Annotated in this window: 89 protein-coding genes and 1 riboswitch (1 of these 90 running past the window's edge); of the genes, 45 read left to right on the top strand and 44 right to left on the bottom strand. The window is 47.4% G+C overall.

Annotation, left to right across the window (positions count from 1 at the left end):
• Positions 1-122, top strand: the 3' end of a protein-coding gene (locus DXT99_RS18980) for a methylglyoxal synthase (protein ID WP_115567163.1). 244 nt of this gene lie to the left of the window's left edge; only the last 122 of its 366 coding nucleotides appear in the window; its start codon lies off the left edge, out of view; it ends in the stop codon at positions 120-122.
• A 296-nt stretch (positions 123-418) separates the two neighbouring features.
• Positions 419-1,174 carry an EF-hand domain-containing protein gene (locus DXT99_RS18975; protein WP_147294252.1) on the top strand — a complete coding sequence of 252 codons (756 nt, stop codon included), beginning with the start codon at positions 419-421 and terminating at the stop codon, positions 1,172-1,174.
• Positions 1,175-1,295: 121 nt separating this feature from the next.
• Here the strand turns inward: DXT99_RS18975 and trpS are convergent, their stop codons facing one another.
• From trpS to DXT99_RS18940, 7 genes are all read right to left on the bottom strand, one after another.
• Positions 1,296-2,270: a tryptophan--tRNA ligase gene (trpS, locus tag DXT99_RS18970; RefSeq protein WP_115567161.1), complete on the bottom strand. Its 975-nt coding sequence runs from the start codon at positions 2,268-2,270 to the stop codon at positions 1,296-1,298.
• 86 nt (positions 2,271-2,356) lie between these two features.
• Entirely contained in the window at positions 2,357-2,911 is a 555-nt protein-coding gene (locus DXT99_RS18965; RefSeq protein WP_115567188.1) for a copper resistance protein NlpE, read from the bottom strand.
• 395 nt (positions 2,912-3,306) lie between these two features.
• Entirely contained in the window at positions 3,307-4,215 is a 909-nt protein-coding gene (locus tag DXT99_RS18960) for an EamA family transporter (RefSeq protein ID WP_115567160.1), read from the bottom strand.
• A gap of 229 nt (positions 4,216-4,444) precedes the next feature.
• On the bottom strand, positions 4,445-5,236 hold the full coding sequence (locus tag DXT99_RS18955; protein WP_115567187.1) for a queuosine precursor transporter: 792 nt from the start codon (positions 5,234-5,236) through the stop codon (positions 4,445-4,447).
• Positions 5,237-5,420: 184 nt separating this feature from the next.
• On the bottom strand, positions 5,421-6,338 hold the full coding sequence (locus DXT99_RS18950) for a ribonuclease Z (protein WP_115567159.1): 918 nt from the start codon (positions 6,336-6,338) through the stop codon (positions 5,421-5,423).
• Positions 6,339-6,352: 14 nt separating this feature from the next.
• Positions 6,353-6,730, bottom strand: coding sequence for an STAS domain-containing protein (locus tag DXT99_RS18945; RefSeq protein WP_115567158.1), 378 nt, complete (start codon positions 6,728-6,730; stop codon positions 6,353-6,355).
• Between the two features lie 54 nt (positions 6,731-6,784).
• Positions 6,785-7,732, bottom strand: a complete 948-nt coding sequence (locus DXT99_RS18940; protein WP_115567157.1) for a phosphoribosylaminoimidazolesuccinocarboxamide synthase — start codon at positions 7,730-7,732, stop codon at positions 6,785-6,787.
• A 528-nt stretch (positions 7,733-8,260) separates the two neighbouring features.
• Positions 8,261-8,368, top strand: a riboswitch (SAM riboswitch).
• Positions 8,369-8,635: 267 nt separating this feature from the next.
• Here DXT99_RS18940 and DXT99_RS18935 point away from each other — a divergent pair.
• From DXT99_RS18935 to DXT99_RS18925, 3 genes are all read left to right on the top strand, one after another.
• Positions 8,636-9,961, top strand: coding sequence for an O-acetylhomoserine aminocarboxypropyltransferase/cysteine synthase family protein (locus tag DXT99_RS18935; RefSeq protein WP_115567156.1), 1,326 nt, complete (start codon positions 8,636-8,638; stop codon positions 9,959-9,961).
• Between the two features lie 12 nt (positions 9,962-9,973).
• Positions 9,974-11,035, top strand: a complete 1,062-nt coding sequence (gene metX / locus DXT99_RS18930) for a homoserine O-acetyltransferase MetX (protein ID WP_115567155.1) — start codon at positions 9,974-9,976, stop codon at positions 11,033-11,035.
• Between the two features lie 436 nt (positions 11,036-11,471).
• Positions 11,472-12,140, top strand: a complete 669-nt coding sequence (locus DXT99_RS18925; protein WP_115567154.1) for a S8 family serine peptidase — start codon at positions 11,472-11,474, stop codon at positions 12,138-12,140.
• A gap of 117 nt (positions 12,141-12,257) precedes the next feature.
• On the opposite strand, the gene lysA is transcribed toward DXT99_RS18925, so the two are convergent.
• From lysA to bioB, 7 genes are all read right to left on the bottom strand, one after another.
• Positions 12,258-13,400 (bottom strand): diaminopimelate decarboxylase, encoded by a 1,143-nt coding sequence (lysA, locus tag DXT99_RS18920; protein WP_115567153.1) that lies wholly within the window; start codon positions 13,398-13,400, stop codon positions 12,258-12,260.
• Positions 13,401-13,414: 14 nt separating this feature from the next.
• Complete coding sequence (locus DXT99_RS18915; RefSeq protein WP_115567152.1) at positions 13,415-14,725, bottom strand: aspartate kinase; 1,311 nt, start codon at positions 14,723-14,725, stop codon at positions 13,415-13,417.
• Between the two features lie 222 nt (positions 14,726-14,947).
• Positions 14,948-16,159 (bottom strand): beta-ketoacyl synthase N-terminal-like domain-containing protein, encoded by a 1,212-nt coding sequence (locus DXT99_RS18910; RefSeq protein WP_115567151.1) that lies wholly within the window; start codon positions 16,157-16,159, stop codon positions 14,948-14,950.
• Positions 16,160-16,242: 83 nt separating this feature from the next.
• On the bottom strand, positions 16,243-17,559 hold the full coding sequence (gene bioA / locus DXT99_RS18905; protein ID WP_115567150.1) for an adenosylmethionine--8-amino-7-oxononanoate transaminase: 1,317 nt from the start codon (positions 17,557-17,559) through the stop codon (positions 16,243-16,245).
• A 67-nt stretch (positions 17,560-17,626) separates the two neighbouring features.
• Positions 17,627-18,241: a dethiobiotin synthase gene (bioD, locus tag DXT99_RS18900; protein ID WP_115567149.1), complete on the bottom strand. Its 615-nt coding sequence runs from the start codon at positions 18,239-18,241 to the stop codon at positions 17,627-17,629.
• On the bottom strand, positions 18,238-19,371 hold the full coding sequence (locus DXT99_RS18895) for an aminotransferase class I/II-fold pyridoxal phosphate-dependent enzyme (protein ID WP_115567148.1): 1,134 nt from the start codon (positions 19,369-19,371) through the stop codon (positions 18,238-18,240). Before DXT99_RS18895 ends, bioD begins: the two co-directional genes overlap by 4 nt.
• Before the next feature lie 9 nt (positions 19,372-19,380).
• Positions 19,381-20,382, bottom strand: coding sequence for a biotin synthase BioB (gene bioB / locus DXT99_RS18890; RefSeq protein WP_115567147.1), 1,002 nt, complete (start codon positions 20,380-20,382; stop codon positions 19,381-19,383).
• Between the two features lie 400 nt (positions 20,383-20,782).
• Here bioB and DXT99_RS18885 point away from each other — a divergent pair, with 400 nt between their 5' ends.
• On the top strand, positions 20,783-21,598 hold the full coding sequence (locus DXT99_RS18885) for a multidrug transporter (protein WP_181885176.1): 816 nt from the start codon (positions 20,783-20,785) through the stop codon (positions 21,596-21,598).
• 103 nt (positions 21,599-21,701) lie between these two features.
• On the opposite strand, the gene DXT99_RS18880 is transcribed toward DXT99_RS18885, so the two are convergent.
• The 4 genes from DXT99_RS18880 to hemN form a co-directional block, all read right to left on the bottom strand.
• The gene (locus DXT99_RS18880; RefSeq protein ID WP_115567146.1) at positions 21,702-23,021 is read right to left on the bottom strand and encodes a toxin-antitoxin system YwqK family antitoxin; all 1,320 of its coding nucleotides are present in this window, start codon (positions 23,019-23,021) and stop codon (positions 21,702-21,704) included.
• Positions 23,022-23,530: 509 nt separating this feature from the next.
• Entirely contained in the window at positions 23,531-24,163 is a 633-nt protein-coding gene (locus DXT99_RS18875; protein WP_115567145.1) for a hypothetical protein, read from the bottom strand.
• 221 nt (positions 24,164-24,384) lie between these two features.
• Positions 24,385-24,921, bottom strand: coding sequence for a CopD family protein (locus tag DXT99_RS18870; RefSeq protein ID WP_115567144.1), 537 nt, complete (start codon positions 24,919-24,921; stop codon positions 24,385-24,387).
• 347 nt (positions 24,922-25,268) lie between these two features.
• Positions 25,269-26,648 carry an oxygen-independent coproporphyrinogen III oxidase gene (gene hemN, locus DXT99_RS18865; protein WP_115567143.1) on the bottom strand — a complete coding sequence of 460 codons (1,380 nt, stop codon included), beginning with the start codon at positions 26,646-26,648 and terminating at the stop codon, positions 25,269-25,271.
• Positions 26,649-26,806: 158 nt separating this feature from the next.
• Here hemN and DXT99_RS18860 point away from each other — a divergent pair, with 158 nt between their 5' ends.
• The gene (locus DXT99_RS18860; RefSeq protein WP_115567142.1) at positions 26,807-27,928 is read left to right on the top strand and encodes an alanine racemase; all 1,122 of its coding nucleotides are present in this window, start codon (positions 26,807-26,809) and stop codon (positions 27,926-27,928) included.
• Between the two features lie 3 nt (positions 27,929-27,931).
• Complete coding sequence (locus DXT99_RS18855) at positions 27,932-28,813, top strand: glycoside hydrolase family 25 protein (RefSeq protein ID WP_246000847.1); 882 nt, start codon at positions 27,932-27,934, stop codon at positions 28,811-28,813.
• A 130-nt stretch (positions 28,814-28,943) separates the two neighbouring features.
• Here the strand turns inward: DXT99_RS18855 and DXT99_RS18850 are convergent, their stop codons facing one another.
• Positions 28,944-30,059 carry a hypothetical protein gene (locus tag DXT99_RS18850; RefSeq protein WP_115567141.1) on the bottom strand — a complete coding sequence of 372 codons (1,116 nt, stop codon included), beginning with the start codon at positions 30,057-30,059 and terminating at the stop codon, positions 28,944-28,946.
• A 916-nt stretch (positions 30,060-30,975) separates the two neighbouring features.
• Here DXT99_RS18850 and DXT99_RS18845 point away from each other — a divergent pair.
• Complete coding sequence (locus tag DXT99_RS18845) at positions 30,976-32,502, top strand: glycosyltransferase (RefSeq protein ID WP_115567140.1); 1,527 nt, start codon at positions 30,976-30,978, stop codon at positions 32,500-32,502.
• A gap of 61 nt (positions 32,503-32,563) precedes the next feature.
• A complete protein-coding gene (locus tag DXT99_RS18840) occupies positions 32,564-34,258 on the top strand; it encodes a hypothetical protein (protein WP_115567139.1) in 1,695 nt (564 codons plus the stop codon).
• Between the two features lie 78 nt (positions 34,259-34,336).
• Here the strand turns inward: DXT99_RS18840 and DXT99_RS18835 are convergent, their stop codons facing one another.
• A complete protein-coding gene (locus DXT99_RS18835) occupies positions 34,337-35,398 on the bottom strand; it encodes an NAD-dependent epimerase/dehydratase family protein (RefSeq protein WP_115567138.1) in 1,062 nt (353 codons plus the stop codon).
• 327 nt (positions 35,399-35,725) lie between these two features.
• Positions 35,726-37,543 (bottom strand): glycosyltransferase family 2 protein, encoded by a 1,818-nt coding sequence (locus DXT99_RS18830; protein ID WP_115567185.1) that lies wholly within the window; start codon positions 37,541-37,543, stop codon positions 35,726-35,728.
• Between the two features lie 319 nt (positions 37,544-37,862).
• On the opposite strand from DXT99_RS18830, the gene DXT99_RS18825 reads away from it, so the two are divergent.
• The 8 genes from DXT99_RS18825 (at position 37,863) to DXT99_RS18790 (ending at position 47,795) form a co-directional block, all read left to right on the top strand.
• Positions 37,863-39,107, top strand: coding sequence for a glycoside hydrolase family 2 TIM barrel-domain containing protein (locus DXT99_RS18825; RefSeq protein ID WP_246000844.1), 1,245 nt, complete (start codon positions 37,863-37,865; stop codon positions 39,105-39,107).
• A gap of 234 nt (positions 39,108-39,341) precedes the next feature.
• On the top strand, positions 39,342-40,097 hold the full coding sequence (locus tag DXT99_RS18820) for a nucleotidyltransferase (RefSeq protein WP_115567136.1): 756 nt from the start codon (positions 39,342-39,344) through the stop codon (positions 40,095-40,097).
• 3 nt (positions 40,098-40,100) lie between these two features.
• Complete coding sequence (locus DXT99_RS18815) at positions 40,101-40,844, top strand: metallophosphoesterase family protein (RefSeq protein ID WP_115567135.1); 744 nt, start codon at positions 40,101-40,103, stop codon at positions 40,842-40,844.
• A 341-nt stretch (positions 40,845-41,185) separates the two neighbouring features.
• Entirely contained in the window at positions 41,186-41,647 is a 462-nt protein-coding gene (locus tag DXT99_RS18810; protein WP_115567134.1) for a GbsR/MarR family transcriptional regulator, read from the top strand.
• A gap of 139 nt (positions 41,648-41,786) precedes the next feature.
• Positions 41,787-43,253 (top strand): TolC family protein, encoded by a 1,467-nt coding sequence (locus DXT99_RS18805; protein ID WP_181885175.1) that lies wholly within the window; start codon positions 41,787-41,789, stop codon positions 43,251-43,253.
• 16 nt (positions 43,254-43,269) lie between these two features.
• Positions 43,270-44,322 (top strand): efflux RND transporter periplasmic adaptor subunit, encoded by a 1,053-nt coding sequence (locus DXT99_RS18800; protein ID WP_181885174.1) that lies wholly within the window; start codon positions 43,270-43,272, stop codon positions 44,320-44,322.
• 5 nt (positions 44,323-44,327) lie between these two features.
• Entirely contained in the window at positions 44,328-47,438 is a 3,111-nt protein-coding gene (locus DXT99_RS18795) for an efflux RND transporter permease subunit (RefSeq protein ID WP_115567131.1), read from the top strand.
• Positions 47,439-47,498: 60 nt separating this feature from the next.
• Positions 47,499-47,795, top strand: coding sequence for a PG0541 family transporter-associated protein (locus DXT99_RS18790; RefSeq protein WP_115567130.1), 297 nt, complete (start codon positions 47,499-47,501; stop codon positions 47,793-47,795).
• 172 nt (positions 47,796-47,967) lie between these two features.
• Here the strand turns inward: DXT99_RS18790 and DXT99_RS27570 are convergent, their stop codons facing one another.
• The 5 genes from DXT99_RS27570 to DXT99_RS18765 all read right to left on the bottom strand — a co-directional run bounded on the left by DXT99_RS27570 (position 47,968) and on the right by DXT99_RS18765 (position 54,531).
• Entirely contained in the window at positions 47,968-48,132 is a 165-nt protein-coding gene (locus tag DXT99_RS27570; protein WP_246000843.1) for an acyl carrier protein, read from the bottom strand.
• A gap of 227 nt (positions 48,133-48,359) precedes the next feature.
• Positions 48,360-51,536, bottom strand: coding sequence for an efflux RND transporter permease subunit (locus tag DXT99_RS18780; RefSeq protein WP_115567128.1), 3,177 nt, complete (start codon positions 51,534-51,536; stop codon positions 48,360-48,362).
• 41 nt (positions 51,537-51,577) lie between these two features.
• Complete coding sequence (locus DXT99_RS18775) at positions 51,578-52,630, bottom strand: efflux RND transporter periplasmic adaptor subunit (RefSeq protein ID WP_115567127.1); 1,053 nt, start codon at positions 52,628-52,630, stop codon at positions 51,578-51,580.
• Positions 52,631-52,648: 18 nt separating this feature from the next.
• Positions 52,649-54,001 (bottom strand): TolC family protein, encoded by a 1,353-nt coding sequence (locus DXT99_RS18770; protein WP_115567126.1) that lies wholly within the window; start codon positions 53,999-54,001, stop codon positions 52,649-52,651.
• Positions 54,002-54,069: 68 nt separating this feature from the next.
• Positions 54,070-54,531, bottom strand: coding sequence for a GbsR/MarR family transcriptional regulator (locus DXT99_RS18765; RefSeq protein WP_115567125.1), 462 nt, complete (start codon positions 54,529-54,531; stop codon positions 54,070-54,072).
• 363 nt (positions 54,532-54,894) lie between these two features.
• Between DXT99_RS18765 and glgP the strand changes: the two genes are divergently transcribed.
• Positions 54,895-56,562 carry an alpha-glucan family phosphorylase gene (glgP, locus tag DXT99_RS18760; protein ID WP_115567124.1) on the top strand — a complete coding sequence of 556 codons (1,668 nt, stop codon included), beginning with the start codon at positions 54,895-54,897 and terminating at the stop codon, positions 56,560-56,562.
• A gap of 208 nt (positions 56,563-56,770) precedes the next feature.
• Here glgP and DXT99_RS18755 read toward each other — a convergent pair whose 3' ends face one another.
• A complete protein-coding gene (locus DXT99_RS18755) occupies positions 56,771-58,234 on the bottom strand; it encodes an aminoacyl-histidine dipeptidase (protein WP_115567123.1) in 1,464 nt (487 codons plus the stop codon).
• A gap of 224 nt (positions 58,235-58,458) precedes the next feature.
• On the opposite strand from DXT99_RS18755, the gene DXT99_RS18750 reads away from it, so the two are divergent.
• Together DXT99_RS18750 and proB are read left to right on the top strand one after the other, a co-directional pair.
• On the top strand, positions 58,459-59,322 hold the full coding sequence (locus DXT99_RS18750; protein WP_115567122.1) for an ROK family protein: 864 nt from the start codon (positions 58,459-58,461) through the stop codon (positions 59,320-59,322).
• Between the two features lie 213 nt (positions 59,323-59,535).
• Positions 59,536-60,624, top strand: coding sequence for a glutamate 5-kinase (proB, locus tag DXT99_RS18745; RefSeq protein ID WP_115567121.1), 1,089 nt, complete (start codon positions 59,536-59,538; stop codon positions 60,622-60,624).
• Between the two features lie 141 nt (positions 60,625-60,765).
• Here proB and DXT99_RS18740 read toward each other — a convergent pair whose 3' ends face one another.
• The gene (locus tag DXT99_RS18740) at positions 60,766-62,454 is read right to left on the bottom strand and encodes a cation:proton antiporter (protein WP_115567120.1); all 1,689 of its coding nucleotides are present in this window, start codon (positions 62,452-62,454) and stop codon (positions 60,766-60,768) included.
• Entirely contained in the window at positions 62,451-63,278 is an 828-nt protein-coding gene (locus DXT99_RS18735) for a universal stress protein (RefSeq protein ID WP_115567119.1), read from the bottom strand. Before DXT99_RS18735 ends, DXT99_RS18740 begins: the two co-directional genes overlap by 4 nt.
• Before the next feature lie 311 nt (positions 63,279-63,589).
• Between DXT99_RS18735 and mgrA the strand changes: the two genes are divergently transcribed.
• A complete protein-coding gene (mgrA, locus tag DXT99_RS18730; protein WP_115567118.1) occupies positions 63,590-64,579 on the top strand; it encodes an L-glyceraldehyde 3-phosphate reductase in 990 nt (329 codons plus the stop codon).
• Positions 64,580-64,671: 92 nt separating this feature from the next.
• Here the strand turns inward: mgrA and DXT99_RS18725 are convergent, their stop codons facing one another.
• From DXT99_RS18725 to msrA, 7 genes are all read right to left on the bottom strand, one after another.
• Positions 64,672-65,088: a molybdenum cofactor biosynthesis protein MoaE gene (locus DXT99_RS18725; protein ID WP_115567117.1), complete on the bottom strand. Its 417-nt coding sequence runs from the start codon at positions 65,086-65,088 to the stop codon at positions 64,672-64,674.
• Between the two features lie 11 nt (positions 65,089-65,099).
• Positions 65,100-65,342, bottom strand: coding sequence for a molybdopterin converting factor subunit 1 (gene moaD, locus DXT99_RS18720; RefSeq protein ID WP_115567116.1), 243 nt, complete (start codon positions 65,340-65,342; stop codon positions 65,100-65,102).
• Positions 65,343-65,357: 15 nt separating this feature from the next.
• Positions 65,358-66,113, bottom strand: a complete 756-nt coding sequence (locus DXT99_RS18715; protein WP_115567115.1) for a sulfite exporter TauE/SafE family protein — start codon at positions 66,111-66,113, stop codon at positions 65,358-65,360.
• A 332-nt stretch (positions 66,114-66,445) separates the two neighbouring features.
• Positions 66,446-69,073, bottom strand: a complete 2,628-nt coding sequence (locus DXT99_RS18710) for a DUF5686 and carboxypeptidase regulatory-like domain-containing protein (RefSeq protein WP_115567184.1) — start codon at positions 69,071-69,073, stop codon at positions 66,446-66,448.
• Positions 69,074-69,362: 289 nt separating this feature from the next.
• Complete coding sequence (locus DXT99_RS18705; RefSeq protein ID WP_115567114.1) at positions 69,363-69,767, bottom strand: c-type cytochrome; 405 nt, start codon at positions 69,765-69,767, stop codon at positions 69,363-69,365.
• Positions 69,768-69,911: 144 nt separating this feature from the next.
• A complete protein-coding gene (locus tag DXT99_RS18700; protein ID WP_115567113.1) occupies positions 69,912-71,918 on the bottom strand; it encodes a glycoside hydrolase family 97 protein in 2,007 nt (668 codons plus the stop codon).
• A 745-nt stretch (positions 71,919-72,663) separates the two neighbouring features.
• Positions 72,664-73,206 (bottom strand): peptide-methionine (S)-S-oxide reductase MsrA, encoded by a 543-nt coding sequence (gene msrA, locus DXT99_RS18690; RefSeq protein ID WP_115567111.1) that lies wholly within the window; start codon positions 73,204-73,206, stop codon positions 72,664-72,666.
• Positions 73,207-73,463: 257 nt separating this feature from the next.
• On the opposite strand from msrA, the gene DXT99_RS18685 reads away from it, so the two are divergent.
• The 18 genes from DXT99_RS18685 to DXT99_RS18600 all read left to right on the top strand — a co-directional run bounded on the left by DXT99_RS18685 (position 73,464) and on the right by DXT99_RS18600 (position 97,903).
• Positions 73,464-75,866: a heavy metal translocating P-type ATPase gene (locus DXT99_RS18685; protein WP_115567110.1), complete on the top strand. Its 2,403-nt coding sequence runs from the start codon at positions 73,464-73,466 to the stop codon at positions 75,864-75,866.
• A 163-nt stretch (positions 75,867-76,029) separates the two neighbouring features.
• Positions 76,030-76,209: a cbb3-type cytochrome oxidase assembly protein CcoS gene (ccoS, locus tag DXT99_RS18680; protein WP_115567109.1), complete on the top strand. Its 180-nt coding sequence runs from the start codon at positions 76,030-76,032 to the stop codon at positions 76,207-76,209.
• A gap of 241 nt (positions 76,210-76,450) precedes the next feature.
• On the top strand, positions 76,451-78,637 hold the full coding sequence (gene ccoN / locus DXT99_RS18675; RefSeq protein ID WP_115567108.1) for a cytochrome-c oxidase, cbb3-type subunit I: 2,187 nt from the start codon (positions 76,451-76,453) through the stop codon (positions 78,635-78,637).
• Between the two features lie 108 nt (positions 78,638-78,745).
• Positions 78,746-78,940 (top strand): hypothetical protein, encoded by a 195-nt coding sequence (locus DXT99_RS18670; RefSeq protein WP_115567107.1) that lies wholly within the window; start codon positions 78,746-78,748, stop codon positions 78,938-78,940.
• A complete protein-coding gene (locus tag DXT99_RS18665; RefSeq protein ID WP_115567106.1) occupies positions 78,937-80,160 on the top strand; it encodes a c-type cytochrome in 1,224 nt (407 codons plus the stop codon). Before DXT99_RS18670 ends, DXT99_RS18665 begins: the two co-directional genes overlap by 4 nt.
• Before the next feature lie 305 nt (positions 80,161-80,465).
• The gene (gene ccoG / locus DXT99_RS18660; protein ID WP_115567105.1) at positions 80,466-81,872 is read left to right on the top strand and encodes a cytochrome c oxidase accessory protein CcoG; all 1,407 of its coding nucleotides are present in this window, start codon (positions 80,466-80,468) and stop codon (positions 81,870-81,872) included.
• A gap of 192 nt (positions 81,873-82,064) precedes the next feature.
• Complete coding sequence (locus DXT99_RS18655) at positions 82,065-82,529, top strand: FixH family protein (protein ID WP_115567104.1); 465 nt, start codon at positions 82,065-82,067, stop codon at positions 82,527-82,529.
• Between the two features lie 2 nt (positions 82,530-82,531).
• Entirely contained in the window at positions 82,532-83,248 is a 717-nt protein-coding gene (locus DXT99_RS18650) for a sulfite exporter TauE/SafE family protein (RefSeq protein WP_115567103.1), read from the top strand.
• Positions 83,249-83,478: 230 nt separating this feature from the next.
• Positions 83,479-84,396, top strand: a complete 918-nt coding sequence (locus DXT99_RS18645) for a universal stress protein (protein ID WP_246000841.1) — start codon at positions 83,479-83,481, stop codon at positions 84,394-84,396.
• 224 nt (positions 84,397-84,620) lie between these two features.
• Positions 84,621-86,165 carry a sensor histidine kinase gene (locus DXT99_RS18640; protein WP_246000840.1) on the top strand — a complete coding sequence of 515 codons (1,545 nt, stop codon included), beginning with the start codon at positions 84,621-84,623 and terminating at the stop codon, positions 86,163-86,165.
• A gap of 10 nt (positions 86,166-86,175) precedes the next feature.
• Positions 86,176-86,622 carry a response regulator gene (locus tag DXT99_RS18635; protein WP_115567101.1) on the top strand — a complete coding sequence of 149 codons (447 nt, stop codon included), beginning with the start codon at positions 86,176-86,178 and terminating at the stop codon, positions 86,620-86,622.
• Between the two features lie 218 nt (positions 86,623-86,840).
• On the top strand, positions 86,841-88,073 hold the full coding sequence (locus DXT99_RS18630; RefSeq protein WP_115567100.1) for a hybrid sensor histidine kinase/response regulator: 1,233 nt from the start codon (positions 86,841-86,843) through the stop codon (positions 88,071-88,073).
• The gene (locus DXT99_RS18625; RefSeq protein WP_115567099.1) at positions 88,070-89,131 is read left to right on the top strand and encodes a response regulator; all 1,062 of its coding nucleotides are present in this window, start codon (positions 88,070-88,072) and stop codon (positions 89,129-89,131) included. The genes DXT99_RS18630 and DXT99_RS18625 overlap by 4 nt, the downstream gene beginning before the upstream one ends.
• A 245-nt stretch (positions 89,132-89,376) precedes the next feature.
• A complete protein-coding gene (locus DXT99_RS18620) occupies positions 89,377-89,988 on the top strand; it encodes a hypothetical protein (protein ID WP_115567098.1) in 612 nt (203 codons plus the stop codon).
• A 391-nt stretch (positions 89,989-90,379) separates the two neighbouring features.
• Positions 90,380-91,363, top strand: a complete 984-nt coding sequence (locus DXT99_RS18615) for an IS110 family RNA-guided transposase (RefSeq protein WP_115567097.1) — start codon at positions 90,380-90,382, stop codon at positions 91,361-91,363.
• Positions 91,364-91,627: 264 nt separating this feature from the next.
• Positions 91,628-95,020: a sensor histidine kinase gene (locus tag DXT99_RS18610; RefSeq protein WP_115567096.1), complete on the top strand. Its 3,393-nt coding sequence runs from the start codon at positions 91,628-91,630 to the stop codon at positions 95,018-95,020.
• Positions 95,021-95,269: 249 nt separating this feature from the next.
• Complete coding sequence (locus tag DXT99_RS18605) at positions 95,270-95,719, top strand: (2Fe-2S)-binding protein (protein ID WP_115567095.1); 450 nt, start codon at positions 95,270-95,272, stop codon at positions 95,717-95,719.
• A gap of 12 nt (positions 95,720-95,731) precedes the next feature.
• Positions 95,732-97,903 carry a xanthine dehydrogenase family protein molybdopterin-binding subunit gene (locus DXT99_RS18600; RefSeq protein ID WP_115567094.1) on the top strand — a complete coding sequence of 724 codons (2,172 nt, stop codon included), beginning with the start codon at positions 95,732-95,734 and terminating at the stop codon, positions 97,901-97,903.
• Positions 97,904-97,950: 47 nt separating this feature from the next.
• On the opposite strand, the gene DXT99_RS18595 is transcribed toward DXT99_RS18600, so the two are convergent.
• The 4 genes from DXT99_RS18595 to DXT99_RS18580 form a co-directional block, all read right to left on the bottom strand.
• Positions 97,951-98,706 (bottom strand): VIT1/CCC1 transporter family protein, encoded by a 756-nt coding sequence (locus tag DXT99_RS18595; RefSeq protein WP_115567093.1) that lies wholly within the window; start codon positions 98,704-98,706, stop codon positions 97,951-97,953.
• A gap of 235 nt (positions 98,707-98,941) precedes the next feature.
• Positions 98,942-101,386: a phosphoenolpyruvate synthase gene (gene ppsA, locus DXT99_RS18590; RefSeq protein ID WP_115567092.1), complete on the bottom strand. Its 2,445-nt coding sequence runs from the start codon at positions 101,384-101,386 to the stop codon at positions 98,942-98,944.
• Positions 101,387-101,568: 182 nt separating this feature from the next.
• Positions 101,569-102,012, bottom strand: a complete 444-nt coding sequence (locus DXT99_RS18585) for an Hsp20/alpha crystallin family protein (RefSeq protein WP_115567091.1) — start codon at positions 102,010-102,012, stop codon at positions 101,569-101,571.
• Positions 102,013-102,048: 36 nt separating this feature from the next.
• Positions 102,049-102,909, bottom strand: a complete 861-nt coding sequence (locus DXT99_RS18580; RefSeq protein ID WP_181885173.1) for a universal stress protein — start codon at positions 102,907-102,909, stop codon at positions 102,049-102,051.
• A gap of 488 nt (positions 102,910-103,397) precedes the next feature.
• Here DXT99_RS18580 and DXT99_RS18575 point away from each other — a divergent pair, with 488 nt between their 5' ends.
• A complete protein-coding gene (locus DXT99_RS18575) occupies positions 103,398-103,661 on the top strand; it encodes a hypothetical protein (protein ID WP_147294251.1) in 264 nt (87 codons plus the stop codon).
• 262 nt (positions 103,662-103,923) lie between these two features.
• A complete protein-coding gene (locus DXT99_RS18570) occupies positions 103,924-106,593 on the top strand; it encodes a cation-translocating P-type ATPase (protein WP_115567088.1) in 2,670 nt (889 codons plus the stop codon).
• A gap of 212 nt (positions 106,594-106,805) precedes the next feature.
• Here the strand turns inward: DXT99_RS18570 and DXT99_RS18565 are convergent, their stop codons facing one another.
• Positions 106,806-107,960: a sensor histidine kinase gene (locus tag DXT99_RS18565; protein WP_115567087.1), complete on the bottom strand. Its 1,155-nt coding sequence runs from the start codon at positions 107,958-107,960 to the stop codon at positions 106,806-106,808.
• A gap of 539 nt (positions 107,961-108,499) precedes the next feature.
• Complete coding sequence (locus DXT99_RS18560) at positions 108,500-108,967, bottom strand: response regulator (RefSeq protein ID WP_115567086.1); 468 nt, start codon at positions 108,965-108,967, stop codon at positions 108,500-108,502.
• Between the two features lie 515 nt (positions 108,968-109,482).
• Between DXT99_RS18560 and DXT99_RS18555 the strand changes: the two genes are divergently transcribed.
• Positions 109,483-109,950, top strand: a complete 468-nt coding sequence (locus tag DXT99_RS18555) for a hypothetical protein (RefSeq protein WP_115567085.1) — start codon at positions 109,483-109,485, stop codon at positions 109,948-109,950.
• An 819-nt stretch (positions 109,951-110,769) separates the two neighbouring features.
• Here DXT99_RS18555 and DXT99_RS18545 read toward each other — a convergent pair.
• Complete coding sequence (locus DXT99_RS18545; protein ID WP_115567083.1) at positions 110,770-112,314, bottom strand: N-acyl-D-amino-acid deacylase family protein; 1,545 nt, start codon at positions 112,312-112,314, stop codon at positions 110,770-110,772.
• Positions 112,315-112,603: 289 nt separating this feature from the next.
• Between DXT99_RS18545 and DXT99_RS18540 the strand changes: the two genes are divergently transcribed.
• Positions 112,604-113,206 (top strand): hypothetical protein, encoded by a 603-nt coding sequence (locus tag DXT99_RS18540; RefSeq protein ID WP_115567182.1) that lies wholly within the window; start codon positions 112,604-112,606, stop codon positions 113,204-113,206.
• 84 nt (positions 113,207-113,290) lie between these two features.
• On the opposite strand, the gene DXT99_RS18535 is transcribed toward DXT99_RS18540, so the two are convergent.
• Positions 113,291-114,100 (bottom strand): tRNA pseudouridine synthase A, encoded by an 810-nt coding sequence (locus DXT99_RS18535; protein WP_115567181.1) that lies wholly within the window; start codon positions 114,098-114,100, stop codon positions 113,291-113,293.
• A gap of 245 nt (positions 114,101-114,345) precedes the next feature.
• On the opposite strand from DXT99_RS18535, the gene DXT99_RS18530 reads away from it, so the two are divergent.
• Positions 114,346-114,990, top strand: a complete 645-nt coding sequence (locus DXT99_RS18530; RefSeq protein ID WP_115567082.1) for a L,D-transpeptidase family protein — start codon at positions 114,346-114,348, stop codon at positions 114,988-114,990.
• Positions 114,991-115,343: the final 353 nt, after the last annotated feature.

The raw sequence follows: 115,343 nt of genomic DNA, 5'->3' as shown, positions 1-115,343 counted from the left end.
TTGAAACCCCGCATGGCCACGAGCACGACATACAGACGCTTATCCGCACTGCTGTGTTAAACAACATCCCCATCGCCCTAAACCGCGCCTCTGCTGACTTGATAGTACTGGAGCGGAATTAGGAAAAGATAATTCCTGTTCTTGGATTTTTACTTGATGCACTTGCCAGAGCAGAAGCTAAGGTAGGTGCTTTTTTATGCTCTATAATTAGTTGTGTAGAAACTAGATACAGGCTTAAAAAAGAAGTAAGTGTTCTGATTTACAGGGTGTATAGCCTTTTTAACTTACTCTGGGGTAGCATATACTAATAAGAAAGAGGCTTTCGCTTTTCTTTAGAGCTGTATTTGGTTATGCGTTCATATTCATTCGTAAAATAGCATATAAAATATACTCAGCTGTTTAACTATAAAATAAGACTATGAAAACGAATAAAATAAGAATTCCGAAAATAATGAGTACCGGTTTATGTTTTGCTTTACTGGCAGGTTCTGTTGCCTGTACTACTGACAACGCTGAAACAACAAACGATGAGGTAGTTGCAACAACAGACACTGAAGCAGACAACATGGCCGTCTGGGACAATAACCGTTTCAACACCACCTTCGCTTCTAACAATAATTTTACAGATTGGGATGAGGATGAGGATAACATGCTGAACGAAAATGAATTTAACAGGAGCATGTACAGCACCTGGGACACAAACAATGACAATAATTTAGACCAGAATGAGTGGGATACCGCAACAAGAGACTTTGGCATGACGGGCAGAAACTATACTGATATGGACACGAATGCGGACAATAACATAGATGAGGAGGAGTTCCGTACCGGTATGGCAAATGACACCGATAATAACTTTTACAGAAACTGGGATAGAAACCAGGATAATAATATTGATCAGCAGGAGTACTCTGAAGGTGTTTTTGGACAGTGGGACAATAGCGGTACTGGCACTATGACGGACACTGATATAAACGACCGTTATAACCGTTACTATGGAGGTACCACTACAGGAACCACAACCGGCACTACAACGGGCACAACAGCAGGCACTACGGATGGTACCACAACGGGTACAACAGCAGGCACTACGGATGGTACCACAACGGGTACCACTACAGGAACAACAACAGGTGGCACAACTGGTACTACTACTGGCGGGGGCGCACAATAAGTAAAACATAATTAAATGAGTGACAGGGAGAGCTATTTTTCCTTTCTCACCCTCATTGAAACAGGAAAGGGGCAGCTGATTTTTCAGCTGCCCCTTTCCTGTTTCAATAAAATATAATGCGTTAGTAGCCTAACTTCTGGCGTACACGCTGTAGCACTGGCCCGGCAATTGCCTTGGCTTTCTCAGCACCCTCATGCAGCTTCTTGTCTATTTCCGCCAGGTTGTTCATGTAATAGTTAAACAGCTCGCGCTCTTTAGCATATTTCCGGATAATGAGCTCATACAGCGCCTGCTTGGCATGGCCATACCCATAGCCTCCGGCACTGTAGTTCTGGCGCATGGTTTCTATTTCCTCTGGTGTGGCTAATAAGCTAAAGAGTTTAAAAACGGTGTCGTTTTCTGTGTCTTTTGGCTCTTCCAGTGGAGTGCTGTCTGTAATGATACTCATGATGGTCTTGCGCAGTGGCTTATCAGCTTCGAAAATATCGATGATGTTGCCGTACGATTTGCTCATCTTCTCGCCGTTCAGACCAGGCACTGTCATCACTGTTTCGTCTATCTTCGCTTCCGGAAGCACAAACGTTTCGCCGTATACATGGTTAAAAGCACTGGCGATGTCGCGGGTTATTTCCAGGTGCTGTATCTGATCTTTTCCCACCGGTACGAAGTTGGCTTCATACATTAAAATGTCTGCTGCCATCAGCACAGGGTAGGTGAACAAACCGGCATTTACATCTGCAAGTCCTCTTCTGTTTGACTTATCCTTGAAAGAATGCGCATTGGCCAGCATTGGGAACGGTGCATAGCAATTCAGGTACCACGTGAGTTCAGTTACCATCGGCACATCAGACTGGCGGTAAAATATGTGCTTTTCTGTATCGAAACCAAAAGCAAGCCAGGCGGCGGCCACCGAATAGGTATTGTGTCGCAGTACCTCTGCATCCCGGATAGAGGTAAGCGAGTGCATGTCTGCTATAAAATACAACGACTCATGGTCAGAGGCTTTCGAAAACTCCACAGCAGGAATAATAGCGCCCAGCAGGTTGCCTAAATGCGGGCGGCCTGTGCTTTGGATTCCTGTAAGATAACGTGCCATATGTAAGGGTGTAATTGTTCCGGCTGCAAATTACGGGAAAAAGCCGGTAATAGCCCAGCCAAACTTTATACATCCAGGCTTTAGGGCTACCGCTTCTTCAGTGAGTAACGCTGCTGGCCCTGCATCTCTGCTTGCTGCCGGTCTAGCAGTTTTACCTCCGAGTCACTTACCTGCAGAAAGTACATCGGGTCAATGTTGCCTTCCGTTGGGATAAGTTGTAGCACTACCGCATCCGGGTTCTGCTTGTTGCCTTTGGCTAGAAACCATTTGCCCGAACTTGTTACTATACTTTTGTCGGCTGGTTTTCCCAGGTAAGTCTGCTTCATCGTGAAGGAGCGGCTGGAGCCGTCGGCGCCACCATTTAACACGAGTTCTGTGTTGATGCCCTGACAATCGGTGCAGGGGAAGGTGCCGGAAAAGGTTCCTGTTGGTGCTGCCATGGCTGCCGGCGCAGCTGTCTTTTCTTCAGCCTTAGCTGTTGTTTTGGCCTTGGTTGCCTTAGCAGGCTTAGTGGCTGTTTTGCTTCTTTTTTTGGGTGTTGACTTCTTCCACTCTTCATATGTCTTAGCTGACTGCGCCTTTACTTGTTGCTGGCCCAGAGCCACTGAAAATAGGACGAGTAAGGCAAACATTGTTTTCATGAATCGCTCCATAGAATAAATAAATTATGTGTTAAGTTTAATAGGTTTACTGCTTACAAGCAGGTGTGTCTGGCAACAGATGTTGGATAGAATCCTTGACCACGCTGCTGTAGTGGTCCGCAAACTTCTTATTTAACTGAAGTTGACACATATTATTGTGCTTTGTTACCAGCAGTAATTCGCCTGCTGCTCCGGTTAGGTTTGCATTAGTTGTAACTGGCAAATGAAGCACAATGCTTCCTTAAAGGCTTCTTTCTATAGCATTGTTTTAAAACAGGTGATGCGTAACCCTGGCATAAAAAAAGGCTAGGCTACTACCCGAAGGTGTTCGCCTAACCAATTTTCAATCAACCAATTTATCTTGAGCAAAAGCTACTTGATGAAGTTAGAAGCCGTTATGCCAATGTTATTTCTTTGCTTCTTTTTTTGCGAAGCGAGTGGATGTTAGAAAGTACAATTGCAACCAAAATCAGAGCCACTCCAAGCCACTGCACGGCCCAAACTTCTTCCCCTAATATGATATTCGACATCAACACGGCCACAGGAAGCTCGGCTGCACTCAGAATTGCACCTAGTCCCAAGCCCGTTTCAGGCAGACCGTAGGCATAAAAAAGCGGAGGAATAACAGTGCCGAACAAGGCTAATATTAGTCCCCATTTAAACAGCCCGCTTGTTAAAGCACCATTGACTAAAAACACGGGAGGGAAAACCGTTAAGATGAGCACGCAGGCACCTGTTAAGATAAGGGCACTCTTTGTGGCTGGATGAAGGTGGTTGCCTACAGCGCCATTTATCATCAGGAAGATACTATAGCAAAAAGCTGCCAGTAATCCGTAGCCTATACCTATAAGGTCAAAATCAGGTAAGTCGGCAGAGAATAAACGCCCTGCCAATGCGGTACCTAACAATATGAGAGTTACTGTGCCCAATTGCGTTCGTGTTGGTAATCTGCGCTTCATGATGGCCTCTATCACCAGGCTCATCCAGGTAAACTGCATCAGCAGCAGAATGGCAATGGAGGCGGGCACTGTTTGTACTGATTTGTAATAGAAAATGCTAACCAGGCCTGTGCTGGTACCCATCACAACCAGTTTAATTTTTTCCCTGAACGATGTGCTGTTGCTCTTGCTGCTAAACAGCTTTCGCAACAACACAATAGTCCAAAGAACAATCAACCCAAATAATACCTGGGTGCCCGTTACATCACCCAAAGTAAAGCCTTCGTTATATGCTAATTTTACGAACGTAGATAAAACGCCAAAACTACACGCGCCAAGAAAAACCAAAACGATTCCTCTGAACATGATCGTCTCCCTCAAAAAAGTAAAAACTGGAAAAATAAATATGATGAGGCGGCTGCCCCTGATTCAGAAGGTGCGTGCAGGATTACAGGTCGTGTAGAACGTAGCCTGTAATAAAGATTTGTGTATGTGCTAAGTGGTGTGGCATTTTCTTTTGCAAGGCTGCAAATTTAAGCACAACAAACCTTTATTACCAATATAATGTATCGGTTTTTTGAAGAATAAAGGTCGTTTATTGTTCAACTTGCGCTTCCTCCATCATTTTCTCGGCTTCTCTTTCTCCTAAATAACTGTCGATGAGGTAATGGGCTACGTAGAGAAGCGGTGTGAGCAGGATAGCAACCGCGAATTTATAGATGTAGTTGATAAGAGCAACAGATAATACCTGCTCCATGGGCCAGTTGCCGAAGAGAAAGAAAGCCACAAACAGAACCACAAAGCTATCTATGAGCTGCGACACCAGTGTGGAGCCTGTCGCGCGGAGCCAGATTTTTTTGCTGCCCGTGAATTGGCGCAGCCAATGGAATACGGTGGCATCCAGGAACTGCGAAATCAGGAACGCCACCACAGAGCCGATGATAATGCCCAGCCCCTGACGGTATACGCTGTTAAAAGCGATGTTGATATTAAAAGGGTTGCCCTGGGCATCGGTGCTGTTCACATCTAACCAAAAGGGAGCTGGCGGCAGGCCTGTTACAATGGTGATAACAAGGAAGGCATACAGGATGAGCAGCACTGTCAGGACACTTACTTTTTTTACCCCTGCTTTCCCGAAATACTCATTTATGATGTCGGTGGTAATGAATACAACCGGCCAGATGATAACGCCTGCTGTCAGGTTAAAGTCCAGTTTAGAACCACCTAATACAGGTATTTGTGCGCCAGGAAGTCCAAAAAGAGCTTCTCCTGAAAATATCTTCACCCCAATCAGTTCCGCCAGCAAGGCATTGGATATAAAGATGCCGCTAAGCACGAGGAACAGGTATGTGCGCCTTTTCTCAGAAGTAGAAGTATGCTGCTGCATGAAATAGATGGCTTTCAAACAATAAGGTATTCAACCTGCAAGTTACTATTATTCAGTAAATCTGTACCTCCGAATATATAGCATGTACAGCACAACATTTAGGAGAAATGCATTAGAATGAGCTTAAATCAGCATCTCTGAAGAGGCTGAACTCATGAAGTACTCCAATTTTTACAGCCTAATTCTATTCCCGGATACAGAAGATGCTACCTTCAGTAGCTAAATCCGCTTGTGGAAACACTTCCTGTGCTTCCGTTAAGAGCGGAGTGAGGTCCTTGTAACGAACAGAGAAGTGTCCTATGAGCAAACGGCGTACTTGTGCTGCAGCTGCAAGTTCGGCAGCCTGTCGGGCTGTGCTATGGAAAGTATAGTAAGCACGTTCACGTAACTCATCTGTAAAGGTAGCCTCATGGTAAAGCAGGTCCACGTAGTGAAGGTAGGGGAGAAGCGTGGGCTTAAAACGGCTATCGGAGCAGTAAGCATAGCTTCTGCTGCGCTTCGGCTCCATGGTTACATCCCGGTTATACACCAGCACATTCCCATGCTCATCTGTAACATCCTCGCCCCACTTGAGACTCACCAGTTGCGGGGGTGTTAAGAAAGGGGGAAGCTTCTCTTTTATGAGCGGTCGCGCCTTCTGCTTTTCCCGGAACAGGAAGCCGCAACAGGGTACACGGTGCTCCATCGGAATGGTATGTACCGTAATCTGCTTGTTTTCAAAAATCTTTTTATGGCTGGTAGTATCCAGCTCATGAAAAATGAGCGGATAACAAAGGTTCGTACCAGAATATTTGAACTGTAAGCTTAGAATCTCTATGAGGCCGGGAGGGCCAAAGAGGTAAAGCGGTGTGTGACGGCCCTGCAGGTGCATGGAGGACAGGAGACCTGCCAATCCAAAATAGTGATCGCCGTGGAGGTGGCTGATGTAAATATTGCAGATGCGCTGATGCTTTATCTTGTATTGCATCAGCTGCATCTGCGTTCCTTCACCGCAATCAATCAGGTGGTACTGATTGTCTATGGTAAGTACCTGTGCGGTATGGTGTCTGTTTGCCGATGGTGTGGCCGACGAACTGCCCAGTATCCTGAGTTCGAAATCCACAACGGGCAGTATACTTAGTCTTCTTTGTTAGTCAGGTCCTGCTCAATCTCGTGCAGGAACACACGGTCAATTGCTTCTTCCACTGTAGGCAGAATGTTAAGCACAGACTCTAACTTTGAAATAGTTATCAATTTCATAACATGATCCTGCAAGCCCGTCAGAATCAGCAAGCCGCTTGATGAGTTGCACAGGCGGTTAGCTATTAAAATGGAGCTAAGGCCAGAAGAATCAGTGTATTTTACATTACTCAGGTCAAGAATCAGATTGGTGATGCCCTCTGCGTTCAACTTCACGAACTCAGATTTCAGGTCCGGCGCTATCGAAGTGTCCAGCTTCTTCTCATCTATCGTGATAATTGTATAGTTTTCTTTCTTATCAATCGTGTACTTCATAGATCTACCAATAAGGATTTATATGCGAATGTACCAAAATCTACTTTAATTTTCTTAATTTTTGGTGCTAAAATTATTGTTAACAATTTTCTGTTCTATGCGGGATAGCACATTTTCATATGGCTTTTTCTCAAACCGCTGCCCTGTAAACACCTCATACAGCTCAATATAGCGCTCCGAAATGCCACGTACTACCTCGTCTGTCATTTCCGGCACTGTTTGTCCTTCTTTTCCCTGGAAGCCGTTTTCAATCAGCCACTGCCGCACAAATTCTTTTGAAAGCTGTCGCTGTGGCTCTCCCTGCTGCTGCCGATCTTCGTAACCTTCGCTGTAAAAGTAGCGGGAAGAGTCAGGGGTATGAATCTCGTCAATCAGGTATACCTCTCCCTTATATTTGCCAAACTCATATTTAGTGTCAACCAGAATAAGGCCCTGTTGTTTCGCTAATTCTGTGCCACGGGCAAAAAGCGCGCGTGTATATTGCTCTAAGATAAGGTAATCCTGTTCTAATACAAGGTTTTGCGCTAAAATTTCTTCTCTTGAAATATCTTCATCGTGGCCTTCATCGGCTTTGGTCGTTGGTGTAATAATCGGCTCCGGCAGCTTGTCGTTTTCACGTAATCCTTCCGGTAGTGCCACGCCACACAACATACGTTTTCCTGCTTTATACTCACGCCAGGCATGCCCTGCCAGATACCCTCTTATCACCATTTCTACCTTAAATGGCTCACACTTGTAGCCGATGGTTACATTTGGGTCTGGTGTAGAAACCACCCAGTTGGGTACAATATCGGAGGTTGCCTTCAGGTTAAGGCTGGCAATCTGGTTCAGCACCTGTCCCTTGTAAGGAATCGCACGGGGAAGTACCACATCAAATGCAGAAATACGGTCAGTGGCAACAATGGCCAACTGGTCTTCAAAATAATATACATCCCGGACCTTGCCTCTGTAAAAGCCAGTTTGGCCGGCAAAGGAGAAGTTAGTTTCTTTTATGGCCTCCATTAATTCGGTGTCGTTATAGGCGAGCAAAGTTAACTATATTTTATAGGTCCGGAAATAATTCTGAATGAAGTTGCCAATTGTTGTGCACTTGTAAAATATAGGCAGCAAATAATATTGTATTATACTGTGATAGGTAAAGGGGGTTTTATACTATACAACCTATATGTTGCATGTTATGCTGAATATGATATTTTGCATCTGCTGTGTCTGTTGTACATAGTTGATGCTATTCTTAGATGTACCTTATTAATAAATCATAATGTTAAGTAGCGTTAAGTCCCGGTAATGAGCCTAAACAGCATTATAAGAAGGGATGTGGCAATCTGGTGATGTTTGATTTAAATCAGCTTTTGAGCGCTGAGTAGCTTACTTTCAGGGTTTTGTACAACAAAAAACTTGTGCTGTCGTAGGAGTTGAAAGAAGCCGCTGGTGGAAGCAAAGAACCAAAATAAATCTATATTTTTATTTGGAATTGCTTTATTAGCGCTTTATCATTGCAATATCAAGTCAACTATCCCTTCGGGATTTGATTTATAAAGAAGAGTGGAGAGACAGGCTCTGTGAAACTCTAGCAACCTAACTAACGAGGTTAAGGTGCTAATTCCTGATTTCGGAACATCCGGAAGAATATAAATTGATACGAACATGAAAAAGGGAATCAATTCAGCACAGCACAGTTTATTATTTTCGACGCCAGCAGCAGTCCTGTTGCGGCGGCATATTTTAGCACAGGCTACAAAATACATGCGCACGCCCATGTGCGCCATGCGTTGCTGTTGTTGCTAAGCAAATCCCCCGTTTTACAGCATCGGGCACACACATGCTTTCTGCTGCACATCTTACGCTTTCGGGCGCTTTCCCATTAGATCAATCAGCCATTCCTAACCCATAAACCGAACAACCATGTCAGAGACACTACACTTCGAAACATTACAGCTACACGCCGGCCAGGAAATTGACCCTACTACACAGTCCCGTGCCGTACCTGTTTACCAGACTACCTCTTACGCTTTCAAAAATGCGGAGCATGGGGCCAATCTGTTTGCCCTGAAGGAGTTTGGGAATATCTATACCCGCATCATGAACCCGACTACGGATGTGTTCGAGAAGCGCATAGCAGCCCTGGAAGGTGGTGCAGCAGCCGTGGCGGTGGCATCCGGGCAGGCAGCACAGTTTATAGCGCTGAGCAACATCCTGGAATCCGGAGACAATTTTGTGTCCACGAAGTTTCTGTATGGTGGTACTTATAACCAGTTTAAGGTATCGTTCAAGCGGTTGGGGATAGAGTCGCGTTTTGCGGAGAACGATGAGGTGGAAAGCTATGAGAAGCTGATTGATGAAAATACAAAGGCCATTTATTTAGAGACCATCGGCAACCCACGCTTTAATGTTCCTGATTTTGAGGCCATTGCAGCGCTGGCCCGCAAGTATGACATTCCGCTGATAGTGGATAACACCTTTGGGGCAGGTGGTTACCTTTTCCGCCCGCTGGAGCACGGCGCCAATATAGTAGTGGAATCGGCCACCAAATGGATTGGCGGACATGGTACCAGCATTGGCGGTGTGATAGTGGACGGCGGTAATTTTAACTGGGGCAACGGCAAGTTTCCCCAGTTCTCTGAGCCATCCGAAGGCTACCATGGTATGAAGTTCTGGGAGGTGTTTGGAACTGACGGGCCATTCGGAAACATCGCTTTCGCGATACGTGCCCGTGTGGAAGGCCTGCGCGATTTTGGCCCTGCCCTTAGCCCGTTCAACTCCTTTCTGTTGCTGCAAGGCCTTGAAACACTTTCGCTTCGCCTGGACAGAACAGTGCAGAACGCGCTGGAGCTGGCAAAGTGGCTGGAGCAACATGAGCAGGTAGCGTCTGTGAATTACCCGGGCCTTGAAAGCAGCAACTACCACGAACTGGCAAAAAAATACCTGAAGCGCGGTTTCGGTGGCGTGCTTTCCTTTAAGTTGAAAGTAGGAGACAAACAGCAGGCAGAGCGTTTTGTAGACAGCCTGAAACTCGTGAGCCATTTAGCCAACGTGGGCGATGCCAAAACACTTATCATACACCCGGCTTCTACCACACACCAACAGCTCTCTGATGCCGAACAGCTTAATGCAGGAGTAGAGCCAACGTTGCTGCGCGTATCGGCCGGTATCGAACATATAGAAGACATAAAAGCCGATTTTGAGCAGGCTTTTGCTAAAGTAAAGGAGGGGCAACCGGAGCCCGCATAATAAGAAGAGAATATGCCAACACATCACGTTTTTGAATACAAGAATACTTTTACACTGGAGTCGGGTGCTACGCTGCCCGGCTTCCAGCTTGCCTATACCACCTTTGGCACGCTTAACGCACAGCGCAGTAATGTGGTGTGGGTGTGCCATGCCTTAACCGGCAGCGCTGACTTTACCGATTGGTGGTGCGAGTTGTTTGGGGAGGGCAAGCTGTATGACCCACGCGAGTGGTTCGTGATCTGCGCCAACACCTTGGGTGGTTGCTATGGTTCCACCGGGCCGCTCAGCGTTAACCCGGAGACGCAACAGCCTTATTATCATGCTTTCCCGCAATTGACCAACCGTGATGTGGTGGCTGCTTTTGATCTGCTGCGGAAGGACCTGGAACTGGAGCGTGTACATACGTTAATAGGAGGGTCTTTAGGTGGGCAGCAGGCACTGGAGTGGGCACTGCTTCAGCCTGATGTGTTTGAACGGTTAATCCATGTGGCCTCCAATGCACGCCACTCACCCTGGGGCATTGCTTTTAACGAAACCCAGCGCATGGCTATCCGCCAGGATCCGAGTTGGGCAACAGACACTGAAACTGCCGGTTCAGAAGGTCTGAAAACAGCCAGGGCCATTGCCATGCTTTCGTACCGGCATTACAACACTTATGCGGCAACTCAGCAGGAACCCGGCAACAGCATCACAGACAATTTCCGGGCTTCCAGTTACCAGGTGCACCAGGGCGAAAAGCTGGCAAAACGTTTTAATGCCTATACCTATTGGCTGCTTTCCAAAGCGATGGACTCCCACCACGCGGGCCGCGACAGAGGTGGACTCGAAAAGGCGCTGGCGCAACTCAAGGCAAAAAGCCTTTTTGTAGGAGTAAATTCAGATGTGCTGTTTCCGGTGGAGGAGCAGCGCTTCCTGCACGAGCACGTGGCGCATTCATCCTTTTACCTTATTCAGTCCGACTACGGGCATGATGGTTTTCTGGTGGAGTTTCCGCAACTGACAGAGGCTATTACGAATTTCTATGAGGAAGAAGAAAGGTTAGAGGAACTTAGCTTTGAGCGGGAAGAGCGGTAAAAGCATGAGGATATTTGGGTTTGACCAAGGAGGGAAGTGGTGTGTATGTAGGGTTGCAGGATGACCGGAAACTGTCAGAAAATGGAAATCAGCAGAATTTGCGCACATGGCAAAAATTAACTTCTGAAGTATCAGTGTTAGCTTAAAGCGGCTGGTGCATTTATTGTGCAAGTCACTGTGAGTTTGGGTTTTGAAAAGGAAAAAAAGCTTCCATAATTACAACATTAAACCTCCTATAGTTACAACAGAAAACCTTCTATAAACAGCAAATTAAGGTTTTTAGGTCTATATATTAGTAGAATGCAATAAATTAGATAAATGTTAGCACGTAAAATGTGACTACTAAGAAATATTTATATTCGCACACTTTTTTTTAGCTTTAAAATAAGTTTGGCCGTACTAATAAATATCAGATGGCGATATAATTTGTACGGATATGAAAAGAACCCTAATTCCTGTTTTAGCAACTCTCACTCTACTCTTTGCATTCACTTCCTGCAGGCAAGATGGCCCTGCTCCAATACGTAATATTAAAGCTGGTCCCAACCTTTTAAAGGCTCAGGCAGGACAGTCTTCTACAAACTATACCTACTTTACAGGGCAGAATCAGAAAGCTTTAGGCAATGTGTATACGAAAGACGTACTGGTATCTTTCGTGGGCGGCCTGACCGCAGATCAGGAGCAGCGTATCTTAACGCAGTATGTATTTGTAAAGAAAACAACAGAGCAGGTGGCAACAGATGCAGCGTTGTTGCACAGAGTTGCGTTGGTAGACGGATTGAACAGCAATCAGGTGGAACAGGCCTTGCAGGAATTAGCAAAAGATCCTAACATAAGCTATGCTTCCCCTTATTTCAGGGATGGCAACAGCTTGCTCGGTGTCAGTAATCAGGTTATTGTAACACTGGAAAATGGCGAAACGGAAGTGCTACAGCAACTTGCGAAGGAATATAATGCAGAAGTGCTGAAATCAATTGGCGAAGGTACGTATGTAGTAAAAGTTGACAATGCATCGAAAGGCAATGCATTAGCTTTTGCAAATTACCTGCATGGGCAAAAAGGAATAGCACAGGCAGAACCTGACTTTATCATAACGCCGGATTAGTAACAGGCTAACATACGGAGGCGAATAGCCTTCTTTTTATCAGAAAAGCAAACAGGTGAAAAACAAAACCCGGCTTCTTTAAGAAGCCGGGTTTTGTTTTTATGTCATTTTTAGCTCTTACAGGTATACCGCTTTTGCTTTATCGCGCAGGTTATAAGCCGAGGCCATCACCTCACCATAAGCCCCTGCCGACCAGATAGCAATCAGGTCACCTCTTTGGGTTTCAGGAAGGATGACAGCCTTGCCAAAGCAGTCAGACGATTCACAGATAGGGCCTACCACATCATAACGGGCTTCTGCTTTTTCACTTGTCAGATTCTCAATTTTATGATACGACTGGTACAGGGCCGGGCGAATCAGTTCCGTCATGCCGGCATCCAGAATAGCGAAATTCGTATTCTGGCCATTTTTGATGTACAGCACCTTTGATATAAGTGTACCGCATTGTGCCACCAGCGCACGGCCCAGCTCAAAATGCACTTCCTGCCCCGGACGCAATTCCAGGAACTGGTTGAAAAGCCCGAAATAAGCTTCGAAATCAGGAATAGGCTGTTGCTCCGGGTGATAATAATCCACGCCCAAGCCTCCGCCTACGTTTATATGCTGCAACTGTATGTTACGCGCCAAGAACCACTCCTGAAATTCATTCACCCGCGTGCACAGGTTTTTGAAAACCGTAAGGTCTGTAATTTGGGAACCGATGTGGAAGTGAATGCCAATCAACTCGAGATGCTTTAGCTCCTTTAGCTGCTCCAGCACACTTTCCAGTTCCCATGCGTTAATACCGAATTTATTCTCCTCAAGGCCAGTAGTGATGTACTTGTGCGTATTGGCGTTCACGTTCGGGTTAATGCGCAGCGCTATCCGCGCCACTCGCCCTTTCTTCTCCGCCAGCTCATTCAGCACCTCTAACTCGTGGCTCGACTCGCAGTTAAAGCAGAAGATATCCTGTTCTAAGGCATAGTTTATTTCAGCATCGGATTTGCCTACTCCTGCAAAAACGACATCCTGGGGTGCAAAGCCATTTTCAATGGCTGCTTTAATCTCATTTCCACTCACGCAGTCTGCTCCAAAGCCGAATTCGCGCATTGCATCCAGCACGGGAGCGTTTGCGTTCGCTTTCAGGGCATAATGTACGTGATAATTATACTTGTCGGCTTCCTGCTTTGATGCTTGCAGCGTCTGGCGCAGCAGGTTTAAGTTATAGGCATAAAAAGGAGTTTGCTGCTGTTGCAACTCCTCTAAGTTTAGGTTAAGCATTTGATGTGTTTCTCTCAAAAAATTCCTTCGTTCAGTTTTGTCAGAGCCTCTACTTTGTTGCTGGTGTCAATCAGCAGGCTGATGTTGTTCTTGCTGCCGCCATAAGATATCATGCGTACCGGAACCTCTTCCAGGGATGTGAATATCTTCAAGGCAGATCCGCTGCGCGCAGAGATAAAATCACCTACAACACAAATGATCGTTTGCGCTGTGTCCACTTCAACCTGGCCGAAAGCCTCCAGCTCTGAAACGATTTCATTCAGAGACTTGTCATTGTCGATAGTCAGAGAAACAGCTACCTCAGAGGTAGTAATCATGTCGATTGGTGTCTTGTAGCGCTCAAATACCTCGAAAACACTGCGCAGGAAACCATATGCCAACAACATCCGCCCTGACTTTATCTTGATAGCAGTGATGCCATCCTTCGCAGCTACGGCTTTGATGCTGCCACCAGTGCTCTCAGCGGAGATGGTAGTACCTTGCGCCTCGGGTTCCATGGTGTTAAGCAGGCGTACCGGTATATTCTTTTTCTTGGCAGGTGTTACGCTGCTTGGGTGCAGAATTTTAGCACCGAAATAGGCCAGCTCTGCCGCCTCATCAAAAGACAGTTCCGCGATAGGGTAGGTGTTTTTGACGATACGCGGGTCGTTGTTATGCATGCCACTGATGTCGGTCCAGATCTGGATTTCGTCGGCATCGGCAGCAGCACCTATCAGGGAAGCAGAATAGTCAGAGCCCCCACGCTTCAGGTTATCTATTTCGCCAAACGCATTGCGGCAGATGTAGCCCTGGGTAATGAAAAGCTTTGCATCCGGGTACTGCTCCAGTTCTGTTTTCAGTTGCTTCGCGATGTATGGTGCGTCCGGCTCTTCGTTCTCATCAATTTTCATGAAGTTCAGGGCCGGCAGCAACACCGACGGAATGCCATTCTCCTCAAGGAAGAACTGGAACAATGCCGTCGAAAGCAACTCACCCTGCGCCAGCACCGCCCGCTCTTCATGAATCGTGAACAGGTCCTGCGTAAATGCGCGGAGGTAATCGAAATGAGTTGTCAGCAGGTCGTTCGCCTGTTTTCTTTTTTCGGTGGAGGTGTAGAGTTCCTCTACCACCTGTTTATATTTATCATGCAGCGCATCAATCAGCGCATTCGCTTCCTGGTTCTTGTTCTGGTACAGCGTCTCAGCTATTTGTACCAACGCATTTGTGGTGCCCGACATAGCAGACAACACCACAATTCTAGGCTCATCGCTTTGGATGAGCGAGGCAACCGCCCTCATTCTCTCAGCAGAACCTACAGAGGTGCCACCGAATTTCAGAATTCTCATTTATGTAATTGAAAAATGAAAGATTGTTATGCCGTAAAATTAGCAAAAAAGGAGCATAATATCGTAGGTTATCAAAACTATAGCTACAAAAAACGCGCTCTGTAAAATCCTAGCCTCCTTGTTTAATAGTATAGCTGAGTTTTTATGCTAGTAGAAGCTATACTGTAACAATGAAAATGACAGGCGATAACTGCTGAAGTACAGGCTTCTTCCCAAGAGCTATTAACGGTTGCAGTACACAATTATACTTGCCGCATTGCCACCAAACCCTGCGGCATTAATCATAATGCGGGTAAAGCGAGAGACGCTGAAGGAAGGAAGCAGGGTAGGAAAAGGAATGGCCGCAAACTGTTGGTGCTGCAAAACATAAAGGGCATATTGGAGACTAAGGGCACCGGAGGCACCGAGGGTATGGCCGATCAGCCATTTGTTTGTGGTGATAGCAGGCGACTTTTCTCCAAAAACAGCTTCTATAGCGGCAAGTTCTGCTCTGTCGCCGGCGCGGGTGCCGGGGGTGTGCGTAATAATGAGATCTACCTGGCGATCGTGCTCCGGTAATTGCGCAAGCGCATGCCGCATCGACTTCTGAAAGTTGATACCTTCCGCAGAAATGCCCGTTTTACTCATTATCTTCTCAAATCCTAAACCAACGGCTTCCACCACCACATCGCCTGCTGCAAGCCGATCTGATGCTACCTGCTCCAGGGCAAAAACAGCTGCACCCTCGCCTAAAACAAAGGTATTCTGCTTTTCTACCGCATAAGGCTGGCAGGGGTAAGGCTGAACAGCTAGTTTAGAGTAAATACCCACAGCCTTCATCTGCGACAATGTAAAAGGCGTAAGGGGTGCCTCGGTGCCTCCTGCCAGAAAGCGTTGTGCCATACCTGCCTTCAGCCAGGCCACGCCATTGGCCACAGCCATCAATGCGGTGCTGCATGTAATCGAATGGCTGATTTGTGCGCCACCCGCATTTACGGCATGCGCCACCCAACTGGAGAGGTTGCCTAAGGTGGTGGTAGGAGAGGCGCTGGAAGAAAGCGCACCTTCGGGGCTTTGCTGATAGCCACTGAAATGCTGCTCAAACAGGCCTGTGGCACCTCGCGAAGAACCAATGTTCACCCCTAAATCGTCTGCAGTAGCTGTGCCTTCCTGCAGCCAGCCTGCTTCTGCAGCAGCCTGTCGTGCGGCATAGATAGCCAGCAGCACAGAGCGGTCAAGTTGCCGGTAGTTTGGGTCTGAATGGGTTAGACGCTGCAGTTCAGCCTCGGCTGTGGTGGGAAGTGCGGCAACCGGAACGGCCTGCCCATGATGCATAACCGTAGAAAAGGAAGGAATGCCTGCAGTATAGGCGGCGGCAACTGACGCTGCATCATACCCTTGCGGCGAGATAAGGCCTGTTCCTCTAATGATGATATGTGATTTCTCTGCTTCCAAATCCCGGTAAAGGTATAAGATTAATCGCAGACTATGCGGCTAAGATCAGAAAAGGGAATGAGGTTTGAAGGGAGGCAGAAAGGTTAGTCGTGCAGCATTGTTAGGTCCGGGCGGGGGTAATGCCTGTTACCGGAAACCACCTCCTGCATCCCTGAAATGGTCTGATATACCTGGTTAAGCTGCTCATCAGTGATGCAATAGGGCGCAATAACATAGATGATATTACCGAGCGGCCGAAGGATAACGCCATGATATAATGCAAAGCTGTAGAGCGTATCCCGCAGGTCGCTAAAGTAGGAGGTGGTGCTGTCCTCAAATTCTACAGCCAGTATGGTGCCCTGCTGACGCACTTCCTTTATATATGGCATTTGCTTTATGCGCGCTGCGAATGCGTTGTGCTGGCTGCAGATGCGGCGGATGTTGTCCTGTGTCTCAGATTGCAGCAGTAGGTCGAGGCTGGCTAAACCGGCGGCGCAGGCTACGGGATTGGCCGTGTAGCTGTGGCCATGGAAGAGCGTTTTGCTTTTGTCTTCGTGCAGAAAGGCTTCGTAGATTTTTTCGTTGCAGGAAGTTGCTCCAAGCGCCATGGTGCCGCCTGTGAGCCCTTTCGAAAGGCAAACCATATCCGGCTGATGCTGCAGGTAGTCGGTGGCAAAGGTACGGCCGGTACGTCCAAAGCCCGTCATTACTTCATCGGCAATGGTCAGGATGTTGTGCTGCTGGCAGAGTTGCATGAGTTTGTTTAGTACCTCCGGCGTATACATGACCATGCCCGCTGTGCCCAACACCAGCGGCTCGTAAATAAATGCGGCCACATCACCACCTGAGGCATAAGCTTCCAGCTGCTTTACTGTCTCTTCCTCTTTACCAGGAACGGGCACATCCACGAACTCTACCTCGAACAGGTAAGACCAAAAGGGGGCGGTAAAGGCGCTACGTGCGCTAACAGCCATGGCACCAAAGGTGTCGCCGTGGTAGCTGTCTCGGAAAGCGATGATTTTCTTTTTAGGAGTACCGAGGTTGTTCCAGTATTGGATGGCCATTTTCAGCGCCACTTCCACAGCAGTAGAGCCATTGTCGGAGTAGAACATACGGCTCTGGCCCTGCGGCAGGATTTGCAGCAGGCGCTCAGCTAATTCCACAGCTGGGGCGTGTGTGAAGCCGGCAAAAATAACATGCTCCAGCGTTTGCAACTGCTCTGCAACCTTCTGGGCAATGTAGGGGTGTGCGTGCCCGTGCAGGTTCACCCACCACGACGAAACAGCATCAACATAACCCGTACCATCTTCCGCGTATAACATGGCTCCTTCTCCCCGAACGATCGGGATTGGAAGGGCAGCTGTTTTCATCTGTGTGTACGGATGCCAGATGACGTTCTGGTCGCGTTGGGATAAAGACATTTTACTGTTGTAGGTTTAATTCAAAAATCAAAGTGTAGAAGTTCTTCCAAATTCTGAGTCTTTTTTTCTATAATATGGATTTAAACTCTTGCGCGTATGCTGCTACGGCTTCTTTACAAAACTCAGCCTCCTGCCGAATAGAAGGTAGTTTGCGCAGGCCGGTGTAGTTCACGATAAAATCTTCGGAGGCAGTGTTTTCTTCACCGTTAAAGATAATGCCGGCCACCGGCACTTTGCGGTAGCGTAATACCTCGGCTGTGAGTAAGGTGTGGTTGATGCTACCCAAGTAATTGCGGGAGACTAGTACTACCTCCAGCCCCAGTTGTTGCACCAGGTCCAGCATCAGGAAGCGTTTGTTGAGGGGCACCATCAATCCTCCGGCACCTTCCACCACCATTTTATTCTCTGTTTGCGGCAGCTTCATGCCGTGCACGTCAATCTCTACGCCTTCGGCAGCGGCGGCGCGGTGTGGGGAGGCAGCCATCTTCAGGCGGTATGCTTCTTGGTGAAATACGGACACGGTGTTAGAAACCAGGCTCTTAACAGTATCGGTATCCGTAAAATCCAGGCCACCTGCCTGCACAGGTTTCCAGTAGTCGGCCTGAAGGGCTTCGGTCAGGATGGCGGCAGCAACTGTTTTGCCCACGTCTGTTCCGATGCCGGTGATAAAATAGCTTTTCATATTCCTTTGGCTATGGCCTTCACGAGGCCTTCAATTTCCTGTAATGTATTATATGCATGCACGATCACCCGCAGGCGCTCCTGGCCTTTCGGCACGGTAGGGCTTAGCACGGGGCGCACATCAAACTTCTCTGCCTGTAAAAACGAAGCCAGTGCTTTTAGCTTCGCAGTGCCGCCTTCTTCAACAAAAACAGAAAGTATCACACTTTCTGCAGGAGTACAGCGGATGCCGTTTATCTTATTCAGTTGCTCAGATAAATGGCTGGATAGCATTTTTACCTGCTGGCGCTCTTTTTCCAGTTCCGGCAGCAGATCATAGACACATTTTAGCGTAACCAATGCATGCGTCGGTAAACCGGTGGTATAGATAAAGGCACGGCTGTAGTTGATTAGGAAATCGCGCAGCACCTGTGGCCCTACTACAGCGGCCCCATGTGCTCCCATTGCTTTGCCATAGGTAATCACCTGCGCGAATACCTGGTTCTCTAAGCCCAGTGCCACGGTTAATCCTTCACCTTTTTCTCCGTAAAGGCCCACGGCATGTGCCTCGTCTACAATTAGTGCTGCATTCACACTTTTGCACAGCTGCGCCAATTCCTGCAGCGGCGCTTTATCGCCTTCCATGGAGTAGACAGACTCCACTACCACATATACCTGCCCTGTAGCAAGCTTCAGCTTCTGCTGCAGGTCCTGCAGGTTGTTGTGCCGGAAACTGTAGCTTTTTGCGAAGCTCAGGCGCAGGCCGTCTTTCATAGAGGCGTGGCTTGCCTCGTCGTAAAAAACGGTGTCGCCCCGCTGTGGCAAGGCAGACAGGAGCCCGACGTTAGCCGCATACCCGGAATTGTACAGCAAGGCTGCCTCTCCATGGTGGTACTTGGCTATCGTTTCCTCCAGTTCCTCAAATAAAGTGTGGTTGCCAGATAATAGTCGCGAGCCGGTAGCTCCCAACGGTAGATGGCTGTACTGCTGCTCTGTTGCCTGAATGTGTGCCCGCAGTTTTTCGGAACGGGCCAGTCCGAGGTAATCATTTGAGCAGAAGTCGGTGAGGCCGGTGGCAGTTTTGAGCTGGCGCAAGTTGCCTTGCGCCGCCCGTTCCGCCAGCTTTTGCTGTAATCGTTTATGTATTTCCATAGGCGGCTGTTACACCGTCTGTGGCAATGTTTCTTCTTTAAATGATTTGCGTGGGGAGAGGCCCAGCAGGTCGAACATCGCTTTGTCCTGGTCAAAGTCAGGGTTTGGCGTCGTTAGCAGTTTCTCTCCTGTGAAGATGGAGTTCGCACCAGCCAAAAAGCAAAGTGCCTGCTCCGTTACGTCCATCTGCTCACGGCCAGCTGAGAGGCGAACCATTGTTTTAGGCATTAGGATGCGGGCAGTGGCAATCATGCGCACCATTTCCCATACAGATACGCGCGGCTGGTTCTCCAGTGGTGTGCCTTTTACCGGCACCAGCGCGTTTACCGGCACAGACTCCGGATGCTGCTCCAGCGTGGACAGGGTATAGAGCATGCCAATGCGGTCTTCGTCCGTTTCGCCCAGTCCGATGATACCACCTGAGCAAACAGAGATTCCTGCTTTGCGTACGTTGTTAATCGTTCCTAAGCGGTCATCATAGGTGCGGGTGGTGATAATTTTGTCGTAGTGCTCTTCGGAGGTGTCCAGGTTGTGGTTGTAGGCATACAGTCCGGCTTCCTTCAGCCGTTCTGCCTGGTACTCGTTCACCATACCTAAAGTGCAGCAAACTTCCAGTCCCAAATCATTCACGCCTTTTACCATGTCCAGCACCTTGTCGAAGTCGCGGTTGTCGCGCACTTCGCGCCAGGCAGCGCCCATGCAGAAACGGGTAGAGCCGCCTTCCTTTGCGCGGCGGGCTGATGCCAGCACCTGCTCCTGTTGCAGCAGTTTATGCACGTCAACACCTGTATTGTACCGGGCTGCCTGCGGGCAGTAGGCGCAGTCTTCAGAACAGCCACCTGTTTTCACGGATAATAAAGTACAAACCTGCACCTCGCCGGTAGCCTGGTATTGCTTATGCACATTAGCCGCTTCTACTATCAGCTCCAGCACTGGCTTATTATAAATCGCTTTTATCTCCTCCAGACTCCAGTCGGTTCGGATGTCTGTGTTCAGTCCGTTTTGGGTCATGCTACTCGTGTTTAGGTTACGAAGGTAATTTGAAGATTTAGGAATTAAAAATCAAAGATATGGGTAGGTTTAGTGGATAATTAGCTAAGTAGTTCAGCAATTGAAGGTTTTCTGTGGAAAAATTGGTTTGTTATTTTGTTGGCATTTTTTGAGACGGGGCTAGTTGTAGTTTTTTTATACCCTTACCTGTGTGGCTGAACCATTTGGGAAAGTGAGTTTCAGTTTAAATGAAGTGTTAGTCATAAATTTTCATAAACACCCCTCTTATTAGCATAAGATTTCAGCCCCGGTTTGTGGTCTGATTTAAGTAATTGTATTTTTTTGTAACTATAGAGGCATATTCAAAGTTTTAGGTGTAATATATTTTACATTGATAGAGTAGATGAAACCTGATTTGCTTATGCTTAACACTCCTCCAAACCAACCCACAGCCAAGCATTCTCACGTGATAAAGCTGTTTCCGATGATCGTAGCAAAGGCGCTTGCAGCAGTGGTGCTCGTTTTAATGTTGGCATACATAGCAGGTATGGTTTACGAAAAAATGTATTACCCTGAACCTTCTACACTTGCTTACCGACTTATTCGGGGTTTTGATATGAACTGGGAAGAGAATGTTCCTGCCTTCTTTTCCACTGCTATATTGCTCCTGGCTTCATTACTTCTTTTCGCTGTATATCACCTGAAAAGTAGTTACAAAGCAGAGCGAAGAAAATGGGGTATCCTGAGCATCGTTTTTCTTTTTATGGCTGTTGATGAGAGTCTTCAGATACATGAGTATGTAAGTGAGGTTGTAAGGCCTATGCTGGTAAGTGACCTTTCAGGCTTGCTGTATTGGGCGTGGGTGGTGCCTTATGGAGTACTGGTGTTAGCTGCAGTGGCTTTTTTTCTGCCTTTTGTGTGGAGTCTCCCTTTAAAAACCAGAACGCTGTTCATAACCTCAGGTGCTATGTTTGTGGCAGGCGCACTTGGACTAGAGCTTTTTGAGGGATATTTCTATGTGAGATACGGATACGATCATATCTATAACCTGGTGCTGTACTGTATGGAAGAGGTACTGGAAATGAGCGGTGTGGTGCTTTTTATTTATGCGCTGCTGGATTACATGGTGTTGCTAAAGGCGCAGGTACTGTTTGTTCCCGGTAAGCACAAGGAGGGGCTGGTGGAGCAACTATTCCATTCACAAGAAACTGATGTAGCTGCAAGGCCAAAAGTATAGCATTTAATTATTTGTTTTTAAAATAGTTTAATAGCTGTATCAGAAAGAGACTATAAAACAGAAAAGCACCCATTTCTGGATGCTTTTCTGTTTTATAGTTTACCTATTTCGTCTTCTCTTCCAATACCTGACCGTTCCGGAAAACCACCGTTTTCAAAAGCTTTCCTTCTTCATCAAAGTATTTCCAGTTGCCTGTTTCCCTGTTGTTGCGGAACTGGCCTGTTACTTCTGTTTTGCCGCTCTCGAAGAACTGCTTATAGGGGCCAAAACGAAGGCCGTCTTTATGGTTAGTTTCAGATTTTAACTTTCCGGATGGATAAAACTCATTTAGTACGCCGACGATTTTAGTCTTCTCATACTTCACCTTCGTTTTAACTGCTCCGTTTTCATGATAGGTCAGGCGGTCGCCGGTAAGCTGGTCGTTGGTAAAGTTTTCGCTTACCTGAACTTTTTTGCCGGGTACATCAAAATAGATTTTCCAATTCCCGCTGCGTTTTTTATCCTTAAACTGCTCCTCCGCTTTTATATTGCCGGAGGCATAGTAGGTTGTCATTTTAATATCGCTGCCGTTGTTGCTGTAGTTGGCTTCTTCGCGCAGGCTTCCGTCTTCATAAAAGAATTGGGTTAGTCCTGCCGGATTACCGTTTTTATAGTTAATCACGCTGCGGGGCTTGCCGTTTTCAAAGTATGCTTTCGACGGGCCGTGCATTTTGCCAGCCAGAAAACCGCCTTCCGTGCTTAGCTTTCCGGATTTATAGTAGCTCCTGAAAGTGCCGTTCTTCTGGCCCGCTACATTGTTTACCTCTGTCTGCAGTTGTCCATTGTCGAAATATGTCTTGTAGGAGCCCTCCAACATACCGTTTCGGTACACAGCATCTGTTTCTATGTTGCCGCTCGGGTAGTAGGTTTTGGCAGGCCCATTCTGTTGGCTGTCTTTATATGTTATCTCCGACTTAGGTTTACCTGTGGGGTAATACTCGCGCACCAGACCCTCCGGAAAACCATTTGCAAAGGTGGTTTCTGTTTTGAGGGTGCCATCGGCATAGTAAGTTTTGAGCACATTGCTCTGCTTGTCATTGTCATAACTGCCTTCCTGCAGCAGGCGTCCATCTGGCTGGAAAGCCTTGAAAGGACCCTGCTTAATGTCCATGGCATAGGTTAGCTGGATCTTTGGATTACCATTAGGGTAAAATTCCGTGTATACACTGTCCTTTTTACCTTCTACAAACTTCATCAGTGCCTCGCGCTCCCCGGTAGGGTAGTAGCGGTTGTAGTAACCAACAATAGCAGAGTCCGGTGTGATATAATATTCTTCTTTAACAGAAGTGCGGGCTTCGTCGTGGAAGGTGGTGACCTTTGTTTGCGCTGTGGCAAGAGTTTGCAGCAAGCACAGCGAAGCAGATAACAGCAATAATTTATACATGTATATTCTTAGCGGTTTTGATTTTGATGTAGCATATAAACCGGCTTTTGTGCCTGCTCTTTGCTTCATGAAAGTAAGAAACAACAATCATGCGACAAGGATTCATTTAGGAGCAGTTCCGTAAATCTTCCCCTTTATATGAATCTAACTGCGGATAAAACAAATAAATTATTTTCTTCGGGGACTATTTCTTGTACACAAATAAAAAAGCCTTTATTGCTGATTTAAGGCTCAGAAAAGAAAAGTGATGTAAAAGCACATAGGTGGCAGGAAGGGGTCGGCTGAGGTATTCACAAATAAACAGTTAGAAGGAAGAAACTGCAGGATTTTGGAGAAAACCAGCAGCGGCAGCTTTTTACTGGCTGAAACTTCGCCTGGCTAAGATGCTGTTCCGCCTAGGTATTCTTATCCCTTTCTGACGCTGGCCGTCTGGTACTGAATTGTACAACAAATGTGAGGTTGATATACGCTGCCAGACTATTGCTTTTGTGGGTGGTGCTTTCAAAAAATTATTCATCCGGATAAGTATCCAGCTTAATCTTTTCGATCAGGAGGTAATTTTTGAACTGGTGAATAAGTTTGCCCATTTCTTTTTCCTTTTGCTCCAGTGCCGCTACTTCTTCGTCAGAAGTTTGCAGCACCGGGCGCAGTCTGAAAAGACTGTCCTGTAGTTGCGGAATTGCGCCTTCTATATGCTGTTGCATTTCTTCGGGCTGCTCAGTTTGTAACTGCTGCTCCAGTTCCTGGATGTAACGCTCCAGAAACTCCACCATATGCCAGGGATTATTCGGGCGGTTCCAGGTGAACGTGGTATTGCAGCGGCGGCAACGGTACGTGTTGCTCTTCCAGCCGTACTCATTTGTAGCCACTCCGGTCTTTTTCAGCATGTCCGCCTGATGACATTTCGGACATTGCGCCTTATCTTCAATAATTCTCTCGAGGCGCTGGCGCTTGTCTAATATGGCGGCGCGGTTTTCAGCATGTCTGTAAAGCTGCGTCTCTAAATTCTGACACGCCTTTGTCAACTGCTCATGCTCTTCATTGAGCTTACCTGTAGCCACCAGCTGGTCACCGCGTTTGCTAAAGAAGCGAATCAGTTTTATCAGTTCTCTCTCGTTAGGCTTCAGTTCTGCTTGGTTCATACGACAAAAATAGGGCTAATTAAAGAGTTAAAAAGTTAGAAACTTAGAATGTTAGAAAGTTACAGTTAAAAAACTTACTACCTGCCCTATATGGAGTAGGATAAGATATACCTACGCATAAAATTTTATCAGATGGCTTGAAGTTGGATTGGTATGTATAAGTTTTAATGCCATAATGAGCCAGATTCACTACTAATTCAACTTTCTAACTCTTTAACATTCTAACTTTTAGAACTTTCTCTGACTCTTTTATAGATACGAATGGCGAGCATGAGAATCGCGGAAAAGAGAATCAGCCCCAGGATGCCCCAGAGCATGCTGAGGGAGCTTTTCAGCACCACCAGAAAAACGATGCTGATGAGGAACAGCGTGGCCACTTCGTTCCAGATGCGGAGTTGAGTTGGGGTATACTTCAGGATGCCGTGTTGCTGTTGCCTGAAAATACGATGACAGAGGAAATGATAAATATAGAGCCCCACAACAAAACACAGCTTCCAAATGAGCCAGCCGGGGATGGAGCCGTAGAGGTACAACATCGTTAGGCCGAAGATTAGCGTGAGCACAGCAGAGGGCCAGGTGATGCCGTACCACAGTCTTTTCTGCATCAGGGCCAGTTGCTGTTGTAAGATCGATTTTTCCGGCTCCGGCTTCTCATCCGCTTCTGCATAGTATATAAACAGACGCACAATGTAGAACAACCCGGCAAACCAGGTAACAACAAAAATAATGTGCAGCGCCTTAACGTAGAAAAAGCTCATGACTGTGATGCTTGTTTCTACAAAGGTAAGGGTTCTGAGACAGAATTCAGGCTTTGCTGGTTTTTCTGAGATGCTGTGTCATGCAATCAGCTATTTCCAAGTGTGGACATTTTAGAATTCTCGTTACCGGGTCAAACCACCCCTGCCCCTCCATGTCTAAGGATGGGAACCTGCTGTTCAGGCTCTACTTTGCTACTTCTATAGCAAGTTGGCAGATGATAAATTTATACTCTACTGCAATGACATAAACTCTGAAAGCGGCAAAATAAAGCTTCCCTCGTTGGACTCTAAAGAGGGCCTCTGCACCCCCAGGAGGAGCAGTGGTAATTAGATATATAACCGGCAGCTTACACTGATCTGCTAAATTCTGGCGTTGTTGGCTTTGCCTCCCACAGCCGTGCATCGAGGCACATGGCGATGTTGCGCAGGAAAGGTCTTCCAGCCGGAAGCACCTGTATATAACCATTGCGGTATTCCACTAAGCCATCGGCGGCTAATGGCTGAAGGCGAACGAGTGCATCCACGAAATAAGGTTCCTCGTCCTTGCTCCAGGAAGTGTGCAGGCGGCACATCAGGTTCAGGATGTGCTGCCTGATGTGGATATCTTCCTGTGTTAATTCATGGCCTTTGAAAATTGGCAGTTGACCTGTGGCAACAGCTGCTTCGTAGGCTTCTACCTCTTTAATGTTCTGCATAAAGGCAGTGCCGGTGTCAGAGATGCTGGAGGCACCCAAGCCAATCAGAAGTTCAGTGTGTCGGGGTGTGTAGCCCATGAAATTGCGGTGCAGTTTGCCCTGTTGCGCGGCAATATACAGTTCGTCCTCCGGCAGCGCGAAATGATCCAGGCCTATTTCTACATATCCAGCTTCTTCCAAAAGGTTTCTTCCTAATTCATATAAGCCACGCTTCTCGGCTGGCTCCGGCAGGTCGGCTTCAGAATAGCGGCGTTGTGCTTTGCTTTTCCAGGGTACGTGGGCATAACTGTAAAAGGCAATGCGTTCCGGACGCAGTTCTTTTACTTTCCCAATGGTGTGGCGCACGCTGTCAGCTGTCTGGTGGGGCAGGCCATAAATAATGTCGCCGTTGATAGAAGTATAGCCGATAGCGCGAGCGGTGTCGAACAAATCTTTTGTCTGCTCAAAGCTTTGGATGCGGTTAATGACAAACTGCACGCGCGGGTCAAAGTCCTGAATGCCTACACTTAGTCTTCTGAAGCCGATGTCATACAGCACCTGAAGCTGCGCTGCGTTGGTGGCGTTCGGGTGCACCTCCACGCTAAATTCCGCCTCAGGAGTTACTTCTGCCTTGCTGAGCAGGGACTCCAGCAGCTTTTTCAGGTTTTCGGCGCTGAAGAAGGTGGGCGTGCCACCGCCAAGATGCAATTCCGTAATACGTGGCTTTTCTCCAAATGCCGCCAGGTACTGGTCCCACTCCTGTAGCAGGGCCTGCATATAGGGCTCCTCTACCCCGTGGTTTTTGGTGATGCGTTTGTTGCAACCACAGTAGGTGCAGAGTTGCTCGCAAAAGGGCAGGTGCAGGTATAAGCTGATGCCTTCGGAAGTGTTAGTTTTCCGGAAAGCCTTTTTTACATGCTGCAACCAGCGCTCCTGTGTGAGCGGGGCATCGTCCCAGTAAGGCACAGTGGGGTAGCTGGTATAGCGTGGCGACGGCACATCATACTTAGCCAGCAGCGCAGCAGGGGTGGTATATATAGGGGCACTATTCATATTTTCTCTCCTCATTCTTGAATTTCTATGTGCAAAGTTCGGTTGTGCAAGGGAGGCAGGAAATGATTATTGTCAGCTAAAAGCCCTCTTTTTCGTGACTTTTAGCATAAACCTGTGTAATTTCACAAGATTTGCTACAAAAACTGTGTTTTTGATATATGAGATTAACCACACCAACACTACTACTGGATAAGAAGAAAAGCTTGAACAACATCAGGAGGATGGTGCAGAAGGCTAAGGAGAACGGCATCCGGTTGCGTCCGCATTTCAAAACGCATCAGTCGGCGCAGGTGGGCGCGTGGTTCCGGGAATATAACATTGATGCCATTACAGTATCGTCCTTAAAAATGGCTCGCTATTTTGCCAACCAGGGCTGGAAAGACATCATGGTGGCTTTTCCGGCCAATGTGCTGGAGATGGACACTATGAATGAACTGGCCGCCCACATAAAGCTACATGTGCTGGCTGTAAACGTGGAGACGGTGGAGGCGCTGGCCATTGGCCTGAAGCACCCGGTACAGATATGGGTAAAAATAGATACAGGCTATCGCCGCACAGGGGTGTTGGCGAATAACCACACAGCCCTTGATACTATAATACAGAAGATAAAGGAAAGCGATAAACTACAGTTTGCCGGTTTTGTGGTGCACGATGGACATACCTACAAGCAAACGGATGTTTATGCCATTCAAACCATACATAATACTTCCGTATACCTTCTGCAACTGCTCCGGGAACGCTATATCGGGCAGTTTCCGAACCTGCAGCTCTCTATCGGTGATACGCCTTCGTGCAGCATTCTGGATTCACTGACAGGAGTAGATGAAATCAGGCCGGGTAACTTTGTATTTTATGATGTGATGCAACAGCGCATCGGCTCCTGCAGCTTTGATGATGTTGCCGTATGCATGGCCTGCCCCGTGGTGGCCAAACATCCTAACCGTGGGGAAATTATTATTTATGGAGGCAGCGTACATTTCTCCAAAGATGCACTACCGCTGGAAGACAGTTCTGTGATATATGGCCGTGTGGTGGAGTTCACGAACGATGGCTGGACGACTCCGGTCAATGGCATTGACCTCGTGTCGCTGTCGCAGGAGCATGGCGTTATCAAAGCCTCCCCTGAGCAATTTGAGAAATACCACATTGGAGACATGATCGGGATCCTGCCGGTGCATTCGTGCCTGACAGCAGACTTGATGAGAGGCTATATGACAACTGACGGAGAGATACTGGAGCATCTGTCGGGTGTGCCGCAACGGGAACTGGAAATACTGTAAGCATTGAGCCGGAAGGGAAAATCTACAGCAGACGATGGCTGGGGTGCTATTCCAAAGCAGCCTCCCAAACGCGTTGTTCGCGCTAAGGCAACAGCTAAAACTGCCGTTAAGCCCGTCGCTAAGCCCAGGGCCAAACCAAAAAAGAATTCGCGGCCGCCGTCGCCCTACAAGTTCTGGGTAGGGGTGGCAGTGCTGGTAACGCTGGCGCTGGTAGTGCTCTATGTGGAGTTTTTTGTTGAGAAACCCAAGCCTGCCTGGCCCGAGGGCTATAGTGTGTATGGCATTGATGTGTCGCATTATCAGCGGGAGATAGACTGGCAGCAGGTGCGGGAAAACGAAGTTGCCTTTGCTTTTGTAAAAGCGACGGAAGGCAGGAGCTTAAAGGACAAGCACTTTCAGAATAACTGGGAAGGTGCCGGTGCAGCAGGTATTATGCGTGGAGCTTATCATTTTTACCTGCCTTACCTCAAGCCGGAACTGCAGGCTGAAAACTTTACTTCCATGGTTACACTTGCGCCGGGAGACCTGCCTCCTGTGCTGGATGTGGAAGTACGGGGCAGGCAACCTGTGGCGCAACTGCGCAAGGACCTGAAGGTATGGCTGACGCAGGTGGAAAAGGTGTATGGCGTGAAGCCTATCATCTATACCGGCTATAATTTTTACAAGGATTACCTGGCCGGTCATTTTGATGAGTATCCTCTCTGGATTGCACATTATAAGGTGCCGAAACTAAAGCTTGAGAAGAGCGATACGCTAAAGCTGGCTTTCTGGCAGCATACCGATGAGGGAGCCATCAAAGGCATCACCGGAAAAGTAGATTGCAATGTGTTTAACGGCAGCATGCGGGAGTTACGCAGTCTGCGGATAAAGCAACCACCCCTATAACAGAAAGAGGCGCTACATGATAGCGCCTCTTTCTGTTATAGGGGTGTAGGTGTAAGGCTTACAGCAGAGTTAAATGAGTTATAAAAGCTGCTATCAATTTGCCCTTCTTAATCCTACTGGTATTCAAATTTTAGTATCTGCCTCCAAAGCCCCGGTCGCGGTCGTCGCCACGGTCACGGTCAAAGGTGCGTCCACGGTTGCGGCTCGCCAGGTAGTTATTGTCAGAGCTGACAAAGCCTCTGTTGAAATTTCTGTCGCCATAGGCCCCGTCGCGGTTGCTGGTGCCGTACTCGTTTTCTGAGGTGCGGTTATAGCCGCTACCCATGTAGCTGCCTTCAGCCCCGCCAAAGTTAGCCGAGTTATACCTGTCGGAGCCATAGCTGCCTCTTTTGTTGCTGCTGCCGTAGTTGCTGTTGCCTCTAGACGATCCACTGCCGGAGTTGTAATCGTCTTGGTCAAAGTTATAGCGTCCCTGATTTGAGCCCTCGAACCTTCTGGAAGTGTCAGAGCCGTAAAGGTCATGGCTTCCTGAAGAGGAGGACTCATTTCTGTCGTAGCCCCGGCTTCCACGACGGTTATGGCCGAGGAATCCTCTGTTCTGATCATTGTCAGAACTGTTGTCCCTGTCCGGGCTATAGTTAATGCCGCGGCTTGGGCTGTTCAGGTTACTCTGCCTGGCCTGGTCTGGTGAGCCCATGCCTCCATAGTAGTTGTAGTCACTCTGATTAGAGCCATAGTTTCCGCTATTGTTATCCTGAAACCCTCTGGTGCTGCCAGCGCCATACCGGTCATTGCCTGAGCTACGGCTGCTGTAGTCGCTCTCGTAAGCATAAGCACGTCGGCCGGCTGGGCTATAGTCACTACCACGGGCTTCTCCAGGGTTGCCCATGCCGCTCTCAAAGTTGTAGTCGGTATCTGCAGATCCATAGTGGCGCTGACCTATAGTGCCTCCTCTGGAAGTGCCGAACCCTTGTGCGCCGCCATAGCTACCCATGTTGCCGTAATTTCTGGAGGTGCTATAGGTGCCATATGTATCCTGGTTAGCAGTGTTGCGGGAGCCTGCCATTTCGTTGCCCTGGTTGCCCCAGGTGCCGGAGTGTCCCTCGTTGCCATAGCCACCGCGTGCCGAAGAGCCATAGTCGTCGAAGCGGTAATTGTTGTCGTTCTCAGGATGGCGGTATCGTTCAGAACGGTGTGTCTGGAAGCCACGGGAATTGTCCTGGCGATCATTTTGGTTTCTGTTCATAGCTTTTTGGTTTAGTTACGGTTAAAATGAACTGTATCATTTCTAACGAAGAGAAACATGAGTGGTTTTAAGCGAGAGGTACTAATCATAAAATTCCGCAGTTTTGAACGCTGCATAACCTTAGCTGCCGAAAAGATGAATGAACCTGGGAAATGATTGAACATTTTTTCTGCATCTCATGAAGGCCTTGGATCAGTATGTTCAGAACGAAAGAGTCTTGGTTTGTGGAGGGGCAACAGGCATACTGCACTACCTCAATTATAGAAGGCTAAGGGGTGCAAAAACATCCTAATACTAAATTCAAACGGAGTAGTTTCCATACTCATTTGCACGAAGGCTAGTTATAGGGTATTTGCTATATAACCTCCTTTAACTGTACCCGTATTAGTTTTGAACCTGTAGAAAATCAGGTCACAGCTGTTTTTGAGTTCAACGTACTGGTGTGGTATAATCTAAGCTTTTAAGAATAATGTACAAATCAGATTATACAGAAGTTTTTGAAACTTAGGGAAGAAATTTGGACAGGGAAGCAGGAGTAATAGGAGTGAAGCTTTTGTAGCTAACTTATTTTGATTGATTTATATACTTGCCCTGTGTCTAAAGAGTTTAATTTCTATGATTGGAAAGCCGTGACGGCTCAGTTATATTGTACCAGCAGATTAAATTTCATTTTGCACTACTAATTTGCGTGTAAATAAAGACTGAGAGCATGTTTAAATTTAGTTTTTGGATGCGAAAATTGTCCATGAAGGGTTCTGGCGAAACGGTTTTGGAGCTTCATAGCAGCGCTATGGAGCGAGAAAACTGTGAAGTCAGGTTCCTTTATGGGCAGTTTGCAGCGCAAAGGATGAATTTTAAACATGCTCTGATATAATTCTTTTCCACGGGTAGTTGAGCTCCATATAAAATTAACATAATGGTAAATACTGAATTTATAGAAACACTTCAGCAGCGTGAGCAATTCAGGGAGTTTTACTGGAAAAAAAGAGACCCTATTGTTAAAGACAGGTTGTTATGGAGAGCTCAGACGTTCCGGCATCTGACACATCTTCTGCCGGGACAGTCCATTTTAGAATTAGGGTGTGGTAGTGGCCTCTTTACAAAGCAACTTTACAGGGTGTCAAAAGGCGAAAACCCTATAACTGCAGCTACCTTTTTAGAGCATGTCTCGGAACAAGATAAATCATTGCCAGTAGAATTTGTATCTCTTTCCTCTTTTCCTGGCCAGCTTTCCAACCGAAAGTACGCAAACATAATAGTGATGGACTTGCATGACAGGAAAAATAGCTCTTGGTTTTTGGAGTGTATCCATACGCTCTTAGAGCCGGGTGGCCAGGTCATCTTTTATGAAAGCAATCCAAATAATCCTTTCCTGAATGCCCGTAAGGTATTTAATAAATTTACCGGTAAAACAGATTTCCGGACACTCCTCAACCGTTCAGATCTTAAAAGCTCTCTGGAAAATTCAGGATTCATCAACATTTCTGCGGTTTATAATGATTTTGTATATGCTCCGCTTACTCCGAAGGGTGTGTGGGTGCTACGTAACCTGTCCATCCTGCTGGAGAACCTTTCTCTTGTAAAATCTCTTGCCGGTGCCATTCTGATTCATGCCCAGAAACCCCCACAAGAGGTGGTATTGCCTAACATGTGCTTGTGTAACCATAAGGAATTGATAGGGGCGATATCTGTTGTGGTTCCCTGCCATAACGAAGAAATGAATTTACAGCCACTCGTTACAAGGCTTCTAGGCTTCTACGGCGATTACCTGCATGAGATTGTACTTGTAGACGATAACAGCAAGGACAATACAAAAGCAGTGATAGCGCAGTTGGCAGCGGAATATCCGTTAGTCAAGCCTGTGTACCGCACTCCCCCCAACGGTGTTGGCAGAGCCATCAGGGATGGGTACAAAGCGGCTACAGGCGAGTATATCTTGTCAATGGACTGCGATTTCCAGCATCTGTTGCCGGAACTACGGGATATGTTTGATGCGGCCGTAAAAGGCTACGATGTGGTGATTGGCAGTCGCTTTTCCCGTCGAAGCGTTTTGCTCAACTACCCGTTCCAGAAGATTATGGCGAACAGGGGCTTTCACTTCCTTGCCCGCTTTATCTTAAGAAGAAAATTCAGAGATTTAACAAACAACCTTAAACTGATACGCAAGGAGGTTTTGGACAATCTTCAGCTTACCCAGAACGATTTTGCCATCAACGCAGAAACAGGACTGATGCCCATGCTCATGGGGTATAAGGTAAGGGAGGTGCCTATATCCTGGATAAACAGAACCCCTGATATGGGCGTGTCTTCTTTCAGGCTATTCAAGGTTGGGGGAGGGTACTGGAAGGTGCTATACCAGCTTTGGCTGAAAAAGAATTTTCATAGTAAATCATATTATCCGAATATAAAATTAAAAGAGATAGACAAAGTTCGTCTGCCTTAGTGTAATAAGCTCCTGATTAACCCTCTTTTGTCTAAAGATATAAAGATTTAGCCCTAGAATTATGTCTAAAGAAAGTCAACTTCCAGTGCGTCCTTACTGGGAGTATGTGTTGCCTGCCCTGGCAATAATATCATTGTTAGTATCATGTATTTATGTTTCTGGTAATAAGTTTTTCTGGAATGATGAGCTTTACTCCTATTACTTTACCTCAGATCCTTCCTTCACCGGAATGTTGTCTGCCTTTCATGATAAGATAAATAACACACCACTTCTTTACTTTTTGCTCGGATGGATTTGGGATAAAGCCTTTGGGTCCTCCGAATTATCGCTACGCCTGTTTTCTTCATTGGGCATGTGCGTTGCTTTAGTGGTAACGTGGGTGGTTGTGCGCCGGCACTTTGGTTTGTGGTCAACGACTGTTGGTGTGTTGGGCGTTTTCTGTACCTCAGAAGTTATTCTGCTTCAAAACGCTGAAGCCAGGATGTATGGATTGTTTCTGGCTCTCAGCGCCTTCGCCCTTTTGCTGTATGATCAGTTCTATAGAAATTTTAAGCCATCAAATAAACAGTTAATCCTAAACTCTTGTGTTCACATCGCTATCGTGCATACGCATCTGTTCGGAGGGTTTTACAGTGGCGCTATACTGCTTGCCATGCTTGTGGCAGATTGGTTCTTTAACATTTTCAGGCTGAGAGTTTATTTGTCTATTATCCTTAGCTGGGTTACCATCTTATTCTACATACCATCATTTTTGAACCAGGCAGATGCCGGAAATCCCAGGACATGGCTCCCAGAACCAATATTCCGGGATCTGCTGGATATGTTTCATTTCCATGCGTCTACATTCCTGCATCAGTCCCTACCGTTGCTGTTGCTGGTTATTTCGGTTTTTATAATATTTGGAAGAGAGTTAAAGGGTACCACATTACAAAGAGAGCCAGCACCAACGACGAATACTCAGTCAATAATACCGCTTATGGTGTTAACTGTTGCTTTTCTGGTACTGCCTGTTTTTATATGGGTGATATCTAAAACCATCAAGCCTATTTTCTGGGAGAGGTATATGATACCAAGCGCACTGGGGTGGGTTATTGTGTTGGCTTATTTTTCTTCATACATCTTTCATTTATCTGTTTTTAAAAAGCAGGTGCATTCAAAGGCAGTAAAGTTTAGGCATCTACCATCTTTTATGATAGGCATTTCAGCTTTCGTACTGCTAGCTTTTTTCCTGTGCCGCCCCCTTATGTATGCTAACACAGTAAAAAAATATGATCAGCCTGGAACCACAGATGCAACAGGTGGCTATAACGACTTGCCTGTGGTATTACAAATGGCCGGGCCATTTCTGGAGCGCATCCATTATGCACCTAACCCGGAAAGGTACTATTATATATTAGACTGGGAAGCGGCGGTTGATGAAAACAGCGGCTTATTTACTCCGCAAGAGTACAAACATATGGAGGCTATAAAACGGAACTACCCTCATTTGTTCCAGAATAATGTACTGACAACGGAGGAGTTTCTGCAGCGTTTTGATCGCTTTTTAGTACTAGATCATCCGGATTATTTAAGAGAATGCCCTTTGGAACCACAGGGGTTAGAGACCGCACGAGAATGGGATGATATACAGTGTCCACAGTGGGTAGAAATGAGACTACTAAACAACGATGCTTATAATGTAACCTTTTTGAATGATGACAACTGGTTTTCCGTGCTGTTAGTTGAAAAGCAGGAAGACCTGAGACCTGAAGAATAAACATAAATCTATTTCTAAGCAAGCATTATATAGGAGCTTCCGCACTCATTTCACCATAAATTTCCTGGTCTATTTTATTCAGGCACTTACAGCTAACCTGTTTTCCCAACTCGCATATATCTCCTGAAAGATATCATCCAGGGATTTGGTAATATCCCAGTTCGGGTAGTGTGATTTGATTTTAGTTAAATCGCTGTAGTAGCAGATATGGTCTCCAATTCGGTTTTCATCAACATAAGTATACTTCATGGGGAAACCAGACAGACGCTCTATCATCTGGAAAGCTTCTAAAATGGAGATGGAGTTTTGCTTGCCGCCTCCTATATTATAAACTTCTCCTTTTCGGGGCTTATTGATGAACTCAGCGCAGAAGCGGGCAACATCGTAAGAGTGAATGTTATCGCGCACTTGTTTTCCTTTATACCCATATACAGTGTATTCTTTTTTCTCCAGGTTGCATTTAATCAGATAGCTCAAAAATCCATGCAATTCTACCCCGGAATGGTTCGGACCTGTCAGGCAGCCCCCTCTCAGGCAACAGGTAGGCATGCCGAAATACCTGCCATACTCCTGCACCATCACATCTGCAGCTGTTTTGGAGGCACCAAAAAGAGAGTGTTTGCTTTGGTCTATTGCCAGAGTTTCCGGAATTCCGTTCAGGTACTTGGGATCATCATACTGCCAGCGGGTTTCTTCTTGTTTTAAAGCAATGGAGTTCGGTCGGTCACCGTATACTTTGTTTGTAGATAAGTGCACAAAAGGAACAGTCGTACTATAGCGCCTCAGGCTTTCCAGCAGATTAAGAGTGCCTACAGCATTAATGTCAAAGTCATCAAAAGGAATAGACAATGCCTTGTCGTGGCTGGGTTGCGCGGCTGTGTGTACGATAGCGTCCGGCTTTATTTCACCTATTTTACTTAATACATGCTGCCGGTCACGTATATCCAACTCATGATGCGTAAACTTTGGCAGGCTTTTTTGAAGTCTCTGCTGGCTCCAGCGTGTATCGCCGGAAGGGCCAAAAAAGTAAGCCCTCATGTTATTATCTACTCCATGCACATCCCACCCCAGATTTCCAAAAAATGTACATACCTCTGATCCGATTAAGCCAGAGGAGCCCGTTACTAATATTCTGTTCATAGTTTTCACTGGTACTTACCAAATATGTAATCTGTATAGCAAGAAGTAATTGCTCCAATAGAAGCCTCATTCTGGTTAACTCATCCTGCCTAAACTATTCGTAGGGCCGGGACCAACCGGGTCCTTAGGTCTAAATAAAGAGCAAGGGGAAGGGCTTCTGGTTATACAGTTGTTTTGTTGCATAATATGTAGTTGGTTATGTACTATGGTTTTTTTTAATAGTTTCAGGTGAAGAGGGAAACAGGTGTTTGCTTTCTCTGGAGATAGATTTTTTTTGTGCTTAGGTGTAGTTAGCAGGCAGAGCAAAAAAGGGGTTGGTTGAAAGCATTATTCATTGTGAGGTTCGGCTGGTTCTAATTTCTGCATCACTCTATCCCACCAATGAGCAGTTTGTGTGGTCTTTTGTTCCTTCAGGTTAGCTTTTTCATCAGGCCTCACTAAATAGACAAAGGCCTGATCTCCTAGCAAGATAAAACTGATGGATACGATAGCTGCAACAATGGTAATAGCCATCGCTACCCTTCGGATACCACTATAAAAGCCGTGTCTTGTGCGTCCAAACCTCTTCCTGACAGGTTTCAAAACAGGTTGTAGCGAAGGCGCTTCCAGAATCTTTCTATTAAGGGAGGCTAACAGCTGTTCCTGCCCAATAAGCACCACACTGCCAAGAATAAAGAAGTTTACCAAGGCAAACATAGCCATCATCTGCACATAAGGGTTATAGAGCAAATATCCATAAGTGCTCTGGTAATAGTAGATGGCCCATAGGGTCAGGACGCAAACGATTATGTTTGGCAAACTGAGTATGAAATTGTTTTTTGGCTTGTCATCCTTGGGAGTAGGAATGTAAGGTACTTTTATTCTTAAGATAGAATATATAAGGCCGAGGCAGAAGACCCACCAGGTGCCGGTGCGAAGAATCCCCCCGAATAAATGAAACCCGTTTTCCTTTTTTTCCAGCAGCCACCGTTGGGCATAGTGCCTGATACAAATAGAAATACAGAAGAAAGGACCAAACATGACCAGGAACTCTCCCAGGGAAACATACCAGGGAAACTCCGCCAGCACCAATGATAAAACAGGTATCAGGAAGTCGATTAAGTTGAAGACACCGAAAAGGTAGTAGAGTGGTAGCGTCAGGTAGTGTAACCTCTGATTCCAGGTGAAGCTGCTGAATAATTTAGGGTACACTGTGAAGAGCAACTCAAAAGTACCACGCGCCCATTTTATTTGTTGTTTGTAATAAGATGCCAGTGTGGCAGGCACAAGCCCGCGTGTGAGAATTTTTGGAACGTATACAGACTTCCACCCTTTGGCGTGCATTTGCATGGCAGTGTGCATGTCCTCTGCCAGTCCGGCGGCGTGTCCTCCGATGGAATCCAGTGCTTCCCGCCGGAAGGTGCAGTTAGCTCCGATGGCCTGTACGGTACCATAGCTGTTCATGCCCATCATGATAGGGCCATAGAAACTGTAAGTCTGCTCAGCGGCACCGTAGGCAACAAGGCTTTCCTTGTTGTTGCTGTATGCCTGTACTACCTGTACAAAACCTATCGCCGGATCTTCAAAGTAAGGCAGCACCTCATCCATAAATTCAGGCGCAGGTACATGGTCAGGGTCCAGAATCAGGCATATATCGCCGGTGGCGTGCTGGAGTGCATTATTTATGTTGCCGGCTTTGGCGTCTACTTTTACAGTACGTGTAACATGAATTACTCCAAGGCGCCTGCAGGCTTCTTTTAATATTGGGTCGTCTCCCTCATCGCACAGGTAAGTCGTGTGTGGGTAATGAATTTGCTGTATGGCCTCCAGTGTATTGATAATCATGCTGTGAGGCTCTCCCGGGTAGGAGGTGGTAAATATATCCACCGTGAAGTCGGTTTTTAAATTGGGCTTCAGGGGTTTGCTTACATTAAAGTAATGATACCACTCATGCAATGTACGCAGTAGCTTGAACCCGAGGGCGGTCGTCAGCATCCAGTATAGGGGCGCATATCCCACATGATTTTCATCAAAAAACCAGTATAGGAATATAAGCAGCGTAACAAGCCCCAATACGATCATGGTGCGTATGGTCGTTATCTCTTTGCGCTTAAGAGGTTTATCAGGGCCAGTTGTGTTTTTTTCCTTCTGGTATTTTGTATACATATACACCATGTAGATGTAAAGATAAAGATCTAGGTTGTAAGGTGTCACATTTTACCTCACGCAGCATACAGTGGAGGTGAAGAATCCTTTTAAAAGGAACATGCTTCACGATATACTCGTACCATGCTTCAAATGTTTTAATTGTAAAACGTTGGCTGGATTAGTGTGTTCGTGTTTAGTTCTATTTTTTCTCCTTATTTTGTATTTATTCTAAAAGAGTTACATGCCCATTCTTTATAAAAACGCTTCTATACTTTATAAATGTGTTTTTTTATTTGCCATAGGTTGGTTCCTGACCAGTTGTGGAGAGCGTACAGACGTGACAGAAAAGTATGTACGTAAGGGAAGAAAAGTTGAAATTGTTAAACAAGATGATCAGTTTGTACTGCTGCGCAATGGAGAGCCCTACTTCATTAAGGGAGCGGGAGGTTATACAAACTTTGATAAAATAAAAGAAAACGGCGGCAACTCAGTCAGAGTGTGGCATGCGAAAAATGCCCAGCAGGTTCTGGACGAGGCCCACAAGCATGGCCTCACCGTGACGCTGGGCCTTTGGATGGCACGAGAAAGAGAAGGCTTTAACTACTACGATAAGAAGCTGGTAGCACAACAATTAAAGGAGTTTCGGGAGGTTGTGCACCGTTACAAAGATCACCCGGCCTTGTTGATGTGGGGAGTAGGCAACGAAGTGAACATGGACGCTACCAACTCGAAGGTTTGGGACGCTGTGAATGAGGTTGCTGAAATGATTCATGAGGTAGATCCGGATCATCCTACCACTACCATGCTGATAGGCCTGCGGATTAAAACCATTAACCTTGTTACAAAAGAGTGTCCCGCCATTGATGTTATTTCCTTCAACATGTTTGCCAACATGAAGGATGTGGAGAAAAGGATAAAATTGTCAAACTGGAAGGGGCCTTACCTTGTCTCTGAGTTTGGCGCCCGGGGTGCCTGGGAAACCTACACCACCTTGTGGGATGCACCGCTGGAGCAAACAAGCTCTGAAAAAGCAAGCTTTGTAAGAGAACGTTATTTGCAAAACATAAGCCCTGATATTGGCCGGTGTATCGGGGGATATGTATTTTTTTGGGGGCATAAGCAAGAGTATACCCCTACCTGGTTTAGCCTGATGTCAAAAACAGGTGAAGAAACAGAAACAGTAGATGTAATGCGTGAACTGTGGACCGGCGACACAAGCGGAAACAAAGCTCCTTATGTCGCTTATATTCAACTCAAGGGTTCTTTTGATTTCCAAAGCGTATTTCTTGAGCCTGGGCAGGAATACGGTGCCAGCGTTTATGCCTTTGATCCAGACGGGGATTCTCTCCGGGTAGAGTGGGAGGTGTTGCCGGAAACTTACCGCAAGTTAGACAGCAACAGTAAAGATATCCTGCCGAACCCTGTACCGAACGTGATTGGCGAAGCGTCAGGAAAGAGTGTAAGAGTGCATGCCCCTAAAAAAGAAGGGCCTTACCGGCTATATGCCTATATCTACGACGGCCATAACAATGTGGCTACTGCGAATTTCCCATTCTACGTGTCGAGTAACCCTCCGTACTAATTATAACTACAGTTCAACTAAAGCTTAAAAAGTATATAAACTGCAAATGGCTATATCTTTTAAAGGTAACGCTATTCCTCCGATAATATACAACCATTCCTATCACAACGAAGTAAATGTGGAGTATGCACATCGGTTAGAGTAGTACAAAAAGCAACAGTATTTTGTAAACGCTGCCTATGGCGGGGCCGCTATCTTGTGGCCATTGTTTAAAAATAGAAAGAATAGAAGCAGATGGCAAAAGTAATAGAAATTAACGATGGACTGCAGCGTCAGGCGGCCCACGACTTTTATAAAGAGGTTCTTACCCTGCTGACAGAAAGCAGCGCTGATTTTTTAGTAGGCGGAGGCTTCGCCTTGCGCTTGTATACTGATTTGATGCGCGACACCAAGGACCTTGATATCTTTTGTAAGTCCGGGGATACCCCGCGCATACTCAAGCACTTTAAAGACAACGGATTTGAGACAGAACTGACAGATGCCCGCTGGCTGGCCAAGGCCATCAAGGGGGATCATTTCATGGACATTATCTTTAACAATCCAGGCAACCATTGTCACGTGGATGACGGATGGTTTGAGCGGTCGGTGCAGAGCGAGATGCTGGGAATACAGGTGCGTGTTATCCCGGCGGAGGCACTTATCTGGTCTAAACTGTATGTGCAGAACCGCGAGCGCTATGATGGCGGTGATATCAACCACCTCATTCTGCGCTATGGTCAGAACATCGACTGGAAATGGCTGTGGCAGCACATTGAAGTGCACTGGCAGCTGCTGCTGGCACAGTTCCTCTCCTTTCAGTTTGTTTACCCTTCGGAGCGCGACCTGATACCAAAATGGCTTTTTGATGAACTGCTGGTGCGGGCGCAGGAACAGTACGATATGCCGCCTCCAAAGGAAAAAATCTGTCGGGGCCCGCTGATAGATCAGACACAATATGCAACCGATGTGACCGAATGGGACTATAAAGTAGTAACCATCAGATCAGTTTAAGAAATGGCGAACACGAAAAAGAACAAAACAAGAATTGCAGCAGTAGGTGACATTCACGTGCGGGAAACCGATAGCGGGAAATGGAAGGATTTTTTTACGCAAGTATCGGAGAAGGCAGATGTGCTGCTGCTATGCGGAGACCTGACGGATACAGGCCGTGTGTCAGAAGCTGAAGTTTTAGTTGAAGAACTAAGAGCCTGCAGTATACCCGTTGTCGGAGTGCTCGGCAACCACGATTATGAGCGGGAGAACCACAAAAGTATTCGCAAAACGCTGGTGAAAGCCAATGTGCACATGCTGGACGGTGACAGTGTAGTATTGGGTGAGGTAGGCTTTGCCGGTGTGAAAGGCTTTGGCGGCGGCTTTGACAAAGGCATGCTCGGGATGTTCGGAGAGCAGATGATAAAAGATTTTGTGCAGGAGGCCGTTGATGAGTCCCTGAAACTGGACGGAGCCTTAGCCCGCCTTGATAGCGACTATACGGATATAAAAAAAATAGCAGTACTCCATTATTCCCCGATTAGGGCCACTGTAGAAGGGGAGCCGGAGCAGATTTTTCCATTCCTGGGTTCTTCCCGGCTTGCAGAACCGCTTAACCGCCGGGGCGTGGTGGCCGCTTTTCATGGCCATGCACATATCGGTACCTTAGAAGGCGAAACAACAAAGGGAGTGAAGATTTTCAACGTGTCCAAGCCCATCCTGATAAAGGAGGGGTATGAGCCACCTTTTTATATTCTGGAGGTATAGTCTTGAGCAACCATAAAAGAGAGAAGCCGCGGGTATACCCACGGCTTCTCTCTTTTATGGTTTGGAGCTACTTGCTTCATCTCACATCTCTACCTATACTTCATTATAAACACCCCGGCATTTTAGCGCAAAAGGTCTTCTTAAATTCATTTCTGCGCCTGCACATAGCAAGCTCCTCATAGAAATACTTCAACTGCCCTTAACCTGACTTTGCATCTCTGCCTCCTCATTCGAGAAAAGACGGTAGGTATAAGTTCGTAATTTTATAGATGGTTCCGTTAATCCTGAACCTGAAAACAAAGTTATCAGTAGAAGACCCATGAACAATATTTCTTTTGCGCATGGCTCTTCCTCCCAAGCAAGCTACACAGGTTGAACGTATCGGTATTCATTTCGAGAAAATACAGTTCCCCCCACTATCGGCCCGCATTATGGCCTTATTGCTTATTGCCGAGCCTCCCTATTGTTCCTTCGATGAGATAATCGAAAATCTGCAGTCGAGCAAAAGCTCTGTCAGTTCTGCCCTTAATATGCTGTTACGCGATGGACTGATTGACTATATGACTTTTCCCGGAGATAAGAAGCGCTACTTCTATATCAATTCTGAAACCTGGATAGAAATGGCGAAAAGACGGGTAGAGCAGTTGGCACCATTCAGGGAAATCTTGGTGGAGGTGGCGCATACCCGTACTCATAAACACCCGGACTTCAACCAGATGCTTCTGGAAATGAATCAATTTTATGGAGAGATAGAGGAAGCCTTAACAGCAATCATCAGGCGCTGGGCGAAAAAGCCAGAATAAATTCACTTTACGAGAAAACAATTGCCTCATCAGAGAAAAAAGAAGCTACCTGATGCAACTCACTTTAGCAAGCCTCAGCACATGAATGGAAGCCGACAAAACAGATGAAGCCTAACAGAATGAAAACAAAGCAATGGGTATGATCAAAATCAAAAGAGAGCGGGAGACAGGCTTTATGTTGATGACCTCTCCTGGTTTTTCCTGTCTCCCTCCGGAGAGCAAACCTAGGGCGTTGCGCGTCCTGTTAAAATTTTTACCGGTTCTAACCCTGTGTTTAATCACTGTCTTTCAAGTAAAAGCACAGGCCAACGATACCTTACGCCTGACACTGGATGAAGCTCTGAACAGTGCGGTTACGGGTAACGCAGACATCCTGATTGCAGAGTTGGAAATTCAGCGTGCCCAGAGCCAGCGGAGAGCCGTAACAGGAGGCTTTCTGCCACAGATAGGAGTGGATGGGCAATACACCCGCAACCTAAAGAGACCTGTGTTCTTCCTGCCTGCAGGCAGCAACTTCCCCGGTGGTGGTGGAGGAGGAGGCGGCGGCACTCAGGAGGGTTCTGTTATTGAAGCAGGATTTGATAACTCTTATACCTTAACAGGGCAGGCTACTTTGCCTTTATATAGCAGGGAACTGATCGCAAACGCCAGAGCGGCTAAAACGGCTGTTTCCATTAGCGAAAGAGGCCTGGATATTAACATGAATGATGCCACCGCGCAGGTCAGGAAAGCCTATTACGATGCCTTGCTGGCCAGGGAGTCGCTTGAAGTACTGGAAATCAGCCTGGAAAATGCGCAGCAGAACTTTATTAATACGCAGAACCAGTTTGCCCAGGAGCTTGTGCCGGAATATGATGTGATACGTGCTCAGGTTCAGGTAGAAAATGTACGGCCTGACATTTTGCAGGGTGAGAATGACTATGAAGCTGCCATCAGTAATCTAAAGCTGCTGGCTAATATACCGGACGAGGTCCCGGTTGTGCTGGCGCAAACCCTGGAGGGATTAATGCAGGGTGATAATGCTGAGCTGTTAGCGCAATATACAATTCAGAGTAACCCGAACCTGCTGCAACTGAATGCCCAGGCAGTTTATCAGCAGGAGCAAATTAAAGTACAGCAATCCACTTTCTTTCCATCCCTGGCAGCATTCGGAAACTATGCTTACCAGACGCAGGCGAACGACTTTAATTTTGGTGAATATCTCTGGGTAAACACTTCAGCAGTGGGCCTGCAGCTCAGTATTCCGGTTTTTCAGGGGCTCACCCGCCTGCGGCAGGTAGAACAGGCCAGAATTGATTTGAAACAGACGGAGATTCAACGGAAATACCTTACCAAATCGCTGACCATCCAAGCCAGAAACGCGCTTAACAGAGTCCAGAGAGCCAGGGCCAGTATGGAGGCGCAGCAGGTAAATATTGCCCAGGCCCAAAGGGGCTTCGAAATAGCGCAGGTAAGTTACAGAAGCGGGTACGGTACATTAATAGAAGTGAATGACGCAGAGCTGGCGCTTACGCAGGCAAGGCTGGGTTATATCCAGGTAATTTATGAGTACCTGAATGCCTTAGCCGATTTCAAACAACTTACCGGCAACGAAAGCAATGAATAAATATCGAAAACTAGCTATGAAAAAGGCAACTATCCTCTTATATACTTTGCTATTCTGTGGTATAGGACTATCCTCCTGTGGAGGCGAAGAGCAGGAGGAGGAAGTACAGACAGAGGAGGCAGTAGCTGTAGAAGCACAGGTGGTAGAAGAGCAGACACTGCCGCAGCAGGTAAGCTACACAGGCAACATAGAAGCCTGGGAGCAAGCCTTTATTACCGGCCCGACAGGCGTACGCATAGATCGCATACTGGTGGACGAAGGAGACAGGGTAAGCAGAGGCCAGTTGCTCGTAACTATGAACTCCACGCAGCTGAACCAGGCCCAGACGCAGCTCGAATTGGCCAGGCGGCAGGTCGAGCGCCTGGATACGTTGTACAGGATTGGCTCAGTTTCAGGGCAGCAGTTTGACCAGGCGCAGACCGAGTATCAGAATGCGTTGAGCAATTACCAGAACCTGGCTGAAAATACCCGCCTTACCGCTAATTTCAGTGGTGTAATAACAGAGAAGCATTTTACAGCCGGCGAAGTTTTTTCTCCCTCTGCCGATGCCCCCGCTATACTGACTATGATGCAGCTGGAGCCGGTAAAGGTGACTATCAGCGTAGCGGAAAATTACTTTAACAGGATACGGGAGGGCATGCAGGCCACCGTGCGCACCGATGTATACCCCGACAGAGAATTCACAGGTACTGTATACCGGAAATCTCCTACCATTAACAGGGCCAGCCGCTCATTCGAGACAGAGATACGGATAGAAAATGAAGAGAGAATGCTTCGACCGGGGATGTTTGCCCGGGTTAACCTGGACCTGGGGGAAATAGAAGGTGTTTACGTTCCGGCCTCGGCCGTGATTAACCAGCCCGGTACCACCAACCAATATGTTTTTGTGAAGAGCGGCGACCGCGTAGAGCGCACACCAGTGGAAACAGGCAATCGGTACCAGGACCTTGTCAGGATATTGTCAGGGCTGGAACCAGGACAAACCATTATAACGGAGGGCATGGCGAAGCTAAATGAAGGCTCCCTGGTAAGAGTAGTGAACAATACCTCACAGGTATCTGAACAGTAAGCATCATGAACATCTTTAAAACGGCTATTTTCCGTCCTGTTGCCACCACCATGGTCTTTATGGCCCTGATGGTTTTCGGGATATACTCAACTATAAACTTACCTGTCGATCTCTTTCCTGAAATTGATCCACCGGTTATCACCGTAGTCGCCACTTACCAGGGAGCTGGTGCCCTGGAAGTAGAACAGAACGTAACGACACAGCTCGAGGATCAGCTAAGTACCATCAATGACCTGGATGAGATTACCTCTACTTCAGTTGACAACATGGCTATTATCACCCTGGAGTTTGACTGGGGTTCGAATCTTGATGAGGCTACGAACGACATACGGGACGTCATCAGCAGGACGCAGCCGCTTCTGCCTGACGATGTGGAAGACCCCGTGATCTATCGCTTTAATGCCAGCAGCATACCGGTGGTTACGCTGGCAGCTACCGCCGAAGAAAATTATCCAAACCTGAGGCAAATTCTGGATGATCAACTGGTTACTCCGCTTAACAGAATTCCTGGAGTGGGCGCCGTAAACATTCAGGGTGGGCCGGTAAGGGAAATACAAATCAACATCGACCCGGAAAGGATGAGCGCCTATGCCATCGATATTGGCCAGATCTCGCAGGCACTCAGCAATGAGAATGTCATCATCCCTGCGGGTGATATTGAGGTTGGCAGGCAGGAGTACAACGTCCGGATCGATACAGAATTTAAGTCAATCGATGAGATTCGGCAGATCGTAGTGAAGAATACACCGCAGGGAGGCATTGTTTACGTGGGAGATGTTGCCGAAGTACAGGATGCCGTAAGCGATGAAAATCGTGTGTCTATCGTGAATGGCGGAAGAGCCATTACCATCTCTGTACAGAAGCAAAACAACGCCAACACGGTGGCAGTGGCCAGAGAGGTGCTGGCAAGGATTCCTGCACTCGCCAGAACACTGCCCCCGGATGTAGAGATACGGACGGTGGTAGATACCTCCAGGTACATCATAAATTCTGTGAATAACCTGTCGGAGGTGCTCATCTACGCTGTTGTGTTCGTGGTACTGGTGGTGTTTATTTTCCTCAGGAAGTGGCGGGCCACTTTTATTGTGGGCTTAACCATTCCCTTCTCGCTCATCGCAGCTTTCATTTACCTGTCCTTAACCGACAATACCCTCAACCTAATCTCGCTTTCTTCGCTGTCCATTGCCCTGGGTATGGTGGTGGACGATGCGATTGTAGTGCTGGAAAACATATCCACCTACATTGAAAAAGGTACCAAGCCAAGGGAAGCTGCCCTATACGGCACAAACGAAGTAGGGGTGGCAGTAGTAGCCACCACATTAACGGTAGTGGCTGTGTTCTTGCCCCTTACTTTTCTCACGGGTATGACCGGAATCTGGTTCGGCCAGTTAGGGGCTATTGTGGTGGTCACAATTGTGGTGTCTACCCTGGCTGCCCTTACACTTATCCCAATGATGTCTTCCCAGCTGTTTAAGGAAAAGAGTAAGGAAAAGAAGAAACGTACATTCAGTAGGAAGCTCAGCGGCGGCGTTGAAAAAGGGTTGACCTGGTTAGACAACGGCTATAAAAACCTGTTGGGCTGGGCTTTGAACCATAAACTAGCGGTGGTGATTACTGCTCTGGTGCTCTTTGTGGGTTCTTTATTATTAGTGCCCAGTGTTGGAACTGAATTTATGCCGCAGGCAGACAATGCCAGGCTGATGATTTCAATTGAGCTGCCTACCGGTAGAAATCCACAGAGCGCCATCCCGACTATCCGGAAGGTAGAAAGTATTTTCGCACAACACGTGCCCGAGCTGGAAATCATTTCCTCCGGTGTGGGCTCAACTGCCCAGGGCGGCGGCGGCGGAGGTATTACCGGTGGCGGTAGTACCAGCCCCAATGTGATAGATATTACCGCCTCGCTGGTGCCTGTAAGCGAACGCGAAAGAAATGTATTTGAGATAGCGGAAGTAGTGCGGGAGCAGCTGCGGGATATTCCGGAAGCCATCCAGTATTCTGTGTCCACACAGGGAGGAGCCAGTGCCGGACCGCCGGTTGCCATCAATGTAATCGGGAATGATTTGGAACAGACAGCAGCTGTTGCGAACAGCATAGTAGCGAGACTGGAGCAGATACAAGGGGTGCGTAACGCAGACATAAGCCGTGGAGATCCGCAACCAGCCTTGCAGATTGACCTGGATCGGGACAGGCTGGCACCTCTAGGCCTGAATTCCGGAACAGTAGGCCAAAGTATACGCAACATGATTGCCGGACTAACTGCTACCGAATACCGCGAGGCGGGTGAGGAGTATGATGTGGTGGTCCGGTACGCGCAGCCTTTCAGGCAAAGTGTGGAAGACATCAGGCGAATAACCGTTCCTACACCGGATGGGAACCTGGTAGAGATCGGCTCGCTGGGAGACATAAGAGAGATTTACACGCCGCCTAATATAGAACGCACCGGCAGGGAAAGATCCATCCAGGTGACGGCTGATCTGGTTGGAACACCACTGAACGTTGTGACAGAACAGATAGAAGCGTTTATCGCCAATGATCTGGACATGCCACAAGGAATAGAAATCGAATTCGGAGGGGATATTGAAGAACAGCAGGAGGCTTTCGGAGACCTGTTCCTGTTGCTGGGTCTGAGCATTTTGCTCGTGTACATTGTCATGGCTGCCCAGTTTGAGTCGCTGAAAGATCCGTTCATCATCATGTTTTCATTGCCTTTTGCCTTTACTGGGGTGTTGCTGGCCCTGGTGATGACGAATACCAAACTAAGTGTAATCGCCTTTGTCGGCGGAATTATCTTGGTGGGCATTGTGGTGAAAAATGCCATCGTACTGGTGGATTATATCCAGCTGCTGCGTGGGAGAGGGCTGCCCCTCTTTCAGGCTATTGTGGAGTCAGGGGCCTCCAGGCTGCGCCCGGTTCTCATGACAACCCTAACCACACTGCTGGCTATGTTCCCCTTAGCTATAAGCCAGGGCGAGGGCTCTGAAACCTGGAAGCCGATGGCCATCGCCGTGTTGGGCGGTTTAACTTTTTCAACGCTTATAACGCTGGTATTTGTACCGGTGATGTATGCCATCTTCCATCGCAAACGGAAGCATAAAGTAAGCCTGTTGTCCTGACAGGAAACGCTTTATGACAGCACAATTTTACCTGTAAAATGTATTGACCATTGATATAGTATGAAAGGAATCATGATAGTGTTCAACCAGGCTTTGTCTGAAGAAATTGTGGAGCTTCTGGATGAGCTGGAAATTAGGGGCTTCACTAAATTAAACGATTTGCAGGGGCGCGGATCGAACAGGGGAGAACCGCGCATGGGTACCCATACCTGGCCAGCCCTGAATAATGCTATCATGTCGGTTGTTACTCCGGATAAAGCAGAAAAGCTTAATTCCAGGTTAAATGAAATGAACAAAGTGTCGGAAGAGCAGGGGCTGAAGGCTTTTTCCTGGGATGTAGCAGTGGCGGTGGAATAGGCGAAGATCTGTATTTAGATGAACGGCAATTAACTGCGCTTAGCTAAGCAGCTGCGCAATAAATGCGGCGGCAAGTAACAGGATCAGATAACGCATTTTATACAGCTGCATTGAACATGAATTATACTTTAAAAGCATTACCAGAAAAGCCTAGAAAGAAGAAGCGCTTTCTTCATTTGGAGAAAGAAAGCGCTACATAATTTACAAAATCATCTATGGTATAAACCGGTACTTCGTCTGGAATAACGATACTGTACTTCTTTTCAACGGCCAGTATAATGTCGACCACATCTACAATATCTATGTCATATTCCCATAAGCCTTTATTAGGGGACAAAACACTGGGGTTAATATGCTTTAGCCTACCTATTATGTTAGAAACAGTTTTAAGGATAGTATCACGCGTTATGGAATTACTTGATACACTTATCATAATTATAAAGTTTAAAGCTATTGTTAGCCTGATATAGTAGTCATAATTTACCTTCTACACCTGAAATGCTTCTCCAGCAGATAGGCTGTTCCAGGTGTAGAAGGGTTATTATTTAGATTAGAAGCGGCGCATTACACATGTGCCATCTTCTGCTCTTCCAGCATCGCTGTTTCATGCTCCAGTTGTTCCATCGTCTTGTCTTCCAGCTCAATCTTGGTGGTCTTATCCCAGCCGAATTTAGCCAGAATACGGTCGAAGATGTAGTAGATAACCGGCACCACAATCAGCGTCAGGAACATGGAACTGGTCAGGCCACCGATCAGCGCCCAGGCCAGTCCGTTTTTCCACTCGGCACCAGCGCCACTTGCCAGGGCAATCGGCATCATACCAATCACCATCGCCAGCGTCGTCATCAGGATAGGGCGGAATCGGATTCGGATAGCTTCAATCAGCGCCTCTTTCACTTCCACACCCTCAGCTTTCAGGTTGTTCGTGAAGTCGACCACCAGGATGGCGTTCTTCGCTACCAGACCAATCAACATGATTATACCCAGGATAGAGAAGATACTCAGCGTCTGGGCAGAAAGGGCCAGGGCCAGCAAGGCACCGATAATGGCCAGCGGAATAGAGAACAATACCACCAGCGGATACACGTAGCTGTCGTACAAGCCCACCATAATCAGGTACACGAAAATGATAGAGGCCAATAACGCCATACCCAGCGTGCCGAAACCTTCAGACTGGTTCTTCAAATCACCGCCGTAGCTGATAGTCACCCCATCCGGTATCTCAAAATCAGCCAGGCGCGCCTGTATATCGGCACCCACAGAACCTGCGGGACGACCAATCACCTGCGAGTTCACAGAAACGGAGGCCACACGGTCCTGTCTTTCCAGTTTAGACGGGCCAGTTGTCTGGTTGATGTCTGCAAACTGGCTCAGGTTGATGAGCTGGCCCTTGTTGTTCACAAACGTAAGGCTGGCAATGTCCGAGACGTTCTTCCGGTCAAAATTATCCAGTTGCACATTGATGTCGTATTCGTTGTCTACGCCTCTGAACTGGGCATCGGTGTTTCCGCTGAAGGCCGTCTGCATACCGGCACCCACCTGCTCGAGGGACAGCCCAAGGCTCGACATCTTATCACGGTTCATGGACACGGCGATTTCCGGGTTACCGGCTTCTACTGACTTCTTCACTTCGGCAGTACCCTGCACCTGCTCTACTTCAGCCAGTATTTTGTCAGACACATCCATCAGAGTATCCAGGTTAGAGCCTGAAAGAATCACCTGAATAGGAGCCTGGCCACCGTTACCAACCATACTCACAGGCAGAGCAGTAAATTTCACACCTGGTATAGTTTCCTCCAGACCAATTTTCACTTGTCTTGAGAAAGCGTTTGTAGTCGATGTTCTTTCAGAGGCATCTACCAGCTGCACACTTACCTCTGCCAGGTAAGCCGTATTTTGGCCAGCCTGTGCCGATGATGTGGTACCAACGGTGGTAAAGATTTTCGTTACTTCCGGAAACTGGTCGAGGTAGGCCTCTGCTGTTCGGGCAGCAAAGTTTGTCTGCTCTACTGTTGCGTTCTTCGGTAACTCCAGCTGCAGGATAAACTCACCACGGTCACCGGCACTCACGAATTCACTACCGATAAAGCCGGCCGGCACAAGCGCAACAGAAGCCACGAACATCACCACAGTGCCCAGCATCACCACGAACTTATGGTTGAAGGCCCACTTCAGGGCATCGGTAAAACCGTCAATCACGCGGTCCAGGAAGCGCTCGAATCCGAGGATAAACCTTCCGAAGAAGTTCTTGTCAGACAGGTGCTCGAGTCTGGAAAAGCGGCTGGCAAGCAGCGGAATCAGTGTGAAAGCCACGAACAAACTCAGCATGGTCGAAATCGCCACCACCACAGAGAACTGACGCAGGATGTCGGACACAAGACCCGTAGACATGGCAATCGGCACGAACACCACCACAATTACAAGCGTAATGGAAGTAACCGTTGCGGCAATTTCCCGAATACCATCATAGGCAGCCTGTGCAGGCTTTTTTCCCATCTCCATGTGGCGGTAAATGTTTTCGATTACCACAATGGCGTCATCCACGAGTATACCTACCACCAGCGATAAGCCCAGCAGTGTCATCAGGTTAAGCGAGTAACCCAGCAGGCTCATGGCTATAAAAGTAGCGATAAGGGAAGCCGGGATAGAGATCATCACAATCACAGCGTTGCGCAGCGAGTGCAGGAACAGTAACATTACCACGGCCACCAGCGCAATGGCCAGTACCAGGTCATGAATTACCGCGTCAGCGGCTTCCAGCGTAAATACGGAGCTGTCTTTTGCAATCACAAAGGAAAGTCCCTGGTCGGCGTAAGTCTGCTCCAACTGTGTCAGTGCGTTTTGTGTCAGTTCACTTACTTCCACGGCATTGGCATCCGACTGCTTCTGGATGGTCATACCGATAGACGCATTGGAGTTAACACGCGTAATTACCTCTGTGTCTTTCTGCGTATCCTGTACTTCAGCCACCTCGCCAAGTCTTACAATACTGCCATCAGCGTCTTCTTTCAGCACGAGGTTGCGGAGCTGCTCTACAGATTCATACTTACCAGCCAAACGAATCAGCGTCTGGCCACTTTCTTCTTTTACTTTACCGGTAGGGAAATCAAGGTTAGAGTAGTTGATTTTCTGCTGTACCTGTGAGATGGACAAACCATAAGCTTCCAGTTTGTCAGCGTTGATTTTTACTTTGATCTCTCTTTCCTGACCACCCAGAATCTTTATTTGAGCCATACCCGGAACGCGCGACAGCTCAGGCTTAATCTTGTTTTCAATAAGATCATAGAATTCCGTAGCGGGTATGTTGGCCGTGGCACCCAGCTGCATGATAGGCGCATCACTCAGGTCAAATTTACTCAAGGCAGGGGCATTGGCATTATCCGGAAGGTTACCTAAAATGGTATTTACCTTCCGCTGTGCGTCCTGCAGGCTCTGATCTACGTCAGTACCCTGGTTCAGCTGCACCACAATAACGGAGAAGCTCTCCTGCGAGGTACTCTTTAATTCTTTTACGTTCTCCAGTGAGGAGAGGGCGTCTTCAATCTCCTTGGTCACGGAGTTCTCCACCTCCGCTGGCGAGGCGCCAGGGTAGAAGGTAGCCACCGTGAGCACCGGCGGATTGAATTTTGGAAGCAGTTCGTAGTTCAGTGAGAAGTAACTTGCCAGACCCAATATGGTGAGTACGGCAAAGACTACCACCACGATCGTCGGACGCTGTATCGATATTTTTGTGATATTCATAATGCGATGTTTGCTTTATAGAAGTATAAAAACTGCGGTGATTAAAGCACCCGAACTTTAGAACCTTCTTTCAGGTTAATCTGGCCGCTCAGTACTACTTGTTCACCCGGTGTTAAACCACCTGTGATTTCCACCTTGTCGTTTGCTACTGTACCCACGGTTACAGGCTTCAGAGAAGCTGTCTGGTCTTTCACCACGTATACCTGTGGGTTCTGCAGGCTTCCTACAATGGCTTCACGGGCTACAAGCAAGGCCTCTCTTGTGTCGGCTACATCAAAACGGGCAGTTCCATACATACCTGCTTTTAATGTATTGTCGGCAGCATTCTGCACCTCAACTTCCACATCGTACTTCAGCGCATTGTTGGCTCTTGCCCCGATAGCAGTTACTGTGCCTTCGTAGGTCTGGCCTGAATTTACATCGGCGGAAACGTTTACTTTGTCACCCTTTTTAATCAGGAGTACCTCACGCTCCGACACCTTCGTGTTCAGCTTCAGTCTCTCCACGTTCACGATGTCGAAAAGCTTTGCGCCGGGGCCAAGCACAGTACCCACCTCAATGTAAGCTTCGTTGATGATACCGCTGATAGGTGCTTTTATAGCGGCTTTATTTAGCTGCTGCCTGGCCATTATCAGTTGTGCCTGCGCGTTCTGGTTTGCTAAGCGGATGTCTTCCAGCTGTCTTTTTGTGATGGCCTCACCGGCGGCAAGGTTCTCGAAACGCTCTAAGTCACGCTTGGTTTTTTCAAAGCTTGCCTGCGCCGTTATTAGGTTTGCGCGTAGTACATTGTCTTCTACCCGGGCCAGCACTTCGCCAGCTCGCACACTTTCTCCTTTGCGCTTGTTGAGCCGGATAACCTGGCCTTGCGTTTCGGAGGTGAGCGAAAGGCTCTGAATAGGAGTGAATGTACCGTTTACAGCAAAAGACTTGTCAATTCTGTTTGTCTGTGCCTCTGTCAGTACTACCGGAATGGCGTCGCTTTTCTGCTCTGCGATAGCGGCTGTAGCGGCCATTTCTTTCTTGTTGTTCATCAGCGTAAAGTAAATGGCACCCAGTGCAACCAGAACGGCGATGATATAAATAACCTTTTTCATTTTATATGCTTGTGTTTTTTACTTGATAAGTGTTTTCAATTCTCCTGTTGCCTGCAGGTAATTCAACTGGGCGATTTTAAACTTCAGTACTTCATTGTTTAAATTGGTTCTTGCCTCTCTGAGCTGCACCTCTGCCTCCAGCAGGTCAGTGAGCGGGGAAAGTCCTTCCTTGTAAAGCTGGTTGGTGGTATCATACACCTCCTGCGCCAGCGTCACGTTTTGGTTTTGTGCCTGTATAGCAGCCTCGCTGTTTTGCAGCTGGCTGATGGCGTTTGTCAGGGTAGCCGCTGTGTTTGTGTTAAACTTGTCGAGGTCTTCGTCCAGCTTTCTCATCTCCAGTTGCGACTGCTTTGCCTGTGCATCTTTCTTGAAACCGTCAAAAATCGGGATGTTAAGCTGCAAGCCTACCACCGAGTTTTTGAAGTAAGGAATGCTGCTGTCGAACAGGTCGTTTCGCTGGGTCTGGTAGCCATACTGTCCGTAAGCAGCCAGGGTAGGGTAGTAACCTGCCTTGATGTTTTTCTCCTGCAGGGCTGTCAGTTGCTTCTGCGTGTTCAGTAACTGGAACTGCGTTTTATTTGTAGAGGCAGTGGCGGCATCTACTGTGCCGGGCATCACTTTCTCCAGAGATATAGTGGCGTCCTGTAAGTCGATTTCCTGCTCCAGCGGCATGCCAATGAAGAATTTCAGTACATTTTTCTGCTGTTCGAAGGCGGTGCTCAGGCTTTGCTGCTGCGTCTGAAGGTTGATTCTGCTTACCTGAATCCGGTTCACATCCACTTTTTTCACCAGATCGTTCTCGTACTGCAGCTGCATGATTTTCTCCAGCTGCGTCAGCCTTTCCAGGTTCGCCTCAATGGTGTTAAACTGCTCTTTTGTCTGCAGCGTCTGCAGGTAAGCCGCGCCGATGTTGTAGATCAGATCTTCCTGCACCATTGTCTTTCTGAGTCGGTACAGGTCCTGCGTGGTTTTAGCAGCCTGCAAGCCTACAAAGTAAGACTGGTTAAAGAGCAACTGCTGGATCTGCACATTGCCTTTCACGTTGTAGTCTTTACCAAACTGCACCGGAATATCCGTGCCGGGCTGGCCAGCCAGTTCACCCGGTAAGATTTGTGTTGGCAGTGCCGGAAAGTAATCAAGTCCGCCGCTCGCTGTTACCTGCGGAAGTCCCACACTTTTTGTTTCCCTGATAATCTGATGGGCAATCTGTTCATCATAAGATGCTTTCTTGATGTCCTGATTGTTGCTCAGGGCATACTGAATGCTTTCCTGCAGCGTCAGTTCCTTCACCTGTCCGGTGACCGGTGCCTGGGCAAAGGCGGGCGTTATCCAGGTAAGCAGCAGTCCGAGTGCTAAATATTTCTTAATCAACGTATTGGTTTTTATGGTTTGTAATTATTTAGTAAGTTCAGAATATGCTGAACTATAATGACAAAAAATTATTCGTTTTCCTTTCTCCACTTCTCCATCAACTCAGGTAACTGCTGCTTCAGGTAATCCAAAAAACCAATAAAGTCCTTGAGTTTGATGTCATAGTCCGGGTTTTCTCTTTTCCTGACTTCCAGCACGCGTTTCAGCAGGTTATTCAGCCCGCTTAAATCTTCCATTTTCTTGTTGAACATTTCGCGCCAGTTAGAAGATCTAATCCTAAAGTATCGCTTTCTGTCTCCTGAGAAGGTAGTATAGTCTATATGCCCTGTGTTGAGCAGCATGTTCAGCGCATTACTTGTGGCGCTTTTGCTGATACTGAGGGTCTCACTGATCTCATCAAATGTAAGCTCAGGCTTGTCAGATACCAGCAGAAGCCCCATCACACGCGCTACAGCAGGCTGGAAACCGCTGTTTTCGTGGTATATACCTATCTCTTCTATCAGCTCTCTTTGTTTATCGCTTAAGGCCATTTTTATCTCTGTTACTAATGAAGAACGCTGCAAAGGTATAGGTTAGTTTCATTAGTTTATAATTTACAGAACTAAATAAACTAAATTTGTTTAAACTAGCCAATGCCTGGGTTCAGGCATTGGCTAGTAGCAGTATATGCCTCTGGAAGTGTGATATTTACACAGGGAGAGGAAGGATTTAATCTTTCATCTTCAGAATGCCGTAGTATGAACTTAACGTTTTTTGAAGATTTATACTTAGTATGAAATTTATACCTAGTACGAAGTGTAAATATACTTTTTTTGGCAAAAAGTGTCAGGGAGACAAGTTGCCTTCATATACTTACAAGGGGTTAATTTAATTATATAAATGAAATTCAGCTTATGCCTAAAACTTATAGCAGGTGGTATCATCCCTATGACTCAAATGATAAATATACCCGTCGTGTTGCTTACTTCTGCATGGAGTATGCTATCCATCAATCTCTCAAGATTTACTCAGGCGGTTTAGGCTTTCTGGCTGGTTCTCATATGCGCAGCGCCTTTGACCTGCGCCAGAATGTTGTCGGTATCGGGATGCTGTGGAAGTACGGCTATTATGATCAGGAGCGCAACGAAGACCAGAGCATGCGCCCGCATTTTACTCAAAAATATTACAATTTCCTGCAGGACAGCGGCATTACCGTGCGGGTGGTTGTAAACAATCACCCGGTGCTGGTGAAGGCAATGGTGCTGAAGCCTGAGGTGTTCGGTACGGCTCCCATTTACTTCCTGACTACGGATGTGCCCGAAAATGATCACCTGGCCCGCACCATCACCAACCGCCTGTACGACCCTGAGCCGAACGCCCGTATTGCGCAGAGCATTGTGCTGGGTATTGGCGGGGCTAAAGTGGTGGAGGCCCTGGGTGGAGCCGAGGTTTATCATATGAATGAGGGGCATGCCCTGCCGCTGGCGTTTCACCTGTACCAGGAGTACGGACAGAAAGAGGAGGTGCGCCGCCGGATGGTGTTTACCACCCATACCCCTGAAAAGGCCGGTAATGAGGAGCATGATATTCAGATGCTGCACAACATGAGTTTCTTTAACGGTATAACGTTAGAGGAAGCACGAGACCTGACAGGTACCACCGGGCATATGTTCAACCATACCCTTGTGGCCCTTCGCCTGTCTAAAGTGTCTAATGGCGTATCGCAATTGCATGGAGAGGTAGCACGCGACATGTGGTATGGCAACGAAGGCGTCTGTGAGATCAAATCTATCACTAACGCCCAGAATGTGCCTTTCTGGATGGACAAGCAACTGTGGGATGCGCAGGAGCGTGACAAAGACATGACCATGCAACAGCGGAAGGAGGAAATGAAACGAAAACTGTTCGATGTAGTGGCAGATCAGACTGGCAAGATTTTTAAGCCGGATGTTCTTACTATTGTCTGGGCCAGGAGGTTTGCTGCCTACAAACGCGCCGACCTGCTGGTGCGGGATATGGAGCGCTTCCTGAGGCTGGTGAACAAAAGTGACATGCCGGTACAGGTTATCTGGGCAGGTAAGCCCTACCCTTTCGATCACAATGCAGTAAACACGTTCAACAAACTGGTGTACATCTCCCAGAAGCAGGACAATGTAGCCGTGCTGACAGGCTATGAGCTTGGGTTATCGTGGAAACTGAAGCATGGCGCTGATGTGTGGCTGAACACGCCACGCCGCCCACGGGAGGCTTCGGGTACGAGTGGCATGTCGGCCGCCATGAACGGTGCCGTGAATTTTTCGGTGCAGGATGGCTGGCTGCCGGAATTTGCCCGCCACGGAGAAAACAGCTTTGTGCTGCCGATTGTGGATACGGCCTTACCTGATGAACTGCAGGATGAGGAAGACTATAACAACATGATGCGCATACTGGAGCAGCAGGTGATACCAACCTACTACCGTGACCGGGAGCGCTGGTTACGGATTGTTAAACAAAGTATGCGTGATGTAATACCGGCCTTCTCTTCTGACCGGATGGCGCATCAGTATTATGAAATGATGTATAACTATCAAGTCAGAAGCTGACGACAGCAGTAAGGTCTATCAGACAAAAGACAAAGGACTGGAAAGCGAAAGCCGGGAGCTTCAGCTTTTTGTAGCACTTCTTCCTGCTCGCCGCTGTTGTGTGTTCTATCAACAGCTTTCCGGTCCCAGGATTATCATAATAATAGAAAGCGCCGCTCCGGATTTCCGGAGCGGCGCTTTCTATTATTTCAGTGTTTATTAATCTACCTCAAACTTTTTCGGGTATACGCTGCAGCGTGGCGAGCAGGAAGTCCCAGTACTTCTGCACAGAGCTTATCTGTACTTTTTCGTCAGGGGAGTGGGCGCCGCGAATGTTGGGGCCAAAAGATATCATTTCCATGCCCGGGTAGTTCGCTCCCAGTATACCACACTCCAATCCAGCATGGCAGGCGTTTACATCCGGTTCCCCCTCAAACTTGGAGCGGTACAGGTCACGCATTAATTGAATGATGGCGGCATCCGGTTTGGGCGCCCAGCCCGGGTAGGAACCGCTTAACTCTACAGAAGCGCCTGCCAGTTCCAGCGCACTTTGTATAGCCTGTGCCAGGTCTGTTTTCTCACTGTCCGCGGAACTGCGGGTAAGGCAGAGAACAGCGAAATTGCCGTCCTGCACCACTACGCGTGCCACGTTGTTGGATGTTTGCACCAGGCCCTCGATATCAGGGCTCATGCGGTAAATACCGTTCGGGCAGGCGTAGATGGCGCGCAGCAATCTGCAGGTAAAATCTGTTTTGGCTACCTGGGCCGGAGTTTCTGCTGCCTCCGCCAATACCTGCAGTTTCGGATCGGTGGTATTATACTCCTGCTGCTGCACAGCAGCCTGTTCCTTTACAAAAGCCTCGAAATTTGCTTTGTCTCCCTCCGCTACGGCAACGATGGCAACTGACTCCCGCGGGATAGCGTTACGGAGCCCCCCGCCGTCAATGGTGCCCACACGCACATCAAACTGTGAAGTAGCCAGGTACAGCAAACGGTTCATCAGCTTATTTGCGTTGCCCCGGCCCAGGATAATGTCCATGCCGGAGTGGCCGCCTGTGAGGCCTTTTACGCTGAGCCTGTATCCTGCCATGCCTGCCGGAGTGCCTTCCTGCGCGTATGTTCCTGAAGCGGTAATATCTACTCCGCCTGCACAGCCGATGGTTAGCTCCCGGTCGTCTTCTGTGTCCAGGTTCAGGAGGATGCTGGCGTTCAGTAAGCCACCTTTCATGCCCAGGGCACCGGTCATTCCTGTTTCTTCGTCTACTGTGAACAGTGCTTCAATCGCGGGGTGTTGTATGTCTTTGGAGGCAAGTACAGCCATCATGGTTGCCACACCAATGCCATTGTCAGCACCCAGCGTCGTGCCTTTTGCCTTCACCCAATCGTCCTCCACATACATCTCTATTCCCTGCGTTTCGAAATCAAAGTCTGTGTCTGCATTTTTCTGGTGCACCATGTCCAGGTGGCTTTGCATTGCAACTGTCTGCAGGTGTTCCATGCCGGGAGTAGCAGGCTTTTTGATGATGACGTTGCCGGTTTCGTCTTCGTAGGTTTCCAGGCCTAGGCGCTGGCCAAAGGTCTTGATAAACTGAATCACACGGGCTTCCTTTTTGGAGGGACGTGGTACAGCGTTTAAGTCAGCAAAGTTCTCCCAAAGTGCTTTGGGCTCGAGGTTGCGTACTTCTGAGCTCATTTTAGTTATTTTTTAGTTTCTAAGGCAGCATCTGCAGCCGCTGCCCTAAAGTTACGCATTTCAACTGTAAATAGGGGAGAAGCCTTTTGCTCCTGCCATCCAACAGAGCCATCAACACACAGCAGCTTCGCTAATATCGCCTTGTATTTTTATAGGTGCTGACGTGGGTGTATATTTAAGGCTTTACATGCATACATTATACTTCATTAGCGAAGAGAAGAACCATGGCTGTACAAAAAACAGTAGGTGTTGACATTGGCGGTACGCATATTACAGCAGCACTTGTTGATCTGAAGGAAGGTACCCTGCTGGCAGATACACACATACGGGAACATGTTGATGCAAAGGGAAACAAGACCAACATTATTCACAGCTGGGCACAGGGGATAAAGAATGTAACAGCAGGTAGTGCGCCAGAAGAGCTTCGGATAGGCATTGCCATGCCAGGCCCTTTTGATTATGCTAAAGGAATCTCTCTGATGCAAAATCAGGAAAAGTATGATGCGCTGTATGGTATAAATGTGAAGGAACTATTAGCTGATGCACTGCAAGTGCCCCCGGCACATATTCAGTTTATGAACGATGCTGCCTGTTTTTTACAAGGAGAGGCTTTCGGTGGGGCCGCAAAAGGAGCAGAACGTGCAATTGGCCTGACGCTGGGCACCGGATTGGGGTCAGCCTTTTACCGCGACGGGATGGCTGAAGACGCTGCCCTCTGGCGTTCTCCTTTCAAAGAAGGAATTGCCGAAGACTACCTCAGCTCCAGGTGGTTTACGAAGCGTTACCATTCTCTCTCCGGAAATGAAGTGCCTAATGTGAAAAGCCTGGTAGAGCTGTTGCCCTCAGATGCGCTGGTGCAATCTATTTTAGATGAATTCGGGCGGCACTTAGGGCAGTTTCTGCGCCTTTACATTGATAGAGAGAAGCCGGAGGTAATCGTGATAGGCGGCAATATTGCCCAATCGCTGGAATTATTCAAGCCTGCGCTACTAAAAACGCTTGCGTCACAAGGAATTTCTGCTCCTGTAAAACAAGGGGAGTTAGGAGAAGCAGCAGCTTTGATTGGCGCAGCGAGTCTTTGGAAGTGAGCCTTTTGTGCTAAGCAGTTCTGGTTGTGTAGTAAATGTAACCCACCCCTGCACTTCTCCGAGAAGAGGATTTTTCGCAGTGACTTATTCCCCTCCTCGGAGGGGCTAGGGGTGGGTCCGCTGGTGCCTGAACCACCAACACCTCTGTATTGAAAGCATAAGCAGACTTCTTTAAATGAAAAATGATATACATTTATTAACACTCACATAAACATGGCGCTGAACTATAACCGGATAGTAGTAAAAATTGGCTCAAACGTGCTGACGCAGGACAATGGCATGCCGGACCTGGCACGGATGCAGCACCTGGTAGAGCAGGTGTCCCAGATAAAAAGCCTGGGCAAGGAAGTCATTGTGGTGTCTTCGGGGGCAGTGGCATCTGGCCGTAGCCTGATAAAGGTATCCGAGAAAGCCGATGCAGTGGCGAGCCGGCAGTTGCTGGCTTCCATCGGGCAGGTAAAGCTAATTAATACCTATTCTGAAATGTTCAGTCATTTCAAACTTCTGTGCGCCCAGGTACTTGTTACGAAAGAAGATTTCCGCGACCGCCTGCATTACCTGAACATGCAGAGCTGCTTCAGAATTCTGCTGCAGAACAACGTTATTCCCATCGTTAATGAAAATGACGTGATATCAGTCACCGAGCTGATGTTTACAGACAATGATGAACTAGCCGGGCTCATCGCTTCTATGCTGGATGCCGATGCTTTAATCATCCTGAGCAATGTGAACGGCATCTATAACGGTGATCCGAAAGACGAGAAGTCAGAAGTAATTCGGGAGATTGCCTCCGGCACTACTAGCTTTGCCTCTTTTGTTTCCACGCAGCGGTCGCAGTTTGGGCGGGGCGGCATGATAACAAAATGCCATATGGCACAGAAAGTAGCCCAATTGGGCATCTCCGTGCACATAGCTAACGGTAAAACTGAAAACATCCTGCCCAAAGTGCTGAACGAGGAGGTGGTAAACACGCGCTTTATTCCAAAGAAAACAGCATCGGGCAAGAAAAAGTGGATTGCCCATTCTGAGCATTCTGCCAAGGGGAAAGTGCTGGTAAATGAAGGTGCCCGCGCGGCCCTGACCTCCTCCAAAGCCACTAGTTTGCTGCCAGTGGGCATCATTCAAATCATCGGTGACTTCCAGAAGGGCGATATCATTAAGCTGTTGGATGAACAGGAAAAACCGATTGGCCTTGGGATTGCGGAATATGGCTCGGACAAAGCGCTGGAGCGTGTTGGGCAGGTAAACCAAAAGCCGCTCGTGCACTACGATTATCTGTTCCTGACTCCTGAGGCTTCATAGATACCGGCACTGCATGTGCTTTAAAAGCAACCATAAGAGCTAGTGTTGCTATGATGATGGAGCCTGCAACGCCAGTGGGAGAGCCAGGAACCTATATAGCAGTAATGGCGGTGTACTTTTGTGACAACGCTGGAAATGGGTTTACCTGGAACCTGAGGCACTGCTTTGTTGTGCGACAACGTTCCGTTTTAAACTATCCAAGCGCTGTTTAATATTGTCGGCTGCCATGGCAAAAGGCATCAGAATATCATCTGGTTCACTTTGCCTTAGCCGAAATTCGTTTTTCAGGTTTGTGGCGGTTACAATAATTTTCCCTTCATAGCCGGAGGCCCGAAGGTTCTTTATCATGCTTTGAGAGAGCTCCACGTCCGGCACAGTGTTGATAACATAGTCAGCGTTTTGGTAGGGCAGCCTTTCAAAAATATCAGGATCTTCCAAATCACCGTATTCCACGTATTTTCCCTGCTTCCGCAGGTTTTCCACTACCTGAGGGTCAAAATCGACGCCCATTGTTGTAATGCCATACTGACTCAGTTTGTTGGCGATGGAACTTCCAAATCTTCCGAGACCAATGACGATGGCTTTGATTGGAGGCTGCTCTTCCGTTCCAATTTCACTTTCTCTGTAAGGGTTTTTACGCTCAAACACGTGTAGCAAAGGAGCCATCCATCTGTACAGGATGTGAGAGTACAGAATCATATAAGTGGATAAGCCGATGGTAATCAAACCTACCAGTGTGATCAAGCCAACAATCTCGGCGCTGATGTGGCCCACCTGATATCCCATTCCTGCGAAGATGAGGGAGAATTCGCTTATTTGCGCCACTGTAAGGCCTGCCAGAAAGGAGGTTCGCTTGGTATAGCCCATCACTCCCATGATAATAAGTACAATAATGGGATTTCCGATAAGCACAAAGAAGGAGAATATTAATGCGGAAGGTACCTGTGCTCCCAAGGCAGAAAGGTCAAGTGTGGACCCCAGGTTGATAAAGAAAAACAGCAGAAGGAAATCCCGCAGGCTCACCAACCTGCTGCTGATGGCTTCTCTGAATGGTGTAGAAGCAAGGCTTACACCTGCCAGAAACGCACCAACTTCGCTGCTGAAGCCCATGAGTTCGCTTACAGAAGCCAAGAGTATGGCCCAGGCAATAGAGAACAGTGTGAGCAGCTCCTGCGACTTTGCCAGAAAAGCACTAATTGTCGGGATTACCCATTTTATCAGCAGGAATACCACAACCCCCAGGATGGTGCCGTTCAGGAAGGTAAGTGCAAAGTCCTGCAAGAGGGACTCTTCGCCACCTTTGCCAAGGGCAGAAAGTATGATCATAACTAAAATCACCACTAAGTCCTGCACAATTAAGAAACCGATCGCTATCTGGCCGTGAAGGGAATCGATCTCTTTTTTATCTGTGAGTAGCTTTACAATGATGATGGTGCTGGAAAAGGTCAGGGCCACAGCGATATAGAGGCTCTGGAGAGCAGGGAAGCCCAGGGCCAGTCCTATCAGGTAGCCTGCCGCTGAAGTAAACACAACCTGCCCAAGCCCGGTAAGCAAAGCTACTCTACCGGTTGACTTTATGAGTTGCAGATCCAGTTTAAGGCCCACAATAAAGAGCAGGAGCGCAATCCCGATTTCGGCGAGGAGGTGGATTTTATCCTCTGATTGTATGATGTTCAGCGCAGATGGTCCGATAAAAATCCCCAGGGCAATGAACATCACGATAAGCGGCTGCCGGAGGAGTTGCCCTAAGCTTCCTGCAGCTGCAGCCAGAAACAGAATGACAGCAAACTCAAGAAAAGGATCACTGACGATATCTGCTAACCAGTTCATTCAGGTAAAATAATTATAGGTATGCTGGCATCATGTACAAGTTCATTGATGAAAAACTCCCTGAACAAGCGATCAGACAAAGCCCTGGAGCCTCTCTGAGCCAGGAGCACCCCATCCTCCTGCTCTTTCATATAAGCTTTGACCAGCGCAAAAGGGGCGTTGCCCTCAAAGAGGCGGCTTGAGACAGGGGCCTGTTCAGAAAAAGAGTCCTCTAGTTTTGCAAGGTGGCTGATCGCCCTTTGCCGGTCATCGTCTTTTGTCAGTACAGAAATGAAAACAAGGGCTTTTATTTTCTGTCCCATCAGTTGAAGAATTTGCCGCAGATGGGTGGAGTTGAACGCATAGTGATAACTTACAGCAACATGTAAGGTCAGGTGCTTAAACTCATGTATCTTTTTAGGTATAGCTACTACAGGAGTAATGGCATGCTCCAGAAGTTTTAATATAGTGCTTCCGATAAAGATGCGCTTTAGCACCCCATTGCCTTTTAATCCGGCAAATAACAGTTGCGTATTATGCTCCCTTACAAGTTTGTTAATGGTGAAGGTCAGGCTTGCTACAGAGATGTGCACCCTTTCAGGACGGACAGGCTTGCCTGTAACTTCTTCGTAACTGCGTTGTAGCTTATCAAAAGCTTCTGATCTGGAACCGGCTTCTACCTGTTGCCTTACCTCCCGATCTGCCATGGCAGGAATGTAAGCAGCCTCCAGGTTATGAAGCAGGTGAACGTCAGCTCCTGTCCATAGGCTCCACTGGTGGGCAACCCGGAGTGCCTGCCGGGCATAAGAAGAGAAATCGTAAAGAACTAAGTAGCTATGTGGCATTTTAAAATATTTAATGTAGGTCCCAATAAACCGATCTACAGATTATCTTTCGTGCTGTATGGCTAACAACCCCAGTCTGCCCTTCATGTGGTTCATCCTTTGCATTGGTATGCAATGGATTGAGGGTGGGAGTAGGCAGCGGGAGTTCGCTTATTTATATTATACGGCGTATTGCTAAGTTTATATAATTATTAAATCTATTTATTCCTTACATGTTACTTTGTGCCTTAGATGTTCCGTAGACACCTCCCGGTTCTTTGGCTAAAAGAGATTATTGCTTTATTTTACCTTTGTACCTCTAAAACAAGAACATGACTTATACCCCAAATCCGGAGCGTTACAATTCGATGGAATACCGCCGCTGTGGCAAAAGTGGCCTGAAACTTCCGGCACTTTCGCTGGGCCTGTGGCATAACTTCGGTCATGTGGATGTGCTGGAAAATGCACGGCAGATGCTCCACGATGCCTTTGATGCTGGTGTCACACACTTCGATCTGGCCAACAACTACGGTCCTCCTTACGGCTCGGCAGAAGAGAATTTCGGAAGAATTCTGGAGAAGGATTTTCGTGGCTACCGCGATGAGTTGATAATCTCGACCAAAGCTGGCTACGACATGTGGCCCGGTCCTTACGGCGACTATGGGTCGAAGAAGTACCTCGTTTCCAGCCTGGATCAGAGCCTGAAGCGCATGAACCTGGATTATGTGGATATATTCTACCATCACCGCCCGGACCCAGAAACGCCTTTAGAAGAAACGATGGGAGCACTGGACCTAATCGTGCGCCAGGGGAAGGCACTTTATGTCGGTATTTCAAACTATAAGCCTGCCGAAGCGGCAAGAGCTGTTAAAATACTCCGTGAATTGGGAACACCCTGCCTCATTCATCAGCCAAAATACTCGATGTTTGTGCGTTGGGTAGAAGATGGCCTGCTGGACCTGCTGAAAGAGGAGGGGGTAGGCTGTATTCCATTCTCGCCGCTGGCGCAGGGCCTCTTGACAAACAAATACCTGAAAGGCATACCTGCGGGCTCAAGAGCGGCAAAATCGCATGGGCACTTACAGGAAACCGATATCACAGACGAGAAAGTAGAGCAGATCAGGCAGCTAAACGAGCTGGCTCAGCAACGCAACCAGTCGCTGGCACAGATGGCACTGGCCTGGCTCCTGAAAGATGATCGCGTTACCTCTGTTCTTATCGGTGCAAGTTCACCGGCACAGTTAGCAGATTCTCTGAAGAGCCTGCACAATACCAAATTCAGCACGGATGAGCTGGAGCAGATTGAGACAATTCTGAAATAGCTGAAGCGCTCTTTATAACGCTATCACTGTATCAGAATCAAAGCTTTGTCTTATAGCAAAAGCCTTATAAACAAGCTTAGGTGGCTGTGCTGTCAGGGATGCGCAGCCACCCAAACTTCACCATCTTCAAACACTTCTCTTTTCCAGATAGGGACTGTTTCTTTAAGGGTATCAATGGTGTAGCGGCAGGCATCGAAAGCAGCAGCACGGTGGGCGGCTGCTACAGCAATCACAACAGGCACTTCGCCCACCTGCAGCACACCCGTGCGGTGGTGGATGAGGATTTTCTGAACAGGCCATTTCTCTAAAGCCTGTTCGGCAATTTTCTGCATTTCGTTCAGGGCCATTTGCCTGTAGGTCTCAAACTCAAGGCGAATTACTTCCTTGCCTTTCGTAGCGTTCCGTACAGTGCCGATGAATACATCAATACCGCCGCAATCCGGCGACATCACCCAGTCGATGCAGGAGGAAATGTCTAAGGGTTTATCTGAAATCTGGATATCAATCATGTGCTGCTTTATTAACCACCGCTAACAGGTGGAATGATGGCAATCTCATCGCGTTGCTGCAGGGCGTTGTCGGCTACGGCATACTCGTTGTTCACGGCAATCATAAAAGAAGCCAGCTGCGCCAGGCGTGGATATTGCTCCTCCAGTTCTGCACGCAACTCGCCCACTGTGGCGTCGCTTGTCAGCTCTACTTCAACCGTTGAGCCTCCCACTATCTCTTTCGCTATTCCGAATGCTAAAACATTTACCTTCATCTTCGATGCTTAAATTCAACTCAAATGTTTATATATTACCTCAATACCTGCTACAAAAATAAGAATAGCTGTCATACGTCTTATTACGAGCGGGTTAAACTTCTTTATAGCCATACGAGAACCAAGCTGTCCACCGGCAAATACCGCCACACATAAAAACAAGATGAGGCTGTAATTTACCGTGGAAGGCAATTGCGTCAGCTGGCCTGCTATACCAGAAATAGAGTTAACCAGTATAAAAAAGCTGGCAGTCGCTGCAATGCGCTTTGGGGTATCCCAGCCAATCAGGTTCAGGAGAGGAGACAGGAAAATGCCCCCGCCAATGCCAATCATCCCGGACAAAAAGCCGATACTGCCGCCCAATGCGCCGTCCTGTGCATAACTGGTGTTTCTTGGTGTCGCGCTTTCAGGCACCTCCTGAGGTCGTTTCCTGAACCACAGCAAACCCGCTGCTGTAAGCAAGCTGCAGCCCAGCAGCACATAAAAAGTATGCTGTTCGATGCGTAGCATCGCACCCATAAACGCCATCGGAACACTGGTAAGAGCCAGCGGAACAATCTTTCGCCAGTTCACCTGTTTGTTCCGGATAAAGAGAATTGTGCCACCTGTTACAACTACTACGTTGCAAAGAAGGGCAATCAGCCTGAGTTCCTTAAAAGGCAAGCCATAAAGGGCCAGTATAGCCAGATAACTGGAACCGCCGCCAAAGCCAACAGAAGCATATACAAAGGCAATAACAAAGAAAAAGAGCATGAGCTCCCAATGTGGCATTTCTGATTCTTTAATTTAAAGAGCGGTTTACGGCCCGTATCTCAGCTTCAAGACTTCAAATTAAACAACAAGCGTCTCATTCGCTAGATATAGGCTAAAAGTTTCGCTGTTTGCTTCTTTTATTAATTGGTGCTGTGCATAATTAGTCAGTCCCAGCGGGACGACCTGTTTGGGTCATATTAACAGGTCGCTCCGCTGGAGCTAGAGGTACCTCTGGATTAGCAGGCTATTAACAGACCGTCCCGCTGGGACTAAAGACGCAGTACATAAGAATCTGGAATCAAAGCATCTTATTCAACCACTACTCAAACTCTGTTATCTTCCTCTGGCTACTAATTCGAGCTAAACTTTAAGATGGTGGCAATGCCTATTCTGAAGCCGAGTTCCTGAAAATTTCGGTCATGGAAAGAGGCTGCTGCCTCTATTCGGAATACCCGGAATACATTATCCAGGGAATAGCCTAACTCGTAATAATGCGGGGAGCTGCTTGTTTTGAGGTAGTTGACAAAAATGTTTTCTTTTATGCCTGTGAAACGCACCTCCGGTATCTGTGTGAGCAGAAACTTGCGGAACTGAAAATGCGTGTGGCCTGAAAAGTAACTGTCGTTGGTGCTGAAGTTGTAGTAGTCCAGCAACCGGAAGGCGCCTGCCGGTCTGAGGCTGCTCAGTATGGTACGGTTGCCATCGAAGTGCTCATAGTCCATAAAATACATGCGCTTGTTATTCAGGAAGGTGCCGCCGCGCAACTCAAACTCCAGCCTGCCCCGCACGCCAACCGATATACCGTGGTTTACTCCCAGTTCCAACTGGTCAAAGTTCACGTCGCTGCCCAGCACACCCGAAATACCCTTACGGTACATGAGCAAGAACTCCGGCGACTGCTCCAGAAGAGGGATCTTTTTGCCGTTGTACATGCGGTAGGTCTTGCCGGGACGGTAGCTGACACTTGCTTTAAAAATAAGCGCATCATTTGTGGGAAAACCTGTGTCTTCTAGTTCAATATTTTGTGGCAAACTTGGCGTTAGCGGCCTGTCTTCTTCAGAGTAGAATAAGCTGTAGTCGATGTTATTATACAGTTGCGACCTTCTGGCCCACTCCAAGCTTCCGCTAAATTTCAGAAAAGGGGATGCCTTGTAGTCGTACCCAGCCCCAACATATAGCTTTTCATAGAGCTTCATGTAATTTCTGCGAAACAGCAGCGTACTCAGCGTATTGATATGCGGATGTATAGGGTTCTCCTCGTTAAACTGCTCCACAAATTTACCTCCCTGCACATAGATCATACTGACTTTCTCGCCCTGCTTTACCTGGTGCGAAATCCGGGTTTTGGCATAAAAGTCTTCACTTGCAAAGCCATAACGTACAACAGGTGCTATTTCAAAAACACGGCGCAGGCTGTCGTAGGAATGGCGCAGCTTACCGCTCATGTTCACGTTTACGCCTTCCACGGTGTTATAAAACACGTTAATTAGGGTAGGGTCCAGCGACAGGCGCGTTCTCGGGGAAAGGTTGTAGCTGCCGCCCATTATCAAATCAGTGGGGTTAAAGCTTTTTTTCTTGATAACGCCTGTGGAATCTTTTCCCGTTAACCTGGCCGACTGCACCTGTGCCAGGGAATCGTCGCGCTGGTAGCCTTTTACTTCTTTTACGCTTAGCGGCACCGGACGCTCCTGCGCCCAGTAACTGGAGTCGCGCTTAAATGCCATCGAGTCTACTTTTACGCTTCTCTCGCTCACTACCTCAGGGTTCTCCCGCTCTTTAAGGGACTCCTTCTCGTACTCCACAATCATTTTGCGGAACTGCTTGCGCGTGAGCTTGTCTTCGTTGGCCAGCAATTCAATGGGTTTGTCTTCTTTGGCGGGTTTGATAGCCGCAACAGATTCCGGCACTTCCTCTACCTTCTCATCAATAATCTCGGTTTTTGCTAGAAGCTTCTGGTTAAGTTCTACCTTGTAGTTAGAAATGGAGGCGAGGTATTTAAATTCTCCTGCAAAGCCCATCACCTTTCCGGAAAACAGGTATTGGTGCGTTGTAGGCAGCCAAACAGCAGGGGCCACCTCTGCATAATTTTGCTTTATACTAATAGGGAAGCCCATCAGGCTGGTTTTCAGGTCGAGGCTGTGGATGGCCCAGTAGTCTTCTATGATATAAATGAAGCCCTCGAAAACATTGTCGCCCCGGGAGCGCGGCGTCACTTTTATTTTATTAACTGTGATGTTGCCTTCGCTGAAGTTTCCTGCATACTCGAATTTATAGTAGCCAAAAGCAGCCCGCGACAGAGGGGACACCGCTTCTCCAAACTTGTCGTTGTAAAAGCTAAACATAATATAGTTTACAGGGGAGGGGGAGCCTTTGTCGTCTCCGGAGGTACGCACAGAGAGGACCTTTTCCTCTATTTTGTTAGGCTGGCTAAATTTAACCTGCCTAACCGACTCATGGGTATATGCCTCATTCAGCTTCACGCCCTCGTCTTTTAACTTCTTTTTCAGGAAGAATGGGGCATTCGTAAGTTGGCCGGTTCCTTTTATGTACGCCTTCATCTGATAGCTGTCGTACTGCAGCCGGTGAAACTTCTTTTTGGCAATGGCCTTGCGCATGATGGTATAGGCCGGGTCTTCGCCCTTGCCCTTTACCTGCACTTCCTTCAGCGCAAACGTCTGGGCCTTCAGTTTGAAGTTCAGTGTCTGCCACTCGTTTTTCACCTCTACCTGCACCTGTTGTGCTTCATAGCCGATGTACTTTACCTGTACTGTGTGGGTGCCAGCTGGTAAGTTCAGTTTATACTGGCCATTAGCATTGCAGGATGAGCCATTCTTGAGGTTTACAATAAAGATGGTCGCAAACGGAAGCGGCTCTCCTTCCTGGTTCATCACGGTGCCTTCTATACCCTGCGCAAAAAGCGGTAGCTGTAAAAGTATAAAGGCAGTGATGAAAAGGTACTTTGTAAGGCTTATTTTCATGTGCAGGTATTTATGATACATTACGGTGAAGCAGAAGATAGCTGGTACCAATGTGAATTAACATTCTATGTTAAGGTAGATGCACCAAACAGCCATATGGTTGCATGGAGGAAGTGAACTTGCAAATAGGTGTGCCTTTTAGAACATTGATACCTATCGCGGACGGGTTGATGCTTTATAGTTATTCATCTGCACAAAAAAAACCAACAGCTGGACTTTTAGCTCTTTCTAATTGTCCTGTTGTTGGTTTTCTTTTATAGTATAAATCGAGAGGCTGTCCCGCTATAAGCTACTTCTTCTTTCTTACCTCAGCTACCTGGGCGGGTGTAACAACCGTTTTAGCTTTATTGCCGAAATTGTTCTGCACATAGTTCAGCACATCGGCCACCTGTTTGTCGGTTAAATGGCTTTGCGCAGGCATTACCATATTATAGGTTTTGCCGTTTACAGTTACTTCGCCGCTCAGGCCGTGTACCACCACATCTACAGCGCGTTTCTGGTCTTTCATCAGAAAGTCAGACTTCGCTAGAGGAGGGAAGGCTCCCGGTATGCCTTCGCCAGCGGCCATGTGGCAAGCCTGGCAAGTGGTGCTGTAAACTTCCTTGCCGCGCTTTACGCTCTCGGTCAGGTCATCGGCAGTAGAGAATATATAGCCACCCGTAGCGAGGGCCATCAGTAGTAAACTTTTTAACATATCTTTAAGATTAAGCAGCTAAAATAATCATTTCAATATTTTTCCCACAACAATACAAAATAAAAAGCTGTCTGAACATCAGTTCAGACAGCTTTTTATTTTGTACAGATTACTTTTTTTTATGCTTTGAACAGGTGTTTCCGGCTATTGCTTGTAGAACCTGGCTACATAGCCACCACCCGGTGCCATCGCTATTTTAAGCTTTCGGTCTTGTGGTACATCAATGATTTCGCGGTTGTAGTCAGCAGCGTTCCTGTCGGCATTTACGCCATCTTTGAAAACCTCTGCTTTGTAATTTCCCTCTCCCAGGAAAGAAAGATCTAGCTCCATTTCACGTGGTGTCCAGTTTGTCAGAGCACCCACATACCACTCGTTTCCTTTTCTGCGCGCAATGGCAATATGTTCTCCTATTTTGCCATCAAGGGCAACCGTATTGTCCCATACTTCCGGAACAGCGGCGATAAACGTGGTGCTCTCCTGCTCTTTCTTATAGTTTGTAGGTGTATCGGCCAGCATGTTTATCGGGGATTCGAAGATGACATATTCAGCTAACTGGCGGGTACGGGTACCCTGGCTCATCGGCTCTGAATTAATGGGACGGTAGTTGCTGCGGGTAGCATTTCGCATCGCGCCCTGTGTATAGTCAATCGGGCCGGCCAGCATGCGGATAAACGGCATGGTGACATCGTAGGTCACCTGGTCCACTTCCGGGCTTGACCACTTCATCTGCTCCAGTCCATGTACGCCCTCAAAGTTGATGACATTCGGGTAAGTTCTTTGAAGCCCGGTTGGTTTGTAGGCGCCATGGAAGTCCATGAGCAGCTTGTGTCTGGCTCCTGTTTCGGCAGCACGGTAAAAGAAATCTACCATTTCCTGGTCGTCGCGGTTCATGAAATCCACTTTAAAACCTTTCACGCCCATGTCAGCATAATGTTTGGATATATTTTCCATGTCGCGGTCAAACGCATAGTAACCTGCCCAAAGAATGATATCCACGTTCTTCTGCTTGCCGTAAGCAATAAGTTCTTTCAGGTCAATTTCCGGTACCACCTGCATCAGGTCTGCCTGCAGGTTTACGGCCCAGCCTTCATCCAGAATCACATACTCAATGTTGTTTTCTGAGGCAAAATCGATGTAGTGCTTGTAAGTTTCGTTGTTGATGCCCGCCTTAAAATCTACTCCTGTAATGTTCCAGTCGTTCCACCAATCCCAGGCTACCTTTCCTGGCTTTACCCAGGAAGCATCTTTTATACGCGATGGCTCTGCCAGTTTATATACCATGTCGCTGTCGGCCAGTTCTTTGTCCTCAGCGGCAATCACGATGGCGCGCCATGGGAACTCACGTGTGCCTTTGGCTTTGGCGATGAAGTTCTCCCTTTCCTTCACCAGCATCTGAAGTTCGTTATGGCCACCCTGCTCCACTTTTTTAGGGTAGGCCGGAAACACGCCTGATAAAGAAGTTTGCCCGTTTTTGTTTAGCAGATACATGCCCGGATAGCTTTCCAGGTCAACCTCGGTGATGACCACTTTTTTGCCATTTGCCGCCTCTACTGCCAAAGGCAGGAAAGCAAGGTGATTCTGGTCAAGCTGAGAAAGGGGGCTGTGGGTGTAGGTGTTCTCGAAGGAGTTGTCGAACTGCTGCTCAATGGTTGGGTTTTCAAACTGCTCCTGCTTTACATAAGGTACAATAGCCGTGTAGTCTTTATCGAAATTGAACGTAGCCTCTTCGCTCTGCACATTAAAATCCCGGCGTTTAGAAGTGGCAAACCGATAGGCAACACCATCATTATACGCACGGAAAATCACGCTGTAATCGCCTCTGAGGTTCAGCACCAGCTCATTGTAGTTATCCTTAATTTCAGCTCTTTTATAGACAGGCGTCTGGATTGTCTTGTTAACAGTGTTTCGCTTGGCATTCCGCAGGCGTGGGTTTGCTCCTAACGTTTCCCCGTTTGTGAGTTGCATCGAAATTGGAGACGGCGCAATCATCTGGTCGCCTTCGTGTGTAACGGAGTAAGTGATTTTGTCTTTTAAATCTACTGTTGCTTTAATCTTACCGTCGGGTGACTGAACGGTGTGGCTTTGCTGTGCTAATGCGGCAAACTGGCCTAACATCATCAGCAAAACAAAGAGAAAGAATCTGTGCTTCATGGTTCCTAGATTATCTTTATAAAATTTCTTTTTTAAAGATAAGCGTTGAAAATTGAAGATACCACAAACAGGAGGTAATCTCTCTTATGCGGAGGTAAAAAGCATATAAAAACAATTTCCTGTCATCCTATAAGGATCTTGGTCGAAGTGGGGTAAAGCAGGTGCTGTTTGTAACCCGGATTCTTACAAAGTGGCAGGAGGGAAATTTGATGATTCGGTTCTGAGGCTATCTTACTGGAATATAGTATAACCAGGGAAGCCGCTTTAACTTCTGCTAAAGCGGCTTCCTTGGTTTGATTTGAACTATGATACTGCCTTATATTTCTTGTCCTATAGCTCCTCCATTTTTGTCTAAGCTGCCGTAGGTTCAGCTTAGACAGCGACTCATTAGCAGCCTTTTCCATCTTGTCATCCTTTGCTCTCAAGCCGAGCGGCCTCTTCTTCGGGCATCGCGCTGTGCATTTGAAGCTGCCGGGGGTAGGGGCCCTCTTTAGCTACGCTGCAGGCTGCTTCGCTATCGCTCAGCACCGCATCAAATACAAGGCGCTCAACCCAAAGACTGGAAACAGGTTCACTCCGTGCTAGCAGGGTCTAGTAGTATACTTTTTCAGTAAAGCTTTAGCAATGGAAAGAGCCTTTTGCAAATGAAGCAGCAGGCTCCCCTCCTTGGACAAGGAGAGGTAGGGGTGGTTTGACCCGGTATACCAGAAAAAATGGTATATTAAGAGATAGGATATTACTTCTCCTAGGCCTTTTTCCAGTGTCTTTCTATGTAACCGGCTCTTCCTGAACCCACGTTGTAACGCTGGTAATGGGATGGATTCTTTTTGTAATAGTCCTGGTGATAGTCTTCTGCCGGGTAAAAAGGTTTTGCCGGTAGTATAGGCGTAACAATCGGTTTATCGAAAGGGCCGTTTTCGTTTTTTTCTTTTTTAGATGCCTCTGCCTGTGCCTTCTGTTCTTCGTTGTGGTAAAAGATAGCGGTCTGGTAGGAGGACCCGCGGTCGCCAAACTGTCCGCCCGGATCAGTAGGGTCTATCTGTTGCCAGAAAATTTCCATTATCTCTTTGTAAGAGATTTTGCTCGGGTCGAAGGTAATCTGCACGGCCTCATAGTGGCCGGTGGTGTCGGAGCATACCTGCTCGTAGGTTGGGTTTTCTATTTCGCCCCCTGTGTAGCCGGAAACGACCTTTTCAATACCTTCCCATTGGTCAAACGGCTTTACCATGCACCAGAAACATCCGCCTGCAAAGGTTGCCAGTTCATATTTATTTTCTTCCTGATTCATATGTCTCTTTCAATTTAAGTCTCTCTTCTTTTAACTGAAATTGACCTGTAAAGTTTATCCCGGGAGGGTTAACTACATTCGATAGTATAAAAGCACTTGCTCGGCCTTGCCTTATCTATTCCCTCACTTTCTCTAGTTCAAAGTTCCCAGCTGATACAAATTACACCTTGATAAGTATCACTCTGTATAGTGACATTCATCATCCTTTGCCCCTGCGCGGCTGTCTATTTTTGTATGATAACAAAATAGAGATTGAGATGGAAGCCGCACTCCAAACCAATATTCAAACATGCTACCACTGCGGGGACTCCTGTGTGGAAGAGGTAATTGAAGCACATGATAAGACTTTCTGCTGCACGGGCTGCAAGAACGTGTATGAGTTATTAGAAGAGAACAACCTTTGCGCCTACTATAACCTGGAGGAAAACCCGGGCATCACAGGCAAGAAAGCTATTGCCGAATCCCGCTTCGCTTACCTGGATGATGCGGGGGTGGAAGCGCAGCTCATAAGTTTTAAGAACGATGCTATCTGCAAACTGACGTTTTATATTCCGCAGATGCATTGCAGTTCCTGTATCTGGCTGCTGGAAAACCTGTTTAAGCTGAACCAGGGTATTTCTGAATCTACCGTTAATTTTCTCAGGAAAGAAGTATCCCTCACATACTTTCACCAGAAGACTTCTCTGCGCGAAGTAGTACAGTTGCTGGCGCGTATCGGGTATGAGCCCGAAATAACGCTGGCCGATACGGATGGTAAAAAAGCAAGTAAGCCCAACCGTAGCATCATCTACAAACTTGGCATTGCAGGCTTTTGCTTCGGCAACGTAATGCTGCTGGCTTTTCCGGACTATCTTGCCTTAACAGAAGGACTGCAGCGAAGCTTCGGCTCCTTTTTTGGCTATCTGAGTTTTGTGCTCTCTTTGCCGGTGTTTTTCTATAGTGCACGCGGGTTCTTTACCTCTGCGCTGGAAGGCATAAAGCAGCGCATGGTCAATATAGATATTCCGATTGCCACAGGTTTGCTTGCCTTATTCTGTGTAAGCACTTACCAGGTGTTTACCGGAACCGGCCCAGGCTACTTCGATTCTTTTACCGGATTAGTGTTCTTCATGCTGATTGGAAAGTATTTTCAGCAGCGGACTTACGATACCCTTTCCTTCGACAGAGACTATACTTCCTACTTTCCGGTTTCCATTACGGTGCTGAAAGAAGATGGTGAAGAAGTGTCTGTGGCGGTGCGTAACCTGAAAGTGGGCGACCGTATCCGTATCCGGAACCAGGAGCTTATACCTGCTGATGCCATTCTTCTGAGAGGCACGGCGCTGATTGACTACAGCTTTGTTTCCGGGGAGTCGGAGCCGGTAGAGAAAGTAGTAGGAGAGGTGATTTACGCCGGTGGCCGCCAGGTTGGCGAAAGTGTGGAGCTGGAGGTGGTGAAAGAAGTATCGCAGGGCTACCTGACGCAGCTCTGGAACAATACGGTATTCTCAAAAGATGAAACCCAAAGTGTAGGCACCTATGCGAACATAGCGGGGAAATGGTTCATCATTGTCACGCTGCTTGTAGCTGCCGGTTCACTTGTGTACTGGGTGCCGCGCGACACAGACATGGCCATGAAAGCCTTCACCTCTGTGCTGATTATTGCCTGCCCTTGTGCACTGTCGCTGGCTACGCCGTTTGTGCATGGCCACACCATGCGGGTGTTCGGGAAGAACAAGTTTTTCCTTAAAAATACGACCGTCGTAGAGACACTGGCCAAGATAGACACGGTGGTGTTCGACAAAACTGGCACACTGACAGAACCAAGCGCTGCTGAACTGACCTATACCGGCAAGGCATTAACAGCGGAGCAGGAGCAAAGTATAAAATCTGTTTTACAGCACTCTACGCACCCGCTCAGCCAACGCATTTTCCAGCACCTGAAAGGGAAAACTACACTGGTTCAGAATTTCCAGGAAGTTGCCGGCAAGGGGCTGGTGGGAGAGGTAAACGGGCAGCTGGTGCGCATTGGGTCTGCTTCCTATATAGGTGTGCCGTCTGATAAGAGTGATGCGCTGAAAACAATGGTTTATGTGTCGATAGATGGGCTTGTATTCGGCTTCTATGCCTTTCATAATGTTTACCGTCAGGGGCTCAAGTCCATTCTTCAGCAGCTGAACGATAAGAAGCTGGCAGTGCTTTCGGGGGATAACAATCACGAGGAAGCAAGGCTAAAGGCATTGCTGGGCGAAGATGCGGCGCTGAATTTCAATCAGTCGCCGGTTCAGAAGCTGGAGTATATCCGGCACCTGAAACAGGAGCAACACCGGGTGCTGATGGTGGGAGACGGCCTGAACGATGCCGGTGCCCTGAAACAGAGCGATGCCGGTATTGCCCTCACCAACAGCATCACGAACTTCTCACCCTCCTGCGATGCCATCCTTGACGCCACTGTTTTCGATAAGCTGAGCACGTTCCTGTCCTTTTCAAAGAAGACCATGAACATCATCCTGGCCACGTTTGCGGTATCCCTCATCTACAACGTCATCGGTTTAACGCTGGCAGTGCAGGGGCTCTTTTCGCCTATTGTATCTGCTATCCTGATGCCAATCAGTTCACTGAGTGTCATCCTGTTTGCTACCATGTCTGTCAAAATCGCAGCCAGAAGGGCGGGACTATAACCAAAGACCTCGCAGCGTGCGCAGCTCCTGCGAGCGTCTGTGTTGGCTACGAAGCAACAGCCTTTGGCACAGACACTCGCAGGACCTTCGCACGCTGCGAGGTCATTAGAGCAGGCGTAACTCTTTAACTCTTAAACTTTCTAACTCTCTAACTCAAATCGCCATGTACATCATCTTTTTAATGATAGCAGTGAGCATAACCGTAGCGGCCCTGTTTCTGGGAGCTTTCCTGTGGGCCGTGCGATCCGGGCAGTACGACGACGATTATACCCCAGCTGTCAGAATGCTTTTTGAGAATGAAGTAACAGACAACAAAAAGCCCGAGGCAAAAGCGAAAACCTAAGCAAGGGCTACGACCTCGCAGCGTGCGCAGCTCCTGCGAGCGTCTGTTCTATATGAAAAGCGGCGACAACACCTGGAAAATGAATTCCCTTATACCATCATTGCCTACTGACTACAATCACCTCTGAAGATGACATTCGTCATCCTTTCTCTGCCGCTTCTTTAAGAATTTTGGATGGTTAAATGAAGCGAAAATCTACCAACATATATAAAACACTTTAACATAATGGAGGACACCGCACATGTCAACTAATGTAGCTGAAGCCTTAGACAATACCCCCGACCGGATTGTGCCGAAAGGCAAGGACCTGGGGGTGACCGATACGTTCTTTTATGATAATAAGATCGTCCGGGATTTTGGTATAGCCACCGTGTTCTGGGGTATTGCCGGTATGCTGATTGGGGTAATTATTGCTTTCCAGCTAGCAAACCCGGACGTGAACATGGGCAACCAGTATACCACTTTTGGCCGCGTAAGGCCCCTGCACACCAACGCTGTGATCTTCGCTTTTGTGGGCAACGCCATCTTTATGGGGGTTTATTACTCGCTGCAGCGCCTTTGCAAGTCGCGCATGTACAGCGATTTGCTGAGCAAAATCAACTTCTGGGGATGGCAGCTGATTATCGTTTCTGCTGTCATCACGCTTCCACTTGGTATCACTACCTCAAAAGAGTATGCCGAGCTGGAGTGGCCGATAGATATAGCCATCACGCTGATTTGGGTGGTTTTTGGCTGGAATATGTTTGGTACGATTGCCAAGCGCCGTGAGAAGCACATGTACGTAGCCATCTGGTTCTACATCGCTACTTTCCTGACAGTGGCTGTGCTGCACATCGTGAACTCATACGAGATGCCGGTTAACTTCCTGAAGAGCTACTCTGGGTATGCAGGGGTGCAGGATGCGCTGGTGCAGTGGTGGTACGGCCACAACGCAGTGGCGTTCTTCTTAACAACGCCGTTCCTGGGCCTGATGTACTACTTCCTGCCAAAGGCTGCGAACCGCCCGATATACTCTTACCGCTTGTCCATTATTCACTTCTGGTCGCTGATATTTATTTATATCTGGGCAGGCCCGCACCACTTGCTTTATACTTCCTTACCGGACTGGGCACAGTCATTAGGCGTGGTTTTCTCTATCATGCTGCTTGCGCCGAGCTGGGGTGGTATGATCAACGGTTTGCTGACACTGCGCGGCGCCTGGGATAAAGTGCGCGAGGAGCCCGTGCTGAAGTTTATGGTGGTAGCGATTACCGCGTATGGTATGGCGACTTTTGAAGGGCCGATGCTGTCGCTGAAAAACGTGAACGCCATTGCCCACTTCACTGACTGGATTGTGGCACACGTACACGTGGGAGCGCTTGGCTGGAATGGCTTCCTGACATTTGCCATGCTATACTGGTTGTTCCCACGCCTCTATAAAACACAACTACACTCTAAGAAGCTGGCGAACACGCACTTCTGGTTAGGTACGCTGGGTATTCTATTCTATGCGATACCAATGTACTGGGCTGGTTTTACACAAGGTTTGATGTGGAAGCAGTTTACAGCGGAAGGAACACTGCAGTACTCTAACTTCCTGGAGACCGTGCTTCAAATTGTGCCGATGTACTATATGCGCGGTGTGGGTGGTATACTTTACCTGAGTGGTGTATTCCTGATGGTGTATAACCTGTACAAAACCACCCAAACAGGTAAACTGGTTGCTAATGAGCGCACCGAAGCCCCTGTTATTGTGCCTACTGTATCTAAAAATGCGGGCCACTGGCACAGCTGGATTGAGAAGCGCCCTACACAGATGGCCATCTGGGCAACAGTAGCCATTCTGATTGGTGGTCTGGTAGAGTTTATCCCTGCCTTCGTCATCAAGTCTAACGTGCCGACCATTGCCAGCGTGAAGCCTTATACTTCGCTGGAGCTGCAGGGGCGTGACCTGTACATTAAAGAAGGCTGTGTGAACTGCCACACCCAAATGGTGCGACCTTTCCGCTCTGAAACAGAACGTTACGGCGAATACTCGAAAGCAGGTGAGTTCGTGTACGACCATAACTTCCTGTGGGGCTCCAAGCGAACCGGCCCGGACCTGCACCGCATAGGAGGCAAGTATCCGAACTCGTGGCACTACCACCACATGCTCGACCCAACGTCGATGTCGCCGGGTTCCATTATGCCAGCATACCCCTGGTTGTTTGAGCAGGACGTTGACCTGAGCACAACACAGGATAAGCTGGAGACGCTGAAGAAACTGGGTGTGCCTTACGAAGACGAATATATCGCCAACGCAAACGAGGAGCTGATGGAGCAGGCGAAAAAGGTAACAGCCGATCTGGCAAAAGAAGGACTTGAAGTAAGACCTGAAACAGAGATAGTTGCCCTCATCGCTTACCTGCAACGCCTGGGCACAGACATCAAAGTGAAAGCAGAGGAATAATAAAACGACACAAGTATCACGTATCACGACACACGATCAAAAATAATGTAAATAAGTCGTGCTACATGATTCGAGATACGTGATACGAGTGTCCCAAAAGATAAAGCCATGTATAAAAACGTTTTGCAAGCCATTGATGGCATCGAAATATACCCGCTCATCTCGTTTACTATCTTCTTTGTGTTCTTTCTTGGGCTGATTGTTTATGTCGCCTTGATGGACAAGAACTACGCGCAGACGATGAGCAGCATCGCATGCGAGAGCGAAGACGAAAACACCACACCTGAAGGAATAAAACAATGATCGCTGCAAAGAAAATTTTCGTAAAAAGCAGCCTGTCCCTTATAGCAGGCCTGCTCCTGATGTCAGGCAGCACCGCGGTGGCGCAGGACGCTGTGGAGGGTAAAAAAGTGTTTGAAGCAAACTGTACAGTTTGCCATAGTATAGAGGCTGATATAGTTGGGCCTGCCCTGAAAGATGTGCACAAGCGCCGTGGTGATGAATGGCTGGTGAAGTTTATTCAGAACTCCCAGGAGCTGGTGAAATCAGGTGACAAGGATGCGGTAGAAGTATTTGAAAAGTTCCACAAGGTGCCGATGCCAAGTTTTGCAGGCACTCTTTCTGAAGAGGACATTACGAATGTGATTGCCTATATAAAAGAGGCCAGTGATGTACCTGCTGCGGCAGCTGCCGCACCCGTAACTACAGGTGATGACCAGCAGAGCGACATGGCAATGGTAACTCCGTCAGAATTAGTGGGCGAGGAGGTAGGCTTTCTGGATCTGCCGCCTGTGTTGCTGTTTACTTTTGTACTGGCAGGGGCTGTTGTTCTGTTGATTGTTGTTGTACTGGTAACAGTGTTCCGCCTGTTTGTGCCGATGCTCGGAGACTCTATCTATAAAGAGGAATTCCGTAGTTCGTTTGCTGGGCGCGTGCTCTTCCTGATGCGTGGTGACACGACCTTAGTAACAGGTAAAGCGAGAGACGAAATTCACTCTCACCACGACTTTGATGGCATACAGGAATACGACAACGACCTGCCACCGTGGTGGAAAACCATGTTCTACGCCACTATTGTGTTTGCCATAGGCTATATGCTGCACTTCCATGTGTTTAAAACCGGCGCACTGCAGGCAGAAGAATACGAAATGGAGATGGAACAGGCCGCTATACTGGCCGCCATGACACCTGATGATCCGAATGCAGTCACTGATTACGAAGTCATGACAGATGCCACAGCCCTGGAGAACGGTAAACAAACCTACATTCAGAACTGTGCAGCCTGCCACGGACAAAATGCAGAAGGTACGGTTGGCCCGAACCTGACAGACGAGTACTGGCTGCACGGCGGCGATGTGAACGACATCTTTAAAACAATAAAGTATGGTGTTCCGGCCAAAGGCATGGTGCCTTGGCAAGGTAAACTTACCAAAGACGAGATACTGGAAGTGTCCAGTTACATTCTGTCTTTGCAAGGGTCAAACCCGGAGAATGGCAAAGAGCCGCAAGGGGAGAAGGAGTAATTGGGGAATGAAGAAACTTTAAATATAGAAATGCGAATCCCTTGAAGGTTGCAGGCGCTTAACCTAAGTGTCTGCAACTTTTTTATATAAATGAACCCCAGCCAGAAACCATACTTGAAAAGCTGGGGCAGAAGCTGCAACATACTATCATCGGTGATGACAATCACTTCGTTAAATGACTTTGGTCATCCTTTACAAACGCCAGATTTAAGAATTTTGTCACAGCAGATTACATCAATTGCTGAAGACTAAATTTTCAAATTAATTAACAGGCAGGACTAATATCCGAACAAATTATCACTGCCATGGCAAGTAAAATACAAACGGCTCCCGACGATTTCCGGGACCATATAGCAACTGTAGATGAACAGGGTAAACGCGTTCTGGTATACCCTAAAAAGCCGAAAGGCAAACTATACAACTACCGCAAATATGTGAGCTACTTTTTGCTGGCTTTACTATTTGCAGGTCCCTTTATCAAGATCAACGGCTTGCCGCTGCTCATGCTGAATGTGGTAGAGCGCAAGTTCGTGATATTCGGGGTGCTGTTCTGGCCCCAGGATTTCTTTATTCTGGTGCTGGGTTTCCTGGCGCTGGTGCTGTTTATCATACTTTTCACGGTTGTGTTTGGCCGTATATTCTGCGGCTGGATTTGCCCGCAAACCATCTTCATGGAAATGGTATTCAGGCGAATTGAGTATGCGATAGAGGGGGATTATACAAAGCAGAAAGCTTTGGCTAAAATGCCCTGGAACGCAGAGAAGATTCTGAAGAAGGGCTCTAAAGCTGCTGTTTTTCTTCTGATTTCTTTTCTGATTGCAAATATCTTCCTAGCCTATATCATTGGCATTGATGAACTGAAGAAGATTGCGACGGAGGGTCCCGCCAATCACTTAGCAGGCTTCGGCGCCTTACTTGCCTTTACGGGTGTATTTTACTGGGTATTCGCTTCTTTCCGGGAGCAGGTTTGCACCATCGTATGTCCTTATGGTCGCCTGCAGGGTGTAATGCAGGATAAAAAGACAGTGGTGGTAGCCTACGACTATGGCCGGGGTGAACCACGCGGCAAGCTGCGCAAAAACCAGGAGCGCACCGAAGGCGACTGCATCGACTGCCGCCAGTGTGTGCAGGTTTGCCCCACCGGTATAGACATCCGGAATGGTGCCCAGCAGCTGGAGTGTATCAACTGCACCGCCTGTATTGATGCCTGCAACGATATCATGCGCATGGTTGACAAGCCGGAAGGGCTGATTCGCTATGAGTCTGAGGAGGGCATCGCAGAGGGGAGAAAGTGGAGGTTCTTTACCTCGCGCGTCATGGGCTATACCGCCGTGCTGGTAGTGCTGCTAACAGTGCTTACCACACTCCTTTTAACCCGCGACGCAGCGGAGGCAACCATACTCCGCACACCGGGCCAGTTATACCAGCAGACCGAGCAGGGGCAAATCAAGAACTTGTACAACATATCCGTCATCAACAAAACAAATTACGATATGCCCCTTACTTTAAAGCTGCTGGATAAAGAGGGAACGATAAAATTGATAGGAAGTGAACTGGTGTTGCCAGCGCAGGGAATAGCAGAGGGCGTTTTCTTTACAGAGATTCCAAGGAATCAGCTAACAGGCCTGAACTCCGAAATAGAGATAGGGGTGTACCATGGCGATAAACTTATCACAACACAGGACACGAAGTTCCTGGGACCGGCAAAGTAAAATATACCTTAACGGTCATGTAAAAAAGCCCAATCTAGTTCCCTCCAAGGAGGTAAATCTACAGAAGAATTTATTCCCCTCCTCGGAGGGGTAGGGGTGGGTTTCAATTGTACGGTAGAATACTATATATAAAAACAGCTCAGAAATAACATCCCGAACAACGGAAAACGGGCAACGAATAACGACACGAACATGACAACTCAAAGTAAAAGCTTCACCCTTTGGCCTTATGCCATTATCGCAGCTATTGTGCTGTTTATGGGGTACATCATCTTCTTTGTGGTGCAGGCCATGAACCAGGACGTAGACCTGGTGAGCAAAGATTACTATGAGCAGGAAATCGCTTTTCAGGACCACATAGATATGGTAGGGCGCACTAAAGCTGTTGGTGATGTGGCAATAAACTATAAACCTGAAAACCATGCCATCCTTTTGCAGCTGCCGGAGAGCTTTGCAGGCCAGCACATTAGTGGGCGTGTGAACCTGTTCCGGCCATCGGATGACCGGTTGGATCAGGAGGTGCCGCTACAGCTTGGCCGTGACCTTAGCCAGCTGGTGGAGACTGAAAAGCTTGAGAAGGGACTTTGGAAAGTGCGTGTAAATTTTAGCGCTGGCGAAGAGACATATTATACAGAAGAAACCATCCAACTGAAATAGCCATGATCTGGGCAGGATTCATATTTGGATTGGTTGGCAGTTTCCATTGCGTGGGGATGTGCGGCCCTATAGCAATGGCCTTACCATTTGTCGGGAGCAGCGGCTGGCGTTACTACGCAGGCCGCCTCCTGTACAATGGGGGGAGAATTGTTACGTACACTGCCTTAGGAGCCTTGGCTGGTGCTTTCGGGCAATCGCTACAGATGGCCGGGCTGCAGCAAACGGTTTCTATTGTTTCCGGCATTCTGATACTGCTCTTGCTGGTTTTACCGGCGGCCCTGCAAGGCAAGGCGGCTAGAGCGGTAGGCACAGACAAAGTGATGGTTTGGGTGCGGCATAAGCTGGGTTACTTTTTCCAGAAAAATTCCCTGGGAGCCTTGTTTATGGTAGGGCTGCTGAACGGCTTATTGCCCTGCGGTTTCGTTTATATTGCGCTGGCAGGTGCTATCAGTGCACCGGGCATAGAAGGCGCCATGCTGTACATGGCCTTGTTCGGCCTGGGCACACTCCCGCTCATGTTCCTGGTGTCTTTGTCAGGTAAACTCATCAGCCTGAAGCTCCGCAGCACCTTTAACAGACTGGTGCCTTACGTGGGCATGTGCCTTGCCATTCTTTTTATAGTACGCGGGCTAGGCTTAGGTATCCCGTACCTCAGCCCCAAGGTAGCGCACACAGCAAGTCATATAACAGAAATTACCTGCTGCACAAAGCCTGAGTAGTGCTGTATTGGCATCTGCAAAAGGCATGTTCTGCTGGTACTTGTTGGGTTACAGTAGTATAGGAACATAGTATGGTTCTGCTTTTATACTAATCCCGTTCCTGCTTAAGCTGCAAAGGCAAGATAGACCCTCCAAAAACTGATAAATGTCATTTTTTTGGATGATGTCTGTCAGTTTATGGCTTACAACAGAAAAGTAACTTTACTACCGGAAAATGAAAAGCTATGAGCATGAGCAATACACTAAAAAAAATCCTGATTCCGGTAGATGTAGATAAACCCGCTGAGAGCCTGCTGTTGCTGAATTACGCAGGGCAGTTTGCAGCAGCGTTTAGTGCAGAGCTTTTGTTATTGCACCCCTCTAATACGGCAGCGTTAACTTTTACCCAGCAGACCAGGAGAATACAGTTGCTGCGGGCAATGGGAGAGCGGGTGCTTGGCAGGGTGCCAAAATTCAGAGATTACGTTCCCTTTGAGTGTGTCGTGCGGCCGGGAAACCTCCATGACTGCATAAAAGACGTCGTTCAGAATGCTTCTGTTGATCTGGTACTGATGCAGGCTGATTCGCTTCCTGACCCAGACAAAGCAGCGCATGCCGACCATGCAGCCCAGGTAATGGAGCAGGTTGGTTGTCCGCTGATGGTGGTGCCTTCTGCTTTGGCCTATAAAAAGATAAAGCACCTGGTGTTTGCAACTGACTTTACCGATCGTGATCCAAAAGTTTTGGCGCAGATAAACGAATTCTCCAAACAGGCGGATGCTCTACTCACGCTGGTGCAGGTATATAGCAAGGCAGCGCGCGCGCAGTTAAGCAGTATGAAGGCGGCCATACACGAGGTGGAGGAGCAACTGAAAGGCAGGAATGTTCGCTTTAAGCTACTGGAAGAAGAGGATATGCTGGAAGGGATAGGTGATTTTGCAGAACGTGAGGATGCCGACATGCTGGTATTGGCGACCCGAGACAGCTACCTGATGCAGCGCCTGTTCAGCAAAGCCTATGTCAAAACCATGGCCTACCATACCCGCATCCCGCTGCTGACATTCAGGCAACTTAAGAAGAAGCCGTGCTCGGGCTGCTGCACAAACTGTATGAAGCGCAGTGCCCATCATCCGGAAATAAAATTTGAGGAAGCAGGTATAAACATATAATATTATTCTGGAGAGCCATCAGGTGCATAAGCCTTTATCAGAGCAGATGGCACCTACCGCCAATAAAGATAATAGTCCATAATTTGTTGTTTGTGTTCACAGATCCTGTTTCGCGCTTGGAGCAGGATCTGTACTTTGTTTAGGCTGTTACTTCTGCTCATTAACTGAACGCCATCATTTGACAATGCCCCGTTGTTGCTTATCTTTAAACAAAAGCTTTACCAGTGATAGAAGATAAAGAAAACCCTTCCTACAGTTTAGAGAATGCAATGAGGCTGAAAGCCATCATTGATACGGCCATTGATGGCATCATTACCATTGATCGAAACGGCATTGTAGAATCAGTAAACCCGGCGGCTGCGCAAATCTTCGGTTATCAACCGGAAGAGATAATAGGAGAGAACGTTAAAATGTTGATGCCTGAGCCTGACAGGGGGCTCCATGACAGCTACATAGAGAACTATCACCGGACGGGTGTTGGGCAGATTATTGGAAAGGGACGGGAAGTGCTTGGAAAGAAAAAGGACGGTACAGTTTTCCCTTTTTTGTTGAGTATAAGCGAAGTGAAGCTGCAGGATAAGCAGATATTTACAGGTATTGTGCATGACATATCCAGCCTTAAACAGGCAGAGGCGGCCCTGCGCGAAAGTGAGAATAAGATAAACTCTATCATCCAGGGAGCAGTGGATGGCATTATCACCATCGACACGCGTGGCGTTATAGAGATGGTGAACCCTTCAGCTGCCAGGTTGTTCGGCTATGCGGCAGACGAGCTGTTAGGAAAGAGTATCAACGTGCTGATGCCGGAGCCGGACCGCAGCCTGCACGACAGCTATATGCACCACTACCATGTAACAGGGGAGAAACGCATTATAGGCATCGGCAGGGAAGTAACGGGTTTGCGAAAGGACGGTACCATTTTCCCGTTTTACCTCAGCATCAGTGAAGTGGAGCTGGCTGACCGGAAAGTATATACAGGGTTTGTGCACGACATTACGCAGCAGAAAATAAACGAAGAACGCCTGCGTCGTTATGCTGCCGAACTGGAGCGCAGCAACCGGGAACTGCAGGACTTTGCTTATGTGTCGTCGCATGATTTGCAGGAGCCTTTGCGTAAAATACAAGCTTTCGGCGACAGGCTGGTAACGAAGGAGTATGACAAACTCAGTGAACAGGGGAAGGATTACGTGGACCGGATGCTGAATGCGGCTTCCCGTATGCAAAATCTGATAAACGACCTGCTGAATTTTTCGAGGGTTACTTCTAAGCCCAAGTCTTTTGTGAAGGTCAGCCTCGACACCATCCTTTCTGAAGTTATTTCTGACCTTGAAGTAACCATAGAGCAGACAGGCGCTGTGATTAACCGTTCTCCCTTGCCGGAAATAGAGGCAGAGCCAACACAGATGCGGCAGCTGTTTCAGAATTTGCTCAGCAACGCCATCAAGTTCCGTAAAGAAGATGTAACTCCTGTTATAAATATTTATGCAAAGAACCTGCAGCGACAGGCGCACCTCACCGCCACACCCGGCGATGAAGTAACTGAAATACATGTAGAGGATAACGGCATTGGCTTTGATGAAAAATACCTGGACCGGATCTTTAATATCTTCCAGCGGCTGGAAGGCCAGAAGTATGAAGGCTCCGGTATTGGCTTAGCCGTTTGCCGTAAAATTGCTGTCCGGCACGGGGGCGATATCACGGCCACCAGCCAGGCGGGAGTAGGCACCCAGTTCATCATCACGTTAGCGATCAAACATCCAGAGGAATAAACACAGGGAAATGTCAGACAAGAAATCGATTATCATACTTATTGCCGACGACGATGCCGAAGACCGTATGCTGGTCGGGGATGCACTGGAGGAAAGCAGGTTGAAGAATAACGTTCATTTTGTGGAGAACGGGGAAGAACTGATGGATTACCTGCACCACCGCGGTAAGTTCGCCGATGCAACAAAATACCCTACGCCGGGCCTGATTTTGCTGGACCTGAACATGCCGAAAAAAGACGGAAGGGAAGCACTGAAAGAAATAAAAGAGGATGAACACCTGCGCCTGATTCCGGTGGTGGTACTTACTACTTCCAAAGCGGAGGAAGATATTCTCAGGACCTATAACCTGGGTGTCAGCTCTTTTATCACCAAGCCCGTAACGTTTGCCTCGCTTGTGGATGTGATGAAGACGCTCAGCAAATATTGGTTTGAAATTGTGGAGTTGCCGAAACTGTAATTTAGACGCTAGATACTAGATTTCAGACTGTAGATTACTTCTATATGTGTTGTACCAAATGATAAAACTTGATTTGTTTCTACTGATTTATGCAGAGTTGAAGCATCCTGATTTATGCAGAGTTGAAGCATCAAATTTCTTTGCAGCATTTCTACTACCAAGAATCTAATATCTAGTGTCTAGTGTCTAGCATCTAGTATCTAGTATCCTTTTAAAAAATGCCTGATAAAATACGCATACTGCTGATAGATGATGACGAGGATGATTACATCATCACCCGGGATATTATCGATGATATTCCAGGGCGTAATTACCTGCTCGAGTGGACATCTTCTTTCCATGAGGCGCTGAAGATAGTAGGGGAGAAACGGCATAATATCTATCTGGTTGATTACCGTTTGGGTGCCCATGATGGTCTGGAACTGATTACAAGAGCTGTAAAGGAGGGCTGTTCCGCACCTTTCATCCTGCTTACAGGCCAGAGCGATCGGGAAACAGATGAGAAAGCTATGCGCGCCGGGGCACTCGACTACCTTGTAAAGGGCACCATCAGCCCGAATGAACTGGAGCGCTCTATCCGCTATAGTATCGAACATGCTAAAAGTTTGGCTGTTATCCAGCGCCTGAATACAGAGCTGGAGCAGCGCGTAAAAGAACGCACACAGGAATTGGGCACAGCCATACAGAAGCTGGAGCGTACCAACAGGAGCCTCTACGAAGCAGAGCAGGAGGTGCGGAAGGCCCTGCAGAAAGAGAAAGAGCTGCATGAACTCAAGTCGAGGTTTGTCACCATTGCCTCCCACGAGTTCCGTACTCCCTTAAGCACAGTGCTTTCATCGGCCTCGCTCATCGGGAAGTACAAAACGACCGAAGATGATGATAAACGGATAAAGCACGTGGACAGGATAAAGTCAGCGTTCAGTAACCTGACAGGTATCCTGAACGATTTCCTGTCCATCAGCCGCATTGAGGAGGGCAAAATTTATAACGTGCCAACCGTCTTCGATCTAAAAGGTTTTGCAATGCAAGTAGTGGAGGAGGCCCAGGGTGTACTGAAGTTAGGGCAGCAAATCCATTATCAGCATAAAAGCAGCCAGACAACTGTTTGTGTTGATAAGCAGTTGCTACGGAATATTCTGTTTAACCTGCTTTCGAATGCCAGTAAATACTCCGGGGAGCACCAGCAGGTTCATTTCACAACCACGATTACAGGAGGTGAAATTATCATTACAGTGCAGGACGAGGGCATTGGCATACCAGATGCCGACAAAGCGCATCTTTTTACTCCTTTCTTCCGGGCTCAGAACGTAACAAATATACAGGGGACAGGCTTAGGGCTGAATATTGTAAAAAAGTACGTAGACATAATGGGTGGATCACTGAGTTATGAGAGTGAGTTAGATCAGGGCACCACCTTTACCGTTACACTTCCGCAAACTACCGAACCATGAAAAAGATACTGCTGATAGAAGACAACCAGGAAATCCGGGAAAACATAGCCGAGATACTGGCACTTGCCAATTATGATGTGTTAGAGGCCGAGAACGGCAAAGTAGGGGTTGAACTCGCGAAAAAGGAAATTCCGGACCTGATTATCTGTGATATCATGATGCCGCAGTTAGATGGCTATGGCGTATTGCGCATGTTGGGAAGCAACACGGCAACGGCAAGTATTCCTTTTATTTTCCTGACGGCCAAATCGGAAAAGGAGGATTTCAGGAAAGGAATGAACCTGGGGGCAGACGATTACCTGGTGAAGCCTTTCGATGACTTGGAACTGCTTGACGCGGTGGAGATGCGCCTGAAGAAGAATGAGGCCTTGAAAGCAGGATTCAGTAAAGACGCAGAAGGCCTGAATGAGTTCATTAAGGAGGCGAAAGGGCAGGAGAACCTTGAAAAGCTGACAACGGATAAGCAGAAGCTTCAGCTCTACAAGAAAAAGCAGCCCCTGTTTTCAGAGGGCAATTACCCCAACGCGCTCTACTTCCTGAACAAGGGAAAGGTAAAGACATATAAATCGAACGAAGAAGGGCGTGAGTACATCACTAACCTGTACAAAGACGGCGAATTTATTGGCTACCTCGACCTGATAGAGGACAAAGCATACCGTGAATCGGCCATGGTGATGGAAGACTCTGAGATTTATATCATCTCCAAAGAAGACTTCTTTCTGCTCCTGCACAATAACCGCCTGGTAGCAAATAAATTCATCAAGATACTATCTGATAATTTAGCTGAAAGAGAAGAACGCCTGTTAAAGCTAGCCTATAATTCAGTGCGCAAACGTGTGGCCGAAGCATTGCTCTTTGTTGAGAAACAATATACCAATGATCCGGATAAAGTATCGCAGGTTGTTATTTCACGCGAGGATTTGGCAAACATTGTAGGTGCCTCCAAGGAGACCGTTATTCGTACACTCGCCGACTTTAAAGACGAAAAGCTGATTGATAGCCAGGGAAGTAAAATCAGCATATTGAATGGAGACAAGCTCAGGCGCATGCGCAACTAGAGATAGTTGTGTGTAGTTTGTTTATTATGTTAAGTATAAGGAGCTGTTATTTTTTGAAGCGCCTTAAGCGAATCCCGTTTAAGGCGCTTCTTTTATTGCCTATTGTGTTGTAGCGCCTATATGCTGCGAAACAAATTGCTATCCGGTTAAGGCTAAACCATTCAGAAACAATTGCGTTGCACTTAACAGGCTCTTCGTGAACAAGGAGCCACTCATAGGTAGTTATTTAATCCAAGCAACACGATATGTCAAATAAGTCTGATTTTTTTGCGGTACTCGCCAAAGGAGGCGGAATCCTAGGGAAAGGGCTGATTGCTGGTTTTGCCGGCACTGCTGCCATTACAATCTCGCAAATGATAGAAATGAGTATCACCAAGAGGAGCATGAGCGATGCTCCTGCAAAAGTAGGTGGTAAAGCCTTAGGTGTAGAGCCAAGAGGAAAAGCTGAACTTGAGAAAGAAAAGGCGGCCTCTGACAAAGACGAAGCCTCTGACGAACTAAAAGAGGAGGTAGAATCGAATAAGGAGCAGTTTGAGCAGTTGATGCATTTTGGCTATGGTACCGGTTGGGGAGTAGCCCGAAGTGCTTTGGATTTGGCTGATATAAGAGGAGTTCGGGCTTCCGCTATTCATTTTGGCGCTATCTGGGGAACTGCCCAAATCATGCTGCCTGCCAACAATGCGGCAAAGCCAATTACGGAATGGTCTGCCAAGCAAATAGCCATTGATTTGTTTCACCACGCGGTATATGCCTTCGCTGCAGGGGCTGTGTATGATGCCATGAAGGAAGCAGAACCTAACAAAAAGAAAAAGAAGAAAAAGAAAGATAAAAAGAAGAAGAAAAAAGGTAAAAAGTAAAGTTTACTGATGAAAGGTGCAGCATGAGGTGATGTTAACCCCCATCTTTTAGAGTACTCAAAGAGCCGCTTAAACACTGTTTAGGCGGCTCTTTTTGATTTTTATGCTTAGGCAAGGCCGTAGATGTGGGGGGCCTGCTGATAAGGGCATTAATAACAGCATCCTATGTTTGTCATTGTATATTAACTTGTATATAAAGAGCAGAAAGGAAGGAGTAAGATTAAATAACCGATATGGCCATGATAGCCCGTATAACATGATAATCCCCTTCCTTTTCTATGGTTTACTTTGGACAGTTCCATTAAGCTTTCAAGCTTGCATCAGGATAGAGAATGCCACCATAGTTTCCTCTTTAAACTTACCCTGTTACATTTATTAACCTCTTAGATTTATGGACACACAAGTAAGACAAAAAGTAGTAGGCATTGATGTAAGCAAAGGCACGCTGGCCGCTTGCCACATGAGAGAAGGAAAGACACAGCACCTGGAGACAGACAATAACAAGGTTGGCTTCAAAAAGCTGGTCAAGTGCTGCGGAACAGAAAGCTTGTATGTAATGGAGGCGACCGGTGTTTACTATCTGCAGCTGGCTTATTATCTGGTGGAGCATGGAGCACGGGTGGTAGTGGTGAATCCTGTTATCATCAAGCGCTACATTCAGATGCACCTGGGAAAAGGCAAGAGCGACAGGAAAGATGCTCAGTGGATTATGCGCTATGGCCAACAAACTGAAGTAAAACAGTGGCAGCCAGAAGAGCAGGTAATCGTGGAATGCCGACAACTGGAGCAGGTTATAGAACAGCTCATCAAGCAAAAGACTATGGTCATTAATTCTTTGGAAGCTTTACAACTACAACCAGTGGGAAGTGGATTGGCCGTCAAAAGCCTCAAGCAGACTCTGAAGATGCTTGAAAAACAGGTGAAGCACATAGAGGATGAGTTAATAGCTTCTTTGGAAAAGGCCTTTAACAAAGAGATGGAGCTGCTGAGCTCTATTCCAGGTATTGGCAGAAAGACAGCAGGTATGCTGCTATTGTTTGCCGGAGGCTTTAAGAATATGAACAATTATCGACAACTTATCGCTAAGGCCGGGCTCTCTCCCAGAGAATATACCTCCGGCACCAGTATCAGAGGTAAGGTGCGGATTACCAAGATGGGCGGAGGATTGATCAGGGGCAAGTTGTTTATGTGCAGCTTCTCTGCCAAGAAGTCAAACGCTGCCTGTAAGGCCCTCTACGACCGGCTCGTGGCCAAGGGGAAGAATGGCAAGTTGGCGCTGATTGCTGTCTGTAACAAACTTCTTAAACAGGCTTTTGCTATTGTGAAATCAGGCACATCTTATCAGGCTGAGTTTGCTAATACTTCTGCTAAATAAGCTTGACTTTTAACACAGTTCATGATATCTTAAAATTTATAACAATTTGTATAATAAATTAAACTAATATGATTAACTTCAGTAGCTAATTGTGCCTGTAAAATTTCGTGATTACTGATTTAGCGGAAAAAGCAAGATGAACTTATCTGCTGGAGCAAACATGCTCTTTGTAAGGCATACTGCAGTACATCAAAATGAAGCCGAATTTCAGGGTGCTTTTAGTTGAGTAGGAATGTATTGAGACAGAATGTATATAAGACGAATATGCAGCATTGTATAAACCGCATCGTTTTTCTGGTTTTAGTTTTATGTGCAGCATTCCTGAACTCTCTTCAGGCACAGGATCTGACTTTTGTTAAAGTTCCACTTTCCCGTGAAAACGGTACAGGCCTCATTGCAGGCATTACCCAGGATAAGGAGGGGTTCCTTTGGCTGGCTACCCACTCTGGCCTGCATCGGTATGATGGCTATCAGCAGGTTACCTATACCAACAACCGGTACAATAATAATTCCTTAGCCGATAACCGCCTCGAGTGTATTCTGGCTGATCACAAGGGCATTATCTGGATAGGTGTATGGGCGAACGGGCTGGACAGATTTGAACCAAAAACAGGGAAGTTTACCCACTACCGGCATGATCCGCAGAACCCAAAGAGCCTGAGCGATGACTTGGTTACCTCTCTTTTAGAGGACAAAGAGGGAAATATATGGGTGGGTACGCACAAAGGCCTGAATTTACTGCATCCTGAAACAGGTACATTTACCCGCTACCAACATGATGCGGCTGATCCCAAAAGTATAAGCGATAACAAGGTAAGGGCGATTTACCAGGACCGGCAGGGCACTATATGGGTAGGAACAGGCAGCCCCTGGGAGTCTAAGCCGGGAGAAGGGGGCTTGAACCGCTTTAATCCAAAAACCGGCACTTTTGATCGTTTCCTGCACGATACTTCTAACCCCAAAACGCTTGCCAATAACTGGGTAAGGGCAATCTATGAAGACAGCCGGGGTGTTCTTTGGATAGGTACCTTCGGAGATGGCCTGCACCAGATGGACCGGGAGAAGGGCACTTTCACACGCTTCCCCTATGATGCGCAGCACCCGGAGAAACTAAGTCGCCCTTACATTGATAAAGAAAAGCAGAACGATGGCATCAATATCATTCATGAAGATCATGCCGGAGCTATCTGGATTGGGACCTACGACAGCGGCTTAAACCGGTATAACCCTAAGACAGGAAAAGTAACACAGTACAGGAAAAATGGGCGTAATGCGGCCGGTTTAGATGATAATAACATTTGGGCTGCTTATAGCTCCAGGGAAGGAAGCCTCTGGTTCGGCACTGCCAATGGCAACCTGTTCCGGCTTGACCCTCACCGCCACCGTATTCCGCATATCGAGACTGGTTCCGAAGTATACAGTTTTTTTGAAGACCCCGCTGGCTTTATGCTCATCGGAACCTCGAAGGGCCTGTTACGGAAAAACCTGAAAACTGGCCGTATCAAGCGCTATCTGCATAAGCCAGCAGATCCCGCAAGCATAAGCAGTGATACAGTCTATACCATTTATAAAGATCGGAAAGGTACGATTTGGTTAGGAGGCGCCAGTGGAGAGCTCAGTAAATACAATCCCTATACGGAGCGGTTTACACGTTATCAGCATGACGAGAAAGAACCCACCAGCCTGAGTGCCGGGGCAATCTATGCGATGCTGGAAGACAGCCAGAAAAATTTTTGGATAGCGACAGGGTATGGTCTCGACAAAATGGACAGGGTAAATGCCACCTTCACGCACCATCAGCACGACCCCAACAACTCCGCAAGCATCAGCCATAATCGTATCACATCAATTCTGGAAGACAGCAGAGGCTTCCTGTGGTTAGGAACCAGGTTTGCAGGGGGCATCAACCGGTATGATGTTCAAAGCGGAACTTCAAAAAAATACCTGTTGGGGAACAACATTGCTAAGATTTTCAAAGACTCTCAGGATGTTATCTGGGTGGCTACTGAATCTTCCGGAATATATTACTATAAGCGGACAGCCGATGCCTTTATACCTTTTAATTTAAATCAAAATGAAAGCATTATTCATATAAAGGACATCCTGGAAGATGACCAGCAAAATCTTTGGTTTAGTTCTGAAGAAGGGCTGCTGAAGCTCAACAAAGACAGGAATAATGTCCTTTTACTAGGCGAACCATATGGTATTTCGTCGGCATCCCTGGCTTTTCAGGCAGCTTATAAAGATCGTGGTGGTAAGCTCTACTTTGGTAACAACAAGGGATATTACGCTTTCTTCCCTCATCAATGGCATCCTAACCGGCATCCGCCGCTTGTAACGCTTACGGGCCTCCGCCTGTTCGACAAGCCTGTTTTACCTGGTAAAAAAAGCCCTCTTAAAGCTCCCTTGAGTGACACTGATGCCATTGAATTTGGTCCGGAACAGAATGTGTTTTCCTTTGACTTTACGGGTATACATTTTATCAACCCGGAACAGAACAAATATCTGTACAAACTGGAGAATTATGACCACGACTGGCGTAGTTCCAAAACAGAACGTGTCGCTTCTTATTACAACGTGCCACCAGGCAAATACAGGTTCCGGGTAAGAGCCTCGAATAGTGATGATGTATGGGCTGAAAAAGCGATTGCTGTCAGAGTGAAACCGCCTTTCTGGAACACGTGGTGGGCCTATGCTATTTATAGTGTCATGCTGCTGGGGTTTGTCGTGAACTTTAACCGTTCACAGCGTCAGCGGCTGATCAGAATAGAAAGGCACCGGGCCCGGGAACGGGAGCTGGCACAGGCCCGTGAAATTTCAAAAGCCTACAAAGAGCTAAAAAGGACGCAGGCACAACTTGTGCAGCAGGAAAAGCTCGCTTCCCTTGGTGAGCTAACGGCAGGTATTGCCCATGAAATTCAGAACCCCCTGAATTTCATAAACAACTTTGCCGAGGTGAGCTCAGAGCTGGCCGAAGAGCTGCAGCATGAGTTTGAAGCCGGGGAGATTAACGAAGCGAAAGCTATTGCGGATACCATTAAACAGAACCTGGACAAGATAAAGCTGCACGGGCAGCGGGCCGATAGAATAGTGAAAGGTATGCTGCAACACTCCCGCACCAGCAGCGGCCAGAAGGAACCCTCTGACATAAATGCTTTGGCTGATGAATACATGCAGCTGTCTTACCATGGCCTGCGGGCAAAAGATAAAACCTTTAACGCCACGCTGCAGAAAGATTTTGGTAACAGGCTGGATAAGGTAGTGGTAGTGCCGCAGGAGCTTGGCCGTGTTTTGCTTAACCTGTTTAATAATGCTTTCTATGCTGTGCAGCAAAAGATGAAGAGTGCAGGAAGTGACTATGAGCCGATAGTGGCGGTAAGCACCAGTCGCAAAGAAGAGTGTGTGGAGATAAGAATAAGAGACAATGGCGGCGGAATGACAGAGGCAGTGAAAAAAAAAGTATTTCAGCCCTTTTTCACCACCAAGCCCTCTGGCCATGGAACTGGTCTGGGGCTTTCCCTTAGCTACGATATCATCACCAAAGGCCACGGTGGAGAAATGTATGTTGATTCAGTAGAAGGAGAATGTACAGAGTTTATCATTCAACTGCCGGTTACTGTGCCCGCGACACCAAGTTCAATGGCATTAGATTGCTGATCTGATTTTTGACCTCAACGGCCATTCCTGTTGCCCTGCCTGCTGTTTTTCAGGTGCGCTGATGCTAACACTTGATTTTTTGAAGTTAACAGGCAGCAAGAAAAGGTGTGTTATACTTCAAGTGAAGCTGCTTTAGCATTTGTTTAAATGGCCTATACATGTATAAAGCATAGATTACCAACGTAATGTCTTTTCTTTTCCTCCTTGATTTGCTAAATTGAGTGTATACCCACCTTATCTCTGATAATTATGGAGCTTCAAGTCAATGGTAATAAACATACCGTCAGTGCCGCGTCTGATACAAGCCTGCTTTATGTGCTGCGCGATGAACTGGATCTGACGGGCAGCAAGTATGGTTGCGGGGAAGGACAATGTGGCGCCTGCACCGTTCTAATGGACGGCAAAGCTGTTCGTTCCTGCCGTGTGCCACTCAGTGCAACACAGGGCAAACAAATTACCACGATAGAAGGACTGGAAAAAGAGGGGCAGTTACACCCTGTGCAGCAAGCATTCCTGGATGTGGATGTTTTCCAGTGCGGGTATTGTGCGCCGGGCATGATCATGTCTGCTGTGGCCTTGCTGGAGACTAACCCCAGGCCGTCTGAGGAGGAGATTGTGGCACATATGAACGGCAACATCTGCCGCTGCGGAACATACCCCCGTATCGTCAAGGCCATTAAAGAAGCTTCGAACGCATAAGCAGGTAAGGAAATGGAAAAAGAAACGGACGCAGATATAAAAACTAATCAGGAGCAAGGTCAGCCCACACCTGATAACGGCAACCAGTTTAGCCGCAGCAGGCGCAGGTTTTTTAAGCTCTTAGGTGGTGGTATTGCCGTAACCTTTGTATTGCAGGATGCCTTCGCTCTTTTAACTGACCCAGAGAATGCCGCTGTCCTGCAACAAGCCTCGCCGAAGAAAGTAGGGGCGTGGATCCACATAGGGGAGAACGATATTATTACGGTGTATACTGGTAAAGTAGAAGTAGGGCAGAACATCCGCACCTCTTTGGCCCAGGTGGTGGCCGAAGAACTTCATGTGCCAATGGCCTCTATTACCATGGTAATGGGCGATACCGATCTTACGCCTTATGATGCAGGAACCTTTGGCAGCCGCTCCACGCCGAGTATGGGTCCGCAGCTAAGAAAAGCTGCCGCTACTGCCCACGCAATGCTGCTCGACATGGCGGCACAGCAATGGAAGGTAAATAAAAGTGCACTTCGGGTTGCTGATGGGAAAGTCATTAATACAAAAAACAATAAGTCATTGAGCTTCGGGCAGATCACAAAAGGGAAGCAACTGTTGAAAGAAGTATCTGAAAGCACTTCTTTAACCCCTACTGAGAAATGGAGAGTCGCCGGAACATCAGTGCCTAAAGTGAACGGGAGAGAGCTGATTACCGGTCGCCACAAATTCGTTTCCGATTTAAAACAGCCTGGCATGCTGTACGGAAAGGTGTTGCGCGCTCCCGCTTTTGGAGCAAGCCTTGCCACTGTGGATCTGTCTGCAGCCAAAGCAATGCCTGGTGTGGTAGTGGTGCATGAGGATGATTTTATAGGTGTTGCTGCTCCCGATGCCCAGACAGCTGCTAAGGCAATTGAAGCGATAAAGGTAAGCTGGAACAATACAGAACAACCCTCCCGCTCCAACATTTTCGATTACCTGAAGCAGCACGCTAATGATGGCCGTGGTGGCAGAGGTAGTAGCGACAAAGGAGATGTAAAGCAAGGTATGGCGGCAGCTTACAAAAAGCTGGAAGCCACCTATAACGTGGACTATATCGCCCATGCACCTATGGAGCCACGTGCCGCTGTGGCACAATGGGAGAATGATAAACTGACCGTCTGGACAGGCACTCAGCGCCCGTTTGGGGTACAGGATGATCTGGCTAGCAAGTTTAATCTATCAAAAGAAAAGGTGCGGGTAATCATGCTCGATACCGGATCAGCCTACGGTGGTAAGCACAGCGGGGAAGCTGCCGTGGAGGCGGCACGACTGGCAAAGGTGGCACAGAAACCCGTTAAGCTCACCTGGACCCGTGAAGAGGAATTTACCTGGGCATACTTCCGGCCGGCAGGTGTAATAGAAGTGAGTAGCGGTGTAAAGAACGATGGTACCTTAATTTCCTGGGAGTTTCATAACTATAATTCCGGCCCGTCCGGTATCCGGACGCCCTACGAGGTGCCTAACCAGCAGATACAGTATCACCCGGTGGAGTCGCCGCTATATCAGGGCTCTTACCGGGGGCTGGCCTCTACAGCAAACATTTTTGCCCTTGAGTCACAGATGGATGATCTGGCGAGCCTGGTGAGTATGGACCCGCTGGAGTTCCGGCTGAAAAACCTGCAGGAGCCACGGTTAAAAGCTGTTTTTGAAGCCGCCGCAGAAGGCTTCGGCTGGGGAAAGACAAAACCTGCCCCCAACCATGGCTACGGCATAGGAGGCGGAACCGAAAAAGGGGGCTTCACGGCTACCTGTGCCGAAATTGCTGTAGACCCCGGAACCGGAGATGTTAAAGTTGTGCGTACGACTACTGCTTTTGAGTGCGGAGCCATCATCAACCCGGAGCACCTCGAAAACCAGATCCTGGGTGCCATTGTGCAGGGCCTTGGAGGAGCCTTGTTTGAAGCCGTGGATTTTGAAAATGGTAAGATTCTGAACCCGCACTTCGCACAGTACAAGGTGCCGAGATTTAAGGACACACCGGTTGTCGAAATCATCATGCTTAACCGGAAAGATCTGCCTTCCGCCGGGGCCGGAGAAGCGCCCATCGTTGGAATAGCGCCTGCCATCCGGAATGCTATTGCCGATGCAACAGGCGTACGGTTAAAGACATTGCCTCTGGTGCCTGATGGGCTGAAAGCTAACCTGGGTGCTCCCTGATGTTTGGCTGCTTATGAGGCTAGACAGAGCCTATACTTCTGATGATGCTATGCCAGGCCCTTCAGGAGATCTCCTATGAGGTAGGCAAGCGAAGCTGCGGCACCTCCCAGCGCTAAAGTTTCTAAACCTGACAGGTACCAGGGCTTGTCTACAAACCGGCTTTTAATGGCACCTATTGCAAAAAAGGCACCCCCGGTTCCGATACTGCTCCACAGGAAGGGATTTGTGAAAGGATATTGAGAAAGGTAGTTCCATAGAAAAGGAGTGATGGGTATGAGTCCCACCAGGAGGAAAGCTGTAAAAGTGGCCAGTGCTGCCCGCCAGGCAACTACCTGGTTCAGTGGTAAATCATACTCTTCCTGCAACATCGTGTTTGCCCATTGCTTCTTGTTTGAGGTAATGATTTGAACGGCCTCCTCCAGGATATCCCCACTGAAGCCTTTGCTGGCATAAATCTGCCGTATTTCTTCTTTCTCACCTTCAGGGTATACCTCTATGTGGCTTTTTTCTTCTGCTCGGGTTTTCTCCAGCAGCTGCTTCTCGGACCGGACACCCAGGAAATTGCTTACGGCCATGCTAAAGCCATCCGCTACCAGGTTGGCCATTCCCATGATAATGATGATGTGCGTTGCTAAATCAGCACCTACTACACCAGACACCACGGCAAAGGTAGTAACTGCTCCATCTACCGCACCATATACAAAGTCTCTCAGGTAACTATGCGATTTCCCCTGCGCCAGGCGCTTCCGTATCTTCTCGGGTGTATGCGAAGCCTTGAGCTGTTGTAGTAAATCAACTTTCATGATGGGTAAAATCGAGAGGTACAGACGGAGGTAGAACTAAAATACTTTTCTCTGGATTGAATCTGTTAGAGAAACCTTGCTACCAGAAAGCAATGCACTACAGACGTGCCTGAACAAAAGAAGTATACGAATGCTGATAGCCGATAAAAGTGAGCGTATGTTGTTACAGGATAGCTTTACACTAAAAAGGTAAAGCTATCCTGAACAAGGGGGGGGAAGAAGCTATTTATCCGGGTTATGCTTCATGCGTTACTTTCTCTTTTTTAGGAGATGTTGTTTTAGCGGGCTTATTATTTTTTCCCTGCTCTTTTTCGGCTGCCAGTATATTCTCAACTCCCTGCAGCAGCGCATCCGGATTAAAGGAGATGCTGTCGATGCCCTGCTCTACAAGAAACTTCGCGAACTCCGGGAAATCACTTGGGGCCTGACCGCACAAGCCTACTTTTACGCCTGTTTCATGGGCCACCTGTATCACATTTCTTATCATGGTTTTTACAGCTTCGTTTTGCTCATCAAACAGCTCGCTAATAGTAGAGGAGTCCCGGTCGATGCCGAGGGTGAGTTGGGTAAGGTCGTTAGAGCCGATGGAGAAGCCGTCGAATATAGCGGCAAACTCTTTTGCCAGCAGCACGTTGCTCGGGATCTCGGCCATCACATAAACTTCCAGCCCGTTTTTACCTCTCACCAAACCAGATTCCTCCATTTGCTTCAGCACCTTTTTGCCTTCCGCTATGGTGCGGCAGAATGGTATCATCAGTTTCACATTTGTCAGCCCCATTTCGTCGCGCACCATTTTCATGGCTTTGCATTCCAGTCCAAAGCCTTCCCGGTAACGGGGATTGTAGTAGCGGGAGGCTCCCCGGAACCCAAGCATCGGGTTTTCCTCTTTCGGCTCAAACTGCTGTCCTCCAATCAGGTTGGCGTATTCGTTTGTTTTAAAGTCACTCATGCGCACAATCACGTCTTTCGGATAAAAAGCTGCGGCGATGGTGGCAACAGACTGCGCCAGTTTCTCCACGAAGTAGTCTTCTTTGTTTTCGTGATGGTGCGTCAGGGTTTCAATCTGTTCTTTCACAGCATCGTCTTTCAGCTCGTGGAATTTCACCAAAGCCATCGGGTGAATCTGAATGCTGTTGTTGATGATGAACTCCAGCCGCATCAGCCCCACACCTTCATTCGGATAATAGGAGAGTTCGAAAGCCTGGTCAGGGTCACCAACTATCAGCATTGCCTTTGTTTCAGGGGTGCCCAGGGTCCCGAAGTCAAGTTCTTCCTCTTTCCAGTTGAGCTTGCCATCGTATACCAGGCCGTTCTGGCCGTCGGCGCAGGACACGGTTATCTCCTGCCCGTTCTGGATAACTTCTGTGGCGTTTCCGGCTCCTACCACAGCCAGTGCGCCCATTTCTCTTGCCACGATGGCTGCATGGCTTGTGCGCCCGCCTTTGTTCGTGATAACGGCAGATACTTTTTTCAGAATCGGGTCCCAGTCGGGGTTCGTGATGTCTGTAACCAGTATTTCGCCAGGCTGCAGGAGGTGCGACTCCTGGGGAGAGCTTAGCAAACGGGCAGTCCCACTGATGATCCGGTGACCGATAGCTTTGCCGCTGGCGAGCTGTTTACCTGCTTCTTCCAGCGTAAAGGTTTTTCTGGTAAGCTGTCTTTCCTGCTGGCTGTGTATGGTTTCCGGCCTGGCCTGCACAATAAAAAGCGCACCTGTTTCGCCATCCTTGGCCCACTCAATGTCCATGGGGCGGCCATAGTGTTCTTCAATCCGCACGGCCCACTCAGCAATTTGGGTTATCTCACTATCTGAGAGAACATATGCTTCCTGCTTCGCGGCTGGCGTTTCGATGTTAACAGTTGGTTGATCAGGGTTGTTTTCTGAATAAACCATGGTAATCTCTTTGGAGCCAATCTTCTTGCTCACGATGGCTTTCTTACCTTGCTTGAGTGTAGGCTTGAACACGTAAAACTCATCCGGATTCACGGTTCCCTGCACCACATTCTCGCCTAATCCCCAGCTCCCGGTAATAAAAACAACCTTATCAAAACCCGACTCCGGATCAAGGGTGAAGCATACGCCCGCGCTGGCCAAATCAGAACGCACCATTTTCTGTACTCCTGCCGAGAGGTACACTTTCAGGTGATCAAATCCGTGGTCGTGCCGGTACTTAATGGCCCGGTCTGTAAAAAGAGACGCATAGCAGCGCAGGCAGGCTTTCAGCACCTGCTCTTCTCCGGATATATTCAGGTAAGATTCGTGCTGCCCGGCAAAGCTTGCGTCAGGCAGATCCTCAGCAGTGGCACTGCTTCTTACAGCCACCTGAACCTCGGAGCCATACTGCTGGCACATATCTTTATAGGCAGTTCGTATGGCCTGTTCTACGCTATCCGTTAATTTGGCCTGCAGCACAAGCTGTCGTATCTCGGCACCTATCTCCTGCAGGTTAGTGAAATTAGCTGTATCCAGCTTCGATAGGCGCTCCTCAATTTTTTCTGTCAGGTTATTGCTCTCCAGAAACTCCTGGTAAGCCCGGGCTGTGGTGGCGAAGCCGTCAGGCACACTGATATTGTCAGCAGCCAGACTTCGCAGCATTTCACCAAGGGAAGCGTTTTTGCCCCCAACGTCAGCAACGTGCTGCATTGTTAATTCTTTGAATGGGATTGTGTAAGTAGACATAGCTGGACGTTTATATTAGATTGTGCTTATTCAATATTGTTTTGTGCTTCTTTAGTATAGGTATACTCGGGATAAAGCAAAGTGTTTAAGGGAGTTAGAGTATTTAGGGAGAGGAGATGTATGTCGTGGTTTAACTGAAAAAGCGGGAGAATACTCCCGCTTTTTCAGCTTCAAAGTTTACTTTAATCAATCTGAATTGCTTTCTTGTTGCCAGCGGTTGCCTCTTTTTTCTTTGGCAGCGTCAGCACCAGAATGCCATTATTGTACGCGGCTTTTATAGCGTCTGCGTTTACACTTGCTGGCAGTTCAAAAGAGCGTGTAAAGGAGCTGTAGTTAAACTCTTTGCGTGTGTAACTTTCGTTTTCCTCATTTTTTTCATCCTTGCGCTCAGCCGAAACAGTGAGGATGTTGTTGGCGATCTCCACCTTAAAGTCTTTTTTATCCATGCCCGGAGCGGCCAGCTCTACTTCAAAGCGGTTATCTTTCTCCTTGATGTTGGCAGAGGGCGCCTTCTTAATACCTTTAAAGAAGGAGTCGTTGTCGAAAAAGCGGTCCAGGTCCAGCATATCAGTAAGCAGGGAGGACATAGGCTGCAAGCCGTTGTTTTTTGATTTTACCAGTGACATTTTTTTGTTAATTAAAGTTAAACATAAGGAATATGGCTATTTCTGATTTTGTCTTTTGTAGTGCGCGAAAAGCACCGGCAGGTACGTGTGGTATGCTTTTTCCTGAAAAGCATCTACGTTGCGCAGGTGCTGCCAGGGATTTTCTGCATGGTAGCCCAACACCAGCATATCCGCTCTTCGCTCGCGGGTAAACTGGCTGATGCCTTGTTCGATGCTGTTATGTAAAATAATGTGGTAGTTTACAAGCTTATAGGTGTTCCAGGCTTTTAGAGGAAATATCTCTTCTTCTGCCACCGCACTGGCACTGGCTCTTTCCTTCGGCAGTACATGCAATGCGTGAACCTCGGCATCAAACAATTGAACCAGCCGGTGCACCAGGCCAGTATCCTGGTAAGGTTCCCCGGTTTTGTCTACAGCAAACACAATTTGTCGGAAGGGCTTAAAGGCAGCCTGCTGCGGCACAACCAGGACAGGGCAGGTGCTCTTCTCTATTACATGGGCTGCTACCGTGCCGGAGAAAATATCCCGTAGCGCATCAGCCGCTTCGTTTCCTATTACTACCAAGTCTACCTTTTCCTCCTGTATCAGGGCCGGAATGTTCTCCTTTGCCTCCCCGTGTTTTACCAGTGATTCACAGGATACCTGGTTGGCAGAGTTATAGGCAATGCGCCGTCTTACTGCTTCGAGTTTGTTTATGTACCCGTTTCTGTCTTCTAACTGGGTAACAAGCTGAGAGTGGCAGTCATCTTCTGAAGGAGCCTGTACTGCGGCGGCAGAATTTGATATGTTGTGGAATAGCAGCAGGCGTGCGTTCAGAAACTGGGCCAGTTCATAAGCATATTTAGCAGCATTCTCAGAGCACTGTGAAAAGTCTGTTATACATAAGATAGTTTTCATAGCTAAGCGATTGGATTTTGAAGTATAATGATGTAAGATTCCGTTATAAATCATTTATATGTTATGATTAAGGTCAGTTTCAGACATGATCTATATCTGTTTGCCGGAGCTACAGGAACAGCTTTGACCAGGTGCATTTTCAAAAGTGTTGGTACAGGATATTCGAAAAAGGCTCGAACAGAAAGCGATATTTTCTTCCCGCTGATATTGCTGTAGGGGCGTGTATATCTGTTGGCAGGAGGTAAACGAAGGGTATGCGAGCTGTGACTTGGGAAGGTACCGTAATTTGCCAATGATGAAAATGAGGCTTTGCAAAGGTTAGTGATATCAGTCTTGCTGAGCGATGATCTGTGTCATATTTATTGTCATTTGGTTAGCGTAGTTTTGTGTATCAATTAATTCAGACACAGATAAAAGCGCTAACTATGTTAATTGTAAAAGATTTAAACAGACTACATAAAGGGTTGATGAACAGTAGCACCTTATTGATGAAAAAAGTTAGTGGGGGCTTAGAGTGCTCTTTTTTAAGAGAAGGCTTTACAAATAATGTTGTTTTGATAAAGGATGATGTCCTTGCTGAAGCGTTAATTAGCTCAGGAGTGAATGGTATTATAGCAGGGGTGGATTTGCTGGTGTTCAGAAGCGCATTTAACACCTTCTCATTACGGGTAAAAGCCAGGAAGCTTTACCAGGAGCTACATGCCTCTCTTCCTGCTGCCAACGCAGCCATGCTGGATGCCATAGCGGCTTAAGCAGCTGTTTATACCCGCTGCGATAGGTTTCTGGTTAAGCCTGGGTTATAGCCTCAGCTGTAATTTATTATCATCAGAAGGAATACAAAAGTCCGTTTTACTGCTCATTATTTTAGCAGTAAAACGGACTTTTGCATATATGGAAAAAGAGGAGGCTTTCTGTATATTAACATACTTTTAAAGATGCAGACTGGTGTTAAGGACTTTATACCACCTGTATCCGTAACAACAGTGGACTAAGCGGTTATAGCGATATATCATAATGAATAATTGGTACACAAAAACGAAAGATGAGGTTTTAGCTGAGCTGAATTCATCAGTCAATGGCATTTCGGATGCTGATGCCGGTGAGCGGCTGAAGAAGTATGGCCCAAATAGTCTGGAGGAAAAAAGGCAGAAAAGCCCCCTCAAAATGCTGTTTCAGCAGTTCACAGAAACTATGGTGGTTATTCTGATTGCAGCAGCACTACTTTCCCTCTTTCTTGGCAAATACACTGAAGCCGTGGCTATCCTGGCCATTGTGCTGCTTTTTGGGTTTCTTGGGTTTATTCAGGAGTACCGGGCAGAGCAGGCGATGGCTGCTCTTAACCGAATGGTAGTGCCCAGGGTGAGGGTGAGGCGTAACGGAACAGTGAAAGAGATATCCGCAAAAGAACTTGTGCCGGGAGATATTGTGGAAGTCGAGGCCGGAAATGTAGTGCCCGCAGACCTTCGTGTTTTAGATTCCTTTAATCTGAAAGTGCAGGAAGCCTCTCTGACAGGTGAGTCTGAATCTGTAGAAAAAGACACAGCCCCCATTACCAAAGAAGATGTGCCTATAGGTGACAGGAAAAACATAGCTTACATGGGAACCCTGGTAACCTATGGAAGAGGGGTGGGAGTGACTGTTTCTACCGGCATGGGAACCGAACTAGGGAACATAGCCAATCTGATAGCAACCGTTGAAACAAAGAAAACGCCACTGCAGGAAAGGCTGGACAAGCTTGGCAAAATGCTGGCGCTGTTTGGTGTTATTGCGGCAGCCGTTATTTTCGGCATTGGCATTCTTTTAGGTGAGTCAGCCGCAGATATGTTCCTGACGGCTGTGAGCGTTGCAGTAGCTGTCGTTCCCGAAGGTCTTCCTGCCGTGGTGACCATTACGTTGGCGCTGGGTGGGCAAAGAATGCTGAAGCGGAATGCCCTTATCAGGAAGCTACCCGCCGTGGAAACACTCGGCTCTGTTACTGTTATCTGCTCCGATAAAACGGGTACGCTGACGCAGAATAAAATGACGGTTACGGTAGTAGAACTGCCAGAGCACAGTATCGATTTCAAGCCTGCAGCCACAACAGAATTCGCAGGACAAGCGGCGGCGGCCCTTGATTTCGCCCTCGCTGTTTCAGTATTGTGCAATGATGCCACACTGGAAAAAGGTGGTGCACCTGGTGAAGAACAGGTAATCGGAGACCCTACAGAGACTGCCTTGTTAGTAGCAGGAGCTAAAAGAGACATTCATAAAGATGACCTGTACCAGACCTTACCAAGAGTGAATGAAGTCCCATTCGACAGTGATAGAAAAAGGATGTCTACCATTCATAAAGTGGAAGGGGCTTTACCTGAATATTTGCAGACTCTCCCGGATACACCTTTTCTTCTCTGTAGTAAAGGTGCTCCTGATTCTCTTTTGACTGTTGCTGATTTTGTGTGGGTGAATGGAAAACAGGAGCCGCTGAACAATGAGTGGAAGGAAAGGATTTTAGGAGCGAACACGAAACTGGCTGAAAACGGGATTAGGGTGCTGGGGCTGGCTTTTCGTATGGTGGAATCGGCAAACGGTAACGAAGACATGGAGAAAGGACTCACCTTTATTGGGCTTACGGGTATGATCGATCCGCCACGGGAGGAGGTGAAGACTGCAGTTGAGAACTGTAAACTGGCCGGGATTAGGCCCATCATGATTACGGGAGACCATCCGCTGACTGCCGCAGCCATTGGCAGGGAACTTAAATTTTCAGAACAGTACGATGCCGTGTCAGGAGAGAGGCTGCACAAAGCAGATGAGGAGGAGCTTTTTGCATTAGCTGAAAATACCTCGGTGTATGCACGGGTGTCTCCGGAAGATAAGCTTCGGATTGTAAGTGCTCTCCAAAGGAGAGGAGAGGTGGTGGCCATGACTGGTGACGGGGTAAACGATTCTCCGGCTTTGCGAAAAGCCAACATTGGCGTAGCCATGGGAATAACGGGAACAGACGTGGCCAAGGAAGCTGCCGACATGGTGTTGCTGGACGATAACTTCGCAACAATTGTGGCTGCAGTGGAGGAAGGAAGGGTAATTTTTGACAACCTGCTTCGGTTTATAAGATTCTCTCTTGCAGGAAACGTTGGGAAAGTCCTGATAATGCTGGTGGCACCTTTTTTCGGGATGGTGATAGCCCTGCAGCCTTTGCAATTACTATGGCTGAACCTGCTGACCGATGGTTTGCTAGGGCTTGGCCTCGGAACTGAGCCCGCTGAAGAAGACACCATGAGGAGGCCGCCAAGAGACCCGGAGAAAGGAGCGCTGGAAAAAAGCGACATCATTCCTTTAGGTGTAGTCGGGGTGACCATAGCTGCTGTTTCGTTAGGCTTGGCTTTGTTTTATTTCAACCCTAACGAGCCGGAAGACCTTACCTGGCAAACCATGATTTTTGCTACCATAGGATTTGCACAGGTCTTTCAGGCGCTTGCTTTGCGCTCTTCAGCCCATTCCGCATTTGCCATTACAACCAATAAGCTGATGGTTCTGGTAGTTGTTTCTTCTGTTTTATTGCAGCTGGCAGTCATCTATTTACCTTTTATGAAAAGCTTTTTCAGACTTGTGCCTTTACCATTAGAAGACCTCCTGATTTCAGTTGCTGCGGGAAGTATCGTTTTCTTTGTTATAAAGATTGAGAGAAGGTTCTTCAGGAAATAAGGAACAATAAGGACAGCGCTTCTCAAACATTAGTTATGATTGAGAAGCGCTGTCAAAAAAGCATTATTCAGAGCAGCTTTATACTATTTCATTCCAGCAGTACATGCAGCAAGCTGTAGCATTTCAGCATAAAAGCCATTACCGTTTTTCAGCTAACTTTGTCATAGCGTTTTAAGCGCTTTCGCATATGCAGACATCCAACATGACTCCACTTAAAGTGCGCTTTCTGCTTGGTATGAGGCCGCCTGTGGGGTGGTATCAAAATCGGAGCTTTTAGTCTCTCGTGAAGTGGTGGTACCTGGCCAGGTGAAGGTGAAAGCGGCTCCTCCCAGTGGGCTCTCATTCACAATGATTTCTCCCCCCCGCTCTTCCACTATTTTCTTCACAATAGACAGGCCTATACCCTGTGAATCTTTTCTAGTGGAGTTGCCCTTGTCAAACAGCCGGAAGATTCGCTTCCTGAGTTGAACCGGTATTCCAGGGCCGTTGTCAGAGATGCTCAGGAGGCAGGTGTTTCCCTTTTGCAGGCCTTGCACCAGCACGCCTGGTGCTTCTTTATCATTATGCTTGAAGGCATTGCTTATCAGGTTTACGAACACCTGCAGTACTTTTGTCCTGTTCCCACGGACGGAGGGCAGTTGCCCGTCCACATCAAGCCGTCCATTTGACGGAATGTGTACAAGTTTCCGTACCTCTGCTATAATCAGGTTCAGGTCGATATCCTCCTCTGCGCTTTCGCTTGTGTCTGCTTTTGAGTAGGCGGATACTTCTGAGATCATCCTGGTCATAGACTCCAGGCTCGTTTTCAAAGCTGAAATATACTCTACCAGCTTATCGCTTTTTTCAGTGGGTAGTTCCCTTGTCATCAGCTGGACCAGCGCATGTATGTTGAGCAGGGGTGATTTGAGGTCATGGGCAATCATGTAGCCGAACCTTTCCAACTCAGTGTTGACTGTCTTCAGTTGCTCGTTTTTCTTCCGCAGGCTGTGTTCCAGTTCCTTTTTCTCCGTAACATCCCGTATAGTGGCAATCACCAACTTGCGGCCGTTCGCCTCAAAAGGTGCAAGGGCAATGTCTATGTCTACTTCAGTATTGTCCTTTCTGAGGCCGAGAAACTGCTTTCCTACACCCATATTGCGCACCTCCGGGTGTGAAAAGTAGTTACTAAAATGCATATCATGCTTTCCTCTGTACCTGTGTGGGAGCAGCATGCTGAGCTTTTGCCCTATCAGTTCCTGAGGATAATAGCCAAAGAGGGATGTAATGCGATCATTGGCACCCACAATCTGAATTTGCTCATCAACAACAATAACGGTGTCTGGCAGAAAATCTGCCACCTGCTTAAGAGACACAAATGTACTTTTCATTCCTTGGCTATTCCCCTTCTTTTTTCTTTCCTGAAAATATATAAATCCAACTATGATAAAGTTAAGTTGATTTTGTTCTTAGAAAAATGACAATTATCAACTGGGAAGGAATTGGGTATTTATCGACTATAATTAAGTGTTTATACGATAAGCCAGTTGTGAGTATTAATACTGATGTTAGCAGCCTCCTATTCTTTGTGTCGGCTCACTTTCTCTTACAGCGTTGGTGGAGAATGTTGAGAAGGGCTCTCCCGGTAGAATAACATTTACTGGGGTGATTTTAGAAGGTAAGAAAAGCAGCAACACTGAAATAGAATTCCAATGGACTACTGTAGGGGTTTTGACAGGTAGACTTTCATATTGGCAGGAGAACAAGCTAATTAGTGTAAAATATTTCTCTCCCTGTTGTAGAATAGCTCCAGTAGATGAAGATTACCAGCGCTTAACTGCCCTATTTTAAGTGTATGCGGCTTGGAATAACTGCATATAGAAGAAATATGTTCTGCTTCCTTCTCTTAAAATTAACTGAGTTCCGGCTGTTAAATTATTGAATAACAGGATAGAGACAGGGGAAGCTTTACAGTTCCGAACCAGTATTTACATAGCGTGGCCATTGTATCTACCAGCGAAGTGAAACTGGCTGGTTTGGTTATAAATGAACTTACACCTAGACTATAGGTTTTCAGAATATCCTCCTCGGCTTTGGAGGTGGTTAGCACCACAACCGGAATGCAACGTAAATGCTCGTGCGATTTTATTTCTATCAAAGCCTCCCGTCCATCCTTCCGGGGCATGTTCAGGTCGAGGAGAATAATATTCGGAGCAGGAAACTCCTCTTTTTGAGAGAACTTGCCCCGGTGAAGCAGATAATCCATCAACTCTTCCCCATCCTCTACAAATTTAATGGTGCAGCCGGCATTGGCCTCTTCCAGAGCTTCGGTTACCAGCATACGGTCTTCGGCATCATCGTCAGCAAGAAGAATGATTGATTTTGTGTTAAAGTCCATGTGAAACTCCTATATCTTCAGAAACAAAAAATTAACAAGGCTCTTTCAGGTCCGGTATAATGGTATAAATCACCTGTAAGGATGACCAACGTCATCAAATGTTAAATTATTATGCGTGTACTTTGTATTACAAGTGTGGCTAAGCTAATATGCCATCATGGGAACTGTCTTACACATGGCCTTTTTGCTGTGCACAGAAAATGCGGCTAACTGTTACGAATAGCCAGTACAGTTTGTAAGTGTTGGCCGCTGCCTTGCTAATCTTAAGAGAATAGCTAGGGCAGGCAAAGTTAATTAAATCACAGCGAATGTACTCTTTTTTAAGGGATGAAAAGAGCAAGATTTTTTAGGATGTTTTGTTCCAGCACTAATCCGGATTTGTGGAAGAGTTGGCTATAAGGGATAAAGGTGTAGTTGGAAAGTAAAATTAAATTCACAATAATAATTAACTATGGAAAGCCAGTTTGAGCGGTAGGCAAGCTAAGAGTGGAGACTGGCAAAAATGTAATTTACCTATGGAAACTTTAATACAAGAACTTGAGATAAAGCGGCGACTGCTACAGGAGTGCAAGAAGGTGCTTAACCTACAGATTAAAGCCGCAAAAGAAGCGATGGAAGACGCGCAGCAAAGCGCAAAAGATAGCCAGGGAGACATGATGGGTGATCTGGAGTCTTTCCGGGAGAGTTGCCAGATTCAGCGGGATATGTATGCCCGCCAACTAGATGAACTGATGACTACGATGGCAATGCTGCGCTGGATAAACGCTACAAAGGTGAATATAAAGGTGTCGCCGGGGGCGGTAGTTCGGACAGAATTGCATAACTATTTTATAGGAACCAGTATCTGCGAAATAAAATTAGAAGAGGATTCATATTATGCTGTCTCTGCCATGTCCCCGTTATACAAAGCAATGGCAGGTAAAGCTACGGGTGAAACCTTCACCTTCCGGGACAGGGAATATAAAATACTGCAGGTCTATTGAAATCTTCAGTTATTAGAGCCTGTTTATGTTTTGTTTTTGAAAGCGCTCATTTGCATCTCGGAGAACAAACTTAAACTTTTCCAGCTAGAGGCAATAGGAGAGAGGGTGTCTAGAAAGGCAGCCTCTTTTTTATTGCTTTTTGTCTTTACGAGTCAGCAGGCATGCGACAGCATTTATGCTTTCAAAGCGTTTCAGGCTGCTTTTTGCCTCGTACTAATCAGGCAAAACAGCTTGGAGGGATACTTTTTCCTCATTTGCTGGAGCATGTATTTAAAAAGAAAATAATCCTCCTTTTCCCTATCCAAGGGTTTTAGGTTTTTTCTGTAGTCTAACATGCTCAGGAAGCATGGCGTGTCGTTGTATAACATGTACTTATATATACTATGAAACAAGCCCCTGGCCAGCATGGCGTCCAGCACACAATTTAATTCTTCAAATACGGCCTTTGCCTTGTTGTCTTCGATTGTCCGCTGAATATTCATGCAAAAATATATTTGTAAAACCCAAATCTTCGTAAAGGTAGGAGCTATAAATCAATGAATAAATGATATTCATCATGTTAGGCAGGAATTCAGCAAGCGTTTTGCATCAGAGGCAGCGTAGGCCAGTAGATTGACAGAATTTTTCATGCTGCTGCAAACAGAAAACAGCTGGACAAGATATTAAGCTATGGTCGTTGGCTGGAGGGACATAGGTGGAGACATCAATTCAAAATGCGCTTGAAAGTGACTTAAGATTAAGAAACCTAATCCTATCTAAAAGCACAAAGCAGCATGTATAAGCCATGCTGCTTTGTGCTTTTAGATGAGCTGATAGCTACTAATTCTTTTTCTTCAACATCTTTCCGGCTCTCTTACTGCTAAATTGAGTGCCCTCCTTTACTATTTGCCCGTTGATAATCACATAGCGGAACCCGGAGGCCAGTTGGTGTGGATTTCCATAGGTGGCATTCTCCTGGACTTCTGACGGGTCAAAAAGTAAAATGTCTGCTTTATAGCCCTCCCTGATGATGCCCCGGTCTTTTAAATCAATCGTTTCTGCGGGCAAGCCGCTCATTTTCCGGACAGCTTCTGTCAGTGTCAGCAGGTTTTGGTTTTCAACGTAAGTCTCAATTACTTTGGCGTAGGTGCCATAGCCTCTGGGGTGGTGCATGGTAGGGCTTCCATCGGTACATACCATTACATGTTGGTTCTTCAACAGGGTTTCCTGCAAGGTCTCGTCCATTACAAAGTAGGCACCGCTGGCGCCGTAGGGGCCAATATCGTCCATGAGCACATCCTGGAAAGGCTTATCCAGTTCAGTAGAGACCTGAGCAAGCGTTTTTCCTTTATAGGGTCCAGAGCCAATCAGGGTTGCCTCAGGCCCATTCCGTAGCATCACCCTGTTCTGGAGGTAGGTGCCCAGTGCTGCCCTTTTGGTTTTCAGCACTTGCTGGTAATCGTTTGGCCTCTGGGCCCACTCCGGAAACAGAATGGCAATGCCTGTATAACTGGCGGTGTAAGGGTAGAAGTCTGCGGTAACCTGTATGCCGCTTGTTCGTGCGCTGTCTAGCAGTTGCAGGACTTCTTCCGCCCGTTTTTGCCCTTTGCCAAATACTACTTTCATATGCGACACATGCACAGGGCAATACCTCCCCTGTGCCAGCAACTCCCGGATGGATGCTTCCACAAAGGCGTCATCTTCGTTGCGCATATGGCTCATTATCAGCCCCTCTTTTGCGCCAACCACTTTCGCCATCCTGTTCAACTCTGTACTGTCTGCAATATACCCGGGGGTGTACTCGAGGCCGGTCGTCATACCAAAGCAACCTGCATCCAGGGCATTTGCCAATAGTTTCTCCATGGCCGCTAATTTCTGGTCAGAGGGCACTGAGTCATATTGTATACCGGAAAGCATGCGCAGGGTACCGTGGCCAGCAAACATGGCAATGTTTACAGCAGGTGCTTTTTGGCTGACTTTTTCCATCCAGATGCTGATATCTTTTTCCTCCGGGCTAAAACCATCCTGACCCAGGCAAATCGTGGTAACACCCATCGAAAGAAAATTCTTGAATTCAGGTGTTTCCAGGGGATCTCCATGTGCGTGCGTATCGATAAAGCCGGGTGTGAGCACCAGGCCGTCAGCATCTATCGTTCTGCCAGCGGAATAGGTGGAGGAGGTGTCTCTGTCTATCAGCGCAATGGAGTCGCCTGATACCAGCAGGTTGGCCACATAAGGTGCCTGCCCGGTTCCATCTACCACAGATGCCTTTCGCAGCAGCAGGTCATAGGTCTGCGCATTTCCCTCCTGCTGGCATGATACCAGCAAGATAGCCAACAAGGTATAAGCAAATATCTGCTGCGCTTTTTTTAAAGTCTTCTTCATCGTTCTCAATTGTTGGATTGTCTTTCTAAACATCAGTAGCTCCTGTAATAAAGGAAGAATGGCTGCTTCTGGTGTTTGCACCATTGCCTTGAACAATTTATAATAGCGTCGTTCTTTGTGACGGATAATTGCACGGGTGCGGCGTTATGATTCAATATATCGTAATTCAGTTGTTCTACCAAGTGTTGCTACCGTAAAACAGCAGCTTTTACTTGAAATATCTTCTTGATTTAGTTAAGTTTATATGCAGCTGTATCCTATGAACAGTTTTGTTAATGAAGCATCCGCTATGAAAAAAACGATAACTACTGCTATACTTGCCATGGCAGGTTTCAGCGCTTTCGCTCAGTCAACTGTTCCCTCTTCTGAGGTACAGGTAAAATCTGCTGTGCTTGCTGCCCCTGCCGATAAACGGGCAGAGGCCACTGTATACGGTTACAACACGAACGGTGAATTTGTCTTGCTGCGGAAAGGTACAAACGGAATGGTCTGCTTAGCCGATGACCCTAATCAGAAAGGTTTCTCAACTTCCTGCTATCATCAGGACCTGGAACCGTTTATGACACGTGGGAGGGAACTGCGGAAAGCCGGTAAAAGTGCGCAGGAGATTTTCGACAGCCGGGAGCAGGAAGTGAAGAGTGGGAAGTTGGTGATGCCGAAACAGCCTTCTACTTTGTTTGTGTACGGAGCTCCGGATGAAAACTTTAATCAGACCACCGGTGAGGTGAAGGAGGGGTATCTGCGTTATGTGGTGTATATCCCGTATGCCACCTCCGAGAGCACCGGTTTGCCTCTTAAACCAGATGCTCCGGCTATGCCCTGGATCATGCATCCGGGAACCCATGGTGCTCATATTATGATTAATCCTCCCAAAGACAAAGCAGCGCAGTAAGGCTGCGCTTTCCCAAAATAATTTTATCAGCTTGGCTACCGGGATTATATCCGTGTTAAACCAAAGCTTCTTTAACTGAAGCTTTCAGACCACTTGCCAGTAATCGTCTGTCTGGTTTTGCAGGATAGCAGAAAAGGCGTTGCGGGCCGGAAGATCCAGGTAGGGGTAGGTGACTTTGGAGAGAAAGAGCCCCTGTGGATAAGCCGGACTAAGGGCTTTAGGTGCTTTTTCCGTGGCCAGGTAACTTTCAAACTCTGCCACGCTTAGTGCACCTGTGCCTACCTGGAGCAGTTTTCCCACCAAAATCCTAATCATCCGGCTAAGGTATCTGTTCGCCGAAATCTGGAAGCGCAATTTATCGCCATTTTTATCCGAGAGCCATCTGGCAGCGGTGACGTGGCAGATGGTGCTGTCGTGCTCCGCCGGTGTGAGGCATAAAAACCTGTAGTCGCTGTACAGTGGGAGCAGGGAAGTGGCCGCGGCCATTGCGCCAAGGTTCAGGTTGTTTAGGAGGTAAAGAGAGCTCACGCTGCTTAAAAAGGGATCTTTGTAGGTATGAATATAATAGTCGTAGCTCCTTTGTGTAGCATCAAATCTTGCATGGGGCATACCCACCATGGGTATAATGTCGAACACGGCAATATCAGGCGGTAAGACTTTGTTCAGCCGGAAAAGCATGTCGAACGCCCATGGCTTTTCTACATCCAGATGAAAAAAGAACTGGCTGGCATGTACCCCGGCATCTGTTCTGCCACATCCCACAATAGCGACAGGTACTTTCAATATTTTTAGCAGGCAATCTTCTATTGTCTGCTGTACATTAACCCCATAGGGGTGGCGCTGCCAGCCTCTGTAGTTGGTGCCCTTATAGCCAATATGGAAAAAGTATCTCAATTCCTGTTCAGTTTTTATCAATGGCTAACACGTTCACAAGATAGTACGAGTGGCTTTAAACCATATACTTTTTTCCCTGTTGTTAAACTAATGTTACCTGGATGTGCAGCAGGTAACTGCTGCTATCAGGCAGAAAATATGCGGATACGGGACGAATAAAGGGCTGTACTATCATTTTTTGCTGCTGCACGTACAGTTCCTGAAAACATAGACATAAAAGGAGTAATAGTAACACATACAACAAGATGAATAAATTATCTGCCACTATACTACTGGTAGGAGCCATGGTGCTGTTTCTTCTCCTAGCAGGATGCCAGTCCCAAACTGATGCGCAGGAAGAAGAAGCCCGTTCTACAGCGGTAACCGAAGAAGAACCATCCTCTCAGAACAATACCGGGCGGGAAACACAGCCACAAATCCAACTGGAGGTCAATATATCCGAACGTGAGTTATATGTCTTCCGTAACGGAGATACTCTCCGGACGCTTCCTGTTGCCGTAGGCAGCTCAGAATATCCAACGCCCACTGGTGAGTTTGAGATTGACCAGGTTGACTGGAACCCTGACTGGACACCACCTGAAAGTGAATGGTCAGAAGACGAAGAATACACGCCTCCTGGCGACCCGGATAACCCTATGGGGCGGGTAAGAATCGTGTACAACATGCCTTACACCATACATGGCACAGAGGAAACGGAGTCGTTAGGTAAGGCCGTGTCTCATGGCTCCATCAGGGTTGCAAATGAGGAAGCAATTGAACTGGCAAAGCTGGTGATGGAAGCGGGTGGTGCAGCCAAATCAGAGGTGTGGTACGACAGTGTTTTGGCAAGCCCTACTGAAATGGAAACTGTGACGCTGCAAGAGCCGGTTCCGCTCACAAACAAGCAGTAGTCTTTTTTTAGCCCTGATTCTACTTATTGGTGGTATTTAAAAAGATTTCCATATGCCACCAATAAGGAAAAGGCTTCGTCTGCATATAACAAGAAAAAGAGCTATACCGTGAAGCATAGCTCAAAAAGTTGATTTATATTTTACAGGTTCCTGGTTAAAAGCCTTTGTTGTCTTTGCAGGAGGTCTTATACCAAATAGTATGAAGGTTATTCCATAGCTATTTTAACCTGCGCGACAGCCTTTTTGATGTAGGGATATCCAGTCAGGGAGGCTATTTGCTGTGAGGAGTAGCCCTTGGCGGTGTTTTCTATCCACTGCTCCAACTCTCCTTCATCCTTGAAGTTGTTGAAGGC

The organism is Pontibacter diazotrophicus (assembly GCF_003367245.1).
Taxonomy (GTDB): domain Bacteria; phylum Bacteroidota; class Bacteroidia; order Cytophagales; family Hymenobacteraceae; genus Pontibacter; species Pontibacter diazotrophicus.
Note: the sequence above shows the minus strand (reverse complement) of the source record. Positions and strands in the feature narration are given on the sequence as shown.

Bases quoted from the DNA above. Each gene is read 5' to 3' on its own strand.
- DXT99_RS18975 (WP_147294252.1), top strand. From the start codon at position 419: ATGAAAACGAATAAAATAAGAATTCCGAAAATAATGAGTACCGGTTTA.
- trpS (WP_115567161.1), bottom strand. From the start codon at position 2,270: ATGGCACGTTATCTTACAGGAATCCAAAGCACAGGCCGCCCGCATTTA.
- DXT99_RS18965 (WP_115567188.1), bottom strand. From the start codon at position 2,911: ATGAAAACAATGTTTGCCTTACTCGTCCTATTTTCAGTGGCTCTGGGC.
- DXT99_RS18960 (WP_115567160.1), bottom strand. From the start codon at position 4,215: ATGTTCAGAGGAATCGTTTTGGTTTTTCTTGGCGCGTGTAGTTTTGGC.
- DXT99_RS18955 (WP_115567187.1), bottom strand. From the start codon at position 5,236: ATGCAGCAGCATACTTCTACTTCTGAGAAAAGGCGCACATACCTGTTC.
- DXT99_RS18945 (WP_115567158.1), bottom strand. From the start codon at position 6,730: ATGAAGTACACGATTGATAAGAAAGAAAACTATACAATTATCACGATA.
- DXT99_RS18940 (WP_115567157.1), bottom strand. From the start codon at position 7,732: ATGGAGGCCATAAAAGAAACTAACTTCTCCTTTGCCGGCCAAACTGGC.
- DXT99_RS18935 (WP_115567156.1), top strand. From the start codon at position 8,636: ATGTCAGAGACACTACACTTCGAAACATTACAGCTACACGCCGGCCAG.
- metX (WP_115567155.1), top strand. From the start codon at position 9,974: ATGCCAACACATCACGTTTTTGAATACAAGAATACTTTTACACTGGAG.
- DXT99_RS18925 (WP_115567154.1), top strand. From the start codon at position 11,472: ATGAAAAGAACCCTAATTCCTGTTTTAGCAACTCTCACTCTACTCTTT.
- lysA (WP_115567153.1), bottom strand. From the start codon at position 13,400: ATGCTTAACCTAAACTTAGAGGAGTTGCAACAGCAGCAAACTCCTTTT.
- DXT99_RS18915 (WP_115567152.1), bottom strand. From the start codon at position 14,725: ATGAGAATTCTGAAATTCGGTGGCACCTCTGTAGGTTCTGCTGAGAGA.
- bioA (WP_115567150.1), bottom strand. From the start codon at position 17,559: ATGTCTTTATCCCAACGCGACCAGAACGTCATCTGGCATCCGTACACA.
- bioD (WP_115567149.1), bottom strand. From the start codon at position 18,241: ATGAAAAGCTATTTTATCACCGGCATCGGAACAGACGTGGGCAAAACA.
- DXT99_RS18895 (WP_115567148.1), bottom strand. From the start codon at position 19,371: ATGGAAATACATAAACGATTACAGCAAAAGCTGGCGGAACGGGCGGCG.
- bioB (WP_115567147.1), bottom strand. From the start codon at position 20,382: ATGACCCAAAACGGACTGAACACAGACATCCGAACCGACTGGAGTCTG.
- DXT99_RS18885 (WP_181885176.1), top strand. From the start codon at position 20,783: ATGCTTAACACTCCTCCAAACCAACCCACAGCCAAGCATTCTCACGTG.
- DXT99_RS18880 (WP_115567146.1), bottom strand. From the start codon at position 23,021: ATGTATAAATTATTGCTGTTATCTGCTTCGCTGTGCTTGCTGCAAACT.
- DXT99_RS18875 (WP_115567145.1), bottom strand. From the start codon at position 24,163: ATGAACCAAGCAGAACTGAAGCCTAACGAGAGAGAACTGATAAAACTG.
- DXT99_RS18870 (WP_115567144.1), bottom strand. From the start codon at position 24,921: ATGAGCTTTTTCTACGTTAAGGCGCTGCACATTATTTTTGTTGTTACC.
- hemN (WP_115567143.1), bottom strand. From the start codon at position 26,648: ATGAATAGTGCCCCTATATATACCACCCCTGCTGCGCTGCTGGCTAAG.
- DXT99_RS18860 (WP_115567142.1), top strand. From the start codon at position 26,807: ATGAGATTAACCACACCAACACTACTACTGGATAAGAAGAAAAGCTTG.
- DXT99_RS18850 (WP_115567141.1), bottom strand. From the start codon at position 30,059: ATGAACAGAAACCAAAATGATCGCCAGGACAATTCCCGTGGCTTCCAG.
- DXT99_RS18845 (WP_115567140.1), top strand. From the start codon at position 30,976: ATGGTAAATACTGAATTTATAGAAACACTTCAGCAGCGTGAGCAATTC.
- DXT99_RS18840 (WP_115567139.1), top strand. From the start codon at position 32,564: ATGTCTAAAGAAAGTCAACTTCCAGTGCGTCCTTACTGGGAGTATGTG.
- DXT99_RS18835 (WP_115567138.1), bottom strand. From the start codon at position 35,398: ATGAACAGAATATTAGTAACGGGCTCCTCTGGCTTAATCGGATCAGAG.
- DXT99_RS18830 (WP_115567185.1), bottom strand. From the start codon at position 37,543: ATGTATACAAAATACCAGAAGGAAAAAAACACAACTGGCCCTGATAAA.
- DXT99_RS18820 (WP_115567136.1), top strand. From the start codon at position 39,342: ATGGCAAAAGTAATAGAAATTAACGATGGACTGCAGCGTCAGGCGGCC.
- DXT99_RS18815 (WP_115567135.1), top strand. From the start codon at position 40,101: ATGGCGAACACGAAAAAGAACAAAACAAGAATTGCAGCAGTAGGTGAC.
- DXT99_RS18810 (WP_115567134.1), top strand. From the start codon at position 41,186: ATGGCTCTTCCTCCCAAGCAAGCTACACAGGTTGAACGTATCGGTATT.
- DXT99_RS18805 (WP_181885175.1), top strand. From the start codon at position 41,787: ATGATCAAAATCAAAAGAGAGCGGGAGACAGGCTTTATGTTGATGACC.
- DXT99_RS18800 (WP_181885174.1), top strand. From the start codon at position 43,270: ATGAAAAAGGCAACTATCCTCTTATATACTTTGCTATTCTGTGGTATA.
- DXT99_RS18795 (WP_115567131.1), top strand. From the start codon at position 44,328: ATGAACATCTTTAAAACGGCTATTTTCCGTCCTGTTGCCACCACCATG.
- DXT99_RS18790 (WP_115567130.1), top strand. From the start codon at position 47,499: ATGAAAGGAATCATGATAGTGTTCAACCAGGCTTTGTCTGAAGAAATT.
- DXT99_RS18780 (WP_115567128.1), bottom strand. From the start codon at position 51,536: ATGAATATCACAAAAATATCGATACAGCGTCCGACGATCGTGGTGGTA.
- DXT99_RS18775 (WP_115567127.1), bottom strand. From the start codon at position 52,630: ATGAAAAAGGTTATTTATATCATCGCCGTTCTGGTTGCACTGGGTGCC.
- DXT99_RS18765 (WP_115567125.1), bottom strand. From the start codon at position 54,531: ATGGCCTTAAGCGATAAACAAAGAGAGCTGATAGAAGAGATAGGTATA.
- glgP (WP_115567124.1), top strand. From the start codon at position 54,895: ATGCCTAAAACTTATAGCAGGTGGTATCATCCCTATGACTCAAATGAT.
- DXT99_RS18755 (WP_115567123.1), bottom strand. From the start codon at position 58,234: ATGAGCTCAGAAGTACGCAACCTCGAGCCCAAAGCACTTTGGGAGAAC.
- DXT99_RS18750 (WP_115567122.1), top strand. From the start codon at position 58,459: ATGGCTGTACAAAAAACAGTAGGTGTTGACATTGGCGGTACGCATATT.
- proB (WP_115567121.1), top strand. From the start codon at position 59,536: ATGGCGCTGAACTATAACCGGATAGTAGTAAAAATTGGCTCAAACGTG.
- DXT99_RS18740 (WP_115567120.1), bottom strand. From the start codon at position 62,454: ATGAACTGGTTAGCAGATATCGTCAGTGATCCTTTTCTTGAGTTTGCT.
- DXT99_RS18735 (WP_115567119.1), bottom strand. From the start codon at position 63,278: ATGCCACATAGCTACTTAGTTCTTTACGATTTCTCTTCTTATGCCCGG.
- mgrA (WP_115567118.1), top strand. From the start codon at position 63,590: ATGACTTATACCCCAAATCCGGAGCGTTACAATTCGATGGAATACCGC.
- DXT99_RS18725 (WP_115567117.1), bottom strand. From the start codon at position 65,088: ATGATTGATATCCAGATTTCAGATAAACCCTTAGACATTTCCTCCTGC.
- moaD (WP_115567116.1), bottom strand. From the start codon at position 65,342: ATGAAGGTAAATGTTTTAGCATTCGGAATAGCGAAAGAGATAGTGGGA.
- DXT99_RS18715 (WP_115567115.1), bottom strand. From the start codon at position 66,113: ATGCCACATTGGGAGCTCATGCTCTTTTTCTTTGTTATTGCCTTTGTA.
- DXT99_RS18710 (WP_115567184.1), bottom strand. From the start codon at position 69,073: ATGAAAATAAGCCTTACAAAGTACCTTTTCATCACTGCCTTTATACTT.
- DXT99_RS18705 (WP_115567114.1), bottom strand. From the start codon at position 69,767: ATGTTAAAAAGTTTACTACTGATGGCCCTCGCTACGGGTGGCTATATA.
- DXT99_RS18700 (WP_115567113.1), bottom strand. From the start codon at position 71,918: ATGAAGCACAGATTCTTTCTCTTTGTTTTGCTGATGATGTTAGGCCAG.
- msrA (WP_115567111.1), bottom strand. From the start codon at position 73,206: ATGAATCAGGAAGAAAATAAATATGAACTGGCAACCTTTGCAGGCGGA.
- DXT99_RS18685 (WP_115567110.1), top strand. From the start codon at position 73,464: ATGGAAGCCGCACTCCAAACCAATATTCAAACATGCTACCACTGCGGG.
- ccoS (WP_115567109.1), top strand. From the start codon at position 76,030: ATGTACATCATCTTTTTAATGATAGCAGTGAGCATAACCGTAGCGGCC.
- ccoN (WP_115567108.1), top strand. From the start codon at position 76,451: ATGTCAACTAATGTAGCTGAAGCCTTAGACAATACCCCCGACCGGATT.
- DXT99_RS18670 (WP_115567107.1), top strand. From the start codon at position 78,746: ATGTATAAAAACGTTTTGCAAGCCATTGATGGCATCGAAATATACCCG.
- DXT99_RS18665 (WP_115567106.1), top strand. From the start codon at position 78,937: ATGATCGCTGCAAAGAAAATTTTCGTAAAAAGCAGCCTGTCCCTTATA.
- ccoG (WP_115567105.1), top strand. From the start codon at position 80,466: ATGGCAAGTAAAATACAAACGGCTCCCGACGATTTCCGGGACCATATA.
- DXT99_RS18655 (WP_115567104.1), top strand. From the start codon at position 82,065: ATGACAACTCAAAGTAAAAGCTTCACCCTTTGGCCTTATGCCATTATC.
- DXT99_RS18650 (WP_115567103.1), top strand. From the start codon at position 82,532: ATGATCTGGGCAGGATTCATATTTGGATTGGTTGGCAGTTTCCATTGC.
- DXT99_RS18645 (WP_246000841.1), top strand. From the start codon at position 83,479: ATGAGCAATACACTAAAAAAAATCCTGATTCCGGTAGATGTAGATAAA.
- DXT99_RS18635 (WP_115567101.1), top strand. From the start codon at position 86,176: ATGTCAGACAAGAAATCGATTATCATACTTATTGCCGACGACGATGCC.
- DXT99_RS18630 (WP_115567100.1), top strand. From the start codon at position 86,841: ATGCCTGATAAAATACGCATACTGCTGATAGATGATGACGAGGATGAT.
- DXT99_RS18625 (WP_115567099.1), top strand. From the start codon at position 88,070: ATGAAAAAGATACTGCTGATAGAAGACAACCAGGAAATCCGGGAAAAC.
- DXT99_RS18620 (WP_115567098.1), top strand. From the start codon at position 89,377: ATGTCAAATAAGTCTGATTTTTTTGCGGTACTCGCCAAAGGAGGCGGA.
- DXT99_RS18615 (WP_115567097.1), top strand. From the start codon at position 90,380: ATGGACACACAAGTAAGACAAAAAGTAGTAGGCATTGATGTAAGCAAA.
- DXT99_RS18610 (WP_115567096.1), top strand. From the start codon at position 91,628: ATGCAGCATTGTATAAACCGCATCGTTTTTCTGGTTTTAGTTTTATGT.
- DXT99_RS18605 (WP_115567095.1), top strand. From the start codon at position 95,270: ATGGAGCTTCAAGTCAATGGTAATAAACATACCGTCAGTGCCGCGTCT.
- DXT99_RS18600 (WP_115567094.1), top strand. From the start codon at position 95,732: ATGGAAAAAGAAACGGACGCAGATATAAAAACTAATCAGGAGCAAGGT.
- DXT99_RS18595 (WP_115567093.1), bottom strand. From the start codon at position 98,706: ATGAAAGTTGATTTACTACAACAGCTCAAGGCTTCGCATACACCCGAG.
- ppsA (WP_115567092.1), bottom strand. From the start codon at position 101,386: ATGTCTACTTACACAATCCCATTCAAAGAATTAACAATGCAGCACGTT.
- DXT99_RS18585 (WP_115567091.1), bottom strand. From the start codon at position 102,012: ATGTCACTGGTAAAATCAAAAAACAACGGCTTGCAGCCTATGTCCTCC.
- DXT99_RS18580 (WP_181885173.1), bottom strand. From the start codon at position 102,909: ATGAAAACTATCTTATGTATAACAGACTTTTCACAGTGCTCTGAGAAT.
- DXT99_RS18575 (WP_147294251.1), top strand. From the start codon at position 103,398: ATGAAAAAAGTTAGTGGGGGCTTAGAGTGCTCTTTTTTAAGAGAAGGC.
- DXT99_RS18570 (WP_115567088.1), top strand. From the start codon at position 103,924: ATGAATAATTGGTACACAAAAACGAAAGATGAGGTTTTAGCTGAGCTG.
- DXT99_RS18565 (WP_115567087.1), bottom strand. From the start codon at position 107,960: ATGAAAAGTACATTTGTGTCTCTTAAGCAGGTGGCAGATTTTCTGCCA.
- DXT99_RS18560 (WP_115567086.1), bottom strand. From the start codon at position 108,967: ATGGACTTTAACACAAAATCAATCATTCTTCTTGCTGACGATGATGCC.
- DXT99_RS18555 (WP_115567085.1), top strand. From the start codon at position 109,483: ATGGAAACTTTAATACAAGAACTTGAGATAAAGCGGCGACTGCTACAG.
- DXT99_RS18545 (WP_115567083.1), bottom strand. From the start codon at position 112,314: ATGAAGAAGACTTTAAAAAAAGCGCAGCAGATATTTGCTTATACCTTG.
- DXT99_RS18540 (WP_115567182.1), top strand. From the start codon at position 112,604: ATGAAAAAAACGATAACTACTGCTATACTTGCCATGGCAGGTTTCAGC.
- DXT99_RS18530 (WP_115567082.1), top strand. From the start codon at position 114,346: ATGAATAAATTATCTGCCACTATACTACTGGTAGGAGCCATGGTGCTG.